Source organism: Methylobacillus sp. DLP286 (assembly GCF_056636515.1).
The window spans coordinates 2,900,593-2,984,365 of sequence record NZ_CM153145.1 but is presented as its reverse complement, the minus strand read 5'-3'; the positions used below and the strand labels follow the sequence as shown (position 1 = coordinate 2,984,365).

The following is an 83,773-nucleotide window of genomic DNA, read 5'->3' as shown; positions in this document are numbered from 1 at the left end:
TGAATCGGCCAGTCTTTTATAGACAGTTTGTTGCCTCAGAAAAGTATTGCCGTTCGTAGTTTACTGGGGAAAGGTTCGCGGCGTGACTATGCCGACGAATCGGGTTGTAGAACATTTCGATGTAGTCAAAGATATCCTGGCGTGCCAGCTCCCTGGTGGGATAAATTCTGCGCCTGATGCGTTCGCGCTTGAGCAACTGAAAAAAGCTTTCTGCGACAGCGTTGTCATGGCAGTTTCCGCGTCGGCTCATGCTGGGTTGTAAATTATGGGAAGCCAGAAAGGCGGCCCATTCGTAGCTGGTAAATTGGCTCCCCTGGTCAGAATGCACCATCACGCTTTGTTTGGGTTTGCGCCGCCAGACCGCTGCCAATAATGCTTGTAGAACCACGTCTTTACTCATGCGGGCATCCATCGACCATCCGACTACCTGGCGCGAGAACAGGTCGACAACCACAGCCAGATAGAGCCAGCCTTCATGCGTGCGGATGTAGGTAATATCAGTTACCCATGCGATATTGGGCGCGGCCACATTAAATTGACGGTCCAGGATGTTGGCCGCCACGTTATGCACGGCACCACTATGGAATCCGGGACGGCGACGATAGCCAACCTGGGCACGCCAGCCACGGCTACGCATCAACCGCGCGACACGATGCCGGCTACAGGATTCTCCCAGGGCCAGCAAGTCGTGGTGCACTTTACGATACCCGTACACTCGGCCACTCTCAAGCCAGGAGGGCTTCATCAGCTCCAGCAAGCGCAGGTCTTCATGATGGCGCTGGCTATAGGGATTGCGCCTCCAGGCGTAATAGCCGCTGGGGTGAACCTCGAGCACTTTACAGAGCCTGCGCACGGGATATTGAGTCGCATATTGCTCAATGAACGCGTACTTTATCCGGACTCCTTGGCAAAGTACGCGGCGGCTTTTTTTAATATGTCGCGCTCTTCGGTCAGACGTTTTACCTCAGCACGCAGGCGTCGAAGCTCAGCGGCCTCACTGCAATCTTGCTCACGCTGCGGTGCCGACTTGCTGTACCGCTTGACCCATGCATACAGGCTGTGGGTCGATACACCAAGCCGCTTGGCCACATCGGCCACCGGACGCTGGTGCTCGGTGATTTGTTTCACCGCTTCGAGTTTGAATTCTTCTGTAAATCGGACCGTGCTCATAATGCTCTCCTCTGTGAGTATTATGAGGCTAAAAAGTGTCTATTAAACTCTGGCCGATTCACCGGGACGTCTACCCGAAGCCATCAATGGACTGTACAAGGCAGAATTAATCCATCGGCGAGCGCCCTGGAAAACCAGGGCCGCTGTCGAGTTGGCAACGCTGGAATGGATCGCTTGGTACAACCATCAGCGCCTGCTCCGGTCTACCGGTATATCAGCCTGCGCAGGCTGAAGACATCTATCTGCAAAAGCACCTGACGCAGCAACAATGAACGCTTTGCTATAACCAAACTGCCTCCTCGGTTGCCGGGACAATTCAATACCCAGCATGGCTCGACTTTGACAAACGCTTAGATCAGATCAAACAATTAAGATTAGCGCATCAAGATGCCCTTCTGAGTAAACGCCTGCTAATGCCCACTGCTTTCGCACTGGCGATCCCAACATCAATTGCCATTACCTTGCTAAGCCTTAAAAGTTCGGCCCAAGGCCTTCTTGCAAGACAACGCTTAGCCTCACTTCCTTTTCTCCGTTAATGTCTTCTCACAGCCTTGCCAGATATCGTCTCATGTTTGTCCTTTCTCCGATTAGGTACATTGAACCGGCTTGGCTTGAATTCAATGTCATACATTACCAAAGGAGAAAGTCATGTTTTCACATAATAAGCGTTTGCAATACACCGTCCATGTCTCGGAGTCCAATCCCGGGTTGGCAAATTTGATGCTTGAACAGTTTGGAGGCCCTCAAGGCGAGCTTGCCGCCGCCTGTCGATACTTCACGCAAGCGATTGCCGAGGATGATCCTGGGCGCAAGGACATGCTGTTCGATATCGCCACGGAAGAGTTAAGCCACCTCGAGATCATCGGCACGATGGTTTGCATGCTGAACAAGGGCGCCAAAGGAAAACTGGCGGAAGGGATCGACAGCGAAGCTGAAATTTATCGTTCATTGTCGGGCGGCAGCAACGATAGCCACATCACGCAACTGCTCTATGGCGCAGGAGCGCCTTTGACCAACTCTGCAGGCGTGCCCTGGTCGGCGGCCTACATTGATACCATAGGCGAGCCGACTGCCGACCTGCGCTCGAATATCGCTGCAGAGGCTCGCGCCAAGATCGTGTATGAACGCTTGATCAACCTGACCACAGACTCGGGAGTCAAAGATGCGCTCACCTTTTTGATGACCCGGGAGATTGCTCACCAGAAATCCTTCGAAAAAGCCTTGTATGCTATCCAGCATAATTTCCCTCCAGGCAAGACGCCCGGAGACCCCCGCTTCACCAATCTCTACCTGAACATGTCCAAGGGAGATGAAATGCGGGGGCCATGGAACCAAGGAGAGCAATGGGAATATGTTCAAGATCCAGGCTCGCTTGGCCAAGGCGGCGGATTGGCTAGCGTTGAACTGAGTACGGATGAAGAAGCACTGAACCTGCAGATGGCGCTGCGCACCCAGTCCAACCCAGAGGGAAACCCCTTGACCGGGGCGGAGTTAGGGATGGGGTCAGGCAAATCCGACGCCTTGCATTGATTCTTTTATTTCCGGCAAGCCCCGCAAGGGGCTTGGCCTTTTCAGGAAACTTTCACTTGATCGACAAGTCTCCCTCCAGGAGGCGCTATCCATATGAGATCGTTACTTGCATTTGCTCTGCTGGCGGTGGCAATGCTTGTCCATGCCGACACAATAGATGAATCCAAAGAGGAAGCGCGACAGCGACAGCAGGTTGAGGCTATCAGACAATACGAGCGCAGCGGGCACCGCGAGCCTTTTGGTGGGGAGCGCGAGCGCCTCGGCAATCCCCCTCAGCCCATTCCCAACGACGCATACGAAGATGGAAGCCAACTCCAACCCCAACGCAAGCAATATGACTGGCAGAAACGGTGACTCTCTTTTTTTAAGAGTCATGGCATAATGCAGAGGCAGGTTATCGATTAGCATTAATTAAACCCTACGGCCCGCATCACCCCCGACAATGCAGAGAGGAAGACTTCCTTGAAAGCACCGACCATGCGTGACCACGCTCCAGATGCTATGGGAGAAGCAGAGTACCAGTTCCTGCTCAAGCTCAGCAATTCCATTCGTCCCCTCGTCAATACCGAAGAAATCAAGCAATGCGTCTGTAAGATGCTGTGCGAGGCGATGCCGGCCGAACGTGCCAGCTATGCCGAGATCAGTGCCGTCGGCGATGCCATGATCAACATCTCCTATCAGCGTCCGGGCATTGCGGAAATCCACGGCAGCTTCGAGCTCGACAAGTTCGGCAAAGGCCTGATGGATCGGCTGCGCATGGGAGAGACGCTCGTCATGCGGGACATCAAGCATGAGGATTCGTTAAGCGAACAAGAGCGCCATGCCTATGCTTCCGTCGGGGTGCAAAGCTATATTGCCGTCCCTTTGATCAAACAATCCACGCTCATGGCAATGCTCTCGATCAATGCCAGCGCTCCCCGGCAGTGGTCTGCGCATGATGTGCTTCTGCTGCAGAAAGCGGCGGAACGTACCTGGGAAACGGTGGAGCGCGCACGCGCGGAGCGTGCCCTCAGCCTCACCGAGATGCGCTCTCAGCAGATTTTTGATTCCATAGATCAAGGCATGTGCATTATCAAGATGGTCTATGATGGCGCAGGCAATCCGATTGACTATATCTTCCTGCATACCAATGCCGCTTTCGCCAACCAGACCGGCCTTGTCAACGTCATCGGGAAAGGCATGCGCGAGTTGGCCCCCCAACATGAGCAAATCTGGTTTGACACCTATGCGCGCATCGACAGAACCGGCGTGCCGGAACGTTTTGAGCACCGGGCGGAAGCGTTAAAGCGCTTTTACGAGGTTTACGGATTCCGCATCGACGAACCGGAACAGCACACGCTCGGCGTCTTGTTCAAGGATATTTCCTCGCGCATAACTACCGAGCAAGCGCTCATCAAGGCCAACAAGGCAAAGGATGATTTTCTTGCCGCGGTGTCTCATGAATTGCGCAATCCGCTGAACCTGATCCTGCTAAATGCGGAGCTGCTGGGACGCCTGCCCGAGGCCAGTTCTCAGCCCATCATCCAACGCGTTGCGGATACGCTGAGCCGTACTGTCAAGAACCTCGCCACCGTGGTGGATGACCTGCTGGACTTGTCGCGCATCAATACCGGCAAGCTGGCGCTGCAACGCAGCCATTACCACCTTGAGAACCTGGTGGAGAGGCTGGCCACCTCCTTCCAGGATGAAGCCAGCCAGAACGCCGTCCCGCTAAGCCTCGAGTTGCAACCCGGGATTGTGATCTACGCCGACTCGACACGGATCGAGCAAGTGATATGGAACCTGCTTTCCAACGCATTGAAATTCACGCCATCAGGCGGCGCCATTCATATTTCCCTGTCGGCACGCGACGAATGGGCGGTGCTGGAGGTGACCGACACCGGCCAAGGCATCCCTGCCGATGTGTTGCCGCATGTCTTCGACATGTTTGTGCAGGAAGACTCTTCTTCCTCGCGGATCAACAACGGCCTTGGCATCGGTCTAGCCCTGGTCAAACAGATTGTGGAGTTGCATCAAGGGAGAGTGGAGGCCTTCTCCCAGGGCAAGGGCATGGGCGCAAGCTTTCGCATCTTCTTGCCGCTGAGTCACTCAGCCACCCAGGAAACCAGCCAAGCGAAACCCGGACCGGAACGACCCATTCGCCTCCTGCTGGTGGAAGACAACGGGAATTCCGCCGAGTTGCTAGCGCAATTGCTCACCCTGGAGGGTTACGCAGTGGATGTTGCATTCGACGGTCAGAGCGGGCTGAAGCAGGCGACCAATGCCAAGCACGGCTATGACCTTATTCTCTCCGATATCGATATGCCCGGCATGGATGGTTTTCAGTTGGCCAGATTGCTGCGCGCGCACGAGAAGACTGCGGCGACACCGCTCATTGCAGTGACCGGCATCGCCCTCCAAGGCAGCCGCGACAAACTATACTCGGCGGGCTTCAATGATGTCGTATCCAAACCCATCACCATCGCTGCAATACACACGGCAGTAAAAAACCTGCTGCGTTAACGCAGCCGCTTGCGGAAACCTCGAAGGCAATGCGGCCATCACTCTTCCTCGTCGCTGCCACTTAAGCAATATTGAGGCTTCGCGGGCACTTGAACCTCTCCTCCATTCCGGGTTCGAACTATTTCCAACGGAATCCAGAAAGGAAAAATGATGGGGCAAGAAAACCAAGCGCCTTTATTCCCGGTCATTACGTTCACCACCACGCCCATCCCTGAAAATGGGCTCATCGTGTTTTCCCCGGCTTACCTGAGCGAATTAGGACAACAGCTGGAAGATGCCATCACGGGGCCGAACTACGCATTCACTGCCGATCAAGCCGTGGCATTGATTCTTGAGCTTCATCGCGCCATTGACCAGATGGAGAACTCGAGTTACCTGAAACGGTCGCTGCAAGACATCTAGCATGTCCTCTATCGCCTTACACAACACCTTTCTCCATCATGCCTGAAAGTGTCTTTTTAATGATAAATGACATAGCGCCTGCCTCTCATGCCGCCGTACCATTCATCAAAAAATCACAGATATTAACCAACGTTATGGACCGCAATCATGGCATTGCATAACTCCTGCAGTGCATAATACGATCTATATAAAATATTCGTATATGTGATGTTGTTCGACAATTAAAATTATCGTTACCTGCTCTAGCTTTTTCATACTGCTTAATAGGAATTTCTAATGAAATGTCCCATGATTCCGCCAGATGAAACCGAACGCTTGCAAGCATTAGCAGCCTATGGATTAGGTTTGGACCGGCCGCTTCCGGCACTTGAACCGGTGGTACAAATCGCTGCCCGCATGTTCAACATGCCAGTGGCAGCCATCAACATGATCGGCAGCGACCATGTGTTTTTCGCGGCCAGTACCGGGGTCGGGAATGTGGACATGAGAAGGGACGTTTCCTTCTGTGCCCATGCCATTAACCAGACCAATGTGATGGTCGTGCCCGATTCCCATCTCGATGAGCGGTTTCACGATAATCCCTTAGTCCTCGGGCCTGCCAATTTGCGTTTCTATGCAGGCGTCCCGTTGATTTCACCTGACGGTCATGCGCTAGGAGCCTTATGTGTGATCGACGGCCAGCCCAGGGAGTTTTCCGGGGAAGATTGCGAGCGCCTGCGCGAACTTGCCAAGATGGCAGTGGATCGCCTCGAGCTGCGCCGCCTGGAAATCTCGACAGAGCAATCTCGCCAGCCGTTCGAGGAGTTCGCGCGCAACTCGCCCACAGCAGTTGTCTGGTTTGATGCCCATCGCAACATTGTGACCTGGAACCAGGCCGCCGCAGCGCTGCATGGTTATCGCCTGGATGAAGGCGAAGGCTTGCTCGTCGATCAATTGATTCCGGAACGGGAACACCCCATTTTCCATCAATTGGTCGCACAAGCGGTAACCACCGGCACCTTCGACGGCATATCCATGCCGGAAGCCACTCATGACCTGCGCAAGGATGGAAGCGAATTCGAACTGGGGCTTTCCCTCTTCTGCTGGCAAGAGCATGGCCAGCTTATTTTCAATGCGCACCTGCAGGACATCACGGCAAAAAAGCGCGAGGAGGCGGAACTGCACCGCTTGGCCACTACCGACCTGCTGACCGGCCTGGCGAACCGCGGCCGCTTTTATCGCGAAGTGGAACAAGCCTTGGTCGCTGCAAAACCGATCGCCGTCTTGATGCTCGACCTCGATGGATTCAAGGATGTGAATGATACGCTGGGGCACGCGGTAGGAGACAGCATCCTCCGCGAAATCGCCCATCGGCTGGAGCATGCGCTGGCAGGCTCCGGCTTGGCAGCCCGCATCGGCGGCGACGAATTCGCGCTGCTATTGCACGAATTAAAGGACCCTGCGGAAGCACAGGCTGTTGCACAAGCCTTGATCGAGGCGCTGGTCGATGCGATTGTGATCGACCATCATGAAATTCGCATCACGGCCAGCTGCGGCGTAGCGATAGCGCCACAACACGCGCAAGAGGCGCTGGAGTTAATCGGTAACGCAGACTTGGCCTTGTTCCATGCCAAGCGCCTCGGCGGGGCGCAATCCTATGTATTCGTCCAAGCCCTCAGGATGGAGGCGGTGGCGCGCCATCTTTATGGCCTGGAATTGCACCGGGCGGTGCACGATGGCGAATTCGTCCTCTTCTACCAACCGCAGATCCGCTTGTCCGACGGATTGTTAGCTGGGGCTGAGGCGCTGATCCGCTGGCGGCACCCCGAGCGCGGCTTGCTGTCACCGGCGGCTTTCCTGCCTGCGTTGGAAAACGGACCTCTGGCGGCAACGGTAGGCAACTGGGTGCTGGATGAAGCCTGCGCCCAAGTGGCGCAATGGCGGCGACAAGGCTTGGCGGACTTCCGCATGGGGGTCAACCTGTTCGGCGCACAGTTCCGGGTGGACGACCTTGCGAAGACGGTCATCTCTATGCTTGAGCGCCACGGATTGCCGCCCTCGGCGTTGGAATTGGAAATCACGGAAAATATCGTGCTCGAGCATGACGAGTTGGCACTCGAATCCATACGCCGTTTGCGGGAGGCCGGCGTCGGCATCGCCTTTGACGATTTCGGCACAGGATACGCGTCGCTCAGCCTGCTCAAACATTACCCCTTAAGCCGTATCAAGATAGACCGCTCTTTTGTCCAGGGAATGCTGGAGTCGCAACAGGACAAGGCCGTCGTCAATGCCGTGATTGATATGGCGAACGCATTTTCGCTGGATACGATTGCGGAAGGCATTGAAACTGCGGAACAACAAAAGGCCTTGCTTGAAATTGGCTGCTCCGAAGGCCAGGGATATCTTTTCTCCCGCCCTTTGTCTGCCATCCAGTTCGCTGACATGTTCGGCTTGGATCACTACCTATCCAGACGGGCTTGAATCGGCTATCAAGATAGCAGATCGGACAACGCCGCTCAGCAAGCGTCGGCTGCAAATTCTTGGGATGCTCAGTCATCTTCTCTGACAAAACCCCAGCTCTTGCACAGCCATTACTTGATCTTATCCCGGCCGTTTCCAATGCAAAAGCGAGGGGTAATTTTCCCAATTAGCGGAAGAATTTTGATCGCCTATTTAATAGATCACATTCAAAATTAAGGGCGTGAGCAGCTACTGCCATGCATGCTGCAAGCGGCGGCTTTCACCAAAATTAAACTTCCTGGTTACAGTAAGCTCCAAGCAATAACCAATATTATCCTGACATATTGACGATTACCATTTTTTCTATTTTTGACCTCGACCATGTTGTTTCTGAATAAGTGGCGATGTTGTGATCGCCTTGATTTAAACATGAATTGATATGATCGCCAACCTGGCTTCCAGAAGCGGTAGTTTTATCATTTTTCTTTCATTGTATTGATATATTCATTGTTTTATTTTTAAGGTTAATTTGAATATAATGCCGGATCGAAGTGAATTAATTCAGATGATTTCAAAGAATGATTGCTGCATTTCTTCACTGGCGGTATCTTGAAATTATTTCCACATGACCACAAACAGGACTGACTCATGGCAACTATTGATACAAAAAGAGAAAAGCTGAAGCAAAAGATTTCCGCTCTGACAGAGCAATTGGAAGCGCTGGAAAAAAAACCAGTGGAATTGAACCGTCAAAGCGAAGGCATGCCAGAACTGATCGCCGCATTTGACGCAGTAGTCAAATCGCACAAGGTTGCCGCGGTCGACGTATTCGAAGTATTGCTCAAGGCAAAAAGAACCGGGCTGACGCTGGTGAAAAAGGCTTAATCCAGGTCAGTTTTATCCAAGGGCGGACAGGGTTCCGCCTTTTTTATTGCCCTTGACAACAGTTTTTACAACAGCCAGTCGATGGGCATTATCGACAATATTCTCACAAAAAAACGCTGCATCAGGGTGGTGCCCGGGTCAACGCTGTACCGCTGCTCCACCCCGTCCTGGTATGACAGCCAATACAAGCGGTTATTTTCATCCAGCCGGACTTCATAAGCGCTCTCCGGCACATCCGCCTTGAATGCCTGTTCCATCTGCTGGGCCAGTCCCGGGCTTTCGATCATGAAGCCAAGTTCTGTATTGAGCTGCGCTGAACGCGGGTCGAAATTGAACGAGCCGATAAATACGCGCGAACGGTCAATGGTAAAAGTCTTGGCATGCAAACTGGAACCCGAACTGCCCAGTGCCCCCAGATACTTAGCCATGCCGCTTCCAGCCACCTGGCTGCGCATTTCGTACAGCCGTATGCCGGCCTGCAACAACGGCTTACGCCACTTTGCGTAGCCCGCATGCACCGCCGCCACGTCGGTAGATTCGAGCGCATTGGTCAGGATGCGGATATTGATGCCCTTCCTGGCGAGCGCGGAAAACCCATCGACCCCGGCCTGGGTCGGCACGAAATAAGGAGAGACAAGGTCGACGCTCTCTTTCGGGTTGCGCAGGATGCGGGCCAGGTTGAACACCATCAGCTCATCCTTTTTTGCCTCTCCGGTAATCTTGTCCGGACTATCGCTGATCAGCTCCACCTTGGACCAATCGAATGCATGCTGACCCTTGATGAAATCGTGGATGAACTGGCTTTCTTTCAATGCCTTGAGGTAGCCTTGCCCAGTGACGGTTTTTTCCGCCTTGTCTGCCGCAGCGCTCAATGCTTGCAACTCCTCATCGCTTGGGGCGGGAATCAGCACGCTCAAGGGGTAGGCTGATGCGCTGGCCCAGTAGCGGTCGAAATCCTGAGAGGTGTCGTCCACTACAGCGCCGATCGCCATGACATCGAGGTCTGCAAACAATATGCCGTCCGTCGCGCCGAAATACTCATCGCCGACATTGCGTCCGCCGATAATGGTCACCATGTTGTCGGCAGTGAACGACTTGTTGTGCATGCGGCGGTTGAGGCGCGAGAAATCCGTGAGAAAGCCCAGCGGCTTGAATGTTCGGAAAGGGAAAGGATTGAACAGGCGGACTTCGATATTGGGATGCTTGTTGAGCGCAGCCAGCCTGGCATCCATTTCACGACCGCTGATGCCGTTATCGTCCAGCAACAGCCTTACCCGGACGCCACGCTCCGCCGCTTTGCGCAATGCTTCGAGGAACAGTATGCCCGTATTGTCGTTGCGCCAGATGTAATATTGAACATCTAGGGTCTTTTGCGCGGAATGGGTTAACAGCATGCGCGCTGCAAAAGCACTGTAGGCATCCAGCAAAGGCATGATGCCGGATTCGCCCGGATGGGCGGCCTTGAGCGGCCGCATGGTCTGGCCCAACTGCGTGTCCGCCACCTCCTCCACCCGGAGCGCCATGGAAGGCGGCTTGTCGCTCTCACGCACCTGAGGCAAGCCGCATGCGAACAATGGCACGAGAAGTATCAGCATGATGCCTCGCTGACACCAGGCCATGCCAGCATGCAGCCAATCCAGCTTGTTCAACCGTCTGGCCGGGGAGGCCCTCATGCTGCCATCTTCTTCATATTCTGGTTCTCTTTAAGAATAAGCCGGATGAGCTTAGCTGTGTGACACATAAATTGCCTCTCGGGTTCTTTGCGCATCATGAGAAAAATTAAGCCTTGCAGGGAAGATTGGAACAATCCTGGCAGACTATAATTAATGCATAATACAAACACCAGCAATTCACTATTCGATGGAAAAGGAGAACCGCATTATGACCAGCCACACTCGGCAATGGGGGTCGCAATCCTGGCTTTGGCTGTTTATTGTTGTCTTTATCAGCGCGGCGCTGCTTTACTACCTTTTCGGTGGGCCGGCAGTCCCTGATAGTGCGGAGCAACGCAATGATCGGGCGGCGATACAGGATTGCTGGAAGCGCCATGCCAATTCCGCGCTTTCGCCCACGGAACTGAAATATGTCGCTGAAGCCTGCGAATTCATGGAAAACGAATTTGTCCTGAAATACCGGCAAAACCCCTGATCAGGGACCTGATTCAGAATCACAGCCGCCACCTCACATGGCATATATTGGGGCACTCAAAAACGACTGAATACTAAAGGAAAAAATAACAACGCACGGTGCATCTGCCCGCCTCCTTTCAATATCTACTGCGTAAAGCTTCCCGGCTGGAAAATGCCGGATGCAGCGCGCTGATGAACAAGCATTTGTGAAACGCACCTTGTGAATTTACTGCACACTAGGTATGCGGGCGGCCAGTTGGCAGACACCATCTATTTTGTGACAATAATGAACAAAAGCGAAGCATATCGCCGCACTATCAGTAAGCAACAGAAATTGATCGTATCGGGGAATTTATTTGGGAAAGAACGCACATGGAAAGAATTCCATTATTGCAAGCACAGGTTGAAGCAATGGCAAGACAGTTGAACCAACGCACGCTGGAAAGCCTGGAATACCGCATTCTCATGAAGGCTGTCGTCGCGGCCCACCCCGACAAGGATACGTTATCGTCCTGCATTCAAGAACAACGGGACCGGCTTGTCGAGCAAGGCATCATTGGCAATATTGTCGAGGGGGACCGCGAATATCTCAATGAATATATAGAAAAATGGCTGGATCTCTGCCAGCAATGAGCCAGCCTAAAAGGGCTCGACCTAGGGGCATTTAACCTTATTGAAAAACACCTTACCGTAACCGTCACGTGCGCTGTCCGGATTATCCGCAGGATAAGCCACCACTTTATAATCATCGCCTGCATAGCGGATCGCCTCTTCCGCTATTGGCTGAAAATCCTCAAGCGCACTCACGCTCTCATCTAGTGGCCGTATGGTGAAACCGTCTATTTCCATTTCCACCTCATGATGGGGCGAGGGCGTCTTGAGCTTGGCAATCAAGCTTTCCATTTCATTTGCCTCACTTCTCCACGTACCCTGATGCGGCCTCTATAGAGACAGATGCATTCGCAAGGTCTGGACGCTCCGCCTCGAACTGGGCTTTGCCGATGCGGTACGCCTCCTCCACATCGGCCGCATCGACGTCATTGCTCCATAACGGCGGCTCGACAGCCGAGTGTTCTTTGTAGCGCACATTGACCGTAAATAACGCCATCTCGCGTCGCCCTCCCTCAATGCAACGCGTTGTCCGCATCGGAGGGAATATGGCCGCGCCAGCCGCCGGCAGGCGCCTTGCGTGATTCCAGCAACTGACGGTAACGCTCAAGGTCTTCCGCAATCTTGAGCTCCAGCACACCCATCATGCTGGCGGCCGTTTCAGCCACGGTGTCGGTTTCATATTCAATTTCTAGACGCACGCGGGTGGAATGGACATCTACATGCTGGAAGGATACGACTCCAGTATTGCGTATGCCGGAAACGCTGCGCCACGCGATATGGTCGTCCGGCACCTGCTCGGTAATCTCGGCTTCCCATTCGACGGCCTTCCCGCCGATCTGCGCAAGCCACCAGACATGCCTGTCGTCCAGCTGTTTTACATTGACTACACTATCCATGAAGTTGGGAAAGGTCTCGAACTGGGTCCACTGGTTATAGGCAATATTCACAGGAACCTTGACGTCTATGGTTTTTTCAATGGTCGGCATATCAGACTCCATGCACACTTTACAAGAATGAAAACCAGTGTAATCGCCGTGCTATTCATGCAAGAGCTGGCTTACTCCTAAAAGCATGTCAGAAAAACCAACTATTTTTTGCAGATTCGCGTCAAGACCGTATCCCCGCATGAGAATTTCATATAAAAAGTTGCGCGCTGACACAATCTTGAGTTAATTTTTCGAATACCCATACTGTCCATGCCGGAATGCTAGGCAGCATGGCTCGCAATTTGATCTCTCGCCAAGTTTGAAAGGTTTCCCCCCCGGATGGAGCACACGCCACTCATTGCCACCATAGTTGGAGGCCTGGTACTGGCTTTTATTTTCGGCATACTGGCCAACCGCCTGAAGATGCCGCCGCTTGTTGGCTACCTGATTGCAGGGGTCGTCGTGGGCCCGCATACCCCGGGGTTTGTCGCTGACGCCAACCTTGCCCATGAACTATCGGAAATCGGCGTCATCCTGCTCATGTTCGGCGTAGGCCTGCATTTTTCGCTGCGCGACCTGCTTTCGGTCAAATCGATTGCCATTCCCGGCGCTATCGTGCAGATCGCCATTGCCACGCTGCTCGGCCTTTCAATGGCATTGGCGATCGGCTGGCCGCTGGGAGAAGGCCTGATCTTCGGCCTGGCGCTGTCCACAGCCAGCACCGTCGTATTGCTCACCGCCTTACAGGAACGGCGCATCCTGGAAACCAAGCGCGGGCAGATCGCGATTGGCTGGCTCATCGTGGAAGACATTGCCATGGTGCTCACCCTGGTGCTGGTGCCTGCGTTGAGCGGCATACTGGGCGGCGAGGGCAACAACCTGGACGGCAGCGCCCTCCTCAACACCATGGCGTTGACCATAGGCAAGGTGATCGCCTTTGTCGCCGTGATGCTGCTGGTCGGCCGCCGCATCATCCCTTGGCTGCTGGCACGCACTGCCGCCACCGGGTCACGCGAACTGTTCCGGCTCGCCGTGCTCGCGATCGCCCTCGGGTTTGCGCTGGGCGCCACCTATATTTTCGGGGTATCGTTCGCGCTGGGCGCGTTCTTTGCGGGCATGATCCTGAGCGAATCAGAGCTCAGCCACCGCGCCGCGGAAGAATCCCTGCCGTTGCGCGATGCGTTTGCCGTATTGTTTTTTGTCTCGGTCGGCATGCTGTTCGACCCCTCCATCCTCTTTCGCGAGCCCTGGCTCATTCTCGCCACCCTCTTCATCATCGTCATCGGGAAATCATTGGCCGCCTTCGGGATCGTGCTGGCCTTCCGCCATCCATTGGGCACTGCGTTGACGATTTCTGCCAGCCTGGCGCAGATTGGCGAGTTCTCATTCATCTTGGCCTCCCTTGGAGGCTCGCTGGGCCTGCTGTCAGACACCGGACGCGACTTGATCCTAAGCGGCGCGATCCTCTCCATCCTGATCAATCCGTTGCTGTTCGCCTGGCTTGATCGCCTGAAGCCGTGGCTGCTCAACCGCGAAGAGAAGCGTCCCCTCAAGGGCGAAAGCGGCGCACGCACCATATCGTATCCCCACCTGCACGCCCATGCCGTCCTGGTGGGCTATGGACGCGTCGGCAAGCTGGTAGGCGCGTCGCTACGCCAGCAAGACCAGCCGTTCATCGTGCTGGAAGACCAACCTGAAACAGTCCAGGCCCTGCGCGAGCAGGGTACCCCGGCCTTGTGCGGCAATGCCGCGGCGCCCGGCATGATGGAAGCCGCCAATCTCAAGTCCGCGCGCTGGCTGCTGGTCGCCATCCCTGACGCGCTAGAAGCAGGACAAATCATCGAGCACGCCCGCAAGATCAACCCGCAGATCGAAGTCGTGGCGCGCGCGCATTCCGACGCCCAGATCGAGCACCTGGAAAAACATGGCGCGTCCTACACCATCATGGGAGAAAGGGAAATCGCCAAGGGCATGGCGAACTGGGTGCGCGCCGGCGTGGAATGGTAGTCCTGCGACTTGGCGCTAGCCGGGCTTCCGGTACGGCGCACGCTCGTCCAGCTCTTGCTGGTAGTGGCTGACGCCAACGCCTTCCCGTGAGACAAAGCGCCTGACCGCAGCCTCGAAATCGGCATGGGTGATATGATGGAATGAACAGGTTTCCCGCGCCACGAATCCGCGTGCCAACTTATGCTCCCCTTGGGCGCCGCCCTCGAAGAAGCGGATACCCTGCTCGATGCAGAACTCCTGCGCCTGGTAATAGCACAGCTCGAAATGCAGGTTGGGGACATAAGCCAATGCGCCCCAATAGCGTCCATACAGGCAATCCGCATCGTACAGGTTGAGCGCTGCACCGATACGCCGGCCGTCACGCTCCGCTAACACCAGCATCACGTTGTCCGGCAGGCGCTCGCCCAGCTCGTGGAAAAATGCCTGGGTCAGATAAGGGCTGGAACGGTGCTCGAGATAGGTATTGAGATAGCACTTGTAGAAAAAATCCCACTCGCGCTCGCTGATATCGCACCCGCGCAGGCGCCGGCAGCTCACCCCGGCCGCACCGACCTTCTTGCGTTCCTGGCGGATTTTCTTGCGCTTGTCATGCGTAAGGGTCATGAGGAACTCGTCAAAGCCGGCAAACCCCTGATTCTGCCAGCGGAACTGCACTCCCTGGCGCCTGAGCCAGCCTTGGCCTGACAACATATCTGCATTTTTCGCGTCGGGAAACAGGACATGGACAGACGACAGCTGCAAGCGGTGCGCCGTATCGCGCAGGATATCCGCCATCCGCGCTTGCAGCACGGCATCATGCGACAATAGCCGCGCACCCGTAATCGGCGTGAAAGGCACTGCCGCCACCAGCTTGGGGTAATACTCCAGCCCATGCTGGGCATAAGCGTCCGCCCAAGACCAGTCAAATACATATTCTCCGTAGGAATGATGCTTGAGGTAGAGGGGCACGGCCCCTGCCAATTTGCCGTCGCGCCTGAATACCAACGGCATGGGTTGCCAGCCGGTGCCCTCGCCAACCGAACCGCTATGCTCCAACGCACTGAGGAAAGCGTGGCTGAGCAAGGGAGACCCATCCGTCAGCGCATTCCATTGCGCACTATCCAGCTCGCTCACGCCTGCGGCGATTTCAAGCTCGATGTTCATGGCGTCTCAACCGGTGAGAACCGCCATGGCCGAGTTGCGGCAATTCCATATGCGCTGACTTTGCACCGAATGAGAAAAGACACCTTACTCTCCAATACTGGCGACACTCTAGAGTATCAGGATAATACGGCGGAAGCAGGCGAAAAAACACCACTACCGCCGGTTGACGCGATAGTGGTGAAGCGGAGGAGAGGTTGAAATATTGGCAGCCATGGGCGTCGCAAAATCGCGACACCCGTGGTTAACACTTGTGGCTTAATACTACTTGCGCTTGCCCGCTGAATCGACGCCATGACCGATGACGCCGCCAATTGCTGCCCCGCCCACGGTGCCGAACGAACTCCCGCCCGTCAGCACCGCTCCCGCTACGCCGCCAATGGCGGCACCCGTAGCCGCATTCTTTTGGCGCGTGGACAATCCGGAACAACCGCTCAACATGGCAAGCAACAATAACCCTGCAATCGTTTTCTTCATTTCATTTTCCTTTCAAATTCCAGGTATTCACCCGTTACTGTTCAGATTGCAAAAACTAGGCCATTAATGATTTTTAAATTAAAATCAATTAGTTGATTATAAAATTCACAACCAAGGGAGAGGAAAAGTTGAAAAATTGTCGCCAATAAAAGACAAAAGAAAAGCACTGTCCCGGCAAGGCAGTGCTCAAAGGTTTCACAAGGAAGATTTATTATTGGAATTCAGTCATAGCGCCCGCTTGGGAACGGCAACGCTCACATCCTTTACATCGTGCAGCGGCGCTGGTTCAGCCACATCCTGCAATTCTTTGTCCTTCTTCTCGAGCGCCTTGTGCTGACGCTCGGCAATCTGAGCCTGCATGACCTCAAGCTCGTTCATCGTAATCACGCCGTCGCCATTGAGGTCGAACTGTATGAAATGACGAGCCACCTGGGGAAGCATTTCCACCGCTTCCTCACGTGAAATCACCCCGTTGCCGTCTTTGTCAGCTTCTTGAAAACGCTCCAGAATGCGCTGGCGCATCATGCGCCTACGTTCTTCAATCTGAGCATGGGCAGCATCGACGCTGCGAGAGTATTCGTAAAGATCGCGCCGCAAGCGCTGGCGATCCTCACCAGAAATTTTTGCATCCAGGGTTTGATGGATATGTGCCGTCGGCACTTCCTGCGCATCGGCCGCCATATCGTCATTTGCATAACGTACGTTCGCAGCATGGACGACGCCGGCAACGCCCAGCAATACTGCTGTCATTACCAGCTTATGATGCCAAACCAGATCAGTTACCATCAACATAAAGCTAAACCGTACACTTGCAAGATCATATGATTCGCTCGCCTCTGTTTTAAGCTTACTTGCGCCCTCGCCAGCGGCTAACAATATGCCTGGCTCAGTAACCATTCAACCTCGCCATTGATGCAAAAATGTACTGGCAAGCAGTTGAATGAGGCGACATCATCCCTCATTGATGTAAACTGAGTGTTTCATATCGGCTTCTCATTGTAAAAAATTGTAACAATTATTGTGTGGGATTTTCCACCTTATGCAAACCCATAAGCTGGCAATAAAGAGAATCAGCACAAAGACGATGGAACCTGTAAATAATACTTTTCATCCACCCCCATTTCCGCAGAAAATATGGCTATGCAGACACCTTCGAAAAAAATATTAATGGTGGACGACGACTTGCGCATGCGCGAGTTGTTGCAACGTTATCTGGGCGAACAGGGCTTTTCGGTAAAAGCCGTCTCCGATGCCGGAGAAATGGACCAAGTGCTTGCCCATGAGCATGTGGATTTGCTGGTACTCGACCTCATGCTCCCGGGAGAGGACGGTCTTGCCATTTGCCGCCGCCTTCGCGCCAACGGCAGCACCATCCCAGTCGTCATGCTCACCGCACGCGGAGACGAGATAGACCGCATCATCGGCTTGGAGATGGGAGCGGACGACTACCTGCCCAAGCCGTTCAACCCGCGCGAGCTGCTCGCCCGCATCAATGCGGTCCTACGCCGCCACAGCCGGCTCCCGCCCGGCACGCCGGTGGCAGAGGCGGAACACATCAGCTTCGGCGAGTTCATCTTCGACCCCTCGACACGCACGCTGACCAAGAACGGCGAACCCGTCACCATTACCAGCGGCGAATTCGCCCTGCTCAAGGTATTCGTCGACCATCCGCGCCAGCCATTGTCGCGCGACCGCCTCATGCAATTGGCCCGCGGACGCGAACTGGATGTGTTCGACCGCAGTATCGACGTGCAGGTATCCCGCCTGCGCCGCCTGATCGAGCCGGACCCATCCCATCCGCGCTACCTGCAGACCATGTGGGGGTTCGGCTATGTCTTCGTTCCCGATGGCGAAACCCAGAAAAGCTAGTGTCGCGCCTCCGTGAGCCTGTTGCCCCGCACCCTTCTCGCACGCGTCATGCTGCTGATCGCCCTGTTGCTCGCAGCGGGACAGTTCGCGGCATTAAAGCTGTTCGACTACTTCGAAAGCGAGCCGCGCGCCATGGCGGCGGCGCTGCAGGCGATCACTGTCGTCAACTATACCCGCGCCTCCCTGCTCGCCGCGCATGAAAACCGCAGGCTGGCCTTGCTTTCGGAGCTATCCGGACGCGAAGGCGTGCGGATTTACGCCGCGGACATGCTCGAGGAAATCGAGCCGCTTCCCAACGATCACCTCATCCGCCTGATCGCGGAAAAAATCCGCGAGCGCCTGGGCAAGGACACGCTCGTCGTATTGAACCACTTCGGCATACCCGGCCTTTGGGTCAGCTTCAGCCTGGGACAAGACGATTATTGGGTAGTGATTCCGCGCATCCAGGTAGACCGCCCGTTCCCTTGGCAATGGCTGGGCTGGGGCGCCCTCGTCATCATGCTGTCATTGCTCGGCGCCTACCTGATCGCCTCGAATATCCATCATCCGCTGCGCTTGCTAGTGAAAGCGGCAGGACGGCTTAGCAGCGGTGAATACCCACCGCCATTACCCGAAGAAGGCGCACATGAGCTGCGTGAAGTCAGCCGCACCTTCAACGAAATGACCGAGGCGCTGGTACGGCTGGACAACGAACGGACCTTGCTGCTGGCCGGCATCTCGCATGACCTGCGCACCCCGCTGGCGCGCCTGCGCCTCTCCGTGGAAATGCTGCCTGACGAGTACTGCGCCAGCCTCAAGGCCGGCATGATCCAGGACATCGGCGACATGGACAGCATCATCCACCAGTTCCTGGATTTTGTGCGCGGGATCGAAGGCGAGCCGACGCAGATTATGGACCTCAACGCATTGCTTACCTCGATTGCAGACCGCCATATCCGCGCAGGCCGCAAATTGACCATGTCCCTGGCGCCGACCCATCTGATTCCCGTGCGCCCGCTAGCCATGCAGCGGCTGCTCACCAACCTGATCGACAATGCCTTTGCCTATGGCGGCGGTGAAGTCACGGTCAGCACGCGCATCACGGCAGGCAACATCATTCTCAGTGTATTAGATAACGGCCCAGGCATCCCTGCCTCGCAGATGGAACGCCTGCTGCGGCCATTCGAGCGCCTGGACACTGCGCGCGGCAACAAAAGCGGCAGCGGCCTGGGATTGGCGATCTCCGACCGCATCGCCAAGCTGCACAAGGGCCAGCTCACCCTGCTCAACCGCCCGCAGGGAGGCCTGGAAGCCAGGCTTACCCTGCCGATACAGCCTCAGGTGACGGCGCAAACCAAGCAAGCTTTTCGCGTAAACGCACAACCTCGCCGACAATAATCAGGCAAGGCGCGCGCAACCCTGCGTGCTCCACCAGCCCGGGCAATGTCGCCAACGTGCCCTCCACTACCCGCTGCCGCTGCGTGGTGCCTTGCTGGATGATGGCGATGGGTAGATTTTCGGAAGCGCCGTGAGCTTGCATTTGCCGACATATCTCGGGCAAGCCCACCAATCCCATATAAATCACGACTGTCTGGTTCGGGCGCACAAGGGCATGCCAATCCAGGTTGACCGAACCGTCCTTGAGGTGCCCGGTCGTGAACAGGCACGACTGCGCATAGTCCCGGTGGGTCAGCGGGATTCCGGCATAGCTGGATACTCCGTTCGCTGCCGTGATGCCGGGCACCACCTGGAACGGGACGCCGTTCTCCATCAGCGTCTCTATCTCTTCGCCGCCACGGCCGAAAATGAACGGGTCGCCGCCCTTCAGGCGCAATACGCGCTTGCCTTCCTGGGCAAGGCGTACCAATAGCTGATTGATGTCCTCTTGCGGCAAGGTATGCTGGTCGCGCGACTTGCCCACATAAATCAGCTCGGCGTCCCGCCGTACCAACTCCATGACTTCCTTGCTCACGAGTTTGTCGTAGACGCACACATCCGCTTGCTGCATCAGGCGCAGGGCGCGGAAAGTCAGCAGGTCTGGATCTCCCGGGCCGCCGCCGACAAGATAGACTTCGCCATGATTCAGCTCACCACTCCCTGCCAGCAATTGCTCCATGGCATGCCGCGCCGCAGACTCCTGTCCGGACAATACCTGTTCGCCTATCGCTCCCTGGAACACATCTTCCCAGAAAATCCGCCGCTGCTGCCCGGTACTGAACCGCCGCTTCACTGCCTCGCGGAACTCGGCGGCAAATGCTGCCAAACGGCCGTAGGCGGCAGGAATCATGGTTTCAATCCGGGTGCGCAGCAGGCGTGCGAGCACTGGCGCAGCCCCGCCGCTGGACACCGCCACCAGCAGTGGAGAGCGGTCCACGATCGAAGGCACGATGAATGTACAAAGTTCAGGCGCATCCACCACATTCACAGGAATATTGCGTGCCTGCGCCGCCTGGGAAACGGCGCGGTTCACCTCGGCATCGTCCGTCGCGGCAATCACAACCGCAGCGCCATCCATCTGCGATGGCTCGAATACCAAGGCAAAATGACGTATCCGCCCTTCTGCCAGCCATTGCATCAACGTAGGGTGCAACTCAGGCGCCACCACCGTGATGTCGGCCCCGGCTTTTTCCAACAGGCTGACCTTGCGGCTGGCAACATCGCCTCCTCCGACCACAAGGCAGGGTCGATTGCGCAGTTTCATGAAGATAGGCAGTGTTTCCATGCATGGCATTTTATTCCATTTCCAACTTAATACGAGACTAGGCGCGACGACACGGACAGTGCAATTGCACGGCAAGGAGGAGCAACACCGTATCGGATTAATTGGAAATGGGATTACTCTGCGATTGGCTTTCCGCAGCAGCTAAGCTAAAATGAGGCCTTACCCTACTGTTTTTCTTACGCTATTTTGCAGCCTGCGACGTCCACCTTCTACTCCTCCCGCGCCTCGAGCGCAGCCTGACCTGCTGTATGAATCCGCCGAAAAGAATTTTCATCAAAACCTTTGGCTGCCAGATGAACGAGTACGACTCGTCGCGCATGCTCGACATGCTGCATGCCGCAGAAGGCATGCAGACCACCGAAAACCCGGAAGAGGCCGACGTCATCCTGCTCAATACCTGCTCGGTGCGCGAAAAGGCCCAGGAGAAGGTGTTCAGCCATTTGGGGCGCTTTGCGCCGCTCAAGGAAAAGAACCCCAACCTGGTGATCGGCGTAGGCGGCTGCGTTGCAAGCCAGGAGGGCGAAAGCATCGTGGCGCGCGCGCCTTATGTCGATGTCGTCTTCGGCCCGCAGACCTTGCACCGCCTGCCGGACATGATCCAGTCCAAGCGCAAGACCGGCATTTCGCAGGTCGACATCAGCTTCCCGGAAGTGGAGAAGTTCGACCACCTGCCGCCGCCGCGGGTGGAAGGCGCCGCGGCGTTCCTCTCCATCATGGAGGGCTGCAGCAAATATTGTACGTTCTGCGTCGTTCCCTACACGCGCGGCGACGAAGTCTCGCGCCCGTTCGATGACATCCTCACCGAGGCGATCCAGCTTGCCGAGCAGGGCGTCAAGGAAATCACCCTGCTCGGGCAGAACGTCAATGGCTACCGCAGCGAAACTGCGGAAGGCGAAACCGCAGACCTGGCGCTGCTGATCGAGTACCTGGCCGAGATCCCGGAAATCGAGCGCATCCGCTACACCACCTCGCATCCGAATGAAATGACCCCTGCGCTGATTGATTGCTACGCCCGCATTCCCAAGCTGGTATCGCACCTGCACCTGCCGGTTCAGACTGGCTCGGACCGCGTGCTCATGAACATGAAGCGCAATTACACTACATTGCAGTACAAATCCATCATCCGCAAGCTGCGTGCGGCGCGGCCGGACATTTGCATCACTTCGGACTTCATCATCGGCTTCCCGGGCGAAACCGAGCAGGATTTCGAAGCCACCATAAAGCTGATGCGCGATGTCGGCTTTGATTTCAGCTTCAGCTTCGTTTACAGTCCGCGTCCCGGCACGCCTGCCTCCTACCTGCCCGACGATTGCAGTGCAGAGGAAAAGCAGTCACGCCTGTCACGCCTGCAGGCGCTCAATGAAGCGCAGGGCAAGGCCGTTAGCGCCTCCATGGTAGGCAGCGTACAGCGTGTGCTGATCGAAAGCGTTTCCGCCAAGAGCGACAGCGAACTCGCCGGGCGCACCGACAACAACCGCATCGTCAATTTCCCTGGCGATGCCGCCTTGATCAACCAGTTCGTCAACGTAAGAATTACCGAAGCCCTTTCACATACCCTGCGAGGAGAGTTGGTCTAACAATATGCCGGTAGACATTACCCTACAACCTGAAGACAACATGCGCCTCGCCAACCTGTGCGGCGCGCTGGACGAGAACCTCAAGCAGATCGAAGATGCGCTGGATGTCGGCATCTCGCGGCGCGGCGCGCATTTCCGCTTTTCCGGGGAGCAAGGCAATACCCGCCTCGCCGCACAATTGGTCGAGAACTATTACGAGCGTGCGGGCAAGCCCATCAGCCTGGAGGAAATCCAGCTGGGGCTAGTCGAACTTGACCGCCTGTCGCCCGACGAGGTCGCTACGCCTATGACTACCCTGATGACCCGGCGGCAGGACCTGCACGGACGCACGCCGCGCCAGGTCAGCTACCTGCAGCAGATCCAGGATTTCGACATCACCTTCGGCATCGGCCCCGCCGGCACCGGCAAGACCTATCTCGCGGTTGCCAGCGCCATCGACGCCATGACGCGCGACCGAGTCAAGCGCATCGTGCTGGTGCGCCCGGCAGTGGAAGCCGGCGAGCGCCTGGGCTTCCTGCCGGGCGACCTCTCGCAGAAAGTGGACCCTTACTTGCGCCCGCTCTATGACGCTTTGTATGACCTGGCAGGCTACGACAGCGTCAACAAGATGTTCGAACGCGGCGCGATCGAAGTCGCCCCGCTCGCCTATATGCGCGGCCGCACCCTCAACCAGAGCTTCATCATCCTAGACGAGGCGCAGAACACCACGCCGGAACAGATGAAGATGTTCCTCACCCGCATCGGCTTCGGCACCAAGGCCGTCATCACCGGCGACGTTACCCAGATCGACCTCGCGCGCGGGCAGAAAAGCGGGCTGGTGGAAGCACAGAAGGTACTCAAGGATGTGCGCGGCATCGCCTTCACGCAATTCCTTTCCGAGGACGTGGTACGCCATCCGCTAGTGCAAAAAATCATCAATGCCTACGAACGCTACGACAGCGAACGGCATGCGCAGCCCAATGCAGGCAAATCTGGAGCCGACGGCAAACCCGGCACGGACAAGGAATAACCGCCATGCCCAAGCTCGCCATGAGTGTTCAATACGCTAGCGAAAACGACGGCCTTCCCAGCGAGAAGCAATTCCGCCGCTGGGCGCGCGCCACCCTGCGCGTGGATACCGAAGCGACCTTGCGCATCGTCGATGAAGAGGAAGGCCGCATGCTCAACCGCGACTACCGCGGCAAGGATTACGCCACCAACGTACTGACCTTCCCCCTGGTGGAAGAGCCATGGCTGGTCGGCGACATCATCCTCTGCGCCCCGGTGGTCGCCAGGGAAGCGCATGAACAAAACATCACACTGGAAGCGCATTACGCACACCTCACCGTGCATGGCATACTGCACATGCACGGCTATGACCACGAAGAGGAACACCAGGCCGAACTGATGGAATCGATAGAATCCGCCACCATGGTCCGGCTTGGCTATGCAGACCCTTATTTATCAGAAAAACGGAAGCCTTAATCCATCATCATGGCAGAACCCGACAAACGTAGCGCGAACGACAAACCCCATTGGCTGGAACGCCTGACCCACTTCCTGCTGCGCGAGCCTGAAGACCGCGAGCAGCTCATCGAACAACTCCACACCGCCTATGCCAACAGCGTTCTCGATGCCGATGCGCTGGCCATGATAGAAGGCGTATTGCAGGTTTCCGAAATGCAGGTGCGCGACATCATGATCCCGCGCTCGCAAATGGACGTCATCGACATCACCGACCCGCCCGAGAAATTCATCCCGTTTGTCATCGAAGCCGCGCACTCCCGCTTTCCCGTCATTGACGAAAACAAGGACGACGTCATCGGCATCCTGCTTGCAAAGGACTTGTTGCAGTTCTACAGCGGCAAGGACTTCAACGTGCGCGAGATGCTGCGCCCCGCCGTGTTCATCCCCGAATCCAAGCGCCTCAATGTCCTGCTCAAGGAATTCCGCAGCAACCGCAACCATATCGCCATCGTCGTCGACGAATACGGCGGCGTGGCCGGCATGGTCACTATCGAGGATGTGCTGGAGCAGATCGTCGGCGATATCGAGGACGAATTCGACGAAGACGAGAACGAAGACAACATCATCCAGGACGCGCATGGCCGCTATCGCGTCAAGGCGCTCACCGAAATTGCCGATTTCAACGAGGCCCTGGGCACCGAGCTCAGCGACGAGGAATTCTCCACCATAGGCGGCCTGGTGGTGAGCAAGTTCCAGCACATGCCCAAGCGCGGCGAAGAAGTCAGTTTCGACAACCTCAATGTCACGGTATTGCGCGCCGACAGCCGCCGCGTTTATTCCCTGCTGGTCGAAGTCGTTCCACCCGTACAGAATGAAAGCGGGCTGTAACAAGGGAGCTCTTCACTGAGAACGCCCAATAAGCCATTGTTGCAACAGGAACTTCAGCTCAAAATCGCTATCAAAACTGTCTGACACCTTGAATAGGGAGTTACGTGATGCGTATCGTGTGGTTTACCCTGTTATTGTCTCTGTCCTCTAGCCCGCTCCTGGCGGAAGAAAGCCAGCAGCCGTTGAAGACCGCCATCCCCACGGCTGAAACCGAATTTGTCCAGAACATCCATCAGTTCGACAAGGCCACGATCGTCGCCCAGTTCGGAGAGCCCGCCAGTAAGCAGGACTATCACCGGCCGGGCACGGACGAGCTTATGGCTTCTGTCTGGCAATACCACTACATCAATACCGATCTTGAGGGCAGTTATTACCAGACCACCGAGCTCGATTTCATCGGCGACAACGTGGTCATGGTGGTATTCATGAACCATGATGGCAAGGACGACAGCGAGTCCTCACCCAATCCGTTTACTCCCGACCTATAGTCCCAGCGTCACAACACAATAAAAAAGCCGGAATTTATCCGGCTTTTTTATTGCGATACATAGACCATATGCCAATCCAATGATTGGCAACGATACTGGTGAAGGCTACTTCTTGAGCGAATCCCGGATTTCACGCAACAACAGGACATCCTCTGGCGTAGCGGCTGGCTCAGGTACCTCGGCAGTCTTGAGCTTGTTGATGGCCCGGATCAGCAGGAATACGGCAAACGCCACGATTAGGAAGCTCACCACCGCATTGATGAACAAGCCGTAGTTGAGGGTCACTGCGCCGGCAGCATGTGCAGCCGCGACAGAGGCGTAAGGCGAGGCCACTTCAGCGCCATCCTTGAGCACGATGAAGAGGTTGCTGAAGTCCACGTTACCGAGCAATAAGCCAATCGGCGGCATGATGACGTCATCGACCAGGGATTTAACAATGGAGCCGAACGCCGCACCGATGATGATACCCACTGCCATGTCGACTACGTTGCCGCGCATCGCAAACGCTTTGAATTCTTTAAACATATTATCTCCCGTCAAAAACAGTCAGTTTGAGTAGCGCATGCATGCCGCATGCCTGATACCAGTCCGAGCCGCTATAATGCAATAAACACGCGATATCCGTCCAGTTTAATACCCCTGAGGCCCACTTGAAACTTCCGCGCTTGGATTTACCCCACCTTACCGCCCTGCTTGCCGGGGCATTCTGCGTCATTGGCTTTGCGCCCTTTTATTGGTATCCGGCCACAATAGTAGGACTCGCCGGCCTGGTCTACCTATGGCAGAAGTCGCAAACCCCGGCCGAGGCCTGGTGGCTGGGCCTGGCCTTCGGGCTTGGCTTGTTCGGGGTCGGCATCTACTGGATTTACATCAGCCTGCATGATTTTGGCGGCATGCCTGCCGTCATGGCCGTCTTCGCCACTTTCATGCTCAGCCTCTTCATGGCCCTGTTCCCGGCCGCCACCGGCTGGAGCGCGCGCAAGCTCGGCAATCCCTGGCTGGGCATCCCGGTACTATGGGTATTGAGCGAATGGGTGCGCGGCTGGATATTCACCGGCTTCCCCTGGCTTTTGGCAGGCTATTCGCAAATACCTGGCAGCCCGCTGGCCGGGTTTGCCCCGGTACTCGGCATCCACGGCGTCTCGCTCGCCACCGTCCTCAGCGCCGGCCTGCTCGCCGCCATGGCCTTGCATTGGCGCCAGAGCGCCGTCTTGCGCCGCAGCGCGGCGTTGCTGATCCTGCTATGGGTTGCCGGCGGCCTGTTGAAGCTGCCGCAATGGAGTACGCCGACGGGGGCGCCAGTTTCCGTCGCCTTACTGCAGGGCAATATCACACAAGACCTGAAATGGGAAAACCAGACATTGCACGAAACGTTGCAGCGCTACCTGGACATGACGCTGCAGACCAAGGCGCAGCTCATCATCCTGCCTGAGACCGCGTTCCCGCTGATTTCCAGCCAGCTACCGGCCGATTACCTGCACCGCCTTGCCGACCATGCGCGGCAAAACGGCGGCGACATCCTGATCGGCACGGTCGAGCATGAAAACGACCGTTATTACAACAGCATGCTGAGCCTGGGCAACTCGCCTGAGCAAGCCTACCGCAAGACGCACCTGGTGCCTTTCGGCGAATTCATCCCTCTCAAGCAGGTGTTTGGCTGGGTCTATCAGAACTGGCTGGACATCCCGCTCACCGACATGTCGCGAGGCGGCTTCCAGCAACGCCCGATGCGGATCGCAGGACAAGCCGTCGCCATCAACATCTGCTACGAGGACGTATTCGGCGAGGAAATCATCCTGCAATTGCCCGAAGCCAACATCCTGGTGAACACCAGCAACGATGCCTGGTACGGGGAGTCGTTCGCCGCCTACCAGCATTTGCAGATTGCACAGGCGCGATCGATGGAAACCGCGCGCATGATGCTGCGCTCGACCAACACCGGCGCCACTGCCATCATCCGGGCGGACGGCACGCTGGCAGCACATGCGCCGCATTTCCAGACCACCATTCTTGAAGGCGAGGCCCAAGGCTATCAGGGCACGACCCCTTATGTGCGCTGGGGCAACTGGCCGGTCCTGATCCTGCTGTTCACCGCGCTTGGCCTTTTATGGCGCCGTCGCGCCCGGCCTTTTGCCGCGCGGTAAAAAGAAGTAAAATCAAGCCCTTTTGCACGTTGCCGCAATGCGTGATGCGCCACCAGGCATCGCACAGCGCCAACGGGTGAGCAAACCCAATCCAGACAAATAGTTAACACACCATGCTGACTTTTCAACAGATCATCCTGACCCTGCAGCAATACTGGGACAAACAAGGCTGCGCGCTGCTGCAACCTTACGACATGGAGGTCGGCGCAGGCACTTCGCATACCGCTACCTTCCTGCGCGCGCTCGGCCCCGAGCCCTGGAAAGCCGCCTACGTGCAGCCCAGCCGCCGCCCCAAGGATGGCCGCTACGGCGAAAACCCCAACCGCCTGCAGCACTACTACCAGTTCCAGGTCGTGCTCAAGCCGGCACCGGACAATATCCTGGAACTCTACCTGGGCTCGCTGGAGGCCCTGGGCTTCGATCTGAAGAAAAACGACATCCGCTTCGTCGAGGACGATTGGGAAAACCCGACGCTGGGCGCTTGGGGCCTGGGTTGGGAGGTCTGGCTCAACGGCATGGAAGTCACACAATTCACCTATTTCCAGCAGGTAGGCGGCATCAACTGCCGCCCGATCACCGGCGAAATCACCTATGGCCTGGAACGTCTGGCGATGTACCTGCAAGGTGTGGAAAACGTCTACGATCTCGTCTACTCCAAGGGCGTCAACGGCGCGCCCGACCTCAAGTACGGCGACGTATTCCACCAGAACGAGGTCGAGCAGTCCGCCTACAACTTCGAGCACAGCGACGCCGACTTCCTTTTCACCGCCTTCAACGCCCATGAAAAGAAGGCGCAGGAACTCATGGAGCACAAACTCGCCCTGCCCGCCTACGAGCAAGTACTCAAGGCCGCGCATACCTTCAACCTGCTCGACGCGCGCGGCGCGATTTCCGTCACCGAGCGCGCCGCCTATATCGGCCGCATCCGCAACCTGGCGCGCGCCGTGGCCGCAAGCTACCTCGACAGCCGCGCCCGGCTCGGCTTCCCGATGGCGCCGAAGGCCTGGGCGGATGAAGTATTGGCAGAACTGGCAAAGAAAGCAGCAGCATGAGCAACCTACTCGTAGAACTATTCGTTGAAGAACTGCCGCCCAAGGCATTAAACAAACTCGGCCAGGCGTTTTCCCAAATCCTGCTCGACAGCTTGAAAACGCAAGGCCTCACCGCCGCAGACTCCAGCGTCACTTCTTACGCCTCGCCGCGCCGCCTCGCCGCGCACATCACCAATGTCGCCACCAAGGCTGATGACAAGGCCGTCGCGCAGAAGCTCATGCCGGTCAGCGTAGGCCTGGATGCAGACGGCAACGCCACGCCCGCCTTACTGAAAAAACTGGCGGCGCTAGGCGTCGATGCCAGCGCCGATGCTAGTGTAGCCGGCCAGCTCAAGCGCGAACATGACGGCAAGGCGGAAGTGCTGTTCCTCGACCTCACCGTCGCAGGGGCAACACTGGCGGAAGGCTTGCAGAAAGCGCTGGATGAAGCCATCGCCAAGCTGCCCATCCCCAAGGTCATGACCTACCAGCTGCAGGACGGCTGGAGCAACGTCAACTTCGTGCGCCCGGCGCATGGCTTGGTCGCATTGCATGGTAGCGAGATCGTCCCTATCAATACATTGGGCTTGACCGCCTCCAACCAGACGCAAGGCCATCGTTTCGAAGCCACGCAGAATCCCATTGTGCTGCGTGACGCCAACAGCTACGCTGAGCAATTGCGGCAGGACGGCGCCGTGATTCCCGGCTTCAAGGAGCGCCGCGACGAGATTACGCGCCAACTGGAAGCTGCCGCAAGCAAGCTCAAGCTGCGCCCGATCGAGGACGAAGCCCTGCTGGACGAAGTCACTGCGCTGGTCGAACGCCCCAACGTGCTGGTCGGGCAATTTGAACAAGAATTCCTTGCCGTGCCGCAGGAATGCCTGATTCTGACCATGAAGGCCAACCAGAAATACTTCCCCTTGCTGGATGCGCAAGGCAAGCTCACCAACCAGTTCCTCATCGTCTCCAACATCAGCCCGGCAGACCCGAGCGCCGTGATAGGAGGCAACGAGCGCGTGGTGCGTCCGCGCCTGGCCGACGCCAAGTTCTTCTTCGAGCAGGACCGCAAGAAAACGCTGGAGTCGCGCATTCCCGGCCTGGCCAAGGTGGTATACCACAACAAGCTGGGCTCGCAAGGCGAGCGCATCGCCCGCGTGAGTGCGATAGCCAACCTCGTAGCAACCGCCCTGGGCGACCAAACCCTGGCCGCACAAGCCTCACAGGCGGCGCAGTTAGCCAAGGCCGACCTCGTCACCGACATGGTCGGAGAATTCCCTGAGCTGCAAGGCATCATGGGACGCTACTATGCGCAGCACGAGGGGCTGAGCGACGACATCGCCTATGCCATTGAGGACCACTACCGCCCGCGCTTCGCAGGCGACGAGCTGCCGCGCAACCGTATCGGCCTCGTGGTCGCGCTCGCCGACAAGCTGGAAACCCTGGCGGGCATGTTCAGCATCGGCGAAAAACCCACCGGCGAGAAAGACCCGTTCGCGCTACGCCGCCATGCCATCGGCATCCTGCGCATCCTCACCGAGGGCGGCCTGTCCCTGCCGCTCAACACCCTGCTTGAACAGACATTGTCGGTATTTCAGCACGCATTCGACCATGCAGCTGGATTACAGGCGCTGGAAGAGTTCATTTTCGACCGGCTGTCCGGCAGCCTGCGCGACCAAGGCTACAGCGTGCAGGAAGTTGACGCGGTGCTGGCACTGAAACCTCAGTTACTCGGCGATATCGCCAAGCGGCTGGAAGCCGTACGCGCTTTCGCCAGCCTGCCCGAAGCGGCCAGCCTGGCCGCCGCCAACAAGCGCGTCGGCAACATCCTCAAAAAGTCCGAAAGCGCGATCGAGAACAATATCAACCCGGCGCTGCTGCACGAAGATGCGGAAAAAGCATTGGCACAATCGCTTTCGCAAGTTCAGCCGCAGGCGCAACAGGCGTTTGCCGCCGGCGACTACACAGGCTCGCTCAAGGCATTGGCCGCGCTCAAGGAGCCGGTGGACACCTTTTTCGACCACGTGATGGTCAATGCAGACGACCCGGCATTGAAGGCCAACCGCCTGGCATTGCTGGCGACTCTGCACCAGGCCATGAACCAGGTAGCCGATTTGTCCAGGCTCGCGGCATAATAGCCATAACAGCCTGACCGGGAACCGCCATGAAACTTGTCATACTCGACCGCGACGGGGTAATCAACCAAGACAGCGCCCAGTTCATCAAGAGCCCTGATGAATGGAAGCCGATCGAGGGCAGCCTGGAAGCCATCGCCCTCCTCAACCAGAACGGTTACCGGGTGGCATTGGCGACCAACCAGTCGGGCATTGGCCGCGGGCTGTTCGACATGGCCACCCTGAACGCGATCCACGACAAGATGCACAAGGCGCTAGCGCAGTTCGGCGGTCGCATCGATGCCCTGTTTTATTGCCCGCATGCGGCGGATGCGAACTGCAATTGCCGCAAACCCAAGCCTGGCATGATAGAGGAAATCAGCAAGCGCTTCGGCATGGACCTCAAGGGCGTGCCCAGCGTGGGGGACTCGTTGCGCGACCTGCAGGCCAGCGCGGTATTCGGCGCACAACCTATCCTGGTGCTCACGGGCAAGGGCGAGAAAACCCTGGCGGCCGGCGGCCTGCCGGAAAACACCTGGGTATGCGATAACCTGGCCGAGGCAGCGCGCCGCATCATCACCGAACCAGCTTAATCAACCTGCTTGATCGAACTTGCTTAATCTATGATCTATATCCGCTCTTCCCTCTACATGCTGGGCATGTGGATTTTCACCCCCATATTCACCACGCTCTCCCTGCTCACATTCCCGTTGCCACGCAGGACGCGCTACATCCTGATCTCCGGCTGGGCCAGGAGCATGCTCTGGTGGCTGAAGCTGACCTGCGGCTTGCGCTACCGCGTCATCGGCAGGGAGAACATTCCCGGCCATCCCAGCGTCATCCTCTGCAAGCACCAGTCCGCATGGGAGACCCTGGCCTTGCAGCAGATTTTCCCACCGCAAGTCTGGGTGTTGAAGCGCGAATTGCTATGGATTCCGTTTTTCGGCTGGGGATTGGCATTGACCTCGCCGATCGCCATCAACCGTGCCGCGGGACGCGAAGCCCTCAAGCAACTGGTCGCCAAGGGCAAGGAACGCCTCAAGCAGGGCTTCTTTGTCGTGATCTTCCCCGAAGGCACCCGCGTCGCTCCCGGCACCCGCGGCAAATACCATATTGGCGGGGCATGGCTGGCTGCGCACACCAAGTCCACCGTCGTGCCCGTGGCGCACAATGCCGGCGAATACTGGGGCAAGAACTCCTTCCTCAAGCGTCCCGGCACGATCACGCTCAGCATAGGCAAGCCGATTGAAACCGCAGGCATCAAGGCCGATGAGCTCAACCAGCGGGTCGAGGACTGGATCGAGCAGGAAATGCTGCTGCTGGACCGCAAATAATGCAGTACGTCCTGGCCCTGCCCGACGGGGAGCAAATCCCTTACCGGCTTGAGCGGCGGGCCAGGCGCACCATCGGCATGAAGATCACTGTGGATGGCCTGATCGTGCATGCGCCGCTGCGCATCCGCCATGCCGACCTCGAAGCCCTGTTGCGCAGCAAGGCACGCTGGATTACCTCCAAACTCAAGGCCAGGCAAGCGGCGGTCGTTCCCGAATTCGAGTGGCGCGATGGCGCCGAACTGCACCTGCTGGGCCAGCCGCTGACGTTGAGGATCACGCCATCGTCGCGCAACAGCAGCCCCAAGCTCGAAGGCAATGCGTTAAAAATAGCCACCACCAATATTCACGACCATACCATGATCGCCCGCAAAGTGATCCAATGGCTGCAGAAAGAAGCCAGGCTGGACTTTGCGCGCCGCCTGCCGATATTCGCAGCCAGGCTAGGCGAACCCACCCCCGCCCTGTTTCTTTCCAATGCCAAGACCCGCTGGGGCAGCTGCAACTCCAGGCGCGAAGTCCGCCTCAACTGGCGCCTGATCCAGGCGCCGCCTGCGCTGATCAATTACGTCATTGCCCACGAACTCGCGCACCTGCGCGAGATGAACCACTCCGCCAGGTTCTGGGCAGTCGTGGCCAAGCTGTATCCCGACTACCCGGCCGCCGAGCAAGCCCTCAAGGCCTGCTCGCAGCAGCTTTACCGTCTAGGCTGACGGAACCCGCATACGAATTTGCTGCCGACAATTTTTGCATACAAAAATAAACAATACTATACTGCCCGGCATGCAGCTCACCAAATTCACCGATCTTGGCTTACGCGTATTGATGTACGTTTCCCAGCATGAGCGCAACAAACCCATCACCATCAGTGAAATCGCCACGCAGTTCAATATCCCGCGCAACCACCTGATCAAGGTTGTCACCTTCTTGAACAAGACCGGCTGGATCCAGACCACGCGCGGCCCCAATGGCGGCCTGAGGCTGGGCACGGACCCCGTTTCGTTGCGCCTTGGCCACGTGATCCGCGTGCTGGAAGGCAGCGTATCGCTGGTGAACTGCCAAGAGCCGCCCTGTCCGCTGGGAGGGCAATGCGGCCTCAAGCACGCACTGGACCAAGGCCTGAATGCGTTCTACGAATATATGGATACCTACACATTGCAGGATGTAATTCATAACAGCACAGCCCATGTCATCATCAAGCTGCAGCAGAGCCATCTGGCGGGAATGCACTGAAATGCCCGCACCACACTGCCGCGCTTTTTTTGCAAAAATTGTTTCATTTTATATACAACATAAGGAGCCGATATGCTTTCTGCCGCAGCCCGTCCCTATATTGACGCCAGCGTTCCCGTCCTGAGGGAACATGGCCTGAAAATCACGCAAGCCTTCTATCAGAATATGCTGGGCACCCACCCCGAGCTCAAAAACCTGTTCAATATGGGCAACCAGGCCAGCGGCATCCAGCAGCAGTCCTTGGCTTCTGCCGTTTTTGCCTATGCTGCCAACATCGACAACCCTGCCGCCCTGGCGCCCGTGGTCAAGCGCATCGTGCACAAGCATGCCGCGGTCGGCATCAAGCCGGAGCACTACCCTATCGTGGGCACACACCTGCTCGGCGCCATCAAGCAAGTATTGGGAGAGGCCGCCACCGATGAGCTGCTGGCAGCTTGGGGCGAGGCCTATTGGCTGCTGGCCGACCTCTTGATCGAGGAGGAAAAATCGCTGTATGCTAGCACCGCCAGCACGGCAGGCGCCTTGATGACGCTCAAGGTCGCGCGCAAGGTATTCGAATCAGAGCACATTGTCTCGTTTTACCTGCAGCACCCGGACGGGCGTAAACCAGGAGATTTCCTGCCCGGCCAATACATCAGCGTGGAAATGCAGTTCGAGCAAGGCAAGAGGCGCCAGCTCAGGCAGTACAGCTTGTCGGACTCGATCGCGGCTCCCTGGTGGCGCATCTCGGTGAAGCGCGAACAGGAGGCAGAAAAGCCGCAGGGCCTGGTTTCCAACTGGCTGCATGACGAAGTCAAGGTCGGCGACCTGATCCAGGCCACGCCTGCATTCGGCGATTTTGTGCTGGATACCGTCATCAGCGACCAGCCATTGCTGCTTCTTTCGGCCGGCGTCGGCATTACCCCCATGTTGTCCATGTTGAACTCAGTGCGCGACCTCGCACCGCAGCGCCCGGTATTCTTCGCGCATGCGGCGCGCAGCCCGGCATGGCAAAGCCATAGCCTGGACCTGCAAGAAGCCAGGTATCGCATGCCCAACCTGGCAACCGCATTGTTCTATGAAAGCCTGGAAGGCGCGCATGGCAGCATAGGCGGCGTATACCACGGAAGGATGGATGTCACCGGCTTATGGCCGACAGCGCTGCAAAATGCGGATATTTACCTGTGCGGCCCGCTGGGCTTCATGCAAGCGCAGCGCGAGCAGCTATTGCAGGCAGGCGTCAACCCCAACCGCATCAAGCGCGAGGTATTTGGCCCAGACCTGCTGGATCATTTACTGTAAGCAAAGAAATAAACGGAAAATGCTGGCACCGGCGGGCAATATGCTCGCCGGCAATGGGAGTCTACTACTCAGGCAAAGCCGACCGGCATGGCGATGTCGTTTTCCTGATGCGCCTCGCGCAAGCATTGCTTGGCGCAGCTGGCACATTGGCCGCACTCGCTGGCCACGCCCAGATCGCGCCTCAAATCCTTGAGACTGCTGGCTCCTGCGCGCGCTGCCTGGAGAATTTGGCGATCAGTGATGGCCCGACAAACACAGACGTACATAGAACGATCGGTGGCTTTCTCTTGCTGAATCAAGATGCGTTAACAAACGATAACTATTATCGTTTTAACCCCCTGTCTTGTCAAGAGAAATTCCCGACCGACATGCAATAAAAAACCGCAGGCAAAGCTGCGGTTTTTTCTGGATGAAAGCCAGCTTAGTCTGCGGCTTCCATATGGGCTTGCAGATAGTTGGGCAATGTCACATCGGCAATCAGGCTGTGCTGGGTTTCCAGCCAATCGATCGCAGCCTCGCTTTTTTCCAGCAGTTCTTCCAGCATGTCGCGGCTGACGTAATCCTGCAACTCCTCGCATAACGCGATCGCCTCCACCAGCAACGGGCGGTGGATTTCCCTTTCGTACTTGAGGTCGCCCTGCAGGCATTCCACCACATTTTCACCGATCAGCAACTTGCCCAGGTTCTGCAGGTTGGGCAGGCCGTCCAGGAACAGGATGCGCTCGATCAGCTCATCCGCCTCCTTCATCACGCGGATGGATTGCTTGTACTGGTAGTCGTTGAGCTTTTCCAGCCCCCAGTTGCGGAACATGCGGGCATGCAGGAAGTACTGGTTGATCGAGGTGAGCTCGTTCTTCAATACCTTGTTGAGGATATCGATAATCTTTTTGTCGCCCTTCATCATATGCTCCTTATCAAACTGCAGGCTCAGACTTCATCTGGCTCTGCAGGTAGTTTTCCAGGCCGACCAGGCCGATTAGGCGCAGCTGTTGCTCGATCCAGTAGGCATGATCCATTTCGGTATCGTCGAGTTGCAGCAGCAGCATGTCGCGCGTCACATAATCGCCGGCCTTTTCGCATTGCGCCATGGCCGCCTTGAGATCGGCTACGACCTTGTATTCCAGCGCCAGGTCGGACTTCAGCATCTCGGGCACGGTTTTCCCCGTCGTCAGCCCATGGCGCTTTTCCAGGTTTGGCTTGCCTTCCAGGAACAGGATGCGCTGAATGATAGCGCGTGCGTGCTGGCGTTCATGGTCGGACTCGTGCAGGGTTTTCTGCGCCAGTTGCCCCAGGCCGAAGTCGGCATACATTTCGCCATGGAGCAGGTATTGATCAACAGCTGTCAGCTCGCCTGCCAGCAGCTCGTTCAGGGTTTCGATGATTTTCTTATCGCCTTTCATAGCGCCTCCACGGATGATTTGTCCAATTGCACGCATCATACCCAATACCATCTGAAATGGATAGGAAAATATTTTTGTAAATTATTGATTTTTAATGATTTTATAAAGAAAAATACCAACAAGAATCATTCTTCGTACTACACGAGAACACGTCACTTTCGCGAGAAGATATCGAAAGGAAAAAGCTGGAATGCAGGCGCGCTATCGCAGGCGCAAGGCGTTGAGTATGACGATCAGGGAGCTCACGGACATGCCGATCGCCGCCATCCATGGCGCAATCAGCCCCGTGGCGGCAAACGGCAATGCCACGGCGTTATAGACCAGGGCCCAGGTGAAGTTCTGGCGCACGATGCTGACGGTGAAGCGTCCCGTGGTGATGGCATGGTCGATCTCCTGCAGGTTTTCCCCGAGCAGCACGATATCCCCGGAGGCCCTCGCCATTTGCGTGCCATTGCCCATGGCGAACGACACTTGCGCCCCTGCCAGCACCGGGGCGTCGTTGATGCCGTCGCCGACCATGGCAACCACCTCTCCTCGCTGCTGCATCTCGCGCAAGGCGGCAAGCTTGCCCTCAGGGGTCAGGCCCGCCCGCCAGTCGTCGATACCGGCCACCGAGGCGAAATGCTGCACGCTGGAGGCCGTATCGCCGCTCAATATCGATACGGCAATGTTGCGCCTCTTGAGATTGCTTACCAGCGCCGTGACTTCTGGGCGCATCGTATCCGCCAATACAAATGCCGCCATCACCTGCCGCGAATTGCTGAGCCATACGACGCTGGCTCCTGGCTCCAAACCGGACAATTCAGGGTATGCAACCTGAGGATTGAGCGCCATATTGCCGATAAAGTAGCGTTCGCCATCCACTTCGCCGCTGATGCCCTTGCCTGGCTGGTTATTGACGCCGACCACGCCGGAACGCTCGCCCGCAGGCACCACGTCGGTGAAACTGCGTGCCAGCGGATGTTCCGAGGCCTGCTCCAGGCTTGCGGCAATGCGCAGCGCCGTTTCAGCCTCGTACCCGTGATAGGGAACGGTCGCAATAATGTGCGGACGGCCGATGGTCAGCGTGCCGGTCTTGTCGAATACCACGTGCGTGACCCTGGCGAGGGACTCCAAGGCATGGCCGCGCGTCAGCAACACGCCCCGGCCGACCAGGTGCGAGCCAGCCGCCGCAAATGCCGCTGGCGCTGCCAGCGATAATGCGCACGGGCAGCTCACCACCAGCACCGCGAGTACGATTTCAAAGCAGCGCTCCGGCGCGATCCACCACCAGGCCAGGCCGATCACCACGACGGCAATCAGCAGGATACTGGTGAAATACATGGCGACATGATCGGCCACCCTCGCGAGGCGCGGCTTCTCCGCCTGGGCGCGGTCCAGCAGGCGCGCGATCCCCGCAATCACGGTCTGCTCGCCAAGGCCGGTCACCCTGACTTGCAGCGGACTTTCGTAATTGACACTGCCAGCGTAGACGTACTTCCCTGGCAGTTTGGCCACCGGGCGGCTTTCGCCGGTGAGCAGTGCCTCATCGACCTGGCTTTCCCCTTCCGTCACGACGCCGTCGCCTGCAATGGCCTCGCCGGGTTTCACCAGCAAGGTATCGCCTACTTGCAGCTCGTGTAACGGCACCATTTGCGGCTGCTGGTTGTCATCCAGCCTGGTAGCCATCGGGGGAATCAGCCGGTGCAGGTTTTCTGCCGCTTCCACCGACTTTTCTCGTGCGTGACGTTCCAGGTAGCGGGTGGAGAGCAGGAAGAAAATCAGCATGGTCAGGGTGTCGTAATAGACGATGCCTTGCCCCTGGAAGGTCACCCAGACGCTGCCGATGAAGCCGGTGATCAGGCCCAGGCTGATAGGCACGTCCATGCCCACTCTGCGGTTGACGATGCTGCGCCAAGCGGCTTGGTAGAACGGCCAGGCCGAATAGATCATCGCCGGGACGGTGATCACCAGGCTGAACCAGCGCAGCAGTTGCTCGGTGGCAGGCTCCAGCCCTTGCTCAGGGCCGGCATAGAATGCCACGGCCACCATCATCACCTGCGCCGCGGAAAGCCCGGCGATCGCCAGCCGGCGGAAATCCTGCCGCCGCTGCTGTTCGCGCACGGCTTCCTGTTGTTGCGCGCTGAAGGGATGGGCGTGATAGCCAAGCTTGCGGATTTCGGCCAGGATCTGGCTCAAGCGGATTTTGCTGTCATCCCAGCGCACTCGCGCACGATGGGAGGAATAATTGATCGAGGCGGACGCAACGCCGTCCAACTGCTGTAGGTGGCGCTCGTTGAGCCAGATGCAGGCTGCACACGTGATCCCCTCGAGAATCAGCGAGGCTTCCAGCAAGTTTCCCGATTCATCGTGCACAAAGCTTTTCTGTACTTCGGGATGGTCGTACAGCTCAAGTTGGCGCAGCTCGTCCGGGACCAGCTCCTCGGCTGTCTGGGGCAGCTCGGTACGGTGTCGGTAATAATCCTCCAGCCCGTTCTCGACGATCGACTCGGCCACCGCCTGGCAGCCATGGCAGCACATGCGGCGTCGCTGCCCGAGGATGGCCGCGTGAAACTCGCTGCTGGCCGGTACCGGCAGGCCGCAATGGTAGCAAGACGCTTCCAGCGCCTGCGGACTATTCATCGTCGATGAACAGCGACTCCTGCTTGCGGTAGCGCTTGTCGCCCTGCTTGACCAATACTTCGGCAATCCATCGCCCCGAGTCGGGCAAGACGACATCGGCGCCATATTCCCCTTCGGCCTGTTCTTCCAGGACGTAAATCTTGTCGTCGCGGCTATTCGCCATGCGCCAGAAATTGAGCGTTACCTCGGCCTGGGTGACGGCATTGCCGTTCTCGTCGAGAATACGCGCCACAATGCGCTTCGAGGTGCCTGGATTCAGATCCTCGACTCCTTGCAGCTTGAGCTGCCAACCCAGGGCTTGCTGCTGCTGCAGCTGCTCGAGGTGCGGCTGGTAGCTCTTGTTGCGGTCATGCGGCATCACGCCTGGAAACGCGGTATGCACCCGCTGGTTGTCAGGATTGGGCAGGAAAAAGGATGTCAGGCTCTGCGGCAGTCCCCGCCCTGCTATGGAAAGCAGGATCGCATTCGAAATCACCAGGAAAATGAAAAAGCCGATGATGATCTTCGGGCCCCAATGCATGGATTGCTGCTTCTGCTTCATGCTGCCAAACACGCCGAGCAGGCCCGCATTGGCAAGGAACACCGCGAAGTGGATCGCCAGCACATCGCCGCCCGCCCAATGCTGGGTGCTGTAGACGATATACAGCAGGAACGGGATGGCGCCGCTCAATACGGCTGCCCAGAAGTTGACCACCCGGGCGGCACGCAGCAGGAAATAAAGCCCGATGGCGAAGATGAGGCCGCCGAACAAGGTTTCGGCGATGGATAAAACGGGAATCAGCTTAAGCATGTATCAATGACTGTTGAAATTGGTCTTCACCACCACGGGCTCGGCGTCTGCGATCGTGGGAACGATCACAAACGAGAATTCTTTGGTATTACGCGCGATATCGCTGGCGAGGTCAACCTTGGCGTTCAGGCTCAGGCTTTTGCCGGCACGCACGCGGATTTCCGGAATGTTGCCGAGGTCCAGCGCGCCGGCGGGAATGCCTTGTACTTTCAGCTCGTAGCGCTGCTCGTGCTCGGTCTTATTGGCGATATTGATCTGGTAGCGGTTGCGCACGCTGCCGTCGGACAGCATGACGAACAAGGGCTGCCTGACCTGCTGCACGTTGGCTTCGGTATCGTTCCGGGTGCCGATGTTGTAGAACAATACCATCGTCGCCACCACCAGCGCCGAGGCGTACCCCAGGACCTTGGGGCGCTTCCATTCCAGGCGCGGCTTGTGTGGCGCCGGGCTCGCGATATTCTGCTCGGAGTCGTAGCGGATCAGGCCGCGCGGGGAACCGATGGAATCCATGATGTTGTTGCATGCGTCGATGCACAGGCCGCAGGAAATACACTGGTATTGCAAGCCGTCGCGGATATCGATCCCGGTCGGGCAGACCTGGACGCAGAAGCCGCAATCGATACAATCGCCGTGGCCGGCCGCCTGGCGCTCCTCGCGGGTACGCAGTCCCTTGGCCGGCGCCTTGCGGCCGGCGGCGCCTTCCCCGCGCTTCACATCGTAGGCGACAGCCAGGGTATCCGGCTCATACATGACGCCCTGGAACCTGGCATACGGACAGGCAAGGGTGCAGATGTGTTCGCGCGACAAGCCGGCTGCGACATAGGTCGTGATGGTCAGCACCACCACGGTGATGTACCCGGCCTCCGCGGCCGTGCCGGCGAATAGCCGCGGCACGAAATCCGGCGCATAGGCGAAATAGCATGCAAACGTCACCCCGGTCCAGAACGACACCAGCACCATCAGGCCATGCGAACTGCCCATCTTGATGATCTTTTCGGCGTTCCAGGGCTGCTTGAGCAATCTCAGGCGTGCGGGCCGCTCCCCCTGGATCATGCGCTCGATCATGATGAAAAGATCGGTCCACAGGGTCTGGAAGCAGAAATAGCCGCACCATGCACGGCCGATCAGGCCCGTGGTAAAGAACAGCAACGCGGCTGCGATGAACAGCAGCATTGCGAGCCAGAAGATATCCTGGGGGTAGACAACCAGGTTGAAGATGAAGAAGCGGCGCGATTCCAGGTCGAACAATACAGCCTGGCTCGCAGCGGTATTGCGCTCCCATGGCATCCACGGCAACAGGAAATAAACGGAGTAGGCGATCACCATCACCGCAGTCTTGAAAGTGCGGAACTTGCCTTTTACCGAACGCGTGACAATCGGGATTTGCCGGTTTAGAAGCGGGGATTTTTTAGTAGTGCTGGCCGAACTGGTTGCTTCCATAACGCTGGTGATACACCACCCCTCTAAAAATGCAACTGCTCTAGAAATAAAGGCCCACGCAACCGTGAGCCTTTATTCAATATCGATGCGGTTTAGCGACCGCCGCCCAGTGTGTCATGTACATAGACAGTCAGGAGCTTGATTTGTTCTGGCTTCAACCGTTCCTCCCAAGCAGGCATCACGCCGCTGTTCATCCCGCCGGCGATGATACGCTTCACTTCGGCAACCTTTGCTTCCTGCCCAGTCTTGCCGCCGACATCCGCCCAAAGCCATATCTTATCGGTCAGGTCGGCAGAACCCATTGCCGTATTGCCCTTAGCATCCGGGCCATGGCATGTAAAGCATATCCCGGCGCCGCTGAACAATGTCTTGCCTTGCGTAGCCAGGGCCGCATCATGCGGTTCGCCGGACAAGCTTAATACATAGTGTGCAAGCTGGGTGATTTGATCGTCTTCCAGGCTGTCCTTGAACGGAGGCATCACGCCATTGCGGCCGCCTTCGATCGTCGCGTGGATCTGCTCGTAGGTACCGCCGAACTGCCAATGGTCATCGGTCAGGTTAGGAGCCATGCCGACCTTGCCTTGACCGCCTGCCTGGTGGCAAGCCGCGCAATTTTCGGAAAACAGTGTCTTGCCCGCGGAGTTCACGAACTGCATCAGCTCCGCATCCTTGGAAACGTCCTCGAATGACATCGCAGCCACCTTGTCGAACCATTGCTTCTGGTCGGCCTGGTGTTCGTTCATTTCACGCATGTACTTGGCACGCATGTTCCAATGGGAGGTCTTTTCCACTTCCTTGCCGTCTGCAGTCGTCGCAGTATAGGTAATGGTATGCAGCCCGGGAACGCCCTTGGTGAACTTGTCGCCGATCGGCCAAGCCGGATACAGCAGCCAGTAGACCACGGTGAAGATGAATGTGATGTAAAAACCCCAGATCCACCAGGTGGGCAACGGGTTGGTATATTCCTCGATACCGTCCCAGCTATGGCCCGTGGTCTTTGGTGTTGTCGTCGTAGCCTTATCCTGACTCATAATGCTTTCCTAACTAGATTTCGTCATCTTGCAGCGGAATATTCTTGTGGCTTTCCAGCCTTTCGCCGCGCTTTTTGCTTCCGAAGACATAGAACAGGATACCGCAGAACACGAGGAAGAAAATCAACAAAGACAAAGGCTTAGTATTTTCAAAGCGAGTGAACCAGAGCAGCCATTCCATCGTCTTTACTCCTTAGCGGAATTTGACGAAATAATCGTCATCATATTTCTTGAAATCAACCATGGTACCCAGCACCTGCAAATAGGCTACTAGCGCGTCCATTTCGGTGATATTGCTTGGGTCAGTATCGTAGTTGCCCGACTGCGCCTGGGCGGCCAGATTCTTGTCCGCATCAGGAATGTGCAGTTGCTTGGCAATATCCTCGCCGAACTCCTTCACATTGCGGTCGAACTCCGCCTGGCTGTTGGAATACGGCACCCCGACGCGGCGCAGGGCCAGCAAGCGGTCCTTGATGTCGTCGTACTTGAGCTCGGTGGTTGCCAGCCATGGGTAATTCGGCATCACGGATTCCGGCACCAGGGAGCGCGGCGCGATCAAGTGCTGGGTATGCCAATTGTTGGAGTACTTGCCGCCCACGCGCGCCAAGTCAGGACCGGTACGCTTTGAGCCCCACTGGAACGGATGGTCGTACTTGGACTCGGCAGCCAGGGAATAGTGACCGTAGCGCAACGCTTCGTCGCGGAACGGACGGATCATCTGCGAGTGGCAGAGATAGCAGCCTTCACGGGTGTAAATGTCGCGGCCGCGCTGCTCTAGCGGTGTGTAGGGACGCACGCCTTCGACCTTTTCCACTGTTTCCTTGATGAAAAACAGTGGAATGATCTCAACCATGCCACCGGCACTGATTGCCAGCATGGTGAACACCAGCAGTATGCCTAGGTTGCGCTCAATTTTGTCATGCTTCATGAATAACTCCAGTAACTCGTCTTTACAATCAAGCGCCGATTAGGCTGCCGCCACATTGAGGCCGGCATGGGCCTCGGTGCTGCCTTGGCGGATGGTCTTGTACATGTTGTAGCACATGAGAATCATGCCCGCGAGGAAGAATGCCCCGCCCGCGGCACGCATGACGTAGAACGGATGCGCAGCAGCAACAGATTCGACGAAGGAATACTGCAGGTTGCCGAAGTCATCGAAAGCGCGCCACATCAGACCCTGCATGATGCCCGAGATCCACATGGCGGTGATGTAGAGCAGGACGCCGATCGTCGCGAGCCAGAAGTGGACGTTGATCAGGCGCAGGCTGTACATCTGGGTGTTCCAGATGCGCGGCACCAGGTGGTACATACTGCCGAAGGTGATCATGGCAACCCAGCCCAGCGCGCCGGAGTGGACGTGGCCTACAGTCCAGTCGGTATAGTGGGACAGCGCATTCACATCCTTCAGGGACATCATCGGGCCCTCGAAGGTGGACATGCCGTAGAAGGACAATGCGACGATCAGGAATCGGATCACCGGGTCGGTGCGCAGCTTGTCCCAGGCGCCAGACAAGGTCATGATGCCGTTGATCATGCCGCCCCAGGATGGCAGCAACAGCATGATGGAGAAGGTGGCAGCCAGCGTGCCGGTCCAGTCAGGCAATGCAGTCCAGTGCAAGTGATGCGCACCCGCCCACATGTAGAGGAAGATAATCGCCCAGAAGTGCAGGATGGACAAACGGTAGGAGTACACCGGACGGCCAGCTTGCTTCGGAACGAAGTAGTACATCATGCCGAGGAAGGCCGCGGTCAGGAAGAAGCCCACCGCATTGTGACCGTACCACCATTGGGTCATCGCATCCTGGGTGCCGGAGAACAGGCTGTAGGACTCCAGGGAGAACAGCTTCACGGGTACTTGCAGGTTATTGAAGATATGCAGCAGGGCCGTTGCGAGGATAAAGGCAAGGTAGAACCAGTTGGCAACGTAGATATGCGGCTGCTTACGCTTGAGCAAGGTGCCGACATAAATGCCCAGGTAAGCCACCCAGACGAAGAGGATCAGCAGGTCGACCGGCCAGGTCATCTCGGCATATTCGCGTGCCTGCGTATAGCCGAACATGTACCCGAGCGCAGAAAGCGCCACCGCGGCCTGCCAGCCCCAGAAGGTGAAATTGGCAAGCGCTTCGCCCCCGAACAGGCGGGCCTGACAGGTACGCTGTACAACATAGTATGAGGTTGCGAACAGGGCGCTGCCGCCGAAACCGAAGATCACGCCACTGGTATGCACAGGGCGCAAACGGCCGAATGTGATGTACGGGCTATCGAAATTCAGGAACGGAAAGGCCAGTTCAGAGGCGATATACACGCCGACGAACATACCAATCGCACCCCAGATCAAGGTCATGATGGCGAATTTGCGAATAATATCGTAGTTATATTGTTCGCTAGCACCAACACCAGCAGACGCAATGCTTGCCGTTGCCATGGTCGCACTCCTCATCTAAAAGTCTAATTTATAAAAATCGCAAAATTATATTCTTTATCCAAGCCCTTGGACAAGAAAAACCCTAAAAAAACTGGGTAATATCATGCACCAGTTGTTCCGGTGTCTCGTCATGCCGCAAATAGGCACGCACTTTTCCTTCCCGGTCAACCACATACACGCCGGCACTGTGATCGACGGTATAAGCATCCCCATCTTCCGCCGGTCGCTTGGCGTATACCACCTTGTAATTTTTCGCGACCCGCTTCAACTGCTCCGGCGTTCCGTTCAAACCGATAAAACGCGCATCGAAGAATGGAGCATATTGCGCCAGCACTTCCCGCGTATCCCGCTCCGGGTCTACGCTGACAAACAACACTTGCACGTCCTGCGCCTTGTCGCCTATGAGCTTCATGGCGTTCGCCAGGGACAGCATGGTGGTTGGGCACACATCCGGGCAATGCGTATAGCCAAAAAACAACACTACGACCTTGCCCTTGAAATCCTCTAATCGCCGGACCTGGCCTTGATGGTCAGCCAGGGTAAAAGCACCTTCCAACTTCCTGTCGCTGATATCAACGCCGTATAGTTCCACTTCCTGCTTCCCCGGCCCGCATGCAACCAAGGAGAAAACCAGGAAAATCCACAACCATCTCAACATACATCCACCCGTGGCCGACAATCCAAACTAGGATTATCGGCCACCAGGCGGTTTATGCCAAACCGCAGCCCGCGGCTGCCGGGCAATTAGAAGCGCTTGCCGAAACCAAAGCCGATGACCCATGGATTGATGTCCAGGCTATCGATCTTGGGGCCGTTCTTGAGCTTGACGTCGGTATCGATCCATAGGTATTTGACGTCAGCGTTGAGCAACCAGCCATCCTTGAGGTTGATATCGAAGCCGGCTTGCAGCGCAGGGCCCCAGCTGTTGCGCTCGACGCGAATATCACCCACCTGGTTGGAGTGCAGGCCGTTATCCATAAAACGGGTATAGTTCACGCCGGCACCGACATAAGGGTCGAATGTCTGGTCGGGACGGAAGTGCCATTGCGCAGTCAATGTCGGCGGCAGCAGGTTGACGGAACCAAGATTTTCACTAGCAACAGCACCTGAACCTTTAATACTTACATCATGGCGGGTGCCCAATGCCAGGATCAATTCCAGCGCAATATTTTTGGTAACATAGTAAGAAATATCGAGCTCCGGAATGACTTGATCATTCACCTCCAGCTTGGATCCAGCACCAATTCCAAACCCTGCATTAAGATGTTTCCCCAAACTACTATCTTCATTCGGACTCACATTCACCGCGCGCGCACGGATCACCCAGTCGCCAGCTTCGGCCATCGCAGCGGCAGGAACCATCAACGCACAAGCCAGCAACACACTTTGCTTCAGTTTCATCATATCTCTCACTTCATTATTGACTACAAAACAGGACACCATGAAACCCATTCTACCCCCATTAACCATAATTTAAAAGTGGTTAATATCCGATCAAATTACTCAACTTATTTAGGCTCCAAATTATTTACTTCATCCCGCCCATATCCGTCGCCAGGTACCTCCTTCTCGCCAACAATTTTGAGAAAACCAGCTATTCAAATACAAGGCCTTGCGCGTACAATGGAAGTTTTTGACAGCACTTGGTAACGGAGAAGCAAAGATGTCGATGGCCGACCGCGATGGTCTGATTTGGTATGACGGAAAAATGGTACCTTGGCGTGATGCCACTACGCATGTACTGACCCATACATTGCATTACGGCATGGGCGTATTTGAAGGCGTGCGCGCCTACAAGACGGACAAGGGCACTGCGATTTTCCGCTTGCAGGAGCACACTGACCGCCTGTTCCGCTCCGCCCATATCCTGGGCATGAAAATGCCATTTGACAAGGCGACCCTGCTGGAAGCGCAAAAAGCCGCCATCCGCGAAAACAACCTCGAGTCGGGCTACATGCGCCCGATGGCGTTCTATGGCGCCGAGGCCATGGGCATCTCCGCCAAGACGCTTTCCACCCACGTGATCGTGGCGGCATGGAAATGGGGCGCCTACATGGGCGACGAGGCGATCAAGCATGGCATCCGCGTCAAGACTTCCTCGTTTGCGCGCCATCACGTCAATATCCACATGTGCAAGGCAAAAGCCAACGGCAACTACATGAACTCGATCCTGGCCCACCAGGAAGCCGCCCAGGACGGCTATGACGAAGCCCTGCTGCTGGATGTCGACGGTTTCGTCGCCGAAGGCTCGGGCGAGAACATCTTCATCATCCGCAACAACAAGATCTACACGCCCGACCTCACCAGCGCGCTGGAAGGCATTACGCGCGACACCGTAGTCCAGCTTGCCACGGAATTCGGTTACCAGATCATCGAAAAGCGCATCACCCGTGATGAAGTCTATTCGGCAGACGAGGCCTTCTTCACCGGCACCGCAGCCGAAGTCACCCCGATCCGCGAACTGGACAATCGCGCCATCGGCGCCGGTACGCGCGGCCCGATCACCGAGAAGCTGCAATCCAAGTATTTCGACGTGGTGCACGGCCGCTCTCCTGAGCATATCGGCTGGCTGACACTGGTATAACACAGCGCAAGAGGACACGACATGGCAACCGACAGCAAGGAAATCGAAGTCACGGCGAAAGACCTTCCACTGCACTGCCCGACCGACGAGGTAGCGCTGTGGTGCTCGCATCCGCGCGTTTTTCTGGATATTGCTGCCACGGGCCATGTCGCTTGCCCTTACTGCGGAACCAAGTACAGATTGAAAGCCGGCGAAACCGTCACACACCATTAAACAATAAAGCCGGACTTGTCCGGCTTTATTGTTTCCATGCCTTAGATTGATACGGCGGTGCTCATAGAAAACTGAGTGATTGCCCGCCTATCGCCTCTACTTCAATATCGCCGCCATGCAATAAGCGGATCAGCTGTTTTGCATTACCTGCAGGGCTGTTGGTCCAGGCTCTGACGGTACCTGGCGTCCTTGAGACGGCCAGCAACCCTGCCTCCTCCAGGCGGTGTCGAACTTGTCTCGCCACCGCCTCCCCCGTATCGATGAGCACGACACCTGGCCCGGCAATTTCGGCGATGAGGGGTTTAACAAAAGGATAATGCGTGCATCCCAACACAATCGTGTCGGCACCCGCATCTATTAATGGGGCGACATACTCCGCCACCAGCGCACGGGTGGCTTTACCATCCAAGTCTCCACGCTCTATGCATTCGACTAGGCCCAAGCACGCCTGGGTCACCACCTTGATATTCTTCCCGTAATGCGCAAGCAAGGCGGCAAATTGCGCGCTCTTCAATGTTCCGGTCGTAGCCAGCACCCCCACAACCCCGCTACGCGTTGCAGCCGCGGCAGGCTTGACTGCCGGCTCCATCCCGATGATGGGGATATCCAGCTCACTCCTGAGAGTCTGGATCGCAGCCGCCGTGGCCGTATTGCACGCGACGACGATCGCCTTGGCTCCATGCCCAATCAAAAACCGGGAAATCTCCCTGGATCGCTCAACGATGAAAGCCTGCGACTTGGGACCATATGGCGCGTTCAGGGAATCCGCGAAATACAGCAGGCGCTCGCCAGGAAGCTGCTCACGGATATGCCGCAGCACGGACAGCCCGCCCACGCCGGAGTCGAATACGCCAATGGCCGGAACGGCACTGGGACTTTCAGGCGGATGAATTGATGAATGGGCCACGATAGACAAAAGAAATAAGAACCCAGGCAGTTTACCCAAGCGCTGGCTTGCGAGCCAGCATGCGCATTGCTTTACAATGCGCCTTATGCACGCGACAAGGATAAGCAACCATGGGCAACCGCCTGAGCAAGATATATACACGTACGGGTGACGATGGCACCACCGGCCTCGGCGACGGCAGCCGGATAGAGAAGGACAGCTTGCGTGTAGAGGCCATGGGCTGCGTGGATGAGCTCAATGCCGCGCTGGGGGTATTGCTGGCCGAACCGCTGCCACTCCAAGTAAGCCAAGCCCTGACGCAGATTCAGCATGACCTGTTCGACCTGGGAGGCGAGATTTCCATTCCCGGCTACCGGCTTTTGCAAGCGAGCCGCGTGGAGGCGCTGGAACACTCCCTGGACTCGCTCAACGTTCAGCTTGCCCCGCTCAAGGAGTTTATCCTCCCCGGCGGCACGCGTGCTGCAGCGTTATGCCACCTGGCCCGCACCATATGCCGCCGTGCGGAACGGGTACTGCTTTCCCTGCACCGCCGGCAAGCCACCAGCGATGCCGCCTTGCCCTACCTGAACCGCCTGTCGGACTTATTGTTCGTCATGGCGCGCTACCTTAACCATGCGGCGGGCGAAGCGGATGTATTGTGGCAGCACCGGCGCGCATAGCATGCATATTAATGATTCATATAAAAATAGATTAAAAAAGTATTTTTAACTATTAATAACTATTGCTAAAGTGCGGGCTATCAATTCATTGAGTTTTTAAAGAACCCCCACATCATGTCGATATTAGCCTTGGAATTTACATTAGGTCTTATCCGTGAGCAGGGGACCGCTTGCCTGGTTCACCAGGCGGCGCAACGTAGTCATATCCCAGCGTCTCGTTGTCCTGTTTAAACACCCCTATAACACCTACTGTATCACCAGCGGTTGAATATCAACACTTGTTCACAAACAAGGTTCGCTTGCCAGTCAACTGGAAGCAACAAACATCAGGGAGATTTATCTTGATCAAGAAAACTGGGCTTATCCAGCTATTGATTGCCAGCGGCATCGCACTCACGGCCGGCCTCACTTATGCAGCCGAAGAAGCCGCAAACGCGCCTCTGACAGCAGAGGAGCTAGACCAACAAGAACGCATCAAGGCGCGCAAGGCGGAAATTGCAGCCGAGGCGGCACTCGCGAAAAAAGCGGAAAAAGGCTACTGGGTTGCTCCGCGCGCCTATGGCACCCAGCGCGAAAGCGAGCCCCCTAGATTCACCAAGCCTATCAACCAGACCTGGCTCAAGGAATATACCGACATCGACTGGCTGGACGTCGGCGCCGACTACCGGTTCCGTTATGAAAACCGGGAAAATGACTTCCGCCGCGGAGTCAATGTGACGGACGAACCATTCCTGCTTCGCTCTCGCATCTACCTTGCAGTGCGCAACAAATTTGATCCTTTGAGATTCACACTCGAACTGGAAGACGATCGCCGCAACCATAGCCATTTCGCCCGCGACAACCGGGATGTCGACCTGGCCGAGCCGATCCAGCTATATGGCGAGCTGTTCTTCAAGGACGGACTGGGCAAGGACGATCTCGGGAACGACCGCCCCATCAGCATCAAGGCCGGCCGCATGGCGTTCGAGCAGCTTGACCGCCGCCTGATCGCCCGTAACGAATGGCGCAACACGACCAATACATTCCAGGGCGTTCGTGCCACTTTCGGCCAGCACAAGAACGACTGGGAGCTGGACCTGTTTGCGTTGCAGCCTATCGTGCGCTTCACCGAGCAGCTCAACCAGCGCGACAAGGCGCAATGGTTCTATGGCGCCGTCTTCGATTGGCGCAAGTGGTCCGATATCGTGACGCTTTCCCCATCCTACTTTTACCTCAAGCAGGATGGCGATGAAGTCAAATACAATGCTTCCGGCGCCAGGGTCACTAATATCAACGACTTCAAGGATCGGGAAATACACACTGCCGGCCTGCGCGGTTATGGCGTAGTCGGCAAGACCGGCTTCGACTACGATGTCAGCTACTACCGCCAATGGGGCGAGGAAGACGTGACGCCGACCACCAAGCGCGACCACCGCGCCTACTCCTACATCGCTGAAGTCGGCTATACCGCCGACCACGCCTGGAAACCGCGCTTCAGCGCCAATTATGGTGTAGCGAGCGGCAACAAGGCCTCCACCACCGGCACCCAGGAACGCTTCGACCGCCTGTTCGGCTTTGCGCGCCCATGGTCGAGCAATGATTACATCCAGATGGAAAATATCAATGCCACCAAGATCCGCGCCGAGTTCACCCCATATACCGGTGTCAACATCGATACCGGCTACAGCTGGTACAAGCTGGATAGCGCCACCGACCGCTGGGGTGCGGGCAACAATCTGGTCAACACCGGCACCAACCAAGACAGGGATCTGGGCGAGGAATGGGATATTCGCGTCAGATTCCCGATTGTGAAGCAGGTCAGTGGCAATGTGGGTTATGCCTACTTCAAGGGCGGTGACTTCGTGAAGAACAATACGGGAGACCGCAAAGACACCTCCAACTTCTTCTATGTCGAGTTGACGGTCAGCGCCTTCTAGTTCGCCTTTTCCTGTATACCTCCATTTTCAACCGGGATCGCCATGGGCTTTCCCGGTTTTTTTACGCCTATCGATATTCAAAAAAACGATAAAATTATAAAAACAAATTATTTTTAACTATTTAATAACCTTGCTACAGTTCACCCATTCATTGAACACTGCCAAGGGCAAACGTATGTCACAAGAACCAAAATTGAAAACCAGCAACGAGGTGATTCAGGAAATCCTGCGCTCCATCGACCTGCTGCGTTTTGGCTCCATCGAGATCACCGTCCACGATGGCCGCGTCACCCAGATCGAGCGCCGGGAAAAAGTACGCTTCAACAATGACACGCCAAAAACCAAGCCAGCCTTGCAAAGCGCTGTTAACCACTAAGTAAATATAAAAAAGGATTTTGCATGCACCGTTTTATTCCCCGCCTTTCCGGCTTGATCGCCATCGCGGCATTGGGCAGCTCGCTCTCTGCATTAGCGGCCGATGTCACACTGCTGAATGTCTCATATGACCCGACGCGCGAGCTCTACCAAGAGTACAACAATGTCTTTGCAAAATACTGGCAGGCCAAGACAGGTGACAAAGTCACCATCAAGACTTCCCATGGCGGCTCCGGCAAGCAGGCCCGCGCCGTCATCGACGGCCTGCAGGCCGACGTGGTCACGCTAGCGCTTGCCTACGATGTCGATGCGCTGCAGGAAAAAGCCAAGCTGATCCCCAAGGACTGGATCAAGCGCCTGCCGGACAACAGCTCCCCTTACACCTCCACCATCGTGTTCCTGGTGCGCAAGGGCAACCCCAAGAACATCAAGGATTGGGACGACCTCGCCAAGCCCGGCATCAAGGTGATTACCCCCAACCCCAAGACTTCCGGCGGTGCGCGCTGGAATTACCTGGCAGCCTGGGCTTACGGCCAGAAGAAATTCAACAACGATGAATCCAAGACCCGCGAATTCATCGGCAAGATTCTCAAGAACGTGCCGGTGCTGGACTCCGGCGCCCGCGGCTCGACAACCACCTTCGTGGAACGCGGGATCGGCGATGTCCTGCTGGCATGGGAAAACGAAGCCTTCCTGGCGCAGAAGGAACTAGGCCCGGACAAATTCGAGATCGTCGCCCCGTCGCTGTCCATCCTGGCCGAGCCCTCCGTCTCGGTAGTGGACAAGGTGGCCGACAAGCGCGGCACCCGCAAGGTGGCAGAAGCCTACCTGGAGCATCTGTACAGCGAGGAAGGCCAGGAGATTGCAGCGAAGAACTACTACCGGCCGCGCCTCGAAAGCGTCGCCAAGAAGTATGAAAAGTTCTTCCCCAAGCTGAGCCTGGTCACCATCGACTCGGCATTCGGCGGCTGGCAAAAGGCGCAGAAAACGCACTTTGCCGACGGCGGTACCTTCGACCAGATCTATCAGCAATAAATTAACGATTCATTGATTAACAGGCAGCGCCGAGCACAATTTGGCGCTGCCAGCAGCTAAAGGAGACTCTCATCATGAGTACTGCGTTAATTGTAGGCGGCGACCAGATTGAAGGCATCAAGCAAGAGCTGTCCAACTTCGGTGTCACGCATATCAACCACTGGTCGGGGCGCAAGGTCGGCGACGGCAAGAAAGTCATTCCGCACGATACCGACCTGATCGTGTTGGTCACCGACTGGATCAGCCATACATTCACCCACAAGATCAAGCAAAGCGCAGCCAAGCGCGGCGTGCGAATTGTTTACACGCCGAATGGTCCAACAGCATTGCGCACCCGCTTGAAGCAACTGAACCCCGACTACGTCGCGGAGGGAGAGTGTAGCGAAGACACGCAAGCCAGTGCTCAATGGCAAGACCGTCTCTCACTGAATTAACCTGTACTCAAGCAGTTGATGTAGCAAAAGGAGTTTTATCATGGCAATTCATGCAATTAACGTCCGCAACCAGTTCCGTGGCCGGATCAAGGAAATCGTGCTGGGCCCGGTGGTTTCCGAGGTCGATGTGGAAACCCCGGTGGGGATCGTCACTTCCGTCATTACCACGCGTTCTGTCAATGAGCTGAACCTGCAGGTCGGCACGGAAGTGCTGGCGCTGATCAAGGCGACCGAGGTTTCCCTCGCCAAGGTATAAGCTGCCAGCACCTTGTTAAACAACAAAAAGGCCAGGAATATTCCTGGCCTTTTTACTTGCTGCAAGCTGGCTAGACGTTGCGTTCAGCGTTTTGCGGAGGCCAACTTGAGCAGCACGCCCTGCAGGACATCCACTTCGGCATAGGTATTGTAGAAAGCCAGCGACGGCCTGACCGTGGTTTCCACGCCGAAGCGCCGCAGTATCGGTTGCGCGCAATGGTGGCCAGAGCGCACCGCAATACCTTCTTGGTTCAACGCCGCCCCGACTTCTTCGCTCTTGTAGCCGTGCAGGTTGAACGACAACACGCTGGCCTTGTGCTGGGCGGTACCGATCAAGCGCAAACCCGGCACCTTCTCCAGCGCAGCGGTCGCATAGACCAGCAGCTCATGCTCGTAACGCGCAATGTTCTCTATGCCCAGTCGCTCCACGTACTCGAGCGCAGCCCCCATGCCTATCGCATCGGCGATATTGCCGGTACCGGCCTCGAACTTGGCGGGAGCGCCGTGATATACCGTCTTCTCGAAGGTGACGTCCTGTATCATGTTGCCGCCGCCTTGCCAGACGGGCATGTCGTCCAGCACCTCAGCCTTGCCGTACAACGCGCCGATGCCGGTCGGGCCAAAGATCTTGTGGCCGGAGAACACCAGGAAATCGCAATCCAGGGATTGCACGTCGGTACGCATGTGCGAGACCGATTGCGCGCCGTCCAACAGCACCTTGGCGCCAACCGCATGCGCCATGGCGATCATCTCCCTTGCCGGCGTCACGGTGCCGAGGGCATTGGAGACCTGGGTGAAGGAAACCAGCTTGGTGCGCGAAGTCAGCAATTTCTGATATTCATCGAGCAGCACCTGCCCGCTATCGTCCACCGGCACCACTTTGAGCTTGGCTCCGGTTTCCTGGCACAGCTGCTGCCAGGGCACGATATTGGCGTGGTGCTCCAGGTTGGTGACGACCACTTCGTCGCCCTCGCCCAGGTGCTTCCTGCCCCAGGTCTTGGCCACCAGGTTGATCGCCTCGGTCGTGCCGCGCACAAACACTATATTTTCCACCGTAGGCGCATTGATGAAACGGCGTACCGTTTCGCGCGCGCCTTCATAGGCATCCGTCGCGCGGGCCGCCAGTTCATGGGCTGCGCGATGGATGTTGGAATTCTCGTGCTGGTAGAAATAGGACAGGCGGTCGATCACCGCTTGCGGCTTCTGTGTCGTCGCAGCATTATCCAGCCAAATCAACGGCCTGCCGTTCACCAGCTCGCGCAGGATAGGGAAATCCTTGCGCACCAGGTTGACGTCGAACGGCGGGTGGGCCGAACCTGACACCTCCGGTATGCCGGGTCGCTCCGCGACAAAATAGTAAGGCGAAGCCTTGCTGGCGGCCGACTTTCCCAAGCCATGCGGGCTATTGGCGGGCGAAGCCAGCAGCCCTTGCAGGTCCACTGGATACGGAATATCTACGCCGCCAAGCAGGCTGCTGATATCCAGCCCTGGGAAGACAGGCGCAGGCCCGACGGCCTCAACCCGCTCCTGGCTGAATTCCGGCGGCAGTTGGGACGGCGATACGCCGAGGCTGGGGGTCGCGATCTGCGCAAGCTCGATGCCGGGGACGACATTGGCCGCAGCGGGCGCACCCGTCGGCAATGCAGACACCGCGGAAGGGGCCGGCGGCACTGGCGCTCCTATCCCCGGGCTCCCGGCGGCATACGGCGCAGCGGAATCCGTGAGCGATGCCGTGGAAGGCAGCTCTGGCGCGCCATGCGGAAAACCTTCCGCATAGATTCCATTGGCAATGCGGGTCAGCTCGTCAATATCCAGGTGCCCGTTTGCCTGCGCCTCCCGCCCCACCGCAATGGCCGCGGCCATGCGCGGATGCTCGCCTGGCAATGCTGCCAGGATGGCTTCGGGTTCAAATGATGACAGGTCGTTAATGTTACTTGTAGTCATAGTAGTTGCCTACGTCGACATTCTCGAGCACGGCAATCGCATCTTCGGTCAGTACCGCCAGCGAGCAATAAAGGGAAACCAGGTAGGAAGCAATCGCCTTGTGATTGATGCCCATGAAGCGGACGGACAGCCCCATGCTTTGCTGGCCTGGCAGGTTGGGCTGGTACAGGCCCACTACGCCTTGGCGGCTTTCACCGGTACGCAGCAGCAGGATGTTGGTCTTGCCCTTGGTCACGCGCAGCTTGTCGCACGGGATGATGGGGATGCCGCGCCAGGTGATGAACTGGGAGCCGAACAGGCTGACAGTCGGCGGCGGCACGCCGCGGCGCGTGCACTCGCGGCCGAAGGCTGCAATCGCCTGCGGATGCGCGAGGAAGAACGCCGGCTCCTTCCACACGCGGGAAATCAGCTCGTCGAAATCGTCCGGCGTAGGGGAGCCGCTGCGGGACTTGACCTTCTGTCCGGCTGCGATGTTGTGCAGCAAGCCATATTCCTTGTTATTGATCAGCTCGCTTTCCTGACGCTCCTTCACCGTCTCGATGGTCAGGCGCAACTGCTCGCGGATCTGGTTGTGCGGGCTGCTGTAGAGGTCGGAAATGCGGGTATGCACGTCCACCACGGTATTCACGGCATTCAGCACATACTCGCGGCCCCATTCTTCGTAATCCACGAAAGTGGCGGGCAGTTCGCGCTCGTCCTTGTTGGAGCAATCCACCTCGACATGGTGGTTGTCCTTGACCTTGTTGACGCGGTAGATGCCCGCCTCCACCGGCACCCATTGCAGCAGGTGCACCAGCCAGCGCGGCGTGATGGCGCCCAGCATGGGCACGGTCTTGGTGGCATTCGCCAGCGTACGGGCAGCGACGTCTCCCAGGGCGGTATGCGCTTGATGAATGTCTGACATGAAAATCTCTCCTTTAAAGTTACCGTTCAATTCGGCGGATCAGGGCCGCCATTGCTACTTGCTGATCAATCCTACTGATGAGTTGCAGTGCCGTTGCCCTGGCCTGCAGGCGCGCCTTCCCTCATCTGCGCCTGGGTGATATTGCTGTTGGGTGGGACGCTGTACGTGAGCCAGACGTTGCCCCCGATCACCGAGCCGCGACCTATGGTAATGCGGCCCAGGATCGTGGCCCCGGCGTAGATCACGACATCGTCCTCGACAATCGGGTGGCGCGCATTGCCCTTCACCAGGCTGCCATCGGCATCCACAGGGAAGCGCTTGGCGCCCAGCGTGACCGCCTGGTAGAGCCGCACATGGCGGCCAATGATGCTGGTCTCCCCGATGACGACGCCCGTGCCGTGGTCAATGAAGAAGCCCTCGCTGATCTGGGCGCCGGGATGAATATCGATCCCCGTGGCGGAATGGGCAATTTCAGTGATCATGCGGGCAATCAACGGCACGCCCAGCTGGTGCAGCACATGGGCAATACGGTAATGGATGATGGCGTTGATTCCCGGGTAGCACACCAGCACTTCGTCCACGCTACGCGCCGCCGGGTCGCCCTCATAAGCTGCGCGGATGTCGCTGTCGAGCAAATGCCGGACGGCTGGCAACTGGGCAGCGAATTCACGCACCAAGGCGGTCGCGCGCGCTTTCGCATCCTCGGCCTGTCCGGCCTCTGCAACGAAGCTCAGCTCCAGCCGCACCTGGGCGACAAGTTCCCGCAATGCCACATCCAGCGTATGGCCCACGAAATAGTCGATGCCCTCTTCCCGCAGGTCCGGCAAACCGAGACGGTTGGGAAACAGGGCGGCGCCCAGCCCTTCCACAACCTCGGCAAGCGCCTTGCGCGCAGGGAGCTTGGGAGGACGGTTCAGCCGGTTGCGGTGCTCCAGCGCAGTCAGCCTGACTTCGCGCAGTTGGGTGACAATCTGGCTGATCCCCAGTTCATCCCCGAACTCAGCATTTTTTTCATGTTGACTCATCAATTGCCGCCCAAAATTGACCTTGTAAAAACAAAAAAGCCAGCACCTCTCAAGAAGAAGTGCTGGCTTCCGGTTGTCCGGTCAGCTCACGCTAACGATATATTGTGACGATGCATCCAAAGTACATCCTCGTCATAAATGGTCGCTGTCCATTGGTCATGGTGCAACAAACACTGCAATAATGGAAGATTATCACATATTCGAATTAATTCTATACATATAAGTAAAAAATATATGTGAAGGTTTAAGTACAAAATAACGAATCAATTTAATTATATTCCACTATATTCTTTTACATTATTTCCAAAGCCTCCTATAGTGCACTCCATCGTCTCTCAATCCCTCTAGAGGTCTCAATGCTACAAAAAATATTGGCTATCAGCCTATTGGCCGCGGCGGGCCTGGCTCATGCCGACACTACCTTGCTGAACGTTTCCTACGACGTGACACGTGAGTTCTATAAAGACTTCAATCCTGCCTTCAGCAAGTACTGGAAGCAGAAAACCGGGGAATCCGTCACCATCAACCAATCCCATGGCGGTTCGAGCAAGCAGGCCAGGTCCGTTGCGGACGGCTTGCAGGCGGACGTCATCTCCATGAACCAGAGCAACGATATCGACATCCTCTTCGAGCGCGGCAAGCTGATCCCTGCTGATTGGCAGAAGCGCCTGCCCAATGCCAGCTCGCCCACCACGTCGACCACCGTCTTCCTCGTCCGCAAAGGCAACCCCAAGAACATCAAGGACTGGGACGACCTGGTCAAGCCCGGGATCGGGGTGGTCATCCCCAACCCCAAGACCTCCGGCAACGGTCGCTATAGCTATCTTGCCGCCTGGGGTGCCGTCATCAAGAAAGGCGGCGACGAAGCCAAGGCGCGCGATTTCGTCACCAAGCTGTTCAAGAACGTGCCGGTGCTGGACGCGGGCGGCCGCGGCGCAACCACGACTTTCGTGCAGCGCGGCATTGGCGACGTATTGCTGACATTCGAAAACGAAGTCTTCCTCATCAACAAGGAGCTGGGGAACAACAACTTCGACGTGGTCTACCCATCCTCCAGCATTTTGGCGGAAAACCCGGTTTCCCTGGTCGACAAGGTGGTGGACAAGCGCAAGACGCGCCAAGTGGCACAAGCCTATCTGGAATTCCATTATTCGCCGGAAGGACAGGAAATCGCCGCCCGCCATTACCTGCGCCCGCGCTCGGCCGAAGTCCTGGCGGCCCACAAGGCCGACTTCAAGCCGTTGCAATTGTTTACCGTGGATGACACCTTCGGCGGATGGCAGAAAGCCCAGAAAACGCATTTTGCCGACGGCGGAATATTCGACCAGATTTACGTGAACAAATAAGCAGCCAGCCATGACGACAAAGAACACAGCCCCCACTTCCGCTGCCATCGAGCAGCTCAAGTCCCAATTGCGGGAATCCCTCTACCTTGATCTCGACGAGTACGGGCTGGAAGAACAATCCTCGGGAGAGTTCAACAGCACCTTCCTGGGCTTGCAGCTCAACAGCGCCTTCCAGCCTATCTACGATAGCGAGGCCGGGGACTTGTTCGGCCACGAAGCCTTCATCCGCCCATCGCTCGGCGGCCAGCAGGGCATCAGCCCCGAATTCGCCTTCAGCTTTGCCGGGCAGGTAGGCAAGCTGGTGAAGTTCGACCGCGTGGTGCGCACGCTGCACGTGCTCAACTTCCGCCAGATCTATGCGGAAAACGGCCTGCTGTTCCTCAACGTGCACCCCAACCTGCTGATTAGCGTCAATGCGCACGGCAAGGTGTTCGAGCGCATCCTGCACTCGAACTCCGTACCGACCAACCGCGTGGTCATCGAGATACAGGAAAGCGTCGTCGAACACGAGAACCAACTGGCGGACGCCATCGAGAATTACACGGAACGCGGATACCGCATCGCCATCGGCAACTTCGGCAACAAGCACTCCCACCTGGAGCGGCTGTGGAAACTCTCGCCCGAGTTCGTGAAGCTGGATACCAGCCTGATCAAGGAAGCCGAGCGCAACCCGCGCGTACGCAAGATCCTGCCCCGCTTGATCCAGCTGGTGCACGACATCGGCGCACAACCGGTGATTACCGGCATCGAATCGCAGGCCGGCCTGGAAATCGCCATCGAGTCGGGCAGCACGTTGCTGCAAGGCTATTTCCTCGGCAGGCCGGCCACCGCCAAGGAACTACAGCCTGCCGAGGCCTTGAAGCCCGCGCTGCGCCTGAACAAGCGGGCCGCAGCATAACGGCGCGGCCCATAGAAAAATAACGTCGGGGCATATCATTATAAAAACATATTATTTTTGCCCGGCAGTCGCTTCTGCTACATTGCACCAGCCCAATTCCAGCCAAACAAACTAAACTCACAATATGGCAAAAAAACACAAACCGCATAACGTGCTGCCCGGCTTCAACCTCTCTCTCGGCTATACGTTGTTATACCTGAGCCTGATCGTCTTGATTCCATTGTCGGCCGCCTTCTTCAAAACCACCGAACTAAGCTTCGGTGAATTCTGGCACACCGTCACCACGCCGAGGGTCATCGCCTCGTATAAGCTCACCTTCGGGGCATCCCTGTTCGCCGCCATCATCAATGCGGTTTTTGGCTTGCTGACCGCATGGGTGCTGACGCGCTACACATTTCCAGGAAAAAAGCTGGTCGACGCACTGGTCGACTTGCCGTTCGCCCTGCCTACCGCGGTGGCAGGCATTGCGCTCACCGCGGTCTACTCGGCCAACGGCTGGATCGGCAGCTTGCTCGAACCTTACGGCCTGAAAGTGGCGTTTACCCCGCTAGGCGTCGTCGTGGCGCTCACATTCATCGGACTGCCGTTCGTCGTCCGCACCGTGCAGCCCGTGCTCGAGGACCTGGAGGCGGAAACCGAGGAAGCCGCCGCCAGCCTGGGGGCCAACCGCTGGCAAACCTTTCACCGCGTCATTCTGCCCGCGCTCTGGCCCGCCCTGCTCACCGGCTTCGCGCTCGCCTTTGCCCGCGCGATTGGCGAATATGGCTCCGTCATCTTCATTGCAGGCAACATGCCGATGATCTCCGAGATCACCCCGCTGATCATCATCACCAAGCTGGAACAGTATGACTACACCGGCGCTACCGCGGTCGCGGTGGTCATGCTCGTCATCTCCTTCCTGCTATTGCTCACCATTAACGGCCTGCAATGGTGGAGCAGCCGCCGCAACAGCGCATCGCGATAGGAACACAATAATTATGTCAACCACCGTTTCCCAACTCGCTCACTACAACGCCAAGGTAGCGCGCAGCCGCGCCACCTCCGAGCCCACCTGGGTTCGCTGGGCCCTGATCATCTCGGCCCTGTTGTTCCTCAGCCTGTTCCTGTTCATTCCCCTGGCTGCCGTGTTCACCGAGGCGTTGCGCAAGGGCTTCGAAACCTACATCGCCGCACTGGTGGAGCCCGATGCCGTATCCGCCATCAAGCTCACCCTGATCGCCGCCGCCATCTCATTGCCGCTCAACCTGGTATTCGGCATCGCAGCAGCCTGGGCGATCGCCAAGTTCGAGTTCAAGGGCAAAAGCATCCTCATCACCCTGATCGACCTGCCGTTTGCCGTTTCCCCGGTCATTGCGGGCCTGATCTATGTGCTGATCTTCGGCCTGCAAGGCTGGTTCGGCGAATGGCTGATCGACCATGACCTCAAGGTGATTTTCGCCATCCCGGGCATCGTGCTGGCCACGATCTTCGTCACCTTCCCGTTCATCGCGCGCGAGCTGATCCCGCTCATGCAGGCGCAAGGCAAGGAAGAGGAAGAGGCAGGCCTGGTGCTGGGCGCGTCAGGCTGGCAGATCCTCTGGCACATCACCCTGCCCAATATCAAATGGGGCCTGCTGTACGGCGTGATCCTCACCAATGCCCGCGCCATGGGCGAGTTCGGCGCGGTCTCGGTAGTGTCGGGCCACATCCGCGGGCTCACCAACACCATGCCGCTGCATGTGGAAATCCTCTATAACGAGTACAACTATGCAGCTGCGTTTGCCGTGGCATCGCTGCTGGCTTTCCTTGCGCTCATCACGCTGGCGCTCAAGTCGTATATCGAATGGCAAAGCAGCCGTAATGCCAGCGCGCGTGAAAAAGCCTCTGACCAATAACATATAAACAGCATACCTGTCACAAGGATGACATCATGAGTATTGAAATCCGCAACATCAAAAAAGAATTCGGCAGCTTTACCGCACTGGGGGACGTCAGCCTCGACGTGCCAAGCGGCGAACTGGTCGCCCTGCTCGGCCCTTCGGGATGCGGCAAGACCACGCTGCTGCGCATCATCGCCGGACTGGAGTCCCCCGATGCCGGCAGCATCCACTTTCACGGCGAGGAAGCAACCAACCGCGACGTACGCGAACGCCAGGTCGGCTTCGTTTTCCAGCATTACGCCCTGTTCCGCCACATGACCGTGTTCGAGAACGTCGCGTTCGGCCTGCGGGTCAGGCCCAAGAAAACGCGTCCGAGTGAAGCCGAAATCCACCGGCGGGTGCACCAGCTATTGAGCCTTGTACAACTCGACTGGCTGGCCGACCGCTACCCGCCACAGCTTTCCGGCGGCCAGCGCCAACGCATCGCGCTCGCCCGGGCACTCGCTGTCGAACCCAAGGTACTGCTACTGGACGAGCCCTTCGGCGCATTGGACGCCAAGGTACGCAAGGACTTGCGCCGCTGGCTGCGCCGCCTGCATGACGAACTTCACATCACCAGCGTATTCGTCACGCACGACCAGGAAGAAGCCCTGGAAGTCGCGGACCGCATCGTCGTCATGAACCAGGGCAAGATCGAGCAAATCGGCTCCCCGCAGGAAGTGTACGACAACCCGTCCTCGCCGTTCGTCTATAAATTCCTCGGCAACGTCAACCAGTTCCATAGCCGCGTCGACCAGGGCCAGGCCCATATCGGCAACATCACGCTCAGCCTGGATGAGCACCATGCCGTGCAAAACAGCAATGCGCTCGCCTACGTGCGCCCGCACGACATCGACATCTACACAGAACCGAATGGCAACCCGGCATTGCAGGCCGTCGTCAGCTACATCCACGCGGCCGGCCCGTTGGTGCGTCTGGAACTGCAACCCGTGAACGATGCCGACCTCATCGAAGCGGAAATCACGCGCGAGCGTTTCCGGGAACTAGCGATTGGCCAAGGTAGCCAAGTATTCCTAAAACCAAGAAGTGTTCGAGTATTCCCGCAAGAGAATAAAAATTAAGCCGGAGCCATTCATGGCCGCGTCCAAATTATCCTCATCCAGCTTGTATTCAGAAAATGGACGCAGTAAGCTAGAACTGTTGCAGGTGAGTTGTGGAAATTTTCGGAGTCCACAAACTTGAACGGTTCTCGACTCGTTGATGGATGGAGGGACGTCCGGCCTCCCGCCTGCAGCAAAATAATTTTGTGAATGCTATTTTCTGCTGGTGGCTTTCTAGTATGCGAAATACTAGAAGGCTTTCATACCAAACTCGGCGACGCTCACGTGAGCGAAGTTACGGATCGTTGTAGCTCCCTCTCTCACCCCGGATGACTTACAATCCTCAGAAGGTTTGAATCGGCCAGAGTTTAATAGACACTTTTTAGCCTCATAATACTCACAGAGGAGAGCATTATGAGCACGGTCCGATTTACAGAAGAATTCAAACTCGAAGCGGTGAAACAAATCACCGAGCACCAGCGTCCGGTGGCCGATGTGGCCAAGCGGCTTGGTGTATCGACCCACAGCCTGTATGCATGGGTCAAGCGGTACAGCAAGTCGGCACCGCAGCGTGAGCAAGATTGCAGTGAGGCCGCTGAGCTTCGACGCCTGCGTGCTGAGGTAAAACGTCTGACCGAAGAGCGCGACATATTAAAAAAAGCCGCCGCGTACTTTGCCAAGGAGTCCGGATAAAGTACGCGTTCATTGAGCAATATGCGACTCAATATCCCGTGCGCAGGCTCTGTAAAGTGCTCGAGGTTCACCCCAGCGGCTATTACGCCTGGAGGCGCAATCCCTATAGCCAGCGCCATCATGAAGACCTGCGCTTGCTGGAGCTGATGAAGCCCTCCTGGCTTGAGAGTGGCCGAGTGTACGGGTATCGTAAAGTGCACCACGACTTGCTGGCCCTGGGAGAATCCTGTAGCCGGCATCGTGTCGCGCGGTTGATGCGTAGCCGTGGCTGGCGTGCCCAGGTTGGCTATCGTCGCCGTCCCGGATTCCATAGTGGTGCCGTGCATAACGTGGCGGCCAACATCCTGGACCGTCAATTTAATGTGGCCGCGCCCAATATCGCATGGGTAACTGATATTACCTACATCCGCACGCATGAAGGCTGGCTCTATCTGGCTGTGGTTGTCGACCTGTTCTCGCGCCAGGTAGTCGGATGGTCGATGGATGCCCGCATGAGTAAAGACGTGGTTCTACAAGCATTATTGGCAGCGGTCTGGCGGCGCAAACCCAAACAAAGCGTGATGGTGCATTCTGACCAGGGGAGCCAATTTACCAGCTACGAATGGGCCGCCTTTCTGGCTTCCCATAATTTACAACCCAGCATGAGCCGACGCGGAAACTGCCATGACAACGCTGTCGCAGAAAGCTTTTTTCAGTTGCTCAAGCGCGAACGCATCAGGCGCAGAATTTATCCCACCAGGGAGCTGGCACGCCAGGATATCTTTGACTACATCGAAATGTTCTACAACCCGATTCGTCGGCATAGTCACGCCGCGAACCTTTCCCCAGTAAACTACGAACGGCAATACTTTTCTGAGGCAACAAACTGTCTATAAAAGACTGGCCGATTCAAACCGGGATAATGCCTTGCTATAGTCACCACGTTTATTGCGCTGGGCATCCGGGAATTCGCTGACAACCATTTCCGCGGCAGTACGATACTGCTTTTCCTGCATCAACCGTTTAGTACCAGCCAAGCCTTTCTTGACCGCGCCGCCTTCCTTGTCACTCTCGGCCGCTTTTTCTTCTGCCTTGCTCAGCCAATGAAAACCACGGTGTTTACAGATGTGATAGATGACTCGCGCCCACTCTTCTGGCTCCAGCTTCCTGTCCAGCGCAGCGACGCGCAGCCGCCAAAGATCAGGCGTCTTGAATCCTGCAAGCGGCGCTTGCTTTAGCACGCTCACGTCATGTATCAAGCCTTCACGCTTCAACAATCGGGCAAGTTTCGTCAATCGCCATGCCCTTCGCCGCAAGCGGCGACGCAATAATCTAGCCATCCGCCGAGCAAGATTTAATGACTCCCCTTTATCCGCGGTTTCCGCCTTATCAAAGCAGCGCACCCCGAGATCAATAATGCGGTTTTCTCCCAGAACAGCCCAGCCAACCGACGCAATCCCGATATCCAGCCCGAATACCAAAGGCCCTAAATTCTTCTTGTTTTGCATGCCGAAGTCCCCTATCATTTGTCCCGTTGTAGTCATCCGGGGTGAGAGCCGTTGCTACAATAAGAACTTAATTGTTCGTATCCGCCCGGCGTAGCAATACGCCGGGCTTTCTATTTTTAATCATGAATATAACCAAAATTATTCACGCTGCATACTCATACTGAACAATGATGGATGAGCCTATAAAATGCGACATACGATATAATTCTTGCATTCTGAACATTCAACTAGACGCCTAGGCTCTACCTCTAAATGATCAAAAAACTGCTGCAACGCGTTTTTAAATCCCCCAAAAAACCTGCCTCCTCCAGTACGGTCCGTCCTCAGGGCAACACCGAGCGCATTCCTGCCAAGGTGCACCGCATAGACCGCAAGCTCATCAGCAATGCAGCGATCAAGACTACTGACGGCTTGCAAAAGGCGGGCTTCGAGGCATTCATCGTGGGCGGCGCGGTGCGCGACCTCCTGCTAAAGCAGCGCCCCAAGGATTTCGATGTCGCGACCAATGCCACGCCTGAACAGGTCAACCGCATTTTCCGCCGCTCGCGCATCATTGGGCGGCGTTTCCGCCTGGTGCATGTGATGTTCGGGGATGAGACCATTGAGGTTTCCACCTTCCGCGGCAGCCATCTGGCGGAACAAGGGGATGCCAAGGTCACGGACAGCGGTCGCATCCTGCGCGACAATGTGTTCGGCAGCCAGGAGGAGGACGCGGCGCGGCGCGACTTCACCGCCAACGCGCTCTATTACGATCCGTCGACCGAAGAGGTGCTGGATTTCCATCATGGCGTAGCCGACATCCAGGCCGGCGTGTTGCGCATGATCGGCGACCCGGTCACGCGCTACCGCGAGGACCCGGTACGCATGCTGCGCGCTGTGCGCCTTTCGGCAAAACTCGGCCTGAAACTGGATGCGGCAACAGAACGGCCGATTTCCGAATTGGCCGAGCTGCTGCATGACGTGCCGCCTTCGCGGCTGTTCGATGAAATGCTCAAGCTATTCCTATCCGGCCATGCGATTGAGAGCGCCAACGCCTTGCGCCAGCACGGGCTGCACCATGGCTTGCTGCCGTTGCTGGACGTGGTGCTCGAACAGCCGATGGGCGAGCGTTTCGTCAGGCTGGCATTGAAGAACACCGATGAGCGCGTACTCGCGGACAAGCCGGTTTCGCCCGGCTTTCTGTTCGCCACCCTGTTGTGGCACGAGGTGCTGCTGGCCTGGAAGAAGTTCGAGCAGCAAGGCAACAAGCCCATCCCGGCATTGCATATGGCGATGGACGAGGTTTGCGACATCCAGGCCGAGAAAATGGCCATCCACAAGCGCTACAGCGTGACGATGCGCGAAATTTGGGGTTTGCAACCCCGCTTCGAGCAGCGCGCGGGCAAGCGCCCCTACAGCCTGCTGGAAAGCCCGCGCTACCGTGCCGGCTACGATTTCCTGCTGTTGCGCTGCGAATCAGGCGAACTGCCCGCCGACATCGGCCAATGGTGGACTGAGTTTGCCAACGCCGACGGCGAGAAACGCCAGGCCATGCTGCTGCCCGACACCGCCCCGCGCAAACGCAGGCGCCGCCGCACCAAGAAGCCAGCCTCGGCCGCAACAGAGGAGTAATCATGGCGCGCGCCTATATCGCCTTGGGCAGCAACCTGCGCGATCCCGCCCAAGAAGTCAGGCAAGCCATGGCAGAGCTTGCCACGCTGCCGGGAACCCGCCTGGTGCGGCCTTCTTCACTCTACCGTACAGCGCCTGTCGGTTACGACAACCAGCCCGACTTCATCAATGCCGTCGCCGAAATAGAAACCAGCCTGGAGCCTATCGCACTATTGCATGCCATCCTCGGCCTGGAAAACCAGCATGGCAGGGAACGCCCTTTTCCCAACGCGCCCCGGGTGCTGGACCTGGACCTGTTGCTGTATGATGAAGTGACCATGAATAGCGCCGAATTGACACTGCCGCATCCACGCATGCACCAGCGCGGCTTTGTATTGCTGCCGCTGGCGGAAATTGCGCCGGAACTGCATATTGCCGGCCAGGGCAAAGTGGCAGACCTGGCAGCGCAATGCGCGGACCAGGGAGTGGCATTGTGGCAGGAGGACAATGCATGAGCATTTTCGACCGCTTCCACTACATCGTCGTCGAAGGCCCCATCGGTAGCGGCAAGACCACGCTCGCGCATAAGCTGGCCGATATGTTCCCGGTCAACCTGCTGCTGGAAAATGCTGGCGCCAATCCTTTCCTGCCCAAGTTCTACCAGGATGCGCCGCGCTACGCCCTGCCGACGCAGATGTTCTTCCTGTTCCAGCGCGTGGAGCAGATCCGCGACCTCAGCCAGCGCGACATGTTCAACCAGGCGACAATTGCGGATTTCTTCCTGGAAAAAGACCCGTTGTTCGCGCGCTTGAACCTCAACGACGAGGAATATGCGCTCTACCGCCAGATGTACAAGCACCTGCATGTGCAGGTGCCCACACCCGACCTCGTGATCTACCTGCAATCCCCGGTGGAAACGCTGCACGAGCGCGTGAACCAGCGCGGAACCGCCTATGAGCAGGAAATTTCGCGCGAATACCTCGCCCGCCTGTCGGATGCGTACAGCAACTTCTTCCATCAATACGACGGCGCCCCCGTGCTCATCGTCAACAACGAAAAACTCGACATCACCGAAAAGGAAGGCGCCATCCAGATGCTGCTGGATCGCATCATGCAAATGCGCGGCCGCCGCGAGTTTTTCAACCCCAACCTGGAATAAGGAGCCTGTTCGGCATGAACCTCCTGGCATTGCAACAGATGAAAGCGCGCGGCGAGAAAATCGCCGTGCTGACCAGCTACGACGCCAGCTTCGCGGCGCTCAGCGACAAGGCCGGCGTTGAGGTGCTGCTGGTCGGCGACTCGCTGGGCATGACCATGCAAGGCCACGCTAACACCCTGCCCGTCTCGCTGCGCGATATGGAATATCACACGCGATGTGTCGCCAACGGCGTGCAGAACGCCTTCGTCGTCACCGACATGCCGTTCGGTAGCTTCCAGAAAAACCCCGAACAGGCCTTCGAGAACGCCGCCCTGCTGATGGCGGCGGGCGCGCAAATGGTCAAGGTCGAGGGCGGCGCCATCATGCTGGAGACCGTGCGCTTCCTGGTGGAGCGCGGCATTCCCGTATGCGGTCACCTCGGCCTGACGCCGCAATCCGTGCACCAGCTTGGCGGCTATCGCGTACAGGCCAAGGATGAGGCCGCAGCTCGCCGTTTGCTTGAGGACGCGAAAGCCCTGGCACAGGCAGGCGCTGGCATGCTGGTGCTGGAAATGGTGCCCGCAGCGCTCGCGGCCGCGGTGAGCCAGGCCGTGCAGATTCCCGTGATAGGCATTGGCGCGGGCAAATACTGCGACGGCCAGGTGCTGGTGTTGCAGGACATGCTGGGGATTTACGCGGGCAAATCGCCGCGCTTCGTGCGCAACTTCATGCAAGGCGCCGGCAGCATCGAGCAAGCGATCAGCGACTATGTCGCCGCCGTGAAGACGCAAACCTTCCCCGACACGGAACACAGCTTCGAGTAACCCATGGCGCTACAGGTAATTCCCCAGATTGCGAACCTGCGCGCGCGCCTTGCGCAGGAAGACAGCATCGCCTTCGTCCCGACCATGGGCAACCTGCATGCCGGGCATATCCACCTGGTGGAGCTTGCGCGGCAGCGTGCCGAATGCGTGGTGGCGAGCATTTTCGTCAACCCATTGCAATTCGGCGCTAACGAGGACCTAGCGAATTACCCGCGTACATTGGCGGAAGATTGCGAAAAACTGCAGGCGGCCGGCGCGGACATCGTGTTCACGCCATCCGTCGAGGAAATGTACCCCACCGAGCAAACCATGCGCATCACCCCGCCACCGATTGCGAACGAACTATGCGGCGCCGCACGGCCCGGCCACTTCGACGGCGTCGCCACTGTGGTCATGAAGCTGTTCAGCATCGTGCAGCCGCAGATTGCCGTGTTCGGCAAAAAGGATTTCCAGCAACTGTTCATCATTCGCGAGCTGGTGCGCCAGTTCAACCTGCCGATCGAGATCGTCGCGGGCGAGACCCAGCGGGAGCAAAGCGGCCTGGCCCTGAGCTCGCGCAACGGCTACCTGAACGACGGGCAGAAGCTGGAAGCGCAACGGCTCTACCGCACATTGAAGCTGATCGTCGACAATGTGCAGAAAGGCAACCGCGACTATGCCGCGATCGAGGCGCAAAGCAGCCAATACCTCACCCAGCTGGGCTGGATCGTCGATTACGTCTCCATCCGCTCCGCCGCCACGCTCATGCCGGCCAGCCCGGACGACCGCGACCTGGTGGTGCTTGCCGCGGCACGGCAGGGCAGCACCCGGCTGATCGACAATCTCGAATTTTCCGTTTGAAATAAAGCCTTCTTACAGGGCTCGGCCATAGCGTCATGCTGCCGCCTTAATCGTTGGCTATCTTGTTCTATTGGCTCCATCCATACCGCGGCCATGAACATGAAACTAACCATGTTAAATTGCACCCGTCTATTCAACTGCACCGGCCTCATAGCGCTAGCCATCCACATGGCAGGATGTCACAGCACAGCAACGACACCCTTGACCGCGGCCCACCGCATCCATTCGGCAGATGCCTTGTGGCGCATCACGCACGAGCAATGCGTGCCGCGCCAGTTGGCAGAAAACACGCCCGCGCCATGCGCCAGCGTCAACCTGGAAGATCAATACGTCATATTCAAGGACAGGCCCGTTGCAGTACCTGCTGATTCCCACTGAAAAAATCAGTGGCATGGAGTCTACTGATTTGCTCAATCCATCCACCAGCAACTTTTTTGCGCATGCCTGGCAGGAACGCCGCTGGCTGGAAGTGCTTTACGGGAAAACCATTCCTGCCGAAACGCTTTCACTCACCGTCAATGCCCAGCGTGCGCGCACGCAAAACCAGCTGCACATCCATATATCCTGCCTGAAACCTGTAGTCAGAAATCAGCTGGATTCACTCTCCGCCAAGCTGGGCTCCGAATGGCAACCCATATCGAACGGGATGAACGCCCACCAGTACTGGGCACGCACCCTAGACCTAGATGAACTCGCGCACCACAGCCCCTTTCTGCTGCTTGCCAACGGCTTGCCGCAAGCGCGCGGCCATATGGGCGAATTCGGCCTCGGGCTTGCCTCCCTGCAAAACGGCAATCTTGTGCTGCTGGCCAGCAGGCAATCCGGCTGGCTGCCTCATGCATCGATGGAGGAAATCCAGGACCATCAATGCCCACAGCTCTTCCATTGACACTCCGCAGAAAGTCACAATTAAGAAGCATTATTATTTATAATCAGCCTTTACTTGAACCCTTCCGCAACTGCCAAGCGTGCTGCAAGACACTCCCCGCCCGACCCTGCTGGCCTCGCTCACGCGACATTACGACGAGCTGGTGGACTATATCCGCCGCCGCTTCGGCGACCGCGGGTTTGCGCGCGAAATCGTGCATGATGTGTGCGTGCATATCATGGAAAAGCCAGCAATCGAGGCCAGGCAGCCGATTGCCCTGCTCAAGCGCATCTCGCACAACATGGCGGTGAATGAATGCCGCTCCGAAAGCGTGCGCACCCGCTTGATCGAATCCATGGCCGAGCTGCCGGATACCGCCAGCGTTCCCGATCATGCTGCCGCGCTGGATGCCCAGCGCGAGGTGCAACTGCTGGCGCAAGCCATCGAACAACTGCCGCCGCGCTGCAAGCAAGTGTTCATCATGCACAAGATTCATGGCTTGCCCCAATCCGAGGTGACCGCGCAACTCGGCATTTCCGTCAAGATGGTGGAGCGCCATACCCGCCTGGGGCTGGCTGCCTGCAAAAAACAACTCGGACGCGATTAAGCATCTATGTCGCAGCAAAATCCGCCGCCCGGCAAAGAACAGCACAGCGCAGAAGACGCACTGGCGCAGCACCGCGACACTCTGAAAGAACTATTCCCGCTGCCGGAAATCAAGAAGCCGCGCAAGAAGAAAACCGCCGCGAACGCAACCCTTCTGCTCGCCATGATCGCCGCAGGCTTGCTCTGGCTGGACCCGGCCTACAGGAGCGAACAGCATGCCAGCGTCATCGGGCAGCGTGCCGACATTACACTGGCGGACGGCAGCAAGCTCACGCTCAATACCGATACGCAACTGGAGGTTTCCTGGCACCTGCGCTCGCGCCGCGTGGCATTGCGCCAGGGCCAGGCGCTGTTCTCCGTCGCCAAGGCCGCATACCGGCCATTCACCGTGGCGGCGGGAAAGGCGGACATCAGGGTGGTCGGCACCGTGTTCGACGTCTATCGTCAGCAGGACCATGTGACGGTGACGGTGGAAGAAGGCAAGGTGCAGGTCACCAGCAAGGCGGCCGATGGCTATATGCGCGCCATGCTCACTGCCAACCAGCAAATCACCATGTCAGCAGACGGCGCCTTGCAACCGGCACCCGACATCAATCCTGCCAACAGTCTGGCTTGGCGGGACGGCAAACTGGTGTTTGAGCAAACACCGCTCAGCCAAGCCATCGCGGAAATCCAGCGCTACCGTCGTGAGCCTATCCGCCTGCAATCCGCAGCGCTGGGCAAACTCCGCTTCTCCGGCGTATTCGCCATCGACAATACCGACAAGCTGCTGCAATTGCTGCCGGATATCCTGCCGGTCAAGGTAAAGCAGCAAAAAGATGGCAGTTTGCTAGTTAGCGAAAAATAATCAAAAAAATTCTCATTCCCAGGTTGGGGTAACGACCTTACCAAACGGCTAACTCCCTGTAGGTCATTAAAATCGCTTTACAGAAGGGGAGTTTTACCGTGTCACATCACTACGCACTCAGGCAGGCCGCCGTCGCCATCGGCCTGCTATTTGCCACATCCATCCATGCCGATACCGGCAAGCTGACGTTCGACATCCCAGCCGAGCCGCTGGAACAGGCCGTCAACCGCATCGCCAAGCAAGCCGACGTCCAGGTGCTGCTCGCCAGCAGCTTGGCAAGCGGACTGACCACCCCTGCGATCAAAGGGAACTTCACTGCTCGCGAAGCATTAGAAAAATTGCTGGCAGGCTCGAACCTGAGCTTGCAAGACAAGGGCAACAATAGCTTCATTATCATTAACGCTAAAGAAAAATTCTCAGCAGCATCCGAAACTGCCAACAATGAGCCAACAGAATTTGCATTACAGCAGACAGTCGTTACTGCAACCAGGACGCCAAAAAGCATTGCTGAAATTGCCGGCACAGTACAAACGATCAGCAATGAGCAAATCACGCAACAAGCGGCGGCTGGACGCAAGACCGCTGACGCCCTGGCACAATTGATTCCGTCATTGGCACCAAGCAGCGGCACCACCAGCAATTATGGCCAGACCATGCGCGGACGGCAGGTATTGATCATGATTGATGGCGTTTCACAAACGGGTTCGCGAGATGTTTCCCGGCAATTGAACAGCATTAGTCCCAGCATGATCGAACGTGTTGAGGTTGTATCCGGAGCCAGCAGCATTTACGGCTCAGGCGCGACCGGAGGCATCATCAATATCATCACCAAGCGAACAGACAAGTCCAAACCGATTAGTTATCAGTCAAAAATAGGCGTTGCCTCAGGCACCAATCTCAATCGTGATGGACTCGCCTATGAAATTGGGCAAACCATTTCTTTTAACAAAGACAAGATCGACGGATTCCTGGGAGTGAACTACACCAGCCGCAGCGATCAGCTGGACGGCAATGGGAACCGGATTGCCCTTGACCCTTACCAGACCAGCCGTGCCGACACTGATACTATCGACCTGCATGGACGGTTGAATTTCAATCTGGAAAACCACCAAACCTTAAGCCTTGGGGTTCAGTACTATAAAGACGAACAAGACACCTCATATGCACCAGATTACACTGGTAGTTTCTCAACCAACCCGACTTTCCGCGCAGTCCGGGGCTTGCATTTAAGCAATCAGCCATTTACCGAGCGCTATGCAATCAATACGCAATATCAGCACAAGGATTTCCTGGGGCAGATATTGAATCTTGAAGCTTACTATCGCAAAGAGAAAGCGCGCTTCTTCCCTGTGTACGCTGGCACCGCCTTCGCCAATCAGTCACAATCCAATATTGATGTCGCTGGCTTCAGATCAACAATCCAAACAGACCTGCAAATTCAAGACAAGGATTTAAAGCTGACATACGGCTTCGACTATGACCATGAGAAAGACAGCCAGTACTATGATCTGATGCAGGCGAGTAACAACGGTTTGTCCTATACCTACACAGGTAACAGCTTTGATGCCGGTCCAGACTCAAAAATCCAAAACTTGGGTATCTTCCTGCAAAGCGATTTCGTTGCCAGCGACAAACTCAACGTGCAGGCAGGTGTGCGGTATCAATACATCCGGGCTGAAACAGATGCATTTATCCCGACAAGGCAAGCTGCAAGGGCCGCGCAAGGGCTTGCTGCCGACCTGACTCCTGTCGACAGCGGATCAAGCAGTGATGCCAAGGCATTGTTCAATCTTGGGGCAGTCTACAAGCTCCAAGAACAACAACAAGTATTTGCCAATTTCTCGCAAGGGTTCAGCTATCCTGATGTGCAACGCGTCATGCGTGACGTACCATCCGGTTACAACTTGTCTGCGGCCAACATCACCCCTATCACTGTGAATAGCTATGAGCTGGGATGGCGCTTACACATGGAACAAGGACCGAATGTCGGAATCACTGGCTTCTATAACACCTCTGACAAGGTAGTGCAGTTCCAGTCTAACCGAACAATCAATGTTGCCAGCACGGATCAGCGTATCTATGGAATAGAGCTGAATGCAAGCTATCCTGTCTTCGAGCAGTTCAAGCTGGGAGGCACATTGGGTTATACTCGCGGCCAATTCAAGGACGCCGCCGGAGAGTGGCGTGAATTGAATGCGTACCAAGTCTCACCGGTCAAGGCCACCCTGTTTGGCGAATGGAACAACGACCAAGGCTCCGGCGTTAGGGTACAAATGCTGGCAATTCAAGGCTCAGACCGAGCCTACAAAGACTCCCTCGTCACCGTCAATGATGCTAACGTAGTCCCCAATGATGCTGCAATTATCAAGGGATACGCCATCGTGGATGTACTGGCCCATTTTCCGACACCTAAAGGGCGCATCGATGTTGGCGTGTACAACGTGTTCGATAAATACTATCGCACAGTCTACACCCAGCAGTCCGCTGTTACGTTCGCACCGGTTTCAAGTATTCCGGCTGAAGGCAGAACATTGGCGGTTAGCTACACTATCAATTATTAAACTATCCGATTAACGCCAGACCCGATACCGAACCCGGGCATTCCCATATGTCGGGGTTCGGTATTGTTGGATAGCATCAATTAACAACCTGGAAGACTATCCAATCCCATCAATGTTAATGGTTCATGGCTTGGCGAGATAAGGGGGAAGCCCTCTTTCCATGACATAGGATTTACCTGGATTAACAACCAAGACGTATCCAAGCCTCTACAATCAAGCGTACCGCAATCGCATTAAAGGAACGAGCATGTTACGCAAAAGCTTTCTATTGATCGTCATTTCCGCCTTGCTGCTGGGCGGCTGCTGCGGCTTCGGCCCGCATGGCGGCCATGGCGGAGGTCCGGGCACCTCTGAGCGAGGACAGGGCGGCGACAGGCCCGCGCCTGGACGTTGAGCGACTTGTCAAAAAGAAAAAGCCGGCATCTGCCGGCTTTTTACATCATCCCTTGCTGAAAGTATCGCAGGCTTCCACCTTGCCGCTCTTGTAGCCGGTATTGAACCATTGCATGCGCTGGGCGCTGCTGCCATGGGTGAAGCTTTCCGGCACCACGTAGCCCTGCCCGCGCTTTTGCAGGTTGTCGTCGCCGATCTGCGCGGCCGCATTCAACGCGGATTCGATATCCCCGGCTTCAACGATGCGGTACTGCGCATCGGCATGGTGCGCCCACACCCCTGCCAGGCAATCGGCCTGCAGTTCCTGCAGCACGGAAAGCCGGTTGGCTTCCGCCTCGCGCGCGCGGGAACGCAGTTGATCCACCTTGGGCAGCACGCCAAGTAGGTTCTGCACGTGGTGCCCGACCTCGTGCGCGATCACGTAGGCCCACGCGAACTCGCCCGGCGCGCCGAGCTGCCTTTCCAGCGTTTCATAGAAGCCGAGGTCGATATAGACGGTGCGGTCGAGGGAGCAATAGAACGGCCCCATGGCGCTCTGCCCCACGCCGCAACCGGTCTGCGTAGTGTTAGTGCTGCCGCCGAACAGCACCAGCCTGGGTTCCTGGTAGGTGCGGCCCGCCTCGCTGAACAGCTTGCCCCATACGTCCTCGGTGTTCGCCAGCACCGCGGAAACGAACATGGCCTGCTTGTCGTCCGCGGGCGGTGCCGTGCCTTGTTGCGTTGCCGGCGCATTGGCGCCGTCGAGCAGCCCGAGGATGGTCAGCGGGTTCACGCCGAATATCCAGCCCGCCACCAGCGCCACGACTACGGCGCCCAGGCCGAGGCCTCCCCTGCCGCCGCGCCCGCGCCTGTCTTCCACATTGTCTGAACGCCTTAATCCATCCCACTTCATGTTCGATCTCCCGTTAAACGCCTGCGACCGGCATTGCCGCAATCTAGCATTTTTACAACGATAGAGTAGCACTTGGCCGGCCTGTCGGCAGCAAATCATATTCTCATTGTGGAATGCCCCTGAATCCCACTAAAATGAGAATCGTTATCACAATATTCCGGCCTGACGTTCATGTCCGCTCCTCCAGAGTCACCCATCACCGATTTGTACTCCGCCCATCACGGCTGGTTGTCCAACTGGCTGAACAAGAAACTCGGCTGCCCGCACAATGCTGCGGATATCGCCCAGGATGCATTCGTGCGCCTGCTATTGAAACATGAAGCGCTGCAAGGACTGGCCACGCCGCGCGCCTACCTGGTGCGTATCGCCAAGGGGCTGCTGGTCGACCAATGGCGCCGCCAGGAGCTGGAGCGACACTACCTGCAAGCCCTGCAACACCATGAACCCCACACATCAGGCTCGCAGGAACTGCAACACATAATCGTCGAGACCCTGCTGGAAATCGACGCCATGCTGAACCGCCTCAACCCCAAGGCCAGGCAGGCGTTCCTGCTTGCCCAGATCGACGGGCTGACGTACCGTGAAATTGCGACTCAGCTCGAGGTATCGGAACGCATGGTGAAAAAATACATGGCAGCCGCCATGATGCATTGCCTGCTGCTGCGGCGCGAACTCAACGAAGCACGGGCATGAGCAAACCCGGCAAGAACGAAGGCGACCTAGTCGCCTTGCAACAGGCGGCGGAATGGTTTGCCGTGTTGCGCGACGAACATCCGCACGCGCAAGACCGCACCGCGTGGCAGGCCTGGCTGGATGCGAGCCCCTTGCACCGGCAGGCCTGGCAGGAAGTCGAGGCGATCCATGCGCCTTTCGAGCAATTGTCCAATATTGCGGACAAGCAGGCTTCGCATAACGCGCTGAATCAGCCGCGGACAAGGCGGCAGGCGCTCAAGCTGCTCGGCATCGGCGGCATGGCGTTTGTCGGCGGTATGCTGATCAAGCGCTACGCCCCATGGCAGGATTGGGCCACCACCCTGACCGCGCGTGCAGAAACCCACCGCACAATCGCAGGCAAGACCGGCATGGTGGCGCTTGCCGACGGCGGCAAGCTCTGGCTCAACACCCGCACCCAGGCCAAGGTGGAATACGGCTTCAGCCTGCGCCGCATCACCCTGCTCGCGGGGGAAGTCCTCGTGCAATCCGCGCCGGACAGCCAGGAACCGGCCCGCCCGCTCGTCGTGGACAGCCGGTACGGCCGCCTCACCGCGCTGGGCACACGCTTCACGGTACAGCAGCAGGCGGACCATACCTTGCTCGCCGTCTACCAGGGCGCAGTGGCGATCACCCGCCAACACGGCAAGCCCGTCGTCATTGAGGCTGGCTGGCAGACGCGCTTCGACGCACGGCGCATCGCCCATCCCGAACCGGCGTCGCCTGCGCGCGAAGCCTGGACGCGCGGCATCCTCATCGCCGACAACCGCAGGCTGGACGACTTCATTGCCGAACTCGGCGACTATTACCCCGGCAAGCTCAGCGTCGCAGCCGAAGTGGCGCACCTGCGGCTGATGGGCGCTTATCCTTTCAATGATGTGCCGCAAGTGCTCCACGCGATCGCCGAGACCCTGCCGGTGAGGCTTGAGCGCACCGCACCGGGCGAGATGGCGCTGGTGTCCGCACGTTAGAGCCTATTCAATCTCATTTCATAGGGTACGCATGGCATCAAAACGCGCCCAGTCAAGGCGCAGTCCGCAGGTAATGCTCATTGCCTTGCGAAGGGCTGCAACGCGGAGCGGGCGCATTGGGGCCATGCCCTTCGGGTTGTCCCGGCAGAGCAGCCGCTGCTGCGTTGCAAATCCTCGCCGGGCAATAAGCCCGTCTGCGGTTTGCGTCTTGCATCACCTACTCTGCCGGGGCAACGTGCCCTATGAAATGACTTTGAACAGGCTCTTAGGAAAAAATTTCATCCCCGAGGTTCCCTTTTCCACGTTTGCTTCGGTTTAGGGATGAAGCGCTTTAATTCCAACTTCTTCATCAGGGAACCTCAATGCATCATCAGATCTCGATCAAGCCGCTCAGGCAACACCTGCGCGCAGCCATCCTCGCTGTTTCCATCGGCAGCGTTCCAGTCATGCCGGCCTTCGCGGCGGAGCCCAATGCGACACTACATGAATACCATATCCCGGCAGGCCCGTTGAGCCAGGCGCTGAGCCGCTTTGCGGCAGAGGCCGGCATCCTGCTCTCGGCGGACGCCGCGCTGGCTGACGGCAAGGCCAGCGCCGGGCTGAACGGGCGGTACAGTGTGGATGCTGGCCTAGAGGCTTTATTAAAAGGCTCGGGCCTGCACCTGCAGCGTCTAGGCGAAAAGCGATATTCCGTCACGGCAATTCCGGCCAAGGGCGACACATTGCCCGAGTTGCATGTATCTGCATCCCAGAATCAAGACGCGGATAATCTGGAATACGATGGTCGGCATAGCTATGCCGCCGCCCGCAGCATCTCGGCCGCAAAAAGCAACGCTTCACTCCTGGAAACGCCTCGCACCATCAATGTCATCACCCGGGAACAGATGGATCACATGGGAGTCCAGACAATCACTGAGGCGCTGCGTTACACCCCTGGCGTAGTGTTGCAGTACAGCAACACGGACTCTCGCTATGACTGGATGACCGTACGTGGCTTCACCCCTCCCACACGCTATCTTGACGGCTTGCGATTGCCTTTCGGCGCCAACGGTTATTCCCAGGCTAAAATTGACCCTTACCTGCTGCAACGAGTTGAAGTGCTCAAAGGGCCGGCGTCCAGTCTTTATGGTCAATCTTCACCAGGCGGAATATTGGCGTTGAGCAGCAAGTTGCCCACTGACATCAAACGCGGGGAAATCCAGCTGCAATCTGGCAGATATGATCGCCAGCAAGCCGCATTCGATATTTCCGGTCCTATTGATGAAGAGGGTCGCATACTGTACCGCCTGATCGGGCTGGGCCGCGATGCGGACACCCAAACCCGCCATGTGGAGGATGACAAATACCTGATCGCCCCCAGCCTGACCATCAAGCCTAATGAAAATGTCAGCCTGACATTGTTGGCACATTATCAGAAAATCGACTCTCGCGGCGGTGCAGCGACAGCCTTGCCGATTCAAGGAACGTTACAGCCATATGGCAATTGGGGCCGCCTGCCGACGAGTACATTTATCGGCGAAAAGAACTACGACCGTTATGTCAATGAGCAATCGTTCCTTGGCTACATGTTCAGCTATATCATCAACCCACAATCGACATTCCGCCAGAATGTCCGTTATACACGTGTTGATACAGACTCCAGACGGGTGCAAGGAACCTGCTTGAGCGCGAACAATTGCCTGCCGACCAACCTCATCCGTTACGCATGGGCGTTCCCCGAAGTATCCGACATGCTGACGATAGACAATCAGCTTGAGACCCGTTTCAACACGGCAGGGCTGGAGCACCGAATGCTGCTTGGGGTCGACTATACGTACGAGGAAGCGACTTACCGCGAATCCAACCTGAACATCATCAACCTGATGGACTATAACGCCTACCTTGACCACGGCGCGCTATCGCTGACTGCACCAGCATGGGCAACCAAAATCGACTCCAGCCAAAGGCAACTCGGGTTCTATTTACAAGACCAGATCAAGTGGAGTAACTGGGGGTTACAACTGGGTGTACGTCATGACGATGCAAGAAAGACGAACAAGAACCTGGCTTATGGCTCAGGCGCCACTAGCCGCGTCACTAACGACGACAACGCGCTGAGCGGCAACATTGCCTTGAGTTACACGTTCGCCGGGCAACTGACTCCTTATGTCTCCTTTGCAAGTTCATTCCAGCCAAGCACGGGGGTAGATAGCAACGGCAGTCCTTTGGACGCGACAAAAGGCAAACAATACGAAGCGGGAGTCAAGTATCGGCCATCGGGCATGGATGCGCTATTGAACTTGTCGGCCTACAAGATTAATCAGCGCAACATCGTCACCACAGCCCCCGACGGCTCCCGCATGCAAACAGGCGAAGTGGAGATCAAGGGCGTCGAGTTGGAAGGAAAAGCAAGCCTGGGACATGGTGTTGAAGCATTGGCATCATATGCCTACACAGATAGCCAGATCACCAAAACCAGCGCATCCACCCAGCTAGGCAATGAGCTTGCCTTTGTGCCTCGCCATCAGTCAGCAGCCTGGCTGTATCATACGGCAACTTCCGGCATATTGGATGGTATGTCGTTCGGCCTGGGCGCGCGCTATTTGGCTGGCTCGTTCGGAGAGAATGAAAATCTTTATAAAACCAACGATGTCACCCTGCTGGATGCAACCCTGCGGTATGACCTAGCTAAAGCGAACCCCAAGCTCAAAGGCTTCAGCCTGCAAGTCAACGCCGCCAACCTAGCGGACAAAAAATATGTTGCCACCTGCATCGCTGCCGCAGGTTGTTACTATGGCGACCGCCGCAACATCTATACCACGTTGAAATACCAGTGGTGACAAGTTTGATGGCTTACGTAAACTGATATATAGGGACTGAATCGCCAAAGAAAAAGCCGACCAGAACGTCGGCTTTATCTTGCATGATCGGTCTGTCATTCCTGCACCATTCAGAACCCTATCACCAAGCCAAGGCCTTGCTGTATACACAACACAAGACTACCCAACAACCTAGGCAAGCGCACTACTCGTTTATTGCTCCTCCACCTGGTATTTCATGTTCCCTATCCACAGCTCGCGCCAGGCATTGGGCTTGGCGGAGAAATCCAGCGCATCCAGCTCGCGCTGCATCTTGGCGGCGCCCAGCGCGCCCATGTCCTTGCCCGCCAGCCGCCCGGCCACTTTCCATACGCCCTGCTCCTGGGAAAAGATGCGGCTGCCGTAGCCGTCCAGCAGCACCAGCTCCCGCCCGCCGTCGCCGTTCAGGTCCAGCGTCAATACCGGGCAAGGCTTGTCGGCACGGCAATTGAGGTAAATATCGCCGGTATTGTATCGCCCGAGCAGGAAATCCAGGAATGCCGGATCAAGCCCGGCATCGTGCGGATAAGGCGTCAAGCGCTCGCGCAATTGCTCGCGCGTCAGCGGTTCCGGGCCCTTGGGCTTAAACGTGCGATGCGTCGCTTTCAGCGCAGCCGCGGCCTTCTGCCGGATCAATTCCGCATGTTCATGCGCGGTATTGCGGACGAGATCCTGCAGGCGCTGGTTGCCGTAGCGCCCGCCTTGCAGCCGCAGATACTCGAAGTCAAAGTCATTGACCGGCGTGCGGCCGTCCAGCAGCCTGGCAACCTGGCTGCTCACCGCCACCCTGGCCGGGTCGAGCACCGGCGTCATGGTCAGTATCAGCAATGACACCGTGAACAGCGCCGCGGCAATATTGACCTGCCTTGCTTCCAGCATCCAGACGGCGCTGCGCCTGAGCACCGCGAACGCATAACCCAAGGCGTAGATCGCCATGGTGACGATGGCCAATACCGCCCATATCCTGTCCACGCTCCAGCCATATTGCGCGACGCGCAGGCCGAGCGAATAGGCGCAGAGGGCGATGTAAACCGGCATCGCCAGCAGGCCGAGGCTGATGAAGCGCAGCAGCCAGCGGGGGAAACGCTGCTCGCCCGAGGCGTCCTGCCAGGCGGCGTTGAACAGGAATACGGTCCATGCCAACAGGCACAGCATCAAGCTGGTGGCGTAGCCTGTCTTCCAGAGCAGGGCCAGGCCCTGGAACGGCAATGCCAGCAGGAACAGGATCAGGATTAGGCTCACCACGGGCAGCAGCCAGCCCAGGATGTTCAGGCTGGCGCGGTAGATGCCCACCAGCGCCTCCTCTTTCGCGGCATAGAGGGAGATACCGATGCCAAAGGCGATCGCCGTGACGGGATAGGCGAATATGCGGCTGGTGAAGAGGTCCATGAGGAAACCGATGTTGAGGACCTTGAACAACCCGGCCAGCAGGAACAGCAATATCCACAGCAGCCCGGTGAACAAGGCCGCCAGTACCAGCTTCACCAGGTTGCGCCAGGCGGCGGAAAACAGCAGCGAATAATCGCTGAACCAGCGATGAGTGACCAGCTTGTGCTCGGCGAACGGCAACAGGACAAACCAACTGCCCAGCGTAATGAAGCCAAGCAAGAAGCCGCGCCGCTCGACGCTGCCAACCGGCAGGCCGTCCACCCATGCCTGGCAGCCCATGTAGGCCGCGGCAGCGGACATCACCAGGGAGAAGCCCGCGGACATCCACCACAATGCCGTTTTGTTGCGGTGCGCGGAGAGCATCATCTGGCTCAACGGCAGCGTCAAGATGAATGCATACAAGGGCCAGATCACGCTCAAATGCTGGCCCTTGTCGACCAACCTGATCAGCCACTCGTGCAGCAGCCACAGGCCTATCCCCTGCAAGGTCGCCCAGGCGATGATCCAGCTACGCTCTTGTCTATTCATGACATTAATATCTCCCTCAGCAATAAATCTTCATTTATTCAGCGTGTTGTTTACACTATAATAGCCGGTCTTGTTTTTTCACATTGGTTGGCCATGCAAAGAACTATGCTCAAATCCAAGCTGCACCGCGTGCGCGTGACGCACTCGGAGCTGGACTATGAGGGCTCCTGCGCCATCGATGAAACGTTGCTCGAAGCAGCCGACATCAGGGAATATCAGCAGATCGACATCTACAATGTCAACAACGGCGAGCGCTTCACCACCTACGCGATCCGTGCCGAGCGCAACTCCGGCATCATCTCGGTGAACGGCGCAGCCGCACGCAAGGCCAGCCCCGGCGACCTGCTGATCATTGCCACCTACGCCAGCTATACTGAAGCAGAACTGGCCCAATTCAAACCCCAGCTGGTGTATGTCGATGCCGAGAACCGCATCAAGAACCAACGCCAGCACATCCCCGTACAAGCCGCCTAATGCTAGATCTAGAACAAATGAAGCTGGCCGTCGTCGACGCGCTGGAAGACATCAAAGCCTTTGACATCACCGTGATGGACGTGAGCAAGCTCACCTCCCTGACAAGCTACATGATCGTCGCCAGCGCTAACTCCACGCGCCAGGCCAAGGCGATTGCCGACAACGTCCGCGAGAAGCTCAAGGAAAAAGGCGCCAACATCCAGGGCACCGAGGGCGAGAAGGAAGGCGAATGGGTGCTGGTCGACCTGGGCGACATCGTCGTGCATGTCATGGTGCCCGCCACCCGCGCCTACTACAACCTCGAGCAACTCTGGGGCGAGGCCGAAAACCGCCGCGGCCACATCAAAGCCGCAGAGTAATCAGGGCCTGTCAATACTAATCAAGGAGTCGCGAAGACATGAAACATTTGTCCAATCAAGGCGCACGTTGCAGTACGTATGTCGATACGCACAAAACGGGCAACGCCGAGTGGACGAATGTTTCATGTCTTCCCGTAGGGTTGAAGCGAGAAAAGGCCGTCCACGGCGTTACCAATGCTCGCAAGGCACTCAGCCTTGCTGTGCTTGGCGTCTTGCAACCAGCCTTTTCTCGCTCCAACGCGATCCCCTTGATTAGTATTAACAGGCCCTAATCCTCCTTGAAGCTGCGGATCATTTCTGTCGGCCATAAAATGCCTGACTGGGTGCAATCCGCATGCACCGAATACACCAAGCGCATGCCGCGCGAAATGAGCGTGGAAATCGTCGAAATCAAGCCCGATAAGCGCGCCTCGGGCAAGAACTCCGAAACCGTGCAGGAAGCCGAGGCCAAACGCATCCTCGAAGCCGCGGGCCGCGATTACCTCGTCGCGCTGGACGAACGCGGCCAGGAAGTCACCACCCTGCAATTAGCCGACAAGATGCGCCTGTGGATGGAAAGCGGCCGCGATGTGAGCCTGGTGATCGGCGGGGCCGACGGCTTGCATGACAGCCTGAAACAGAAAGCCGACTGGCTATGGAGCCTGTCCAGGCTCACCATGCCGCACGGCATGGTGCGCGTGATGCTGAGCGAGCAACTCTATCGCGGATTGAGTGTCATCAACAATCATCCTTACCACCGCGAATAACCCATGACCAAATCCCTGGTGTGGTTCCGCCGCGACCTGCGCGACTACGACCATGCCGCGCTCTACCATGCCCTGAAGGATTCCGAACAGGTCATGTGCGCCTTCGTCTTCGACACCGATATCCTCGATGGCCTGCCCAAAGAAGACCGCCGGGTGGAATTCATCTGGGAAAGCGTACATGAACTCAAGCTTGCCCTGCAGGAACGCGGCGGCGACCTGCTGGTACGCCACGGCAAGGCGATTGACGAAATCCCCGCGCTCGCAAGCGCATTGGGCGCGGAGTGCGTCTACTGCAACCGAGATTACGAACCGGCAGCAGTGAAAAGGGACGACACCGTCAGGCAGCGGCTGGAGGCGCAAGGCATCGCGTTCAAGCGCTTCAAGGACCAGGTGATCTTCGAGCGCGACGAAATCATGACCAAGTCGGGCACCCCGTTCAGCGTCTTCACGCCTTACAAGAACGCCTGCCTGAGGAAATTGGACGACTTCTACCTCAAGACCTACCCGGTGAACCCCTACATGCGCCACCTGGCGCAATCCGCACCTCAGCCGATGCCGCCCTTGGAGTCGCTAGGCTTTGCGCGCAGCAACCTCAAGCAACTCAAGCTGCCTACCGGCATGTCGGGCGGCATGGCCTTGTTCGAGGATTTCAGCGAGCGCATGCCGCGCTACCGCGATGCGCGCGACTTCCCCGCACTGAAAGGCCCATCATACCTTTCGGTGCATCTGCGTTTCGGCACCGTCTCCATCCGTCATTTGGCGAGGACAGCCCGGCAGCAAGGCGGCGCGGGCGCGGAAACCTGGCTCAACGAATTACTGTGGCGCGACTTCTATTTCCAGGTCCTGCACCATCACCCGCAGGTAGCCGCAGGGCATAGCTTCAAGCCGGAATTCGAGCATATCCCGTTTCCCAATGATGAACGCCTGTTCCAGGCCTGGTGCGAAGGGCGCACCGGCTATCCGCTGGTCGACGCCGCCATGCGCCAGATCAACCAGACCGGCTATATGCACAACCGGCTGCGCATGGTAGCCGCCAGCTTTTTGGTAAAAGATTTATTGATCGACTGGCGCTGGGGCGAACGCTACTTCGCTGAACACCTGATCGACTTCGATCTCGCCGCGAACAACGGCGGTTGGCAATGGGCGGCATCGACCGGCTGCGACGCGCAGCCGTGGTTCCGCATCTTCAACCCGGTGACGCAATCGGAAAAATTCGACCCGGAGGGCAAGTTCATCCGCAAATATGTGCCCGAGCTTCAGCCATGCGACAATAAGGAGATCCATGCGCCGTGGCTGATCCCGCCATTGCGGCAGCAGGCGCTAGGACTGGTGATCGGCAAGAACTACCCCGCCCCCGTGGTAGACCACGCCATGCGCCGGGAGCAGGCGCTGGCGCTATACAAACGGGCTGGCAGCAAAGAGGAAACTCAGGAGTAGCCGGTCATGAAGCTCCGATACCGGCAGGCTACGCCGTCGGGTCGGTGAAGGAATGGTACTCCTGCAAGCGCTCTACCTCTTCCCGCGCTCCGAGGATGACC

Annotated in this window: 84 protein-coding genes and 2 pseudogenes (1 of these 86 cut by a window edge); 55 read left to right on the top strand and 31 right to left on the bottom strand. The window is 57.3% G+C overall.

Annotated elements, in window-relative coordinates:
• Positions 1–16: 16 nt before the first annotated feature.
• Positions 17–1,170, bottom strand: a protein-coding gene (locus ACWXTG_RS14355) for an IS3 family transposase (RefSeq protein ID WP_480219770.1) whose coding sequence is annotated in 2 segments (ribosomal slippage) — positions 17–936 and positions 936–1,170 — 1,155 coding nt in all. Because the reading frame shifts where the segments join, the coding sequence is not laid out codon by codon here.
• Between the two features lie 70 nt (positions 1,171–1,240).
• Between ACWXTG_RS14355 and ACWXTG_RS14350 the strand changes: the two are divergent.
• Both ACWXTG_RS14350 and ACWXTG_RS14345 read left to right on the top strand, forming a co-directional pair.
• Positions 1,241–1,442 (top strand): annotated as a pseudogene (locus ACWXTG_RS14350) (IS3 family transposase); the annotation flags it as partial.
• A gap of 376 nt (positions 1,443–1,818) precedes the next feature.
• Entirely contained in the window at positions 1,819–2,700 is an 882-nt protein-coding gene (locus tag ACWXTG_RS14345; protein ID WP_480220289.1) for a manganese catalase family protein, read from the top strand.
• Positions 2,701–2,802: 102 nt separating this feature from the next.
• Here the strand turns inward: ACWXTG_RS14345 and ACWXTG_RS14340 are convergent, their stop codons facing one another.
• Positions 2,803–3,108, bottom strand: coding sequence for a hypothetical protein (locus tag ACWXTG_RS14340; protein WP_480220288.1), 306 nt, complete (start codon positions 3,106–3,108; stop codon positions 2,803–2,805).
• 54 nt (positions 3,109–3,162) lie between these two features.
• Here ACWXTG_RS14340 and ACWXTG_RS14335 point away from each other — a divergent pair, with 54 nt between their 5' ends.
• The 4 genes from ACWXTG_RS14335 to ACWXTG_RS14320 all read left to right on the top strand — a co-directional run bounded on the left by ACWXTG_RS14335 (position 3,163) and on the right by ACWXTG_RS14320 (position 8,928).
• A complete protein-coding gene (locus ACWXTG_RS14335) occupies positions 3,163–5,202 on the top strand; it encodes a hybrid sensor histidine kinase/response regulator (protein WP_480220287.1) in 2,040 nt (679 codons plus the stop codon).
• A 147-nt stretch (positions 5,203–5,349) separates the two neighbouring features.
• A complete protein-coding gene (locus ACWXTG_RS14330) occupies positions 5,350–5,604 on the top strand; it encodes a hypothetical protein (RefSeq protein WP_480220286.1) in 255 nt (84 codons plus the stop codon).
• Between the two features lie 276 nt (positions 5,605–5,880).
• On the top strand, positions 5,881–8,064 hold the full coding sequence (locus tag ACWXTG_RS14325; protein WP_480220285.1) for a putative bifunctional diguanylate cyclase/phosphodiesterase: 2,184 nt from the start codon (positions 5,881–5,883) through the stop codon (positions 8,062–8,064).
• A 627-nt stretch (positions 8,065–8,691) separates the two neighbouring features.
• Positions 8,692–8,928: a hypothetical protein gene (locus ACWXTG_RS14320; RefSeq protein WP_309564554.1), complete on the top strand. Its 237-nt coding sequence runs from the start codon at positions 8,692–8,694 to the stop codon at positions 8,926–8,928.
• 65 nt (positions 8,929–8,993) lie between these two features.
• Here the strand turns inward: ACWXTG_RS14320 and ACWXTG_RS14315 are convergent, their stop codons facing one another.
• On the bottom strand, positions 8,994–10,523 hold the full coding sequence (locus ACWXTG_RS14315) for a phospholipase D-like domain-containing protein (RefSeq protein ID WP_480220284.1): 1,530 nt from the start codon (positions 10,521–10,523) through the stop codon (positions 8,994–8,996).
• 286 nt (positions 10,524–10,809) lie between these two features.
• On the opposite strand from ACWXTG_RS14315, the gene ACWXTG_RS14310 reads away from it, so the two are divergent.
• Both ACWXTG_RS14310 and ACWXTG_RS14305 read left to right on the top strand, forming a co-directional pair.
• Entirely contained in the window at positions 10,810–11,076 is a 267-nt protein-coding gene (locus tag ACWXTG_RS14310) for a hypothetical protein (RefSeq protein WP_480220283.1), read from the top strand.
• A gap of 392 nt (positions 11,077–11,468) precedes the next feature.
• On the top strand, positions 11,469–11,690 hold the full coding sequence (locus tag ACWXTG_RS14305; RefSeq protein WP_309564551.1) for a hypothetical protein: 222 nt from the start codon (positions 11,469–11,471) through the stop codon (positions 11,688–11,690).
• 21 nt (positions 11,691–11,711) lie between these two features.
• Here ACWXTG_RS14305 and ACWXTG_RS14300 read toward each other — a convergent pair whose 3' ends face one another.
• From ACWXTG_RS14300 to ACWXTG_RS14290, 3 genes are read right to left on the bottom strand one after another with little or no spacing between them, the layout of a single operon-like run.
• Positions 11,712–11,960: a hypothetical protein gene (locus tag ACWXTG_RS14300; protein WP_309564550.1), complete on the bottom strand. Its 249-nt coding sequence runs from the start codon at positions 11,958–11,960 to the stop codon at positions 11,712–11,714.
• A gap of 10 nt (positions 11,961–11,970) precedes the next feature.
• A complete protein-coding gene (locus ACWXTG_RS14295) occupies positions 11,971–12,165 on the bottom strand; it encodes a hypothetical protein (protein WP_480220282.1) in 195 nt (64 codons plus the stop codon).
• A 16-nt stretch (positions 12,166–12,181) separates the two neighbouring features.
• The gene (locus ACWXTG_RS14290) at positions 12,182–12,655 is read right to left on the bottom strand and encodes an SRPBCC family protein (protein WP_480220281.1); all 474 of its coding nucleotides are present in this window, start codon (positions 12,653–12,655) and stop codon (positions 12,182–12,184) included.
• Between the two features lie 279 nt (positions 12,656–12,934).
• On the opposite strand from ACWXTG_RS14290, the gene ybaL reads away from it, so the two are divergent.
• A complete protein-coding gene (gene ybaL, locus ACWXTG_RS14285; RefSeq protein ID WP_480220280.1) occupies positions 12,935–14,602 on the top strand; it encodes a YbaL family putative K(+) efflux transporter in 1,668 nt (555 codons plus the stop codon).
• A 15-nt stretch (positions 14,603–14,617) separates the two neighbouring features.
• Here ybaL and ACWXTG_RS14280 read toward each other — a convergent pair whose 3' ends face one another.
• The 3 genes from ACWXTG_RS14280 to ACWXTG_RS14270 form a co-directional block, all read right to left on the bottom strand.
• Positions 14,618–15,745: a GNAT family N-acetyltransferase gene (locus ACWXTG_RS14280; RefSeq protein WP_480220279.1), complete on the bottom strand. Its 1,128-nt coding sequence runs from the start codon at positions 15,743–15,745 to the stop codon at positions 14,618–14,620.
• Between the two features lie 261 nt (positions 15,746–16,006).
• The gene (locus ACWXTG_RS14275; RefSeq protein ID WP_407995159.1) at positions 16,007–16,219 is read right to left on the bottom strand and encodes a lipoprotein; all 213 of its coding nucleotides are present in this window, start codon (positions 16,217–16,219) and stop codon (positions 16,007–16,009) included.
• A gap of 225 nt (positions 16,220–16,444) precedes the next feature.
• Positions 16,445–17,116: an EF-hand domain-containing protein gene (locus ACWXTG_RS14270; protein WP_480220278.1), complete on the bottom strand. Its 672-nt coding sequence runs from the start codon at positions 17,114–17,116 to the stop codon at positions 16,445–16,447.
• A 237-nt stretch (positions 17,117–17,353) separates the two neighbouring features.
• Between ACWXTG_RS14270 and ompR the strand changes: the two genes are divergently transcribed.
• Both ompR and ACWXTG_RS14260 read left to right on the top strand, forming a co-directional pair.
• On the top strand, positions 17,354–18,088 hold the full coding sequence (ompR, locus tag ACWXTG_RS14265; protein ID WP_407995157.1) for an osmolarity response regulator transcription factor OmpR: 735 nt from the start codon (positions 17,354–17,356) through the stop codon (positions 18,086–18,088).
• A gap of 12 nt (positions 18,089–18,100) precedes the next feature.
• Entirely contained in the window at positions 18,101–19,465 is a 1,365-nt protein-coding gene (locus tag ACWXTG_RS14260; RefSeq protein ID WP_480220277.1) for an ATP-binding protein, read from the top strand.
• On the opposite strand, the gene cysG is transcribed toward ACWXTG_RS14260, so the two are convergent.
• Positions 19,386–20,789, bottom strand: a complete 1,404-nt coding sequence (cysG, locus tag ACWXTG_RS14255; protein WP_480220276.1) for a siroheme synthase CysG — start codon at positions 20,787–20,789, stop codon at positions 19,386–19,388. The genes ACWXTG_RS14260 and cysG overlap by 80 nt on opposite strands.
• Before the next feature lie 248 nt (positions 20,790–21,037).
• On the opposite strand from cysG, the gene miaB reads away from it, so the two are divergent.
• The 5 genes from miaB (at position 21,038) to ACWXTG_RS14230 (ending at position 25,188) form a co-directional block, all read left to right on the top strand.
• Positions 21,038–22,366, top strand: coding sequence for a tRNA (N6-isopentenyl adenosine(37)-C2)-methylthiotransferase MiaB (miaB, locus tag ACWXTG_RS14250; RefSeq protein ID WP_480220275.1), 1,329 nt, complete (start codon positions 21,038–21,040; stop codon positions 22,364–22,366).
• A 4-nt stretch (positions 22,367–22,370) separates the two neighbouring features.
• On the top strand, positions 22,371–23,375 hold the full coding sequence (locus ACWXTG_RS14245; RefSeq protein WP_309564539.1) for a PhoH family protein: 1,005 nt from the start codon (positions 22,371–22,373) through the stop codon (positions 23,373–23,375).
• 5 nt (positions 23,376–23,380) lie between these two features.
• On the top strand, positions 23,381–23,830 hold the full coding sequence (gene ybeY, locus ACWXTG_RS14240) for an rRNA maturation RNase YbeY (protein ID WP_480220274.1): 450 nt from the start codon (positions 23,381–23,383) through the stop codon (positions 23,828–23,830).
• Between the two features lie 9 nt (positions 23,831–23,839).
• Positions 23,840–24,700 (top strand): HlyC/CorC family transporter, encoded by an 861-nt coding sequence (locus ACWXTG_RS14235; RefSeq protein ID WP_480220273.1) that lies wholly within the window; start codon positions 23,840–23,842, stop codon positions 24,698–24,700.
• A 107-nt stretch (positions 24,701–24,807) separates the two neighbouring features.
• On the top strand, positions 24,808–25,188 hold the full coding sequence (locus ACWXTG_RS14230) for a hypothetical protein (RefSeq protein ID WP_480220272.1): 381 nt from the start codon (positions 24,808–24,810) through the stop codon (positions 25,186–25,188).
• Positions 25,189–25,293: 105 nt separating this feature from the next.
• Here the strand turns inward: ACWXTG_RS14230 and mscL are convergent, their stop codons facing one another.
• A complete protein-coding gene (gene mscL, locus ACWXTG_RS14225; RefSeq protein WP_309564535.1) occupies positions 25,294–25,713 on the bottom strand; it encodes a large conductance mechanosensitive channel protein MscL in 420 nt (139 codons plus the stop codon).
• A gap of 140 nt (positions 25,714–25,853) precedes the next feature.
• Between mscL and lnt the strand changes: the two genes are divergently transcribed.
• From lnt to hmpA, 8 genes are all read left to right on the top strand, one after another.
• A complete protein-coding gene (gene lnt, locus ACWXTG_RS14220) occupies positions 25,854–27,332 on the top strand; it encodes an apolipoprotein N-acyltransferase (protein ID WP_480220271.1) in 1,479 nt (492 codons plus the stop codon).
• A 113-nt stretch (positions 27,333–27,445) separates the two neighbouring features.
• Positions 27,446–28,384, top strand: a complete 939-nt coding sequence (gene glyQ, locus ACWXTG_RS14215) for a glycine--tRNA ligase subunit alpha (RefSeq protein ID WP_309564533.1) — start codon at positions 27,446–27,448, stop codon at positions 28,382–28,384.
• Positions 28,381–30,495 (top strand): glycine--tRNA ligase subunit beta, encoded by a 2,115-nt coding sequence (gene glyS / locus ACWXTG_RS14210; RefSeq protein ID WP_480220270.1) that lies wholly within the window; start codon positions 28,381–28,383, stop codon positions 30,493–30,495. Before glyQ ends, glyS begins: the two co-directional genes overlap by 4 nt.
• Before the next feature lie 29 nt (positions 30,496–30,524).
• Complete coding sequence (gene gmhB, locus ACWXTG_RS14205; RefSeq protein WP_407995148.1) at positions 30,525–31,067, top strand: D-glycero-beta-D-manno-heptose 1,7-bisphosphate 7-phosphatase; 543 nt, start codon at positions 30,525–30,527, stop codon at positions 31,065–31,067.
• Between the two features lie 30 nt (positions 31,068–31,097).
• Entirely contained in the window at positions 31,098–31,808 is a 711-nt protein-coding gene (locus ACWXTG_RS14200) for a lysophospholipid acyltransferase family protein (protein WP_480220269.1), read from the top strand.
• Positions 31,808–32,518 (top strand): M48 family metallopeptidase, encoded by a 711-nt coding sequence (locus ACWXTG_RS14195; protein ID WP_407995749.1) that lies wholly within the window; start codon positions 31,808–31,810, stop codon positions 32,516–32,518. Before ACWXTG_RS14200 ends, ACWXTG_RS14195 begins: the two co-directional genes overlap by 1 nt.
• A 70-nt stretch (positions 32,519–32,588) precedes the next feature.
• Positions 32,589–33,038, top strand: a complete 450-nt coding sequence (locus tag ACWXTG_RS14190; protein WP_480220268.1) for an RrF2 family transcriptional regulator — start codon at positions 32,589–32,591, stop codon at positions 33,036–33,038.
• A 72-nt stretch (positions 33,039–33,110) separates the two neighbouring features.
• Positions 33,111–34,319 carry an NO-inducible flavohemoprotein gene (hmpA, locus tag ACWXTG_RS14185; RefSeq protein ID WP_480220267.1) on the top strand — a complete coding sequence of 403 codons (1,209 nt, stop codon included), beginning with the start codon at positions 33,111–33,113 and terminating at the stop codon, positions 34,317–34,319.
• A 68-nt stretch (positions 34,320–34,387) separates the two neighbouring features.
• Here the strand turns inward: hmpA and ACWXTG_RS14180 are convergent, their stop codons facing one another.
• The 12 genes from ACWXTG_RS14180 to ACWXTG_RS14125 all read right to left on the bottom strand — a co-directional run bounded on the left by ACWXTG_RS14180 (position 34,388) and on the right by ACWXTG_RS14125 (position 45,428).
• Positions 34,388–34,585: a (2Fe-2S)-binding protein gene (locus tag ACWXTG_RS14180; protein WP_407995747.1), complete on the bottom strand. Its 198-nt coding sequence runs from the start codon at positions 34,583–34,585 to the stop codon at positions 34,388–34,390.
• 155 nt (positions 34,586–34,740) lie between these two features.
• Positions 34,741–35,220, bottom strand: a complete 480-nt coding sequence (gene bfr / locus ACWXTG_RS14175) for a bacterioferritin (RefSeq protein WP_480221247.1) — start codon at positions 35,218–35,220, stop codon at positions 34,741–34,743.
• A 13-nt stretch (positions 35,221–35,233) separates the two neighbouring features.
• Complete coding sequence (gene bfr, locus ACWXTG_RS14170; protein WP_407995746.1) at positions 35,234–35,719, bottom strand: bacterioferritin; 486 nt, start codon at positions 35,717–35,719, stop codon at positions 35,234–35,236.
• Positions 35,720–35,920: 201 nt separating this feature from the next.
• Entirely contained in the window at positions 35,921–38,341 is a 2,421-nt protein-coding gene (locus ACWXTG_RS14165; RefSeq protein WP_480220266.1) for a heavy metal translocating P-type ATPase, read from the bottom strand.
• Positions 38,334–39,131, bottom strand: a complete 798-nt coding sequence (locus ACWXTG_RS14160; protein ID WP_480220265.1) for a FixH family protein — start codon at positions 39,129–39,131, stop codon at positions 38,334–38,336. The genes ACWXTG_RS14165 and ACWXTG_RS14160 overlap by 8 nt, the downstream gene beginning before the upstream one ends.
• Before the next feature lie 3 nt (positions 39,132–39,134).
• A complete protein-coding gene (gene ccoG, locus ACWXTG_RS14155) occupies positions 39,135–40,571 on the bottom strand; it encodes a cytochrome c oxidase accessory protein CcoG (protein ID WP_480220264.1) in 1,437 nt (478 codons plus the stop codon).
• 92 nt (positions 40,572–40,663) lie between these two features.
• The gene (gene ccoP, locus ACWXTG_RS14150; protein WP_407995742.1) at positions 40,664–41,602 is read right to left on the bottom strand and encodes a cytochrome-c oxidase, cbb3-type subunit III; all 939 of its coding nucleotides are present in this window, start codon (positions 41,600–41,602) and stop codon (positions 40,664–40,666) included.
• A gap of 13 nt (positions 41,603–41,615) precedes the next feature.
• Positions 41,616–41,783: a cbb3-type cytochrome c oxidase subunit 3 gene (locus ACWXTG_RS14145; protein WP_309564520.1), complete on the bottom strand. Its 168-nt coding sequence runs from the start codon at positions 41,781–41,783 to the stop codon at positions 41,616–41,618.
• Positions 41,784–41,795: 12 nt separating this feature from the next.
• Positions 41,796–42,530, bottom strand: a complete 735-nt coding sequence (ccoO, locus tag ACWXTG_RS14140; protein ID WP_309564519.1) for a cytochrome-c oxidase, cbb3-type subunit II — start codon at positions 42,528–42,530, stop codon at positions 41,796–41,798.
• A 39-nt stretch (positions 42,531–42,569) separates the two neighbouring features.
• Positions 42,570–44,027 (bottom strand): cytochrome-c oxidase, cbb3-type subunit I, encoded by a 1,458-nt coding sequence (ccoN, locus tag ACWXTG_RS14135; protein WP_480220263.1) that lies wholly within the window; start codon positions 44,025–44,027, stop codon positions 42,570–42,572.
• An 82-nt stretch (positions 44,028–44,109) separates the two neighbouring features.
• Entirely contained in the window at positions 44,110–44,685 is a 576-nt protein-coding gene (locus tag ACWXTG_RS14130; protein ID WP_480220262.1) for an SCO family protein, read from the bottom strand.
• 86 nt (positions 44,686–44,771) lie between these two features.
• Positions 44,772–45,428 (bottom strand): OmpW/AlkL family protein, encoded by a 657-nt coding sequence (locus ACWXTG_RS14125; RefSeq protein WP_480221246.1) that lies wholly within the window; start codon positions 45,426–45,428, stop codon positions 44,772–44,774.
• Between the two features lie 262 nt (positions 45,429–45,690).
• Between ACWXTG_RS14125 and ACWXTG_RS14120 the strand changes: the two genes are divergently transcribed.
• On the top strand, positions 45,691–46,611 hold the full coding sequence (locus tag ACWXTG_RS14120; protein WP_309564515.1) for a branched-chain amino acid transaminase: 921 nt from the start codon (positions 45,691–45,693) through the stop codon (positions 46,609–46,611).
• A gap of 21 nt (positions 46,612–46,632) precedes the next feature.
• On the top strand, positions 46,633–46,824 hold the full coding sequence (locus ACWXTG_RS14115; RefSeq protein ID WP_480220261.1) for a zinc-finger domain-containing protein: 192 nt from the start codon (positions 46,633–46,635) through the stop codon (positions 46,822–46,824).
• A gap of 61 nt (positions 46,825–46,885) precedes the next feature.
• On the opposite strand, the gene murI is transcribed toward ACWXTG_RS14115, so the two are convergent.
• Positions 46,886–47,734, bottom strand: a complete 849-nt coding sequence (gene murI, locus ACWXTG_RS14110; protein ID WP_480221245.1) for a glutamate racemase — start codon at positions 47,732–47,734, stop codon at positions 46,886–46,888.
• 107 nt (positions 47,735–47,841) lie between these two features.
• On the opposite strand from murI, the gene ACWXTG_RS14105 reads away from it, so the two are divergent.
• The 6 genes from ACWXTG_RS14105 to ACWXTG_RS14080 all read left to right on the top strand — a co-directional run bounded on the left by ACWXTG_RS14105 (position 47,842) and on the right by ACWXTG_RS14080 (position 52,406).
• Positions 47,842–48,390: a cob(I)yrinic acid a,c-diamide adenosyltransferase gene (locus ACWXTG_RS14105; protein ID WP_480220260.1), complete on the top strand. Its 549-nt coding sequence runs from the start codon at positions 47,842–47,844 to the stop codon at positions 48,388–48,390.
• A 341-nt stretch (positions 48,391–48,731) separates the two neighbouring features.
• Positions 48,732–50,306 carry an alginate export family protein gene (locus tag ACWXTG_RS14100; RefSeq protein WP_480220259.1) on the top strand — a complete coding sequence of 525 codons (1,575 nt, stop codon included), beginning with the start codon at positions 48,732–48,734 and terminating at the stop codon, positions 50,304–50,306.
• A 175-nt stretch (positions 50,307–50,481) separates the two neighbouring features.
• Positions 50,482–50,682 (top strand): YezD family protein, encoded by a 201-nt coding sequence (locus tag ACWXTG_RS14095; RefSeq protein ID WP_407995739.1) that lies wholly within the window; start codon positions 50,482–50,484, stop codon positions 50,680–50,682.
• A 23-nt stretch (positions 50,683–50,705) separates the two neighbouring features.
• Complete coding sequence (locus ACWXTG_RS14090) at positions 50,706–51,716, top strand: sulfate ABC transporter substrate-binding protein (RefSeq protein WP_480220258.1); 1,011 nt, start codon at positions 50,706–50,708, stop codon at positions 51,714–51,716.
• A 74-nt stretch (positions 51,717–51,790) separates the two neighbouring features.
• Entirely contained in the window at positions 51,791–52,150 is a 360-nt protein-coding gene (locus ACWXTG_RS14085; protein ID WP_457136473.1) for a DUF2325 domain-containing protein, read from the top strand.
• A gap of 40 nt (positions 52,151–52,190) precedes the next feature.
• The gene (locus ACWXTG_RS14080; protein WP_309564507.1) at positions 52,191–52,406 is read left to right on the top strand and encodes a TOBE domain-containing protein; all 216 of its coding nucleotides are present in this window, start codon (positions 52,191–52,193) and stop codon (positions 52,404–52,406) included.
• Positions 52,407–52,489: 83 nt separating this feature from the next.
• Here the strand turns inward: ACWXTG_RS14080 and ACWXTG_RS14075 are convergent, their stop codons facing one another.
• The 3 genes from ACWXTG_RS14075 to epsC form a co-directional block, all read right to left on the bottom strand.
• Positions 52,490–54,349: a family 2A encapsulin nanocompartment cargo protein cysteine desulfurase gene (locus tag ACWXTG_RS14075; RefSeq protein ID WP_480220257.1), complete on the bottom strand. Its 1,860-nt coding sequence runs from the start codon at positions 54,347–54,349 to the stop codon at positions 52,490–52,492.
• A complete protein-coding gene (locus ACWXTG_RS14070; RefSeq protein WP_407995130.1) occupies positions 54,336–55,253 on the bottom strand; it encodes a family 2A encapsulin nanocompartment shell protein in 918 nt (305 codons plus the stop codon). The genes ACWXTG_RS14075 and ACWXTG_RS14070 overlap by 14 nt, the downstream gene beginning before the upstream one ends.
• Positions 55,254–55,324: 71 nt before the next feature.
• Complete coding sequence (gene epsC, locus ACWXTG_RS14065) at positions 55,325–56,278, bottom strand: serine O-acetyltransferase EpsC (protein WP_309564504.1); 954 nt, start codon at positions 56,276–56,278, stop codon at positions 55,325–55,327.
• A gap of 356 nt (positions 56,279–56,634) precedes the next feature.
• On the opposite strand from epsC, the gene ACWXTG_RS14060 reads away from it, so the two are divergent.
• The 6 genes from ACWXTG_RS14060 to ACWXTG_RS14035 all read left to right on the top strand — a co-directional run bounded on the left by ACWXTG_RS14060 (position 56,635) and on the right by ACWXTG_RS14035 (position 63,049).
• Complete coding sequence (locus ACWXTG_RS14060) at positions 56,635–57,624, top strand: sulfate ABC transporter substrate-binding protein (protein WP_407995128.1); 990 nt, start codon at positions 56,635–56,637, stop codon at positions 57,622–57,624.
• 10 nt (positions 57,625–57,634) lie between these two features.
• Positions 57,635–58,522: an EAL domain-containing protein gene (locus ACWXTG_RS14055; protein WP_309564502.1), complete on the top strand. Its 888-nt coding sequence runs from the start codon at positions 57,635–57,637 to the stop codon at positions 58,520–58,522.
• A 124-nt stretch (positions 58,523–58,646) separates the two neighbouring features.
• On the top strand, positions 58,647–59,486 hold the full coding sequence (cysT, locus tag ACWXTG_RS14050; protein WP_407995126.1) for a sulfate ABC transporter permease subunit CysT: 840 nt from the start codon (positions 58,647–58,649) through the stop codon (positions 59,484–59,486).
• Positions 59,487–59,499: 13 nt separating this feature from the next.
• Positions 59,500–60,396: a sulfate ABC transporter permease subunit CysW gene (gene cysW / locus ACWXTG_RS14045; RefSeq protein WP_480220256.1), complete on the top strand. Its 897-nt coding sequence runs from the start codon at positions 59,500–59,502 to the stop codon at positions 60,394–60,396.
• A gap of 35 nt (positions 60,397–60,431) precedes the next feature.
• Positions 60,432–61,502: a sulfate/molybdate ABC transporter ATP-binding protein gene (locus ACWXTG_RS14040; protein WP_480220255.1), complete on the top strand. Its 1,071-nt coding sequence runs from the start codon at positions 60,432–60,434 to the stop codon at positions 61,500–61,502.
• Positions 61,503–61,895: 393 nt separating this feature from the next.
• A protein-coding gene (locus tag ACWXTG_RS14035) for an IS3 family transposase (RefSeq protein WP_480219770.1) occupies positions 61,896–63,049 on the top strand; the annotation gives its coding sequence in 2 pieces (ribosomal slippage) (positions 61,896–62,130 and positions 62,130–63,049; 1,155 coding nt in all).
• Here ACWXTG_RS14035 and cas9 read toward each other — a convergent pair.
• Entirely contained in the window at positions 63,044–63,661 is a 618-nt protein-coding gene (cas9, locus tag ACWXTG_RS14030; RefSeq protein ID WP_480220254.1) for a type II CRISPR RNA-guided endonuclease Cas9, read from the bottom strand. The two genes, ACWXTG_RS14035 and cas9, sit on opposite strands and share 6 nt — an antisense overlap.
• A 252-nt stretch (positions 63,662–63,913) precedes the next feature.
• Between cas9 and pcnB the strand changes: the two genes are divergently transcribed.
• From pcnB to ACWXTG_RS13980, 10 genes and pseudogenes are all read left to right on the top strand, one after another.
• A complete protein-coding gene (pcnB, locus tag ACWXTG_RS14025; RefSeq protein WP_480220253.1) occupies positions 63,914–65,272 on the top strand; it encodes a polynucleotide adenylyltransferase PcnB in 1,359 nt (452 codons plus the stop codon).
• 2 nt (positions 65,273–65,274) lie between these two features.
• Positions 65,275–65,766 (top strand): 2-amino-4-hydroxy-6-hydroxymethyldihydropteridine diphosphokinase, encoded by a 492-nt coding sequence (gene folK, locus ACWXTG_RS14020; protein ID WP_480220252.1) that lies wholly within the window; start codon positions 65,275–65,277, stop codon positions 65,764–65,766.
• On the top strand, positions 65,763–66,410 hold the full coding sequence (locus ACWXTG_RS14015) for a deoxynucleoside kinase (protein WP_480220251.1): 648 nt from the start codon (positions 65,763–65,765) through the stop codon (positions 66,408–66,410). The genes folK and ACWXTG_RS14015 overlap by 4 nt, the downstream gene beginning before the upstream one ends.
• 14 nt (positions 66,411–66,424) lie before the next feature.
• Positions 66,425–67,213 (top strand): 3-methyl-2-oxobutanoate hydroxymethyltransferase, encoded by a 789-nt coding sequence (gene panB / locus ACWXTG_RS14010; protein WP_480220250.1) that lies wholly within the window; start codon positions 66,425–66,427, stop codon positions 67,211–67,213.
• A gap of 3 nt (positions 67,214–67,216) precedes the next feature.
• Entirely contained in the window at positions 67,217–68,053 is an 837-nt protein-coding gene (panC, locus tag ACWXTG_RS14005) for a pantoate--beta-alanine ligase (protein WP_480220249.1), read from the top strand.
• A gap of 93 nt (positions 68,054–68,146) precedes the next feature.
• Positions 68,147–68,942, top strand: a pseudogene (locus ACWXTG_RS14000) (CDP-diacylglycerol diphosphatase).
• 79 nt (positions 68,943–69,021) lie between these two features.
• Entirely contained in the window at positions 69,022–69,528 is a 507-nt protein-coding gene (locus ACWXTG_RS13995; RefSeq protein WP_480220248.1) for a sigma-70 family RNA polymerase sigma factor, read from the top strand.
• 6 nt (positions 69,529–69,534) lie between these two features.
• Positions 69,535–70,374 carry a FecR family protein gene (locus ACWXTG_RS13990; RefSeq protein ID WP_480220247.1) on the top strand — a complete coding sequence of 280 codons (840 nt, stop codon included), beginning with the start codon at positions 69,535–69,537 and terminating at the stop codon, positions 70,372–70,374.
• A gap of 98 nt (positions 70,375–70,472) precedes the next feature.
• Entirely contained in the window at positions 70,473–72,935 is a 2,463-nt protein-coding gene (locus ACWXTG_RS13985) for a TonB-dependent receptor (RefSeq protein WP_480220246.1), read from the top strand.
• A gap of 247 nt (positions 72,936–73,182) precedes the next feature.
• Complete coding sequence (locus tag ACWXTG_RS13980; protein WP_480220245.1) at positions 73,183–73,329, top strand: hypothetical protein; 147 nt, start codon at positions 73,183–73,185, stop codon at positions 73,327–73,329.
• Positions 73,330–73,374: 45 nt separating this feature from the next.
• On the opposite strand, the gene ypfJ is transcribed toward ACWXTG_RS13980, so the two are convergent.
• The gene (ypfJ, locus tag ACWXTG_RS13975; protein ID WP_480220244.1) at positions 73,375–74,220 is read right to left on the bottom strand and encodes a KPN_02809 family neutral zinc metallopeptidase; all 846 of its coding nucleotides are present in this window, start codon (positions 74,218–74,220) and stop codon (positions 73,375–73,377) included.
• A 171-nt stretch (positions 74,221–74,391) separates the two neighbouring features.
• Here ypfJ and ACWXTG_RS13970 point away from each other — a divergent pair, with 171 nt between their 5' ends.
• The 3 genes from ACWXTG_RS13970 (at position 74,392) to ACWXTG_RS13960 (ending at position 78,721) form a co-directional block, all read left to right on the top strand.
• A complete protein-coding gene (locus tag ACWXTG_RS13970) occupies positions 74,392–74,913 on the top strand; it encodes a sigma-70 family RNA polymerase sigma factor (RefSeq protein ID WP_480220243.1) in 522 nt (173 codons plus the stop codon).
• On the top strand, positions 74,910–75,902 hold the full coding sequence (locus ACWXTG_RS13965) for a FecR domain-containing protein (RefSeq protein WP_480220242.1): 993 nt from the start codon (positions 74,910–74,912) through the stop codon (positions 75,900–75,902). Before ACWXTG_RS13970 ends, ACWXTG_RS13965 begins: the two co-directional genes overlap by 4 nt.
• A 362-nt stretch (positions 75,903–76,264) precedes the next feature.
• On the top strand, positions 76,265–78,721 hold the full coding sequence (locus tag ACWXTG_RS13960) for a TonB-dependent siderophore receptor (RefSeq protein ID WP_480220241.1): 2,457 nt from the start codon (positions 76,265–76,267) through the stop codon (positions 78,719–78,721).
• A 192-nt stretch (positions 78,722–78,913) separates the two neighbouring features.
• On the opposite strand, the gene ACWXTG_RS13955 is transcribed toward ACWXTG_RS13960, so the two are convergent.
• Complete coding sequence (locus ACWXTG_RS13955) at positions 78,914–80,656, bottom strand: DUF4153 domain-containing protein (RefSeq protein WP_480220240.1); 1,743 nt, start codon at positions 80,654–80,656, stop codon at positions 78,914–78,916.
• Between the two features lie 93 nt (positions 80,657–80,749).
• On the opposite strand from ACWXTG_RS13955, the gene panD reads away from it, so the two are divergent.
• The 4 genes from panD (at position 80,750) to ACWXTG_RS13935 (ending at position 83,672) form a co-directional block, all read left to right on the top strand.
• Positions 80,750–81,130 carry an aspartate 1-decarboxylase gene (gene panD / locus ACWXTG_RS13950; protein ID WP_309564478.1) on the top strand — a complete coding sequence of 127 codons (381 nt, stop codon included), beginning with the start codon at positions 80,750–80,752 and terminating at the stop codon, positions 81,128–81,130.
• Positions 81,130–81,489: a ribosome silencing factor gene (rsfS, locus tag ACWXTG_RS13945; protein ID WP_407995719.1), complete on the top strand. Its 360-nt coding sequence runs from the start codon at positions 81,130–81,132 to the stop codon at positions 81,487–81,489. Before panD ends, rsfS begins: the two co-directional genes overlap by 1 nt.
• Before the next feature lie 278 nt (positions 81,490–81,767).
• The gene (rlmH, locus tag ACWXTG_RS13940; RefSeq protein WP_309564475.1) at positions 81,768–82,235 is read left to right on the top strand and encodes a 23S rRNA (pseudouridine(1915)-N(3))-methyltransferase RlmH; all 468 of its coding nucleotides are present in this window, start codon (positions 81,768–81,770) and stop codon (positions 82,233–82,235) included.
• A gap of 3 nt (positions 82,236–82,238) precedes the next feature.
• Positions 82,239–83,672 (top strand): cryptochrome/photolyase family protein, encoded by a 1,434-nt coding sequence (locus ACWXTG_RS13935; protein WP_480220239.1) that lies wholly within the window; start codon positions 82,239–82,241, stop codon positions 83,670–83,672.
• A 28-nt stretch (positions 83,673–83,700) separates the two neighbouring features.
• Here ACWXTG_RS13935 and ACWXTG_RS13930 read toward each other — a convergent pair whose 3' ends face one another.
• A protein-coding gene (locus ACWXTG_RS13930) for a class 1 fructose-bisphosphatase (RefSeq protein ID WP_480220238.1) crosses the window boundary here: on the bottom strand, positions 83,701–83,773 show its 3' portion. Its footprint extends 923 nt past the window's final position; only the last 73 of its 996 coding nucleotides appear in the window; its start codon lies beyond the right edge, outside the window; its stop codon occupies positions 83,701–83,703.

Bases quoted from the DNA above. Each gene is read 5' to 3' on its own strand.
- ACWXTG_RS14345 (WP_480220289.1), top strand. From the start codon at position 1,819: ATGTTTTCACATAATAAGCGTTTGCAATACACCGTCCATGTCTCGGAG.
- ACWXTG_RS14340 (WP_480220288.1), bottom strand. From the start codon at position 3,108: ATGCTAATCGATAACCTGCCTCTGCATTATGCCATGACTCTTAAAAAA.
- ACWXTG_RS14330 (WP_480220286.1), top strand. From the start codon at position 5,350: ATGATGGGGCAAGAAAACCAAGCGCCTTTATTCCCGGTCATTACGTTC.
- ACWXTG_RS14325 (WP_480220285.1), top strand. From the start codon at position 5,881: ATGAAATGTCCCATGATTCCGCCAGATGAAACCGAACGCTTGCAAGCA.
- ACWXTG_RS14320 (WP_309564554.1), top strand. From the start codon at position 8,692: ATGGCAACTATTGATACAAAAAGAGAAAAGCTGAAGCAAAAGATTTCC.
- ACWXTG_RS14315 (WP_480220284.1), bottom strand. From the start codon at position 10,523: ATGCTGATACTTCTCGTGCCATTGTTCGCATGCGGCTTGCCTCAGGTG.
- ACWXTG_RS14310 (WP_480220283.1), top strand. From the start codon at position 10,810: ATGACCAGCCACACTCGGCAATGGGGGTCGCAATCCTGGCTTTGGCTG.
- ACWXTG_RS14305 (WP_309564551.1), top strand. From the start codon at position 11,469: ATGGCAAGACAGTTGAACCAACGCACGCTGGAAAGCCTGGAATACCGC.
- ACWXTG_RS14300 (WP_309564550.1), bottom strand. From the start codon at position 11,960: ATGGAAAGCTTGATTGCCAAGCTCAAGACGCCCTCGCCCCATCATGAG.
- ACWXTG_RS14295 (WP_480220282.1), bottom strand. From the start codon at position 12,165: ATGGCGTTATTTACGGTCAATGTGCGCTACAAAGAACACTCGGCTGTC.
- ACWXTG_RS14290 (WP_480220281.1), bottom strand. From the start codon at position 12,655: ATGCCGACCATTGAAAAAACCATAGACGTCAAGGTTCCTGTGAATATT.
- ybaL (WP_480220280.1), top strand. From the start codon at position 12,935: ATGGAGCACACGCCACTCATTGCCACCATAGTTGGAGGCCTGGTACTG.
- ACWXTG_RS14280 (WP_480220279.1), bottom strand. From the start codon at position 15,745: ATGAACATCGAGCTTGAAATCGCCGCAGGCGTGAGCGAGCTGGATAGT.
- ACWXTG_RS14275 (WP_407995159.1), bottom strand. From the start codon at position 16,219: ATGAAGAAAACGATTGCAGGGTTATTGTTGCTTGCCATGTTGAGCGGT.
- ACWXTG_RS14270 (WP_480220278.1), bottom strand. From the start codon at position 17,116: ATGGTTACTGAGCCAGGCATATTGTTAGCCGCTGGCGAGGGCGCAAGT.
- ompR (WP_407995157.1), top strand. From the start codon at position 17,354: ATGGCTATGCAGACACCTTCGAAAAAAATATTAATGGTGGACGACGAC.
- cysG (WP_480220276.1), bottom strand. From the start codon at position 20,789: ATGGAAACACTGCCTATCTTCATGAAACTGCGCAATCGACCCTGCCTT.
- miaB (WP_480220275.1), top strand. From the start codon at position 21,038: ATGAATCCGCCGAAAAGAATTTTCATCAAAACCTTTGGCTGCCAGATG.
- ACWXTG_RS14245 (WP_309564539.1), top strand. From the start codon at position 22,371: ATGCCGGTAGACATTACCCTACAACCTGAAGACAACATGCGCCTCGCC.
- ybeY (WP_480220274.1), top strand. From the start codon at position 23,381: ATGCCCAAGCTCGCCATGAGTGTTCAATACGCTAGCGAAAACGACGGC.
- ACWXTG_RS14235 (WP_480220273.1), top strand. From the start codon at position 23,840: ATGGCAGAACCCGACAAACGTAGCGCGAACGACAAACCCCATTGGCTG.
- ACWXTG_RS14230 (WP_480220272.1), top strand. From the start codon at position 24,808: ATGCGTATCGTGTGGTTTACCCTGTTATTGTCTCTGTCCTCTAGCCCG.
- mscL (WP_309564535.1), bottom strand. From the start codon at position 25,713: ATGTTTAAAGAATTCAAAGCGTTTGCGATGCGCGGCAACGTAGTCGAC.
- glyQ (WP_309564533.1), top strand. From the start codon at position 27,446: ATGCTGACTTTTCAACAGATCATCCTGACCCTGCAGCAATACTGGGAC.
- glyS (WP_480220270.1), top strand. From the start codon at position 28,381: ATGAGCAACCTACTCGTAGAACTATTCGTTGAAGAACTGCCGCCCAAG.
- gmhB (WP_407995148.1), top strand. From the start codon at position 30,525: ATGAAACTTGTCATACTCGACCGCGACGGGGTAATCAACCAAGACAGC.
- ACWXTG_RS14200 (WP_480220269.1), top strand. From the start codon at position 31,098: ATGATCTATATCCGCTCTTCCCTCTACATGCTGGGCATGTGGATTTTC.
- ACWXTG_RS14195 (WP_407995749.1), top strand. From the start codon at position 31,808: ATGCAGTACGTCCTGGCCCTGCCCGACGGGGAGCAAATCCCTTACCGG.
- ACWXTG_RS14190 (WP_480220268.1), top strand. From the start codon at position 32,589: ATGCAGCTCACCAAATTCACCGATCTTGGCTTACGCGTATTGATGTAC.
- hmpA (WP_480220267.1), top strand. From the start codon at position 33,111: ATGCTTTCTGCCGCAGCCCGTCCCTATATTGACGCCAGCGTTCCCGTC.
- ACWXTG_RS14180 (WP_407995747.1), bottom strand. From the start codon at position 34,585: ATGTACGTCTGTGTTTGTCGGGCCATCACTGATCGCCAAATTCTCCAG.
- bfr (WP_480221247.1), bottom strand. From the start codon at position 35,220: ATGAAGGGCGACAAAAAGATTATCGATATCCTCAACAAGGTATTGAAG.
- bfr (WP_407995746.1), bottom strand. From the start codon at position 35,719: ATGAAAGGCGATAAGAAAATCATCGAAACCCTGAACGAGCTGCTGGCA.
- ACWXTG_RS14165 (WP_480220266.1), bottom strand. From the start codon at position 38,341: ATGAATAGTCCGCAGGCGCTGGAAGCGTCTTGCTACCATTGCGGCCTG.
- ACWXTG_RS14160 (WP_480220265.1), bottom strand. From the start codon at position 39,131: ATGCTTAAGCTGATTCCCGTTTTATCCATCGCCGAAACCTTGTTCGGC.
- ccoG (WP_480220264.1), bottom strand. From the start codon at position 40,571: ATGGAAGCAACCAGTTCGGCCAGCACTACTAAAAAATCCCCGCTTCTA.
- ccoP (WP_407995742.1), bottom strand. From the start codon at position 41,602: ATGAGTCAGGATAAGGCTACGACGACAACACCAAAGACCACGGGCCAT.
- ACWXTG_RS14145 (WP_309564520.1), bottom strand. From the start codon at position 41,783: ATGGAATGGCTGCTCTGGTTCACTCGCTTTGAAAATACTAAGCCTTTG.
- ccoO (WP_309564519.1), bottom strand. From the start codon at position 42,530: ATGAAGCATGACAAAATTGAGCGCAACCTAGGCATACTGCTGGTGTTC.
- ccoN (WP_480220263.1), bottom strand. From the start codon at position 44,027: ATGGCAACGGCAAGCATTGCGTCTGCTGGTGTTGGTGCTAGCGAACAA.
- ACWXTG_RS14130 (WP_480220262.1), bottom strand. From the start codon at position 44,685: ATGTTGAGATGGTTGTGGATTTTCCTGGTTTTCTCCTTGGTTGCATGC.
- ACWXTG_RS14125 (WP_480221246.1), bottom strand. From the start codon at position 45,428: ATGAAACTGAAGCAAAGTGTGTTGCTGGCTTGTGCGTTGATGGTTCCT.
- ACWXTG_RS14120 (WP_309564515.1), top strand. From the start codon at position 45,691: ATGTCGATGGCCGACCGCGATGGTCTGATTTGGTATGACGGAAAAATG.
- ACWXTG_RS14115 (WP_480220261.1), top strand. From the start codon at position 46,633: ATGGCAACCGACAGCAAGGAAATCGAAGTCACGGCGAAAGACCTTCCA.
- ACWXTG_RS14105 (WP_480220260.1), top strand. From the start codon at position 47,842: ATGGGCAACCGCCTGAGCAAGATATATACACGTACGGGTGACGATGGC.
- ACWXTG_RS14095 (WP_407995739.1), top strand. From the start codon at position 50,482: ATGTCACAAGAACCAAAATTGAAAACCAGCAACGAGGTGATTCAGGAA.
- ACWXTG_RS14090 (WP_480220258.1), top strand. From the start codon at position 50,706: ATGCACCGTTTTATTCCCCGCCTTTCCGGCTTGATCGCCATCGCGGCA.
- ACWXTG_RS14085 (WP_457136473.1), top strand. From the start codon at position 51,791: ATGAGTACTGCGTTAATTGTAGGCGGCGACCAGATTGAAGGCATCAAG.
- ACWXTG_RS14080 (WP_309564507.1), top strand. From the start codon at position 52,191: ATGGCAATTCATGCAATTAACGTCCGCAACCAGTTCCGTGGCCGGATC.
- ACWXTG_RS14075 (WP_480220257.1), bottom strand. From the start codon at position 54,349: ATGACTACAAGTAACATTAACGACCTGTCATCATTTGAACCCGAAGCC.
- ACWXTG_RS14070 (WP_407995130.1), bottom strand. From the start codon at position 55,253: ATGTCAGACATTCATCAAGCGCATACCGCCCTGGGAGACGTCGCTGCC.
- epsC (WP_309564504.1), bottom strand. From the start codon at position 56,278: ATGAGTCAACATGAAAAAAATGCTGAGTTCGGGGATGAACTGGGGATC.
- ACWXTG_RS14060 (WP_407995128.1), top strand. From the start codon at position 56,635: ATGCTACAAAAAATATTGGCTATCAGCCTATTGGCCGCGGCGGGCCTG.
- ACWXTG_RS14055 (WP_309564502.1), top strand. From the start codon at position 57,635: ATGACGACAAAGAACACAGCCCCCACTTCCGCTGCCATCGAGCAGCTC.
- cysT (WP_407995126.1), top strand. From the start codon at position 58,647: ATGGCAAAAAAACACAAACCGCATAACGTGCTGCCCGGCTTCAACCTC.
- cysW (WP_480220256.1), top strand. From the start codon at position 59,500: ATGTCAACCACCGTTTCCCAACTCGCTCACTACAACGCCAAGGTAGCG.
- ACWXTG_RS14040 (WP_480220255.1), top strand. From the start codon at position 60,432: ATGAGTATTGAAATCCGCAACATCAAAAAAGAATTCGGCAGCTTTACC.
- cas9 (WP_480220254.1), bottom strand. From the start codon at position 63,661: ATGCAAAACAAGAAGAATTTAGGGCCTTTGGTATTCGGGCTGGATATC.
- pcnB (WP_480220253.1), top strand. From the start codon at position 63,914: ATGATCAAAAAACTGCTGCAACGCGTTTTTAAATCCCCCAAAAAACCT.
- folK (WP_480220252.1), top strand. From the start codon at position 65,275: ATGGCGCGCGCCTATATCGCCTTGGGCAGCAACCTGCGCGATCCCGCC.
- ACWXTG_RS14015 (WP_480220251.1), top strand. From the start codon at position 65,763: ATGAGCATTTTCGACCGCTTCCACTACATCGTCGTCGAAGGCCCCATC.
- panB (WP_480220250.1), top strand. From the start codon at position 66,425: ATGAACCTCCTGGCATTGCAACAGATGAAAGCGCGCGGCGAGAAAATC.
- panC (WP_480220249.1), top strand. From the start codon at position 67,217: ATGGCGCTACAGGTAATTCCCCAGATTGCGAACCTGCGCGCGCGCCTT.
- ACWXTG_RS13990 (WP_480220247.1), top strand. From the start codon at position 69,535: ATGTCGCAGCAAAATCCGCCGCCCGGCAAAGAACAGCACAGCGCAGAA.
- ACWXTG_RS13980 (WP_480220245.1), top strand. From the start codon at position 73,183: ATGTTACGCAAAAGCTTTCTATTGATCGTCATTTCCGCCTTGCTGCTG.
- ypfJ (WP_480220244.1), bottom strand. From the start codon at position 74,220: ATGAAGTGGGATGGATTAAGGCGTTCAGACAATGTGGAAGACAGGCGC.
- ACWXTG_RS13970 (WP_480220243.1), top strand. From the start codon at position 74,392: ATGTCCGCTCCTCCAGAGTCACCCATCACCGATTTGTACTCCGCCCAT.
- ACWXTG_RS13965 (WP_480220242.1), top strand. From the start codon at position 74,910: ATGAGCAAACCCGGCAAGAACGAAGGCGACCTAGTCGCCTTGCAACAG.
- ACWXTG_RS13960 (WP_480220241.1), top strand. From the start codon at position 76,265: ATGCATCATCAGATCTCGATCAAGCCGCTCAGGCAACACCTGCGCGCA.
- ACWXTG_RS13955 (WP_480220240.1), bottom strand. From the start codon at position 80,656: ATGAATAGACAAGAGCGTAGCTGGATCATCGCCTGGGCGACCTTGCAG.
- panD (WP_309564478.1), top strand. From the start codon at position 80,750: ATGCAAAGAACTATGCTCAAATCCAAGCTGCACCGCGTGCGCGTGACG.
- rsfS (WP_407995719.1), top strand. From the start codon at position 81,130: ATGCTAGATCTAGAACAAATGAAGCTGGCCGTCGTCGACGCGCTGGAA.
- ACWXTG_RS13935 (WP_480220239.1), top strand. From the start codon at position 82,239: ATGACCAAATCCCTGGTGTGGTTCCGCCGCGACCTGCGCGACTACGAC.